Source organism: Terribacillus halophilus (assembly GCF_900101385.1).
Classification (GTDB): Bacteria; Bacillota; Bacilli; order Bacillales; family Amphibacillaceae; genus Terribacillus; species Terribacillus halophilus.
Window position 1 is genome coordinate 57,165 of record NZ_FMZB01000009.1, and the last position, 84,943, is coordinate 142,107.

The following is an 84,943-nucleotide window of genomic DNA, read 5'->3' on the forward strand; positions in this document are numbered from 1 at the left end:
AGCCGTACGAAGAGCAACAGCAAAATACTCGCTGAAGCCCTTATAGAAAATATGGAACATGAAACACTTGATATCAGCGAATTATCCTTGACGGATTTTGAAGACTTCCGTCATGAATCAGTACATGCACCCCTGGATGAAAGCACTCAGATCTTACTGGATTTCCTTCTAAAACATGATATTATCATTATTTTTGCACCAATTTACTGGTACGGCATACCCGGAAAACTGAAAGTTCTTCTTGATCGGCTCAGCTATGTTTTCAGACAACCGGCATTCGAGAACAAGAAACCAAAGGAAGCCATCGTACTTGCAGTCGGTGGGGATCGACCACGAGTAAAAGGTTTGCCGATGATATTGCAATTCCAGCAGATATTCGACTTTATCGATATTCCCTTTGATCATTATGTATTGGCTGAGGGCAATAAACCAGGAGATGTAAGATCCGATAGTAGAGCCATGGCTGAAATAGCTTGGCTGCGCCAATATTTGCAGAAAGGGAACACACATGAAGGACACAACTGAAAAAACGTGGCGGGACTACTTCATGGAAATCGTCATAGCGATCATCCAAACCAAATGAAAAAGCTGATCCTCGTTCGGATCAGCTTAAAACTGCGTAATCGCCTTCGGTAGGATATCCTGTTTGACCAAGTCATCCAGTGTACGGAAAGAATATCCTTGTTTCTTCAATTCTATGATCAGTTTCTCCAGTGCCACGGCATTATCTTCAGATACGGAATGCAAAAGCACCACTGCTCCTGGATGCATCTGAGCCATCACTTGATCATACGCATACTGCCACCCTTTTTGTTCGCCCGTTCTCCAATCAGCATAGGCGAGAGACCAGAATACGTTCGTATAACCAAGATCTTCGGACCATTTCAGTGAACGGGCACTAAAGGTGCCACGCGGGGCTCGCAAATAATGCATCTCATCCTGATCCGTCAGATCTGCCACCGCATCTTCCAGCATCTCCAGTTCCCGCTGCATCTTTTCTTTGGAGACTTTCGTCAGGTCAGGGTGATGATATGAATGATTGCCCACGATATGTCCTTCTTCCACCATCCTTTTCACCAAATCAGGCGCTGATGATACATAATGACCTGTGATAAAGAATGCAGCTGGAACGTCGTGCTTCTTCAATACATCCAGGATGTCTCCTGTATATCCTTGTTCATATCCGTTATCGAAAGTGATATAGACTGTTTTTTCCCCGGAATCATCCAGATAATAGCTGTGGTATTTATCCAATAGCTGCTGGTATTTGCCAGTTTCCGGTATGCTGCCATCCTTGCTCTTTACAAAGCCCCATCCATAGCTCACAGAACTTTCAGCAGCTACGAATGATGGCATGACAAACAGCAAAACAAGCAGGGCTAACATTGATTTCCATCGCATATGACACACTCTCCTTACCGATAGATTGTGCCAAATCCCCACCCTCTATGCGACGAAAAAACAGAAAAGACCGTGCCCAGGCACGATCTCACTTCAGTTTATTTTCCATTTCATCAAGCATCCGGAGCATTTCATCGATTTCATCCAAGGAAGCCTCTTCCGGTTCGATATTATCCAAATAATCCATGAATGCAGCCAGACGCTGCTTCAAATCATCCACTTTACTTGCTGCCAAATATAAAACCCCTTTACCGCTTCATCTGGCTCTTAGTATATCACAGCGGCATTCGTTATTGAACGTTGAAAGTGAAGGACAAGTGGTCTTGAATCGGAATCCATGCACCTATGCCTTGCTTGGTCACATTCTTGACTACAATCTGTTTTTTAGATCCCTTCAATTCCAAATAGACTTCCCCGAAAGTGATCGTACCCTTTTCATTGACTGCTGGCGCATAAGCCGTCAATATCCCGGACTTATTCAACGGAACTCCATAAGCATTTTCCTTATTCGTCCCTTTACCGATGACAGTCTGGAAGGAAAGCGGAAGCTTCGTATTCTTCTGTGCCTGCTGTAGCATCATCAGCTTGATGTCTTTCGGATTTTCGATTTCAGCTGTCAATCCGCCTTTTACATAGCGTTCTTCCTGCTGTTCGTAATTCATTTGCGTTGCTGATTCGCCTCCTGCATTGCTCAGCTGGTTCGTATTCACTTTTTGATATTGCCAATTGATATTCGTTTCGGCAGACTGGTACTCCAGCGGCCAATGCCCCATGTAAATCATTCCGCGGTATCCAATTGCAAGCGGTGATGGTTTCAGTGTAGATTCATTGAGAATGCGGATCAGCTCTGGGTTTTGGATGACAATGTCACTATCTTCCGTCAGTTCCCTGACAAGTTCACTTGGTTCCAGAACTATCTGATCCTTATTTGAGTTCGGGTAAGTATTTTCTTTGGATATATTCAAGACATGATTCGGGATTTCGGTATCCTTCTTCTGTACTTTCTCTGCTTTCCCTGCCAGGGAGAAAGGAAGAGTCAGCAAAGCCAGTGCCATGATTGTTATGAGGATTCTAGCGAATTTCATAAGAAAAGCCCCTGCCTTTCAGATTTTTTTCTAGTATCTGAAGTCAGGAGCCATCCTATACATCTCAATAATGATTCAAATGATTCAGATGGACAAGGTCCAATCGCTCTTCGATTTCCATGCAATCCTTCACCGTTTGCACCATGGAACAGTTTTTTTGTGCAAGCTCCAGGTCCTTCTCCAGCTGCCCTCTATCCAAATGATAGCCACGTACAATGAATGTCAATGTGATTTTGGAAATGCGATTAGCAGCCAATTCATCCCGTTCCACTTCTGCCGCCACTTCCAAATCATCTATCTCAAGCCGCTGCTTTTCGATGATTTTTCGGAAGACAGCGGCACTGCATCCTGCTATCGAAGAAACCATCAGCTCATAAGGCCGGATACCAAAGAGCTCATTTCCGTCGATATCCAATGTTTGATGGGGCAGTTCGATACGGAATCCATGCTGTTTCATTGTCAGCCTCAATTCCTTCACCTCTCCTTGCTATATCTTTATAGCTTATATTCCCAAGGAGATCAGCTTTTAACCCTCGACCTTGATTGACCAATTCCAGGAAAAACTATACAGTAGGATGGGGAAATCATCTTACATACAGGGGTAATGACATATGAGAAATGCATACAGTTTTTGGATTCTTGTCAGTATTGTGGCAGTTTCCGGTTTCAGCCAGGGGCTGCTGCTTCCGCTCATCGCCATTATATTTGAGCAGGACGGTCTTTCTTCATCGATGAATGGATTGAATGCCGTTGCCATTTATATCGGCATTTTGCTTGTATCTCCATTCATGGAAGCCCCTTTGCGTAAATTCGGATACCGTCCAGTCATCATGGCCGGCGGACTGCTCGTTGTTGTGGCGTTGCTAGCCTTCCCGCTATGGAAGTCCTTTTGGTTCTGGTTTATCCTGCGGTTATTGATCGGAATTGGAGATAATGCGCTTCATTTCGGTACGCAGACTTGGATTACATCCTCTTCTCCTGAAGCAGTGCGCGGACGGAACATTTCCATTTATGGGCTTTTCTTCGGAATTGGGTTTGCTGTCGGTCCGCTCATGACATCGCTTGTCAAGGTTTCAGAATCTCTGCCATTCATCTTATCAGGCGGACTTTGCTTGATCGCTTGGTTCACTCTTTTTCAGCTGCGCAATGAATTCCCAGCAGAAGAGAATAACCAAGCTGTACAGCAGCAAGGGTTGCTGCAGCGTTTCGGCTCGACACTGAAATATGCTTGGGTTGCCTTTTTGCCGCCACTTGGATACGGCTTTTTGGAATCCTCCTTGAATGGAAGTTTTCCTATATATGGATTGCGTCAGGATATTGGTGTATCAGAAGTGTCCATATTGCTGACTGGCTTCGCCATCGGAGGTATTGTGTTCCAAATTCCACTAGGTATGCTCAGCGACAAATTCGGCCGTAAATATACGCTCCTGACCGTAACGCTTCTCGGTACGATGTGTTTTGGGGCTGCCGTATTGACAGAGCAGCATTATATCACCTTATTCGTTAGTTTATTCGCCGCCGGGATGCTGCTTGGTTCAACCTTCTCGCTCGGCATAAGTTATATGACTGATTTGACACCGCGGCATTTACTGCCGACAGGAAATCTGCTTTGCAGTATCACCTTCAGCATCGGCAGTCTTGGCGGCCCTTATCTTAGCGGTGTGTTTATCGAAAAGATGCCGGATGTCAGTTTCTTTCTCATCATGACAGTCATCTTCGCTGGTATTTTCATAACCTTGCTCGTCCATGCAGTTTTCACTAAGCGTACAGTAGTTGCAGGACAGCATTAAAGGGATGCGCCCAAGCGGGCACATCCCTTCTTTTAATTGATATAACGGGAGAATCGCTTCTCCAGACGCTCCTGGAAATAAGAAATGATGATACATAACGGCCAATATACTAGCGCCACTGTAATATACATCGTCATCGAATCAAAAGTCCGGCCAGCCACAATCTGTGCCTTTTGGAACATTTCCGGAACAGTGATAACCGCCGCCAGACTAGTCGCCTTCACCAAATCAAGGAACACATTTGTCAGTGGCGGCATCGCTACCCGTGCTGCTTGCGGGACGATTACTCTAGTCAGTGTTTGCCAATAATTGAGACCAAGCGCATAGGCGGATTCCCATTGACCATATGAAATACTGTTCAGCGCCCCTCTATTTACTTCGGAGATATAAGCTGCACTATTCAATCCGAAAGCGAGGACAGCGCATGTAAATGCATCCAGCCTGATTTGAACAACCGGCAACCCTTGATAAAGGATGAACAAAAACACGAGTATCGGTGTCCCGCGCATAAAAGAGATATAAAAGCGCGACGGCCACCGAAGGAAAAAGAATCGGGAACTGCGGCCGATGGCCAGAAAAAAACCTAAGAGCAGCCCCATCCCCATACCGGCAAAAGCAACTGCTATCGTCATTGGCAATCCTTCCAATATGAACGGCAAGTTCTCCCATGCCAATTCTGCATCAAAGAATTTACCGATATTCGCCATCTCGAATGGAATCATTTTTCTTCTTCCTGCTGCTGTTTCAATACTTCATCGATTGTCGGGATATCCTCATCCGGCTGCTGGGAAACGTCCGCACCACCGAAGAACTCCTCGGAAAGTTTCGTCAGTGTACCATCTTCCTGCATCTCTCCGAGAACCTTGTCGACTTGTTTCTTCAATTCCGTTGCATCTTTCGGCATGATGGCAGCATTGGCTGTTGCATCGAATTTGAAATCTGGGTGGATTGTGATATTAAAATCCGGAAAAGCTTGCAGTGCCAGCGACTGCAGGTAATAATCATTGATGATCAGATCGGTACGGCCATTGTCCACATCACGCAAATAAACATCATTGGTTGTATTGCCATATGCCACTACCTCAGCACCTAGCTGTTCTGCAATCTTGCTGTAGCCGGTCGTTGCCTCACCGCCTGCCTTTTTCCCTTTAAAATCTTTTAAAGAATGAATGCCAGAAAGGTCATCTTTACGCACGATCATCGTTGTATACGAATATTTATAAGGATTGGTATAAGCAAACTTATCCTTACGCTCATCTGTCACACCAATATCATTGGCAGCCATATCGACACGCCCATTTTGAACAGACGCAAGCATATTATTAAAATCAGAAGTTTTAAACTCTACTTCCAAATCGAGTCGTTTGGCGATTTCTTTTACTACTTCTACATCATATCCAGTAATTTCATCCGATCCTTCTGGATAGTAACTTGCCGGATACAATGTGCCGGAAGTTCCGATAGTGATCTTCCCGGAATCCTGAATTGCTTCCCATACTTTATCCTCTGACACTTGCTCGGCACTGTCATTATCAGAAGAACCGCAAGCACTTAAAATAAGGACGGCCAGTAAACCACTTAATAACAGTAATCGTTTCTTCATGATGATGTTTCTCCTTTATCGATTCACTTATTACCTTCTTGTTCCAATAATTCATCCACTGTCGGCAATTTTTCATCTGGCTTTTGGGAAACATCCGCTCCGCCATAGAACTCCTCTGACAGTTTGGACAATGTACCATCTTCCCGCATTTCGTTAAGAGCCTTGTCCATTTGTTTCTTAAGCTCGGGTGCATCCTTTGAAAGGATGGCGCCTTGTTCTATTTGGTCAAATTTAAAGTCAGGATGGATCATGATATTGAAATCAGGAAAAGCCTGCAACGCTAATGACTGCAAATAATAGTCATTGATGATTAGGTCCGTCCGGCCATTATCGACGTCGCGCAAGTACACATCATTAGTTGCATTGCTGTATGTGACAACCTCAGCTCCAAGCTGCTCGGCAACCTTGCTGTGGTTTGTCGAAGCTTCTCCGCCGGCACGTTTTCCTTTTAGATCGGCCAGGCTGTGAATACCAGACAAATCATCTTTCCGGACGATCATGGATGTATAGGAATATTTATATGGCTCCGCAAAAGCGAATTGCTCCTTTCTTTCATCAGTTATTTCGATATCATTTGCCGCCACGTCAATTCTGCCGTTTTGAATAGAAGCAAGCATATTGTTAAAATCAGATGTCTTGAATTCCACTTCCAGATTCAATCGCTTCGCAATCTCCTTGATTACTTCCACATCATAACCTGTAAGTTCATCAGATCCATCTGGATAGTAAGACGCCGCAAAAAGCGTACCAGAAGTACCGACTACCAGCTTGCCGGAGTCTTGAATCTTCTCCCATGTCTTATCATTGCCAGCGCTTTCAGAATCTTCCTCTCCACTGGTCCCACAAGCTCCTAGAAGTAGCACAATCATAAATAAACTACATATAATACCTAATCTCTTCCCCATGAACCTACACACTCTCCCCTTGTTATATTTTCATATATCCTAAAAGATAACAGGTAATCACTTCTATTTCAACATTTTTCTGAACTGTTTCATTTTTTCCCTTTAACTGTTATACAAATAAATAAAAATTATTTCTTTTTTATATTGATTTTAAACTAGCTATGTAATATAGTATAATCACTATTACATTATAATAATTATAAACAAGCTGCATATCAATTGGAGGTTTTAACCGAATGAAGAGACATTTCGAACTGCTTGCCGCATTATTAAGCGGTGCAATCATCATCATCACATATTTATTATTTCATGACACAGAAGCAGCCCCTTTCCTTTATATAGCCGCATATCTAATCGGTGGTTATTACAAAGCAAAGGAAGGAATTACCGAAACAATTTTGGAACGGAAGCTGAATGTGGAGATGCTGATGATTTTCGCTGCAATTGGAGCTGCCATCATCGGTCATTGGCTGGAAGGCGCTTTGCTCATTTTCATCTTTGCCCTTTCCGGTGCATTGGAAACTTACACGGAAAATAGAAGCAGTCAGGAATTGCGTGCATTGCTTTCACTTCAACCTGATGAAGCAACCAGATTGACTGGGACCAGCAAAGAAATTGTCCCTGTCGATCAACTAAAAGTGAATGATCAGGTACTGGTACTGCCTGGAGATCGCATACCAGCCGATGGCGTCATCACGAAAGGTACAACAAGCATCGATGAAAGTGCCATCACCGGAGAAGGTATACCTGTAACAAAATCAGAAGGTCACGAAGTATTCGCCGGCACCGTCAACAGCAGCGCTGTCTTGGAAATCCGTGTCATGAAGCCTTCAGAAGATACATTGTTCCAGCGGATCATCACAATGGTGCAAACTGCCCAGGCACAAAAATCACCCGCTCAGCAATTCATCGAGCGATTTGAAGGACCTTATGTCAAAATCGTCCTGTTACTAGTATTGCTATTATTCCTAGTTCCTCCTATCTTTACGGCCTGGTCTTTCACCGAATCATTTTATCGAGCAATGATTCTGCTGGTTGTCGCCTCCCCATGCGCTCTTGTGGCATCAGTCATGCCGGCGACCTTATCGGCAATTTCCAAAGGCGCGCGAAATGGGATTCTGGTCAAAGGCGGGGTACATCTGGAATCACTTGGTCAAGTAAAAGCAGTCGCCTTCGATAAAACCGGCAGTTTGACAGTTGGTAAACCGGCCGTGACAGATTTTCTTGTCGGTAAAACAGCTGAATCTTCCCAAGTGCTGTCTGCTGCTCATGCCATTCAATCCCAATCCTCCCACCCGCTCGCAAAAGCAGTGGCAGCATACACAAACACTGACTCCATCGAGCCTGCCGAACACGTAACAGATGCTACCGGTCAAGGCATGGAAGGAGTATGGCAGGGACAGAAGTGGCGGATCGGAAAAGCATCTTATATGAACAGTACAGTTGACCAACTATTCGCAGAGCAAGCGAATGCGCTGGCTACTGCCGGAAAATCGCTTGTTTTTATAGAAAACGAAGATGGGATTGCCGGGGTATTTGCTCTTCAGGATACATTGAGACCCGAAGCCAAAGCAGCCATCCGTTCCTTAACGAAGCTCGGGATAGCAACCATCATGCTGACAGGAGATAACGAGCAGACTGCAAAGGCAATAGCCGCTCAAGCAGGCATCACAACTTATCGCGCCAATTGCTTGCCAGAGGAGAAAGTCACGGAAATCAAAAAGCTGGAAAGAAATCACGGAATGATTGCCATGGTAGGAGATGGGATCAATGATGCTCCTGCTATCGCTACTGCACAGGTTGGGATCGCTATGGGGAATGGGACCGATGCAGCACTGGAAACCGCTGATATGGTCCTGATCAAGAATGACTTAGGAAAGCTGGCTGATGCCATCAGGCTCTCAAAGCGGATGCGCCGGATCATCAAGCAAAACGTCATCTTCTCCGTCAGCGTCATTCTGCTGCTGATTTTGGCAAATGTGACTCAATACCTAGGTTTACCTCTCGGTGTGGTCGGACACGAAGGCAGTACGATTCTTGTGATTTTGAATGGTCTGCGGCTATTGAAATAAAAAAGGCTTCCTTCATCAGGAAGCCTTTTTCGCTTTCTTTCGCTCATCCAGCATCGCATTGATTTCCCCACCGGTAATGATGATGATGCCGGAAAGATAAAACCAGATCATCAGGACGATGACCGCTCCAAGAGATCCATAAGTCGCGGAATAATTGCCGAAGTTATCTACGTAAAAGGAGAATAACAGAGATGCAATCATCCAGCCGATCGCCGCAAAGGCTGCACCGATCATTGATTCCTTGATCGAGATTTTCTTACTTGGCGCCAGCACATACAATGCAAGCAATACAATGAAGAATATAACAAAGGAGATCACCCAACGTAATGCACCCCATACAGTCAGGAAACCTTCGTCCAACCCGAAAATGGAAAAGATATAAAGTCCAATCGATTTACCAAAGATCGGCAGCAGGAAAGCAACCGAGATAACGAGTACCATTGCGATTGTCAGTACGACAGCTACGCCTCTGGCTACGATGAAAGATCGATCTTCATTGACATCGTATGCCCTATTCAAAGCACGAATGATGGCGTTGACACCATTTGATGCAGACCAAAGCGTTGCCAAAATACCGATCGATAAAAGCCCGCCGTTGCGGTCATTGACCAGCCCCGTTATATTTTCTTCCAAAAGTTCCATGGTCGATTCAGGAGCAAATGTCGATAATGTATTCATGATATCTTGTTGACTGACTGGCAAAAATGCGATCAAGGATACCAGAAAGATGATAAATGGAAATAGTGATAGCAATAAAAAATAAGCCAGCTGGGCAGACAGACCAGTCACTTCATCATTGCCGATCCGCTGCCCAAGCTGTTTCAAAAAGCTCCCCATGGCTTCTCCTCCTTCTCTCTCTAAACAGCTCTAATCTTTATCTAGCTGCTGTCGTTGTGCCTGCCAATTGTTTCGGACGTTCTGCAGCAGGCAATTCAATCTGATCATCCAGCTTGCTTACTTTTTGTAATGCATGCTGGACTTCCTCCAACCCTCTCAGGCCCTTATCGGCCGAAGTGGATAAACTGGTCGCCACTCGTGCATAAGACGTTTTTACATCATCCACGAAAACACCAGGATTACGGAGGTAAAAAACTGCCTCAGAACCAGCACGCATTAAGTTGCCGCGGACATGGTCCCTTGTCTGTGCATCACATAACGAAATCAAGCCGCCGACAGTAGCACCAATCGTTAAACCTAACGTGAACTTACTCTTCATCAAACCGGCTCCTTCCATCTTATCTGTTGTTTTATTGTCTCGCACAATTCCGCACACCCCGCATCCGGCATCAGCAATTCATACACAGCTTCAAACCACCGGTGAAGAACGGATCGTCACCTGTGCTGTCTTTCATGAATTCGGACAAAAGCTGATAACGGAACGAAAGGGCAGAAGGATGTAACTTTTCCCACGTGCCAGTGACCGATTCAGGCAGAGTCGATGATAACAAGCCCGGATAAACCCGCTTTCTCTATCCGTTTGCGTAAAATCTCCTTTGCCATCGGCGCAGCATGCGTTGCCTAAACAAATAAACAACACGTTTATCATTCACTCAACTCCCTTGTTTTATAAATGCGAATATGTGCGGATGTCTGCTATTCCATTCCCCGCGTAACATCTATTCAAACAGCAGAACACCCATGCTATAATATGGAAAAGAAAGGATGATACGGATGTCGACCATCTTTCCAACTGCTCTCACACCCAACTCCACCTTTGCCATCACAGCACCATCCAGTGGAGTCCCTACTTCCCTTCATTCCCGAATACATAAAGCTAAAAATCAGCTGGAGAAGCTGGGAAAACATGTGATCATAGGGGATACCGTCTGGACTCAGAAAGCCGCCAGGAGCAGCTCTGCCGAAAGCCGGGCAGCCGAACTGATGAGCTACCTTACCGCTCCCGAAATCGATGCCATCATGCCGCCATGGGGCGGAGAACTGCTCGTTCAAGTATTGGCGAAACTCGACTGGGACAAACTAGCTTCAAGTAAACCAAAATGGCTGATCGGTTATTCCGATACAAGTACACTTCTCTGCAGTTATACTTTGCAAACAAATATCGCCACTGCCCATGCGACCAATTTCTTCGATTTGCATATGGAAGCACTCGATGAAACGACAAAGGAGTGGCATAAGGTTTTATCAGCACCGTCTCGTAAAAACTTTGTTCAGAACTCCTCGCCTATGTATCAGTCCTCTTGGGATAAGCTTTTCAAACAAGGAGATGCAGCAGGGTTTGATCTGGACAGTAAAACGCAATGGAAATCCACAGCTGGCGAATCACTGTCTTTTACCGGCCGATTGATTGGCGGGTGTCTGAATACACTGACCACTATCGCGGGTACAAAGTACGCACCGATCAAGAAATGGCGTGACTCATTCGAAGAGGATACGATCATCTATCTAGAATGGGCTGATTGGAAAACTGCCGAAGCCTACCGGAACCTTTGGCATCTGAAGGAACACGGCTGGTTCGATCAGGCAAGCGGTGTTTTACTCGGCAGACCCGCCCGGAGCACACCTTCAGAAGATTACACCGCGGAGCAAATGATCCATGAATTCGCCGATGAAATCGGATTGCCGATCGTCTACGATGCTGATATCGGCCATATGCCGCCGCAGTTGACAATGATAAATGGTGCTTTGGCAGCTGTTTCCTATCATGATGGCAGCGGCACTTTGACTTATCTGGAATAGAAAAGAAGAGCTGATGCTTCAGCCCTTCTTTTGTTTCGCCGGGTGTGCCCCGGAAAGATGCGGATGTCCATATAATTTCTCCCGGAATGTTCCTTCTGTATACTCCTTTTTGTATAATCCCCGCTCCTGCAGAATTGGCACGACTAATTCAACAAAGTCTTCCAAGTCCTTCGGCGTAATGTAATGCGTGAGATTAAAGCCATCTACTCCGCTTCGCACAAAGAATTCTTCTATCTTGTCAGCTACCTGTTCAGGACTGCCGACGATGATATCCATTTCAGCTGGCTTGCTGAATTTCTCCTGTATTTCTTTGACAGTAAAGGGCTTAGCAGCATCCTTTGTCAAATACGCAGCCCGCGATTGCCCTTGTTCTGTATGCTTGTATGTGAACAATTCATCTTCATTTTCATAGGAAGCTAAGTCATAACCAGTCGATCCGCCATACTGGGCTTTGGCTCCATCTGCACTCCAATATTTCTTGATTTCCTCATATTTCGCCTGCGCTTTCTCTTCCGTTTCGGCAACGACTACATTCAGGAAAGTGAATGCTTTGATTTCAGCACGGCTTCTATCATACGCTTCTGCCCGCGCTTTGATATCCTCGATATAGTAATTGATCTTTTCTGGTGTAGGTCCGCCAACGAATACACATTCAGCATGCCTGGCTGCGAATTCCCGTCCTTTTTCAGAAGTACCGGCTTGGTAAAGCACTGGCGTGCGCTGCGGTGACGGTTCACTGACATGCGGTCCTTCGACTGAGAAGTATTTGCCCTTGTGCTTGATACGATGCACCTTTTCCGGGTCCACGAGCACACCTCTTGCCGGATCCGACACAACCGCATCCTCTTCCCAGCTATCTTCAAGCAATTTATAAGAAACCTCCAGGAATTCCTCGGCCATTCTGTATCGTTCATCATGCTTGACCATTTTCTCCAATCCGAAATTCTGTGCCGCATTCGGCAGATAGGAAGTAACAATATTCCAAGCGACACGCCCTTTGGTCAAGTGGTCGAGCGTCGAGAATTTTCGTGCATTATGAAATGGCTGCTCATACGATGTGCTGACTGTGACAGCGAAGGAAAGATTCTCCGTAACGGCTGCCATGGCAGGAATTGCAAAAGCTGGATCATTCAGCGGCACTTGGACCCCGTCACGCAAAGCCGCCTTTTCATCCCCTCCATAAACATCATATACACCAAGCACATCAGCAAAAAACACTGCATCGAACTTTCCTTTTTCTAAAAGACGTGCAAGCTCGATCCAGTAGTCCAGCGACTTATATTCCCGATGTCGTCTGTTCTCCGGATGCTTCCATAAGCCATGGGCGTTATGATTGGCTGCTGTCATATCAAATGCTTGCAGGATAATTTGTTTTGTCATTATTCTCCACTCCTCTGCATATGTAAAAAAGCCTCTTCTGTTTTACAGAAGAGGCTCCTTATCCAAGGTAAAAGCTCCTCTTATCTGTCAGACTTTATCGTCTGCTGGAATTGGCACAGTGCATCACTGCCTGTTGCCGAGGCTTCCAAGGGCCAGTCCCTCCACCTCTCGTGATAAGAAAATACTATTTGATTATCTTAGTTTGTTTTCAATCCGTTTCCGGTATTGATTCAGTGCACTTGGCGAATTTCTCTTGAGTTTCTGAAGCAATGCTTCGTATTGAATCTCCTTTTCGCTGATCCGTTTCCGATAATCCGCTCGCTCCGAATCATCCGTACAGGCACGCAGTAAATCCCGCAGTGCTACAATCTCTTTTTGCAGCTCCATTTCGGGTGGGATATAGCCGGCATTCTTCAGAACCTTATAGCTCATCCGCATATCCTCCGGTACACCGGATAAATCCTCCAGTTCCAAAGGTTTTCCTGTACCAGGAAGGTTGCGGAATTCTCCACGTTCTTCCGCCTTTTTTATCCGTTCTTCCGCAAGCAGCGAAATCAGATCCATACAATCCCTCCAAAAATGCAAAAAAGCAACCGATTCAGAATCGGTTGCTTTTCATTATACAATAATCTGAATTATTTACCAATGAATTGCTGTGTCCAATAGTTACCGTTTTCCACATACCCTACACCGATGTTAGTGTAATCCGGGTTAAGGATGTTTTCACGGTGACCTTGGCTGTTCATCCAAGCTTCCACAACTTCTTCTGGAGTCTTTTGACCTTGGGCGATGTTTTCACCTGCAGTTTTATAAGAGATTCCGAAAGATTTCATCATGTCGAACGGAGAACCGTAAGTCGGGCTATTATGATCGAAGTAGCCTTTGTCCGCCATATCCTGGGATTTTGCACGTGCTACTTTGCTTAGTTCAGCATCTGCTTTCAACGGCTTGAGACCAGCTTTTTCACGCTCTTTGTTAGTCAAGTCCACTACTTGTTGTTCGAATGCACTTAGGCCTTCAGTAGCTTGCTTGTCTTCTGTTTGTTTGCTGTCAGAAGCAGTTTCTTGTTTTTGTGCTGGAGCTTGTGCTTTTTGTTCAGTTGCTTGCTCATCAGCTTTTTCTTCTTTTTGCTCTTTTTTATTAGAAGCAGGTGCTTTTGCTTCTTCTTGCTTAGGTGCTTGAGTTTGTGCTTTCTCTTGTTGTTCAGGCTGTTGCTTATTATACTTCGCTAGCAAGCTATCAACATTAATGTTAATGTTATAAGCTGATAGATAGTCATTCACCCATTTATTTAAATCTTCGATAGAAGAGAAAGATCCGCTTTTCACTACTTGTGCTACATGGACTTGAGCTTCTTCTTTAGTTGGTTGTGCTGGTGCAGCATTAGCTGTTCCTGCCAAAGCGCCACCTGCTAGGATAGCTGTAGATAGTGTTGTTACTAGTACTTTCTTGAACATGATGTTGCTCCTTTCAGATGTGTGTTTTCTGTTGCAGCAACATCATAGCATGGGTTTTTGTGTAATATTGCAGCCTGGATTTTCCAATTGGCGCTCATCACTGGACAATCCAGCAAAAAGTCGGATATTACGCGAAATCATATCCGCTTATCCTGCTCTGAAACTAGTAATAAACAGTCATCTTTCTATTTATTGGTTATAAATTAGGATTGACACCTTTTTTCCTTCCTAGTTTTTGTAACAATCCCTCATTATTTGTAATCTATCTGTAAATTGTCTTAGTACTCCCCTCTTCATATAATTCCATCTCCCTAAACTTATTAGTTTAATCTGCCAAATTAGGATAAAGGTATCTCTTTAACACCTCTATACCAGGTGATAAAATGAACTATGTCGAATTTAGAAGTTTTTTGGCACTTTGACGTATCTACCCCCATAAAAAAATAAACGGGTGAGAATGAATATAGTAGAAATATGTCATCATTGGAGGAAATATAATGTTTGCTAATCCTGAAATCGGAATAGACCTTGGCACTGCAAATATACTTGTGTATACAAAACAAAAAGGAATCGTATTGAATGAACCTTCTGTCGTAGCGATCGATTTGGAAACAAAAAATGTTGTGGCGGTTGGAGCTGAAGCAAAAGAAATGGTCGGTAAGACTCCCCAGAATATCGTACCGATCCGTCCATTGAAAGATGGCGTAATCGCAGATTATGATGTAACAGCTCAACTATTGAAAGAAATATTGAAAAAAGTAAGCAAAGTGATGGGCGCTTCCCTTCGCAAACCTACTATTGTTGTATGTACGCCTTCTGGCAGTACTTCCGTTGAAAGACGCGCTATACATAATGCCGTCAAATCGTATGGTGCAAAAAATGTTCATTTGATCGAAGAACCGATTGCTGCAGCGATCGGAGCAGACTTGCCAGTAGACGAGCCGGTGGCAAATGTGATCGTCGACATCGGCGGCGGCACTAGCGAAGTTGGTATCATCTCCTTCGGCGGCGTTGTTTCCTGCCGATCCGTGCGAATCGGCGGGGATTCCATGGATGAAGAAATTGTTCAATACATCCGCAAGCACTACAACATTTTAATTGGGGAAAGAACGGCAGAACAAATCAAGATGGAAATCGGTCATGCTTTGATCGAGCACGATGAACTGATGATGGATGTCCGTGGCCGCGATATGGTAACAGGACTTCCTAAAACGATCGGCATTTCCTCAAAAGAAGTACAGGTTGCCCTTAAGGAATCATTGGAACAAATCCTTGAAACCATCCGCATGACATTAGAAGACTGCCCACCGGAACTAAGCGGGGATATCGTTGACCATGGTGTCATTTTGACAGGCGGAGGCGCCTTGCTAAAAGGCATGCAGCAATGGCTTGCTTCTGAAATTTCCGTTCCTGTTCACTTGGCTCCAAACCCATTGGAATCTGTTGCAATCGGTACAGGCCGTGCCTTGCAAATGATCACAAAACTGCAAAAAGCAGCAAAATAATAAAGAAAGGCGTATCAGTCAGCTGATACGCCTGTTTTTTTATGGAAAAGCGGAGAAGACCGCTTTAGAAGAGGTGCCTTTTCCTCACGCAAGGCTTTATCGCTTCGGCCGCAGTTTCTGGTCATTGCTATACTGCACCAATCCAATGCCAACTCCGACCGGGTCAACCAAATAAGCAAGATGGAATGATTCAAAGTCCATTTTTTCGCGAACGACCACTGCTCCTTCCTCTTTGGCAGCTTGGATCGCTTTATCCAAATCCTCCACCTCAATCTGAATCCTGGCTCCATGCGGAAAATCATGCGGTCCCTTACTTATTCCGCCATCAATTCCTCCGTCCGTCTTCACTTCTTGATAGCCCCAATTCGGCTCCCCTATCTTCCAGCCGAAAACATTGGCGTAGAAACTGGCCGCCTTGGATGGGTCTTGACTGTTCAGCTCAAATCCAACCACTTTGCCTTTGATTTTCTCCATGGTTCCTCTCCTTATCTGCGCAAAAGTTCGCGAATCTTATATGCATGTTCCTCGATCACCGGCCGCAATCCCGGATTGTAAAACACAGACGCAGGATGGTATGTCGGGAAAATACGATATATTTTCTCGGAAAGAATGAAAGAATCCTCCTCTAAGCTTTTTAATTGCTGAATCGGTTGTTCTATCAGTTTGCCTGCAACTTCTGTGATCTTCTCCTTCGAACCAGTCACCCTTTCCCAGCCGATTCTGCCTAATGTGACAAGGATATCCGGCTTTGCATGCGAGATTTCATAATCGAGTACGGGCGCATGCGCAAGCACCTCGGCCTTAGTAGGCGTCCGATTGTATTTCTTTGTAACCGTCTCACCGCGGATCTGCTTTGTCTTATATTGATAAGGTCTGCTTCTCACGGAGCTAGAGATGAATACTTCTGATCGATCGACTCCAGCTCGCTCCAAAAACAAATCCAGCTCCTTGCCAGCTCGTCCGCTGAATGGGACTAGATTATGTATTTCCGTTTCTCCCGGTGCTTCACCAACAAAGAAAAGAACCGGATGCTTCGGTCCTCTGCCAGGCAGGAATCCTTCACAAGGATATGGAGCCATCCTTTCTTTGGCTAGCTGAACCAACTCCTCCGGCAGCATGTCAATCAAGCCCCTGCAGCAGACCGCGCAATGTACTGACTTCCTCAGCTGATAAAGTAATTCCTTTACCCATCTTCTCATGATCCGGCGCCCAGTCCCTGATATCATACTTCGGTTCGCGTCCATTCCAGCTAATCAGATTCAGCTCCTTCTGCCACCCCTTCGGTGATACAGAAATCACTCCCAGTTCCTTCACAATCTCATAAGATAATTCAGCCATCATTGCTCCCACCTTTTCCCTTTTCTAAAGTCTAGCAGAATTATTTGTTATAATGAAACGAAATATTCCAACGGAGGGATAAGCCTATGCAACAGCCGATTAAATTGAATGAAAGACAGCGCAGTGAAATGATCGATTCCTTACAAACTTATTTCGACCAAGAAAAAGACGAGCAGCTAGGCGACCTGGCCGCAGGTCTGCTGCTTGACTTCATCGTCGAGGAACTGGGTCCCATCTTTTATAATGCTGGGATTGAAGCATCTTATCAGTTTATGAATGAGAAGATTGAGGATCTATTCGGGATACAGGTGAGGGAGCGTTGATGCTTCCTTTTTTAGCCGATATCCGAAAATGTCGCCAGTTCTACTTGCTGACTTTGCTTTATCCAATCAACAGTTCTTCTGGATGTCAGCAGCTCCACCTCATCAAGACGCGGATAATTATAGGAAGAACCTGTGTAGATAACTTTATCCAAATATCCAGGATGACTCATTACTTCCAGCGAATTGGCATCACCGAAGATAGAAAGCAGGGAGGCTTCGTCCGCCAAAGCATTCTCCAGAGAAAGTTCAAACTTCTCCGTTGAAATATGTCCCATCGGCAGTTCCATATTATGTCGCACAGGCAGGTTGTATTTTTGTGCCAGCTGGAGGAACACTTGAGCAATATCTTTATAAGCATTGATATGGTGATGACTATCTAGATGTGTAGGTTTTAAACCGAATGACAGGAACCGCTTAATTTGCGCCTCCCACTCTGCTTCTACTTCCTCTGGATCAATTGTATAGGATCCCTGATAAAATGCCAGGTTCCGGAATAAACCGTCGCTATCGACAATGGTCTTATGCGTTGATAATAGCGGCTCTCCGCATGTCAGCACTAAATGAATACCGACTCCAAGCCCTTTTTGTTCACGAGCTAGTTCAGCCGCATGTTCAGCACCTGGCATATTTACCATCATCGTAGCAGATGTCAATACACCCCTTTGATAGCAATCGTAGATACCATAGTTCACGGCTCTTGAATAACCGAAATCATCCGCATTAATAATCAACTTCTTCATTAAATCCTCTCTCCTTTACGTCAGCTGTTGCAGGTTACGTATTACTTCTCTGAAACACAAAGAATTCCCTCCTATGTATCCACATCTATAACCGCTTCAACCAGTAAATAAATAAAAGATGCTGGGACATAACTAAAATACCATTGCTTAAAAGCGAACATTGCTCATAAGTACCACTTCGGCAGAATACTCCGCTTTCCACGGGCACGGCCTCAGCCTCCTCGTGGAAAGATCACCACTGCGGGGTCTTCAGCTCGCGCTGTTCCCGTTGGAGTCTCCGTATTCTGCCTACGCTGGTATAGATTAACGTCAAAAAACCCGAACTTACGCGTATCTTTGTTTCAAGATTCACGTCAATAGTTCGGGTTTTCATTTAGCTAAAACACTTTTGTCCCAGCCTCTTGTCATTGTGGGATATATGCCGTACTGGACTCCGATTCCAATTCGTCCAGTTCCTTTAAATCTTCTGTCAGCTGTAAGAACCAGTCCTTATCCCCCGAAATGAGGGATAAATCGATAAGGTTCAAAAGATGTGCCTTGCTCGGCTCTACGCTTGGCGGAAAATATTTTATCTTGCTCTGGAAGGTCTCGATCGTTTTGCCGACCGTATTTTTATGATCACTTTCTGTAACATATACTTTCACCGTATTCAGTTTCGCATTCACCGCTTCGACGAAGCCAGTGAATAATTCATCGTTTATCGAATGTCCTGTTACCCAGTCACCAACAGTTACAAAGCTTTGATTATCAGACATAACATTGTCCTCCTTCAGCTTAACCGGCCGGCTAAGCAATGGTGATTGTTGTAGGTTGTTGAATACTATAAAAGATTCGCCGCAAAAGCGCAATACTTTTGCATACAATGTTTTAAAATATTCAGACAAATGTCCCTTCAGCACTTTCACAACTGTTACAACTAATGGCTGTCTATTCATTTTATACCCCGTAGCCCTTTTCTTTAATCCAACGGCTTGCCGTTTTCTCTCACCCTCCGAATACGTTATAATGTGGCTATATATTGCAGGAGGTTGTACCATGATACGCAGCATAGCGGTAACACGTGACAAAAAAATACGTAAAGATCTGCCGTATCAGGAATTGAATAGTCCCGATATAATATGGTATTGGGTTGATTTCAGCGTACCGACAGATGCAGAATCGAATAAACTCGGCGAGATTTTTCATTTTCACCCATTGGCAATCGAAGACTGCTTTCACTTCCTTCAGCGACCGAAACTCGATGAATATGATGGCTATCATTTCCTCGTCCTCCATGAACTGAATCATGAGACGTTCGTCTCGGATGAGTTGGATATTTTCCTTTCCGATCGCTATGTCATCACCTTCCACTTGGAGGAATCAATGGCAGCAGACCATGTATGGCAGCGAGTGATATGCGAAGGACCTGCAGAAAATACGCCTTCGAAAATCGTTTATCATTTAATTGATAAGTTGGTCGATGATTACTTCCCCCCTCTATATAAGATGGAGGATCGACTGAATGAAATTGAAGATGAGGAGAGTCACAAATCACCGCAAACAATGATAAATGAGGTATTTGATATACGAAGTGACCTGCTTAGGACCCGTCGAACGATTGCACCAATGCGGGATCTGATCTACCGGTTGCTCAGTATACAGAAACTCGATTTCGTCCAGGAACAAAGGGCTTATTTCAATGACATTTATGACCATCTGCTGAAACTTACGGAACTTGTTGATTCCAACCGGGAGCTTACATCGGATATGCGGGACAGTTACGAGTCGATCAATTCGAATCGAATGAATGCCATCATGATGACATTGACGATTGTTTCGACTATTTTCATTCCGCTCACTTTCATCGCCGGTGTATATGGAATGAATTTTGCTCATATGCCAGAGCTTCATTGGAAATACGGTTATCTTGCAGTGATGCTATTGATGGCAATCATTGCATTGGTGATGCTATGGCGCTTCAAACGCAAGGGATGGTTCAATATATTCAAATAAAAAATGCGTGCAGACTATCTGCACGCATTTTTTATTGGTCGTCGACTACCTCTTTTAGTAACGACATAGCTTTTAGCGAAGGCGGAAACCCATTCAATAATGCACAATGTTGGATTGTCTCCATTATCTCTTGGACAGAGATGCCGGATAGGAGAGCCACTTCGAATTGCTGCCGAAGGGCACGCTCATCTCCGTTCGTTACAAAAACAGCGATATTGAGCAATGCCTGGAATCTACCGTTCAGTCCGGTATACTCTTTCTCTCCACTGTCAGCAGCAAGGTTCTCTTCTTCCTTCATCAGCTTGGCCACCAACGCCCAACCTTGATTTTTCGCTTCCTTCATGGGGGACCCTCCGCTTATACTTGAGCAAATCTAGATCTATTTTCCTAGTTGCACAATTCTATTATCGGTAGAATCCATCACTTATGAACTCTTTATAAGAAAAAAATCAATTTTGTATAAAGAGAAATCGAATTTTATGGTCTGGCGCTCCATGGCCAGACTGTCCCAACAATGCAGCGAGGTTGCGGATGTTTGACAGCTTGACTTATTCCATCTGCAATTTCCTGATTCGTCAGCCATCTCGAAAACCCTTCCGTGATCCGGAAACCAAGAATGACTTCATGATAATCAATATTTTCTGCAAATTTAGGAATATAGTTGTGTCGAGGATCCTGGGCGCTACTTCCTTTTATATGAAAAAATGATATCGGCTTTTGTAATGTACCATAAAGGTCACACATGGCCTGTACTGCATCGTTACCGCTGCTATGAATCCAGCTGATAATGATATCTGGAGCTGAAAGATGTTTAAGTTGGTTTTGGAAACTTGGCAGCTGAAGATAATCTGCTTGTATCGTATGCAGACGATCTGGCTGTTCTGCTCGTTTGGATAAACGCAGCAAGCTCTCTTTTGTTCGAGCAACCACGGTCACTTCATGGCCTTCCTCGATCCAGTTGAGAACAGCTGCCTGCAGCATACCCGTTCCTCCGATAACTAAATAATGTGTCATACGTTCTCCTTTAAAAGGTAAGAGCCTGCCATTGGCAGACTCCGATTAATTTATTTCCATGACTCAGGATACACATTCAAATCGAGTCCCCACAGTGGTCCGACCAGTGCAAAGACACCCAGTATGAGAAGTATAAGAGTGAAGATATTCAAAATAAAGCCTATCTTCGCCATTTCCGCTATTGTTATTTTACCAGATGCAAATATGATAGCATTCGGTGGCGTTCCAACCGGCAGCATGAAAGCGCAGTTGGCGGCCATCGCTGCCGGAACCATGATCGCATATGGATGAACATCCAAAGCCAATGCCAATGATGCCATCACTGGCAGAATCATCGTGGCAGTTGCTGTATTGGACGTAATCTCCGTCAAGAACAATACTAGTGTCGTTGAAATAATGATGATCAAGAGGATATTCATACCTTCCAAGACCGTCAGTTGGTCTCCGATCCATTGTGAAAGCCCAGAACTAGTGAATCCAGCTGCGATTGCAAGCCCCCCGCCGAATAGAAGCAACACTCCCCACGGCAGTTCTTTGGAAACGTCCCAATCAAGAATTCTCTGTCCCTTTTTATTTACACTTGGAATCAAGAATAATAATACCCCTGCCAATACCGCAATGAATGTATCACTGATGCCAGGTATAGCGATAATCTCAAGCACTGCATCCGCTTCCCAAAGGAAAGTGCGGCTTACCCACATAAAAGCCGCGAAAGTGAATACAGTGAGAACGGCTTTTTCCTCGAAGGACATTTTACCGAGATCTTGTTTTTGTTTAAGTATGAGGTCTTTTCCTCCTGGCAGCTCCTTCATCTTGATTCGGAAGACAACCTTGGTAAGATAAATCCATGACGAAAACAAGAGAATTACTACAATCGGTACCGCAATCAGCATCCAGCCGCCAAAGGAGATTTCCACTCCGAACAAGCTGCTTGCCATCGCTGCCAGGATAATATTCGGAGGTGTTCCGATCAGCGTTCCAAGACCACCGATTGTACCAGCATAACCGATGGCGAAGACCAGCGATTTCTCAAATTTACGATTATCTTCCCCAATTTCCTGTCTGCTGGCTTTTGCAGCTTGACTAGCTTGATAAATGATAGCCGTCCCTATCGGCAGCATCATCATGACTGCCGCCGTGTTGGAAACCCACATCGAAAGGAAGCCGGTCGCAATCATGAAACCAAGCACAATCCGTGATGTACTCGTTCCGACAACACTGATGATATTCAGTGCAATTCGTTTATGCAGATTCCATTTCTCCATTGCCATGGCAATCAGGAATCCACCGAGAAAAAGGAAAACGATTGGATCGCCATAGCTTGAGGCTGCTGTATCTCCATCCAGCCCTTGTGTCACTGGAAGAAGAAGGAGCGGCAATAAACTAGTTGCCGGAATGGGAATCGCTTCTGTGATCCACCATGTCGCTACCCATAAAGTAGTGGCCAATACCATACGTCCTTCGTAACTCAGACCTTCGGGGTAATAAAACAAAATGACAGACAAAAACAAGAGAGGACCTAAAAATAATCCAATCAACTGAGGGCGTTTATACGTTCGAGGTGCTTTGTTGGAAGTGCCAGACTGCTCCAGGGTTTTAGTTTGTGCTGTGTTTTTCGAAGTAGGTACAGCAAACAGCAATAATTTCTTTGTCTTGTCATGGGTATTCCATAGACCATTCCAAACGGATAACATACTAGATTTCATCCAATCGCCTCCTTTTATTTAAGCGCTTACATAGCGATGTAAGCAAATACAGATGATTACATGATAAGCCTATTCGACACTGGGTTGTTCTGTCAAATATTTGTACAAAAAACAGCGGACATATGCCCGCTGTCAGCTTGTAATTCCAGCCTCGACGGAAAGCTGCTTCTTCAGCTCCCCCACCTGGATGATCGTCATTATATTATCCGTATTAGTAAGCGAAGTTCTGTTTCTCTGAACGAACAATTACCGAATCTGCTAATTCCTTCTCTGCTTTTGTTCCGATTTTCTTTTTCCTGTTTAACACCAGTAATCTTTGCCCGGGAAATAATCGACTAAAATTCTCCCAGTTCGATAATTATCAGGATGATCAGCTTCACTGTTGCAGCAGTGATGCCTGTTCCACCTATTCCATTACCAACTCTTCAGCAATCGCAAGGAACATATTTGCCCCATTGCTCAAAGCCGCTTCGTCGATAAGGAATTTTGGATGATGATGTGGCGCCGGCGAATGGTTATCAGGGGAGCAAGCACCGACGAACACAAAGCAGCCAGGTACAACGTTTGAAAAAGCTGAGAAATCTTCGCCTCCCATGATTGCCTCTCCTTCAACAGCTGCCCCATCGCCCAATTTTCGTCGGATAGCTTTACATGCAATAGCAGTTGCTTCCTTTTCATTGACGACAGAGTCATAGCCATACGTATAATTCAATTCATACTGGCAGCCATTCGCAGCAGAAACGCCTTTGATGATCTGTTCGATTGCTTCGACTGCCCGTTTTCGTACATCCTGACTGTAGGAACGGACAGATGCTCCAATCTTCACTTCTTCGGGGATGACATTGACCGCATCACCTGCTTGTAATGTCGTGACGGATACAACTAATTCATCCTTCGGGCTTGTGATACGTGAAACGACAGTCTGCAGGCTAGTGATAATCTGCGCACTCGTGACAACCGGATCGATCGTATTCTCCGGCTGTGAAGAGTGACCGCCTTTTCCTTTTATCGTGACGTGGAACATGTCCGAATTGGAAGTAGCAGCTCCCGGTGTGATCGACAGCTGGCCTAATGGTGTAAGAGAAGAAAGATGCAAACCGAACACATAATCCAAACCTTCTGTCACGCCAGCCGCAACCATTTCCCTGGCACCCCCCGGCAACAGCTCTTCAGCGTGCTGGAAGAAAAAGCGTATTTCACCATGAATCTTCTCCTGCTGCGCACTTAAAGCTTTGGCGACACCAAGCAAAATAGCTGTATGTCCGTCATGTCCGCATGCATGCATGACACCCTCGTTTTCGGATGCAAAAGGTAGACCGGTTTCTTCCTGGATCGGCAATGCATCCATATCAGCCCGGAAACCGATCGTCTTTCCAGGATGCGCTCCCTTGAGCACGGCCATTACACTTGTTTCCGTAGGCCTGGTCACTTCCAAATTAGGAAAAGTGCTTAATGTTTCATAAAGGAAAGCAGATGTTTTATACTCCTGAAAAGATAACTCCGGATGCTGATGCAGATATCTCCTCCAGCTGACAATTTCCTCTATCTGCTCGTTGGTCAATTCAATTACGGTTTTTTTCGCTAGCATAAAATCTCTCCTTCCGGTTTGGAATAATTGAATATTTCAGAAAAATTATGCTAACTATGATAGCACTCTTGCTATTCGCTTTAAACCCCCAATAAAAATCTCCATTCTACAATTCTAATAAGAACATTGTTTGAGACTAGCTATAAAATGTTTTTATGTCAGAACATGATAGCGTAAAATTAATCCGCTGCGATCGCATCTGACAACATATCTCCCTCGAAGTCCGGCCAATACGCCTTAATGAAAACTAATTTTGCATTGGCTGCTTGCAACAGCAGGAAATTGCTTAAACGCTGTTCCCCGCTTGTCCGGATCAGTACGTCCACATCTGGCATCTCTTTTGTCCAAAAGAACTGTCGCAGTTCTTCATATTCCTGTATCCTTTGACTATTTGATTGAGCCATTTCTTTTAATCCTTCCACAATCTCATCCTTGCTTCCGTAGTTGAGCGCAATCCGAAGAATCAACGTTTGGTTCTGTATCGTTTCCTCCATCGTTTTCTTTACCACTGCCAAAGTCTTCGGTGGCAATGCTTGCAGATTTCCGAAAAATTCTACCCTGACTCCTGCTTTTTTGAGTGCTTTCATCTCTGTGTTATAAAAAATGCCAGGCAAACGCATGATATAATCCACTTCCTGTTTCGGGCGCTTCCAGTTCTCTGATGAGAAAGCATATAACGTCAGATTTTGTATACCTAGCCGGATTGCCGCTTCGATGGTCCTTCTTACTGCAAGCATTCCGGCATAATGTCCAGCACTGCGAGGTTTTCCCTGCTCTGTCGCCCATCTTCCATTTCCATCCATCATGATTGCCACATGCTCCGGTATCCTGTTCATACCATCCCCTCCTGCTTTGTAGCTTAAGATATGTTACAAAAATTGTAAACAAAAAGAGGAGTGCGATGACTCCCCTTTAAAATACAAGTTCCTCTGCAACACCAAGAAAGAAGTCGACACCATCCTCCATCGCATCCTCTTCGATTCGGAATTGCGGATGATGATGGGGTGCGGGAGCCGGATTATCTTTTTCCTTTGCACCAACAAAGACAAAGCAGCCAGGGACGGCATTGGCAAAGGCAGCAAAGTCTTCTCCTCCCATGATTGCACTGCCGCGAAGAACTGCATCCTCGCCCAGTTTTCGCTTCAGGGCACGCTCTGCTATTGCAGTAGCACCCTCATCGTTGATAACAGAATCATAACCGTATGTAATCTCTAATTCATATGCAGCTCCATTAGCTTCGGTTATGCCTTTCACCATACGTTCCAATGCAGTGATCGCATTTTTTCGTACATCTTGCGTGAGCGAACGTACAGATGCTCCAATACGTACTTCATTCGGTATGACATTGACTGCTTCACCTGCATGCAGCGTCGTGATGGAGACGACCAGCTCTTCTTTCGGACTAGTCATCCGGGAGACTATTGATTGCACGTTGGTAATGATCTGCGCACTGATGATAACTGGATCTACTGTTTTGTCAGGTTGTGAGGAATGTCCGCCTTTTCCCCTTACTGTTAATTGGAACTGATCCGAATTGGACGTTGCTGGTCCATAGATGACACCAACCTTACCTTGTGGCAGCTGTGAGGCCACGTGCAGTCCAAATACCATCTCCACACCGTCAGTGACACCAGCTTCCACCATTTCCTTGGCACCGCCAGGGAATAATTCTTCTGCGTGCTGGAAAAAGAAGCGTATTTCTCCGCATAGTTCTTGCTGCTTGGCACTCAGAATCTCTGCCACAGTAAGCAGGATTGCAGTATGGGCATCATGGCCGCAGGCGTGCATCACACCCTCGACTTTTGAAGCAAAAGGCAAGTCAGTTTCTTCTTGGATTGGCAAAGCATCCATGTCTGCTCGGAAGCCGATCACTTTACCCGGCCTCGCTCCCTTCAGCTTCGCCATCACACTCGTTTTTGTCGGCCTGCTCAATTCCAGGTTCCCAAAAGATGCCAGCGTATCGTAAACAAATTGAGATGTACGCTCTTCCTGGAAAGAAAGCTCTGGATTTGCATGCAGATGTCTCCTCCACTCTCTTAGATGCTGTTTGTGCAATTCAGTAACGTCCTTCATATTAATCCTCCCTCAATTACTATCGCTCTTTATTTAACTTAAGTGAATTATTTAATTGTATAAACCATATGCGTAAGCTACAAGAGACAAAGGATCGAGTACTGACGCCTAGATTTTTTCCAAAAATATCCTGGTTTGATTCTCCTCCACGCCTAAAGAATGCCCCCACCTTTTTATTTACGGATGAGGTAAAATAACATCAACTCTGCCCTAACTAAAAAGAAAAGCTCCCACACCGGGAGCCTTCATTTAAGCAATCGTTTTAACGGATGTTCGGATACGGGTTGCAAGCATCCTCGTCCATTCACGCTCCAAAACCCCGAATCCATTCAATTTCGCATAAGGGGAAAAAGCTTCTTTGCTGTAAGCCAATGCTTTGTTTAAATCCTGTCTGGACCAAGCCAGCATTGCTTGCATTCGGCTGTATGTACCATCGCTGAACATCGTCACGCCTTCAGCGTACTTGTGCAGTGTCTTATCATCCAACGTACCGCTTATGGCATCGGCAAGCATGCGCCATTCCAGGAAGGGGCCGTGATAGACAGCCATCCTCTTATCGGATTCTATCCGGAAGTGATGGAAAAGACGCTCTATCGCTGGCTTTATTCCATCTCTATCTGCCTCCACGTAAAAGACAAACATAGACTCTATAAATACATCTTTAAGCTCCGCTGCTGTCTCCACTTTCTTTTTACACTGCTCGTATAGGGAAGACGACCAATACACGGGACGCTTCGCTCCATACATTTCGGCCATCAGCTTGGCAGATTGAATCTGGCGCTCCCCTGCTTCCGTTTGCCTGATTAATCGATAGAAGGCTGAGCCGTCTGTCTGAAAATCACCATTTGGCAACGGCAGAATGGTAGCTACCAGAATTCCCCCATGTAACATGCTGCAAAAAGCAAAGAATTCAATAGTACTAAAATGCCACATCGCCAGAAATAGAACACATAGACTACTGCTCATGATAGGGCCGCTGATCGTCATGACTGACAAGTCCTTCCGAAGTCTATCTTCCGTATGTCCTGGAGTCGGAAGCATTAAGGCGACTCCTCCGATAAGTCCCCAATTACGATTTTCACGCAATCTTATGCCTTTCTTTCCTTTTTCAATATGAAAAGGCCCTGCAACAACGTACCCAAAATTCATTCCCATCAGCTTTCCGCCGATAACATGACCAAGCTCATGCAGCGCTATTGCCAAGAAGCCTGCCGCAGCAAGCTGTGCATATGTGATGACTTCCGACTGCAAATTCGGCAGGAAGAAATATACACCCGTAAACACAAACACTGCGAAAGCAAATCCGAACAACGGTCTTCTATGCATCAGTCTTTCCCCTTTCTCATCAGCTTGATGGAGCGATAGTAAAAGGCTGCTGTCATCATCAAACTCAACACAGCTAAGATGAACAGCAGTAAGCAAACTATCGAGGCTATCCAGCTATCTGTTACGCGGACGATAAAGAAACCAATAAGAGTCAATATGGTTGTTACCAATGCCATTTTCGGAATGAAAGTCGCTGCTCGCTTTAATTTATCCTGCTTAGTATCTGCGTCAGTATAAATCGGTGCTGCTTCGACAGAAGCCTCAAAGATGTACATTCCATATGAGCTACATACCAATGTCCAGCCAGAAAACTTGAACATTTCCAAGTACTCTTGTTCTTCTGCTTCATCCAATGTGCGGTAATCAATCATGTATTGCACTTGCTTCGGTTCACCGCGTATCAGTCGATAACCCATAAAGGCAAAATCCTGCAGATGCCAGCCTTTCGCTGCTTGCTTGGCAAGCTTCTTCATATCCTTTTTCTCCGAAAAGGCAAGTCCGCCTGAACTTACATACTTTGTTTGTCTCATCGTCCCTTCCTCCCCTTCGTCTGTAAAACTTCTTTCGCCAAGTCGACCATTCTGCTCCGCCTTTTGATTTCCTCTTCGAGCTTCGAAATACCAGCTGCTGTTGTTACATATGTTTTCCGCCGCGGTTCGCTGTCTGGTTCAGCTTCAATCAAATCAGCATCCACCAATTTCTTGATGATGGTGTACAACGTGGCTGGACCAATCTTAAACATTCCATTCGTTTCTTCTTCTACATATTGCATGATGGCGTATCCATGCCTTGGCTCCACCAATGCAACCAAGATGTAGAAAACGGGATCCGTCAATTCATCCAACGATTTTCCTTTCGCCATAATCAGTTCTCCTTTATATCCGTTTTTGATATATCACTTATGGATATAATACTGTGTATGGAAGTTGCTGACAATAGGTATAAATTTTTTCTATAGAAAAAAGCAGAGCAACGTTTGCTCTGCTTTTTAAATCACCTTGATTTAGATGTGAATAGTTTCGGAATATCGGATACGAACCTGAGCGGCATACCATTGACTGGATGTTCAAAATTCAGCTTGCGGGCATGCAGGCAAAGACGTTTCATGCTACGATCCTGCGCCCCGTACTTTTTGTCTCCCGCAATCGGATGCCCGATATCTGACATATGAACACGAATCTGGTTTTTCCGTCCTGTTTCCAGGCTTATTTCCATCAAGGTAAAGTCCTTGTTCCCTTGAAGTACTTGGTAGTGTGTCACAGCTTTCAATCCGTCGTTCTCGTACTTACTGGAATACATCTTATGTGTACTCGTTTCTTTCAGCCAAGAAGTAATGGTTCCTTCTGACTTGGAGACGTCACCTTCCACAAGGGCCACATAAGCTCGTTCCTTCGTTGTTTTCCACGATTCCTGCATTCTTTGTTTAATTTTCTCTGATCGGGCGAATACCATCACACCGGATGTATCGCGGTCCAGCCGATGAACGACAAAAATCTTATTATCACTATGCTGCGCTTTCACATAATCAGATAATTGGCGGTAAGCTGTATTCGCTTTTTCATTATCGGAAGCGATTGACAACAGGCCGGAAGCCTTCTCAATGACGATGATCGTATCATCTTCATACATAATCGTAATGCCTTGAAGCGGTGCTGCTTCCGTTACCATATCTGTCCGGATGGTCACTTCCTGACCTGGCTTCAGCTTGTCGTTGAATTGTGTGGAAACCCGGCCATCAATGGACACCTGACCGCGAGCCAAGATGGATTTGACTGAATTTCGGCTCTTGCCGACAACCTTCAATAAGAAAGGTAATAGTTCTTCTGTTTCTGTTACTTTATATACTTTCGGCTTCGCAGGTCGGAAACCTCGAGAGCGCGGACGTTTATTTTTCATTTTTGGATCCTTTCTGTACCATTCGTGATGGCGTCATTCGTGCATCCTTTCATCTTAAGTGTTCTCGATTGGAAATACAAGTTCTGCTTTTCTAGATAAAGGAATTTTGCAAAGATTCCTATACATTTTGTGTAAAAAAATATAAGATGGACAAGTATAGAACGGCAGGAGTGAAGGAACATGAATATTGACGGACTGGAGTCATTTCTAGCAGTAGTCTCCAATAAAAGTATTTCCAAAGCATCAAAAGCCTTGCATATTACACAGCCTACATTAAGTACACGAATACGGAAACTGGAAGAAGAACTTGACTTCGTCTTGTTGACTCGCAGTTGGGATGGTATCGAGTTGACAGAAGAAGGCTACTTTTTCCTTCCTTATGCAATTGAACTGCTCGGGGAACTGCAAGATGCGTCATTTGCACTCACAGGGGATAACAAAATAAGTTATCAGCTACTCAGCAAAATCAATGCCGGAAAAGATGAATTCAGGATCGGCATCAATATTTGGTTGGCTCCGGTATTCAACCACATCATCATCCCCTACATGCGGGAAAACTTTCCCCACATTCGTTTCAAATTCATAACGAGGCCGACGAACGTTTTGAAAAAATTATTGGAATATGGCAGCATTCAGTTCTCCATCCATTATGAGAATTTGGCAAAGACTCCATTTCTTTGTGAACCGCTGCTTCAAGATAAATTTGTCATCCTTTGTCATAAGGAGGATGTTCCGATTCTCGACGGTAAGCTCGCAAATGCAAATAAGCTGGATAAGAAATTGATTGTCTTCGAGCATGCAGCATTGACGAATAATCTGGAAAAGATCAGCTCCCTTTTAGGCTTATTGCAGGCCAAAGAATATCAGATGGTTGATGATGTACAGAATATGCTTTCATTTATCGAGAGCGGCTATGGATATACAGCCCTGCCGCGCTCCATCCTTTACCATATGAGTGAGCAAAGAATGACCAACATCGCCATCATGCCTATAGACGATTTGGACCTAACAGCTTCAGTGGCTCTAGAATATCAGGCAAACAACCGTTTCCAGGATGCCATCAGCGGGCTGACGAATGAACTCAAACGCTTCGTCCAAGTCATGTACAAGGAAAAAGAGCTAAGCGAATGACTCGCTTGGCTCTTTCTTTTGGACAGCTGTATTCAGGCCCCGCGGTTTGCCTCTTAAAGTGTTCCATCTGCTTGGCCCCGTCAGTATGCTATATACCCTTACCCCCCATTATCTACTGCCTGCAAACAGGCATGATCGATTCAAGTATGAACTTCTCTCGTACTCTAGAGCTTCCAATGACTTCATTCATAAGCGCTTCTGGTAGAACTTCACAATTAATCCCTCATATAACAGCTTTGCGGCCGGAGCATACCCACAGATGACTGATAGATTGGCTGCGTCAATTAATTAGTATGTTGACAATTTTCTGAATATAGTTTAGTTTTTAATAATATTCTTACATAGAAACTGGAGGAGGATGTAGATGTGGAGTGAGATAAGTAGCAACCCCGTCATGATTACCTTATTATTGATTGCTGTTTTAGGTTTGGGAGAACTCATCTCCATTTGGACGAAAGCACGCATCCCTATGCTGCTGGCTGCTTTGCTGCTTTATGTTGCACTCCTTTGGACCGGAATCATACCGACTGGGCTTATGTCTGATTCTGCCATTACCGCGTTAGGTTCGCTTATTGTGGCCCCATTTGTCGTGCACCTAGGTACAGTGGTGCCTTTCTCCCTGATTAAAGGACAGCTAAAACCAATCCTGATTGCTTTGATTGGTTCGATTACTGCGGTAGCACTAGTATTGGGAGTCGTTCCGATATTTTTTGATTATGAAACTGCAGTCGCCGGAGCTGGTCCAGTAGTCGGCGGGATTGTAGCTTATCTTGTGACAAGCGAAAAACTGACTGAACTGGGATTAGCCAGCCTTGTGATCATCCCCGCATTGGTATTAAGCATCCATAAATTATTCGGTATCCCGCTTGCTTCCTTTTTCCTGAAAAAACATGCCGTCACGGTAAAACAGCAAGTACAGGCACGCCTCCAAAGCGGTGCTGCTTTGGAAAAAGAGGCAGCTGTAGAAGAACGGTCCAATACAGTGGTCAAAGCACAAAATGGGCGAAAACTGCTTCTGCCTGAAAAATATCAGACATCGCTTATCTTCATCCTCCAGCTTTATTTAGGCAGTGGTATTGCCATCATCCTTGATGCCCTCACCGGTATCAACTACACTATTTTCTGTCTGATCATAGGGGTCATCGGCGCTTATATCGGCTTCTATCCAGCAAAAACGATGGAAAAAGCCAATGCAACCGGCCTTGCTATGATTGCCGTGATCTTCATCGTCATCTCCTCCATGGATGATGTGACACCAGCTGATTTGGCCGGCTATATCCCGGAGATTCTCTTAATCTGTGTGCTTGGTACAGCAGGTGTGACATTGGGTGGTCTTTTGGCATCCAAGCTTTTGGGCGTCGGCAAGTATCTTGGTATGCCGGTTGCATTGACTGCGCTTTTCGGATTCCCTGCGGATTATATCCTTTGTGAGGAAATCAGCCGTGAAGTCGGGGATACAGAAGAAGAACGGGAAGCCATCATGAATGAGATAGTGACGCCGATGCTTATGGGTGGATTTACAACCGTGACGACTTGCTCGATCCTGATTGCCACCATATTAATCGGTACACTCAACTAAGAGACAAAGGAGAATTTGATGGACACGAATGCATTGAAAAACTTTATCCAAACAAATAAACAACATTTCCTCGACCAGCTTTTCACTTTGCTCAGACAGCGCAGCATCAGTACGCAGGATGACGGCATCGAGGAATGCGCAGAACTTTTGAAGGGTATGATGGAGGAGCTCGGAATCGAGACAAAGATCATCCCAACCGCCGGTCATCCCGTTGTCTATGGTGAACTGATCAAAGATCCTGAAGCTTTTACTTTGCTCATTTATGGCCATTATGATGTCCAGCCTCCAGAGCCTTATGATGCGTGGGATTCTCCGCCATTCGAACCAAAGATCCGCAACGGCAAAATTTATGCCCGAGGTGTCGGCGATAATAAGGGGCAGCTGATGGCACAGCTCTTTGGCGTAAAAAGCTATCAAGAGACAGCTGGTGAGCTGCCCATCAATATCAAATTCGTCTTCGAGGGAGAGGAAGAAAAAGGCAGTACCAATCTAGCCGCATTTGTGGAGGCACATAAGGATTTGCTTACGGCCGACCTTGTGTACACGTCCGATGGTCCATCCCACAACAGCTCTTCTCCGCTCGTACTGCTTGGAGTGCGCGGCATGCTATCGATTCAATTCGATGCCAAAGGAGCTGATCGGGATAACCATTCCGGCAACACAGGCAATATCGTACCTAATCCGGCCTGGAAACTGATCGAACTGATGCAAACGATGCGTGATGTTGACGGACACGTAAAAATTGAAGGCTTTTATGACAGCATCCGTCCATTTACAGCCTACGAAGAACAGCTGCTCACAAAGCTGCCTTACGATCAAAAGACACTAGGCGAAAAGATTGGCTATCCAGCACTAGCCCTGGATGGTCCCTCCTATTATCAGAAGATGACCGGTGAACCTACCTTCAATATCTTTGGCATGGAAAGCGGCTACACAGGGGAAGGAACAAAAACGATCATCCCTTCTACAGCCAGACTCAAAATGGATATTCGTCTTGTCGTCGATCAAAATCCTCTAGACATTTTTGAAAAAATCAAAAACCACGTCCAGACCTACGCACCAGATGTTGAAGTTACATATCTAGGCAGTATGCAGCCATCCCGCACCAAGGCTGAACTTCCCATCATTCAGAAAGTCATCAGCGCTGTCGAGGCTGCTTATGAAACAAATCCTCTCATCCAGCCGAGCATGGGCGGTTCCCTTCCGGATTATGTGTGGACAGGAATCTTAGGCCTGCCGTCTGTCATTGTGCCTTATGCAAACTTCGATCAGCATAATCACTCACCGAACGAGAACTTGGATGTGGACTATTTCCTGAATGGCATCCATTGCACAGCCCACGTGATCCACACATTGGGGAATTATAACTAACCAATTGATTTAACTTAAAAACCGGACTGTGACGTGAATCCTTGAAGCAGGATTCGCGTACGTTCGGTTTTTGTTTTTATAGTTTACGTAGCCTCTTTTAAGATATTTACAACCATATTTGAGAACCCACTGCCTCGTCTAATAAGATTTGACCTTCCCTTCTGCAATATCATGAAAACGCTTCAATAAAAAGGAGAGGAATGATCATATGAAAAAATGTCTGCTTTTCCTGCTCGTCCTGCTTCTGACATTCGCAATCCCCTTCTCTGCTGACGCCAAGAAACTACCTAAACGGCAAATGGAATATTTGGAACGAGGCGCTGTTGCCGTCCAGACAGAAGATGGTATTTTCTTAAGCTGGAGATTCCTCGGGAATGATACGAAAAAAACCTCCTTCCATATTTATCGGGATGGTAAGAAAATTACCCGGAAACCCGTAAAGCACAGCACGAACTTCCTCGACAAAGATGGTACAGCGGAAAGCGTCTATCGTGTAGAAGCAATCGGGAAAGGCGTAGACCAGGATAACATTAAAGTGTGGCAGGACAATCAGCTGCATATCCCTCTCCAAAAGCCAGCGGATGGCAAAACACCAGATGGGAAGTCCTATACCTATGCTGCCAATGATGCCAGCGTCGGCGATCTGGATGGTGACGGAGAATGGGAAATCATTTTGAAATGGGATCCCTCCAATGCACAGGATAATTCCCGCTCCGGCTACACAGGCAATGTTTTAATCGATGCTTATGAAATGGATGGGACGCATAAATGGCGAATTGATCTTGGGCCTAATATCCGCGCAGGCGCTCATTACACCCAAATGCTCGTTTATGATTTTGATGGTAACGGAAAATCTGAGCTCGTCGTCAAAACAGCTGACGGAACAAAAGATGCAAAAGGAAAAGTCATCGGCGATGCAGATGCAGATTACCGCAATGCATCAGGCTATATACTCGAAGGACCAGAATATTTGACCGTATTCGAAGGCAACACAGGTAAAATCAAACAAACAATCGATTACGAACCAGCCCGCGGCGATATTTGTGATTGGGGTGACTGCTATGGAAACCGAGGCGACCGCTTCCTTGCCGGAGTCGCATATCTGGATGGCAAAACACCGAGTATCATTGAGGCAAGAGGCTATTATGAAAAAACGGTAATTGCAGCATATACCTATAAAGACGGCAAATTGAAAAAGCAATGGATGTTCAATAGTGAAACACCAGGAAATGAAGCCTATGCACAGCAGGGAAATCATAATTTGAGTATCGGTGACGTGGATGAAGACGGCAAAGACGAAATCATCTATGGTGCCATGGCATTGGACGATGATGGCACTGGTCTTTATTCGACTGGTCTTGGTCACGGAGATGCGATGCACCTTAGCGATTTAGATCCTAATCGTCCAGGGCTTGAAGTTTTCCAAGTCCATGAACCGTATCCGAATGAAGCTGGTATCGAATTCCGCGATGCCCGGACAGGAGAACTGATCTGGGGCATCCCAACCAATATAGATGTAGGGCGCGGACTTGCATCTGACATCGACCCACGCTATCCAGGAGCCGAGATGTGGGCAATTGATGGCGCATGGAACAGCCCGACAGGCGGTCTATACGCTGCTTCAGGGGAGAAAATATCCACGAATATCCCTCCTGCCAACTTTGCCATCTGGTGGGACGGCGATTTGTCTCGTGAAATCCTTGATCATACTTTCGATGAAAGCATCCAGACTGGCACTGGCGTGATCGGAAAATGGAACCCAGAAACAGAAAAATTGGACACATTACTCGATGCAGAAGGAACTTACTCCAACAATGGAACCAAAGGAAATCCTGCACTCCAGGCTGATTTGATCGGCGACTGGCGTGAAGAAGCCATCTGGCGTACAGAAGACAGCAGTGCTCTTGTCCTTTATACAACAACAGATCTAACCGAAGAAAAACTTCCTACTTTAATGCACGATCCTGTCTACCGCTTAGGAGTTGCTTGGCAGAATGTAGCCTATAACCAGCCTCCTCATACAAGTTATTTCTTGGGAAACGATATGGAGCAGCCAGATATGCCACGAATCGACGTGATAAAAGCTAAATGATCTTTTTCAGAGTACAGGTAAAACTCCTGTACTCTTTCATTTTGCTTTTCTAATTTGAACCCGCAGTAGACAACTGCATAGGATAAGATATAACAGCATCAAAGGAGAATAAAAAATGTATGATAGAAATCCTCACAACCACTGGCATCACATTCCAAACGATTGGCGTAATTATCAGTGGCAGCAGCCAACACATGATCACGGAAATTCACCATATGTTGTTGATATCGAACAAGTTACCGAAAATAATCATTTCTTCCGGACCACTATATGGACAGGAACACATCTTCAAGTGACATTGATGAGTATACGCCCAGGAGAAGATATCGGATTGGAAAGGCATCCGAATGTCGATCAATTCCTTCGCATAGAATCCGGACGGGGGCTAGTACAAATGGGCCCTAGGAAAGACAACTTACATTATCAGCAATATGTCCAAGATGATTTTGCCATCATTGTGCCTGCAGGAACATGGCACAACATTATAAATACTGGTCATACCCCTTTGAAACTATACAGCATTTATGCACCGCCTGAGCATCCATTTGGAACAGTCCATCGAACGAAACAAGATGCCATGGCTGCAGAATAGCAAAAGACCCCCTGCCTTCCAAGCTGGGGGTCTTCTGCTATTAGCTATATGGATATTGTCTGCGATCGTGCTGGATGCTGATCCATTTTGTCGTTGTGAATGCATCAAGGCTCCACTCGCCGTTCAGACGGCCAAGGCCGGAATTCTTCACGCCGCCAAATGCGACAGTAGGTTCATCATTGATCGTACCATCGTTGATGTGGATCATACCTGTATCCATTTGCTTCGCAAGCTCAGCTCCGCGCTCCACGTCTCTCGTATGGATTGCGCCGCTCAAGCCATAATCACTGTTATTTGCATAAGCTAACACTTCTTCATCGCTTTTCACTTTCAAAATACTAACGACTGGCGCAAACAGCTCTTCGTTTGCAAGTGTCATATCTGGTGTCACATCGCCGAAGACTACTGGTTCGACAATGTTGCCTTCCACTTTACCTTTGATTAGCGGCGTTGCACCTTCTTCGATACCTTTTTCAATCAACGCTACAGTCGTTTTTACTTGCTGTTCATTGATAAGCGGTCCGATGATTGTGCTTGGATCTTTTGGATCACCGCAAGTAAGCGTGGAAACCTTCGCCAAATACTTTTCAACGAATTCATCATACACATCTTCGTGCACAATCAGACGATTGGCAGACATACAGATTTGACCTTGGTGTGTGAAACGGCTGAATACAGCTGCACTAACTGCAAGTTCCATATCTGCATCCTCCAAAACGACCAATGCACTGTTACCGCCAAGCTCCAGATGCGCTTCTTTCAAATTCTTACCGGCTACCATTCCGATATGTTTACCGACTTTTGTAGATCCTGTGAAGGAAACAGCACGCGGGATCGGATGCTCTACGAAATTATCGCCGATTTCACTGATTTCTGTCACGATGACATTCAGCAAGCCCTTCGGAAGACCGGCTTCCTCGAAAAGCTTCGCAATCATCGTACCGCCAGTGATAGCTGTATGCTCATGCGGTTTCAATACAACACCATTGCCAGCTGCCAATGCAGTCGCAACAGATTTCATGGAAAGGAAGAATGGGAAGTTGAATGGGCTTATAACACCCACCACACCTACAGGCACACGATAGACACGGTTTTCCTTGCCATCGATCGGGGACGGCAAAATCTGACCATTCATGCGGAATGGAAATGTGGATGCTTCCTTGATGATATTCGTTACAAGACCGATTTCGAATTCAGCTTTTAGTCTAGTACCGCCGATTTCTTCGATGATAGTTGCAACAAAAGCTTCGTGATTGGCTTCGAGATACGCAACCGCTTTTTCAAAGACAGCGCGTTGTGCCACCGGATTGGTTTTTGCCCATTCCTTTTGAACACGCGCCGATGCCTCATACGCTTCGTTCAAGTCATCCAAATTCGCAGCTTGGTAAAGAGCGATTAGTTCACCGTCAAATGGATTGCGATTCTCCATTTTCACACTGCTCTGACCTTCTCGCCATTCTCCGTTGATATATTGACTGTTCAAGTGCTTGAAATTCTCCATGCCGGTCACCTCTATTAATCTTTGATTGAGATATTATCTTTTGCTAGTTTTGCCAGCGTTTTAACGTTTGTGTTAATTTCCTCCATCGTCGCTGTCAGCTCTTCGATGGCAGCTGATTGTGTATCCGATTCTGCATTTGCTTCTTGAATCGAATTGCCCAGCTTGCTAATCACCGTCTTGATTTTTTCTGTGATCTGATGGATCTCCGTTACCTGCTCCTTGGACCCGGCGGCCATCTTGCGAATCTCATCCGCTACTACGCTGAATCCCCGGCCATGTTCCCCTGCGCGAGCCGATTCAATTGCTGCATTGAGACCAAGCAAGTTACTTTGATCTGCTATACCTTTGACGACATTGGAAACTTCCTCGATGGTATCCACGCTCTCCGTAACCTCTGTTGCTTTTTTCGATATGTAAGACATGCCTTCTGCCAAACCGGAAATGGACTGTGCCATATCTTGAATCGTCGCTGTAACGTCACCGATAACTCCAGAAAGGTTGGAAGCTATGGTAGATAACTGATTTGCACTTTCAATGCTCAATCCAACACCTACACCGCCAATTACGTTTCCTGCTTCATCATGCAACGGTATCGCCCTGGCGATAATATTTACACCGAAAAGCTCCTCTGGCACAACTGCATACTGATTTTTATTCTGACGGATTGCTGCTGCTACGATATCCCCATCCATCAATGGATCGCCAGGCGTCACATTCAATGAGAAGGTTTTAGCAGGATAATTGATAATAAGCTTTTCTGTACTGTAAATCCCAATCGTGACATCTTCATTGATCAGATTCTGAAGAAAAGGCCCTACCTTCACAAAGGCATCCAACATCGGATGCAATGCCTGTTCCGCATGTTCTTGTACTTGCGCGCTCATCAGATCAAGCCCCTATTCATAAATTTTCACTCTATTACTATATATCGGCATTATTCCATATTTGTAAAGTAATATGGTAGAAATGGAGTGCTGATTTCACCGGGACTTATCACCTATAGCGGAAAGTTAAATAGATACAAAAACAGAAGCCGACTGATTCAGCTGCCAGCTTCCTTCGATCCGTCTTTTTTAATTCCTAATTACCACATGTAGCCAATGTCAATTTTGTTCGCTAGTTTATCTAGAGTGTGTCAATCATCAATGCCATCGGTAGATACATTATTTGTACACAGCTAATTAATATCCTGTTCACTCAGCCTGAATTCATCACCGTACATTTCCCAATGAATAGGCAAATCAAGTTCAAAATTATCTTGATTTATTAATTGCTCTTGAAAATTAATCCTGGATAAATCCTGATGTGCCTCCTCTTTAACCATTATCTTTGTTCTGGTTTTTAAGAAAGCTTTTAAATATTCCGCTTCCTTCCCCTTTTGAGACGGTGACTTACTTACTTTTAGTGCTTCTTTTCTAATCCCATTAAAGCTATCTGGATCTTCACCTGGTCCGTGAACAACAAGCGCATCATAATAAATATATTGACCTAATAAACCCAAACCATCTTCTTCAGCAAATTTTATCGCAGGATAAAGATATATTTTGTCGACAATATTATCTTGTGCTTGCATCATTTCTTTTGTCTGACCGACTTTTTCCCAGTCCTCTTCGAAAGCCGCCCCCAAACCTTCGTGGGAATCAGACCCCTCGACTGCTTCCAAAGGAGACAAGTATTTTACCAAGATATTATCAGCAGGTTTTATCTTTTGGTATTCCTTTACTACCTCAAGTAGGTCCCCAGTTCCAGAAGTAAAACCAATAATACCAGCTGTATACCCCCGGCCATCCTGGATATCCTCCATATATGAATATTGTTCTTCATAATCAGTGGAGGAATTCTCAGCGCTCGAAACAAATGAATAGACAATCTGACGATAATACCTATTTTCTATCGTTTTATCAGGGTTCTTCTTCTGCGTATTTATATCGGTATTTCCTTCCTTGCACTGGAAGAAATATATACCTCCAAAAATCACTAACAATGAAAATAATACATAACTGAATCTCTTTTTCATTCCGACACTTCTTTCTCTCAGCTGCATAACGGGTATTTTTAGAATCCTGAACCCTTTCTTTATAGGTGTCTTTATGGAAAAGCCAGTATTTCCTTACAACTGCCTAAGCAAGTACTAGGCTTCAATCATTCATAATGCTCCGTCTTGAACCAAAAAAATCCCCAATTTAATTGGGAATTTCTTTTGTCTTGGTCTAAAAGGTCCTACTCCTGATCAGTGCTGACCCTATCATATTCTCTTATTATTGCGAGCTTTTACAATCCGCCAATAACCGATTTGGAAAAGTACTATCCCTATTATGATAATTGCTATACCACAAATAATCGCAAACATATCATCAATACGCCAGAACAAAATCAATAGGATTCCGACTAACTCCAATAGTACGCCTGCTATTAGCAGCCATTTATTCATCATTTCCCTCTCCTTTACATGAGGTCCCGAGGGTTAATGATAGCAAGAGTTTGATGATCTTGCCACTTTCCATTGATTTTGACATTTTGTATAGCAATACCTTCTTTATGGAATCCTGCCTTTTGCAGCACTTTGATCGATCCGATATTATGCGGCATGACACCCGCTTCCAGCCGATGAAATTCCAATTCATCGAAAGCGATATCGACTACCTGACGAACCGCTTCCGTCATATATCCTTTACCGTTCTGCACTTTATCCAAGAAATAACCAATCCAGCAGCTTTGCAGATTCTCACGTACCACTTCCGATAACAATACAATACCGATGATTTTACTGTCCAAAAGAATCACATAATGATATCCGGTATCCTCGCCGGCTGATGCAATTGCCCGATTGATACGCTCACTTTGCCCAGCCAGTGTATAGAAATCCTTTTCGCGCTTACCTGTATAAAGCTGAAAGAATTCCTTATTACGCAGTTCCAGTGATAAGAGCTCTGCTGCATCCTGTTCTTTGACTAACCGCACTTCAATCATTGCTGCTTCCGCCTCCTTATCCATCCACAAGCCCACCCTCCACCCCAACCAGCGAATGTGACTTAAATGAAAGTGTCCAGGGTAATGCCATCGGTACCTTTGAATCGTTTCGTCTTGCAACCCTCGTCAATACTCTTTTTTCCGTACAAAGCGGAGCACATAAGCAGCTAGCGAGAGCACAATTGCTGCACATATCAAAAGATCCGGTATCCACAGGACATATCCATCGAGATTTGGCCGGATTCCAATCAGATAGATAACTGCAAATACCCAAAAACCTATTTCCTTCAACACTTGGATTGTCCGCAACTTGCAACTCCTCCTGTGATCTTATACATCTGATACGGAAAATTTATGGAAATGGTTTCAATTATTACACTATTTCAATTTGCTGTTCCGGAAATTCGCTATGTGAGATACTAGGAAGGCAGGAAAGGAGATGTTCCATGTACGCTTATTTCAATTTTGCTGATGCAGATGGACAGACCCGGCATCGGCGATTCACGGGGCAGCATACATTGCTGACTGCCCGCACAATAGAAGAAGTCATACCCTGTCTCGAGCAGGTGCAAGCATATACAAAAAGAGGATTCTACGCAGCTGGCTACCTTTCTTATGAGGCTGCAGGAGCATTTGATTCTAGCTATGCCACAGTCGAAGGATCAGCGCTGCCGCTTTTGCAATTTGGTATCTATAAAAGTTTTGGTGAACAACAGCCTTGCGTAACGGATGCTGCAGTTGAAAAACTGAATTGGGTGCCAGCCATCCAAAAAACAGTGTATGAGCAGGCTATTCAGACTATCAAAGAGGAGATTGCTGCCGGGAATACCTATCAAACGAATTACACAATGCGTCTGCGTACCCGTTTTACAGGTGATCCTGCTGCTCTTTTCCGCCAGATGCAGCGTGCGCAGCGTGCTGATTATACTGCCTATCTTGCTTGGGAAGATATGGCGGTGCTATCTGCTTCTCCTGAGTTATTTTTCCGCTGGGATGGCAAACGTATCACCACGAAGCCAATGAAAGGTACGATCAAACGCGGGGTTGCATACGAGCAGGATCTAAAACAGCGGGAAACCCTCGCAGCATCCGTTAAGGATCGTGCTGAAAATGTCATGATTGTCGATCTTTTGCGCAATGATATCAGCCGGGTTGCCAAGCTTGGTACTGTCCGCGTCCCGGCTTTATATACAATTGAGAAATACCCGACTGTCTACCAGATGACCTCAACTGTCGAAGCGGAAACCTTACCAAACACAACGATTATCGATATCATGCGTGCACTTTTTCCATGCGGGTCGATCACAGGTGCTCCCAAAGCAAGCACGATGAAAGTCATCTCTGAAATCGAACCGGAACCACGTGAAGTCTATTGCGGCGCCATCGGCTATATCGAGCCAAACGGTGAGGCTGTCTTTAATGTGCCCATCCGCACAGCGATAGTCAATAAAACTAACCAGCAGGCTACCTATAGCGTCGGCGGAGGCATCACCTGGGACTCCACTGCCGATGGAGAGTACGAGGAAGCTATCGCCAAATCGTCGGTGCTGCAGGAACAACTTCCTGACTTCGAACTGCTGGAAACAATCGCGTATGAAGATGGTGCTTTCGTGTTAGAGGATAGACATATTCATCGTCTGGTACAGTCAGCAGATTATTTCAGTATTCCAATCGAGGAAGCAGAGGTCCAGAATCTCTTGCGTAAACATCAAGCAGCGTATCCGGGACAATCCCATCGGATACGAATTTTAGCTGATCAACGCGGAAAGCTAGAACTTTTTTATAGTGCGATGCCAGCTCCAATAAAAGGTAAGCAAAAATTCGCATCGGCTGCCACACCTATCGACAAGACAAATCGATACTATTATCACAAGACGACTCATCGTAAAATATACGAAGATTACAAGATGGAGGAGCCAGATGTTTTTGACACGCTGCTCTGGAATGAAGCAGGCGAGCTGACGGAATTCACGATCGGCAATCTCGTCATGGAGCTGGATGGCAAACTGCTTACACCTCCATTGGCCTGTGGCTTGCTGCCAGGCACATTGCGGGAAGAATTAACGGTAAAAGGTACGATCAAAGAAGCTGTCTTGACGAAAAACGATCTCCAAGCTGCCTCACGCATCTGGCTGATCAATAGTGTCCGCGGCTGGGTGGAAATGGAGCCCGTCGATTAAGGACGGGCTGCTTTTCTTGCCTTCAAAATCAAAAAAGATGGACGGCGCAGCTCATGTTCGATGCGCGGAAGCTTAGCAATTGCTGCTTTATCCGGAATCGGTTCGATTACTTCTTCCAGACTGAAACCATTCCGGATAAGTCCATTGCATAACGCCGCAATCGATCGATGGTAGTAAATCACTCCGTCCACATACCATTTTGTCTCGCGCCTGCCTTGCTCGTGATAGTTGTCAACGGCGAAATGGAGCCGGTTCCCTTCTGCATCCGTGATCCATTTATCGCCTTCTTTTCTGGCAGTGCCGATTGGATGCTCGGTGGAAAACAAGAGGATAGCCCCTTCTTTCAAGGCAGCATGGATGGATTGGATGACTGCTTCATAGCCTGCAACGTAATGCATCACAAGTGAACTGACGGCAATATCGTAGCTTTCGCTTGCCATCACCGCATCCTCCAAAGCTGTCTGAACGTATTCAATTGCGGGGTGGGAATTTCTATTTTTCGCTTCCTGCAGCATGTTACTGGATGGATCAATCGCTGTCACACTTGCTGCTCCTTGCTCTGCACAATACCTTGCCAAGTCTCCCATGCCACAACCGATGTCCAGGACACGTTTGCCCTTCAAGTCGGGCAGCATCCGTTTGATTTCCGGCTGTTCCAGAAGTTCATTGTAATTCACCGGATCTTCCCGAAGAGCCTTGTAATTAGTAAAAAACACCTCATTGTCATAAATATTCTGCTTCATGATATCGCCTCCTAATCTATAATCGAATACAATTCCATTTTGGTATCAAATAAAAAAAATACTAGACTTATAATTCTGACTTTTGTATCATTTAGATTGAGGCGTATCTGCTTCAAGTAATAAAAAAGATCACCATCGTGACCTTTTCAAGATTTATCCTTCAGCTTCTCCATCTCTTTTTTCATCTGTTTCTTCACCTGCTTGAACAGCTTTTCACGCTCTTTCTTCACTGCTTTTTTCACTGCTTGCGAGATGAGCTTCTCCAATTCCTCCGAGGTTATATCCAGCTTTTTAGTTTCTGCCTTTTGCTCTTTTGTCTGGCTATGCCCAGTCAGCTGCTGGATCGCATCAGCGAATGACAGTTTTTCTCCAAGCAATCTCTTTAGTTCTTCCAAAGTAGCAATGTCTTGTTCCGTATAAATCCGCTGCCCTTTCTCATTTCGTTCGAATAAATAATGGGCACCTTCCAATGCAATCGCCCATCTTCTGAGCGTCGAGGTTGTTACATCCAATGAAGCAGCCAGATCCTTTGCTGTATACTGCATTTCTTGCGTGGACAAATACATTCCCCCTTAGCGTATGTATACTGGAAACACTTTCCTAAAGTATACTATAGAAAAGGTAGTTTCCAAAGCCCTGATAACCTATGGAAGTCCGTTCCATTTTCGGACCGCCCAGGCCTGGTGCTCATGTAACAATCCGCTTGCAGCTTCATCAGGCGGCAGCCAAATCAGCTCATGATCTTCCTCCACTGGCTCCATTTCTTTTAATCCGGGCGTACAGCTAAAAAAAGACGCTATATTCTGTATGTACTGACTACCATCCCTTGACTGGAAAAATTGTGTCGCTTCACATAGGAATGATGGCTTGCTAATCGAATATCCTGTTTCTTCCATGACCTCTCTCCTCAGGGTTTCCAACTCATTCTCTTCCTTTTCCATCCCTCCCCCTGGCAGAAAAAGCAACTTGTCGTATGTTCTTTGGATCACGCCTATTCTGCTGGAATGGTCGTACATTATCCCATATACCGCCAGCCTTTTTATATACTTTTGGTCAGGCTCTTTTGTACCGAACAGATGCATAGTCTCTCTCCTTATCATTGGTAAACGTAGTATACAGCAAAAAAGAAAAGCCCATAAAGGACTTTTCTCAGGATTTGGATAGACGAATCGTCTTTATCTCATAGGGAGTGAAGGATAACGCTATCTTACCTTTGTTAGGTTTTTTGTCTATTACTCTTTCCCGCAGATCGCATTCCTGCCAGCTCGTATACGCGAAGGCAAGCTGTATTATTACCTCCTGTGATCCCCCTGTGTATTCATGGAAGCGGATGATGATGTCGTCATTATCCTCCGCTTTTTTGATTGCATCGAGCTGTACATATGGATTATCAATAACAAATAGTTTTTCCAGGCTTTCCTTTTTACCTCCGCTGTATACTTGGAACGGCTGATTGAGCTTCCAAGCTTCCTGTACCGTATTTGCTTCCACCCATCCTTTTTCATGCGGATAAAGGGAATACGTAAAGAAGTGGCGGCCTTGATCTTGCTCGATATCCGGTGCGATTGCGGATTTTAGCAAGGACAGGCGAATCGTATGATCTTTGATATCGTGTCCATACTTGCCATCATTCAGCAAGCTGACCCCATAATTCTGCTCGGAGAAATCCACCCATTGATGGGCAACCGATTCAAACCTAGCTACATCCCAGGAAGTGTTCCAATGTGTCGGCCGCTTGACGTTGCCATATTGGATATCATACGTTGCTTCCGTAGCCCTGATCCGGACAGGGAAGGCCACTTTCAATAATTGCTGCCGTTCATGCCAATCCACTTCTGTCTTAAAATCGATCACCTTCCGATTGCGATAGAAAATGATATCTTGATGGATCGTCGAACTGCCATAATGCCAGTTTGCTTCCATGACAAGCTGGAGCGGCCCTGCTTCTTTCAAAGTAAAATCAAGCAGATTCGTAATCTCCTTCTTTTTCTCCTGATAGAACAAATCAATATCCCAGGCATCATAATCTAGCGGCTTATCCTCAAACACCTGAAATACATTTCCGGATTCTGATTTTGCTATGACATGCCTTTTTGCTTTTATATCAAACAATGACTCAATCTGACCATAATCATTGAATTTCACTTCATAGAACGGGGTTACCAGCTCGCGATTCTTCCATTCGAACCACTCTTCCTCTGATTCTGAATTTGCCTTTTCAGTATTCAGATAGATTTGTTTACAACCCGTCCCCGGAACCGCCGGGACATCGACCAGCCAGCCGGCCTTGTGCTTTTGGGCCAGCAAAACATCCCCGTCTTCATCCTCCCATACACCTGAATCCTCTGTATTTATTTTCACGATACCGTCTAATTCCCATGACGAGGAATTGACGATACTCCATGTGTGGTTCTTATCTGCAGTCAGTTCATCTGCTGCCCCTTTTTGTAACGTTTGAAGCTTTGCATATGCATCCTCATATTCCATCTTGCTGTCCTCATACACTTCCCGAATGGACGAGCCGGGAATGATATCGTGGAATTGGTTGCGCAATACGGTCCGCCATACTTCTTCCAGTGTAAGGGATGGGTATTTTAGAAAGTCATCTGCCTGTATCGCTTTGAAGACATGGAGGAATTCCATTTCACGCAATTCCAATTCCATTTTTCGATTCATTTTTTTATTGTAAGCCTGGCTTGTATAGGTGCCTCGGTGATACTCCAAGTATAGCTCCCCATCCCAAACCGGCATGAATTCCGATGTATGCTGGGTTTGGTGATGCAGCGATTCAAAGTAACTTTTCACATCGCCTGTTTTGACGTTCGGCAATCCTGGTATCCGATCCAGTCTCCGCCTCATCTCGAGCATCGTCCTATTGACGCCGCCACCGCCATCCCCATATCCATAGGAAAGGAGCAGCTCCTTTGCAAGTGCTTTATTTTTATAGTTATCCCAAGTACCTGTTACGGTATCTGGCAGAATTTGACCATTATAAGTGGCGAACCAGGTGTTTTCCCTTGGGGATGGATCCGGCGTCGTGATGAATTGCGTCAGGACTTCACTTCCATCCATACCACGCCATGTGAATGTATCATTCGGCATCCGATTGAATTGGTTCCAGCTGATTTTTGATGTCAGGAAGGTCTTGATTCCTGCTTTCGAAAGGATTTGCGGCAAGGCCCAGGAATAGCCGAACACATCCGGCAGCCACAGATAATGTACGTCTTTTCCGAATTCTTCCTGAATGAACTTGGCTCCCTGCAGGATCTGACGCACCAGGGATTCTCCTGAAGGCAAGTTGCAATCAGCCTCCAGCCACATCGCGCCATCCACTTCCCACTGCCCTTCGGCGATTTTCTCTTTAATCTGGGCGTACAATTCCGGGAAGTCTTGTTTCACATAACTATAAAGCTGTGGCTGTGTTTGCAGGAATGTATAGTCTGGATATTTCTCCATCAGACGCAAAACGGTGGAAAACGAACGGCCTGCTTTTTCCCTTGTATGTTTCAGACGCCAGAGCCACGCCACATCGATATGGGTATGGCCGATACAGCGAATGGTAATTGGTGATGTGCTGTCCATAGCATCCAGCTGCTCCTGAAGGTGATCATTTGCTTCATAGACAGACTGATAGAATGCGTCGCTGCCTGGTAAGCTCCAGTCAATCAATCGGATGGTATGGTCCAACAGTGATAAAAGCTGGACACGTTCTGCGGCATTTTCGTCCAGTATTCGTATCGTTTCTAAAATGGCGAAAGCCGTATAATATAAATCATCTGCTTGTTCATCGAAAACAGCTAGTTCAGCCTGTTTCAATTGATGCTCCTGATCTATCCTTTTACCGCCCCCTTCCAAGCCGGACCAAAGACGAAATGCCAGGAAGATAGAATCACCATGCCAATCATCCTCAAAGAATAATTCCTGATGATTGGAATCCACCGCTTGATGCATCACATTGTTCACATAACACTGTGATTCAAATCCTGAATTCCCTCCGCCGCCGGTTTTGCCGAAATCGAATAAACCAACGACCTGCTTTCCTGCCCACTTATCCGGAAGTTCGATTTCCTTTGCCAGCCAAAGATAACGATCACGACCTTTCCAATGATCACCTACATGCAGCTTTTCTTTGAAAGCCTCCAGTCCTGGAACTTCCGGGGACACCTTCTTCTCCAAATCCTCCATAGCTAAAAAGTGCTGTAAATCAATTCGGTCCTGATACCGGTATTTCTCCAATTCTTCTATTCTTCTTTCCAGCTGACGTTCTTTCAAACTAAACATACTGACACTCCTTTAGCCCTTGGAGGCTCCACCGAGGCTGAAGCCTTTGGACATATATTTTTGAGCAAAGATATAAAGAATGATCGATGGCATCGTATACAGCATCGAGAACGCTGCCAATTTGCCGTACTCGATGATGCCGTAATTCCCGAAAAACTGATACAGCGTCACGGATGCCGGCAGTTTTTCCTGTGTCTGCAGCAAAATATAAGGAACAAAGAAGTTCCCCCAGCTGCCTGTGAAGGTGAAGATGGCAATCGTGAAGATTCCCGGCAGCATCAGCGGTCCGACCACTTTTCTCATACTAGTCAATACAGATGCCCCATCCACCCAAGCGGATTCCTCCAACTCAATTGGCACTGCGTCCATGAAGTTCTTCATCATCCAGATTGCATACGGCAATCCTGAAGCAGCAAGGAAAATCGTCGTGAAGATAATGGAATCCTGGATGTTCAGGAAAAGGAACAGCTGATAAACAGGTACCATGACTGCTGTTATCGGCAAAGATGTCATAAATAAAATGGTGAGCAGGAATGATCGCTTATAACGCAGCCGATAGCGGGAAAGCGGATAAGCAGCCAATCCGGCAACAATCACGACGATCGTTGCCTGCCCAAGCGAGATGAACAAGCCGATGGCAAACGAGCGGATGTTACTTGGGTCTGAAAGAATGGCCGTAAAGTTATCCAATGTCCATTTCTCCGGTAGCTTGATGGCTTGTGTTGCTTGCTGATCAAAAGAAGCGAAAACAAGCCATAAGAAAGGCAGCAAGAAGCAGATGGCTAAAAAGACCAGCGCCAGATAGTGGACCACTAATTCTTTTTTTGATACCTTCATTCTGCATCCCTCCTCCTTATAGTTTCACTTTCATAAAACGCATGTATAGCAGGCTCGCAATTGTCCCGATGACGAGTAATACAAGAGAAATGGCTGTGCCGTATCCGAATTGGTAGTTTACGAACGCTTGATTGTACATGAAAATCGGGAGTATCTGCGTAGCGTTGCCCGGTCCTCCGCCTGTCATCGTATAAATCAATGTGAATACACCAAGTGTCTGAAGGGTTACAAGCATCATATTGGTCACGATCGACCCTTTGACAATCGGCAGTGTCACACGGAAAAAAACCTGCCAGCGTGATGCACCATCAATGACGGCTGCTTCTTGCACCGATTTTGGCACATCATCCAATGCTGCTTGGAATACCATCATCGAAAAAGCCGTCCCATGCCAGATATTCGCGATGATGACACTAACCATCGGGAAGGTGAACAACCAGGTGATTGGTTCAAAACCGATGCCTTGCAAAATGCTATTGAATGTACCTGCATCACTCAGGAAAGCCACCCAGCAAAAAGCAACGACAATCTCCGGCGTGACCCAGCCGGCAATCACAATGACACCGATGAATCGTCTAAAACCACGACGTTTTTCTTTCATCAGCAAAGCGATGATCAATCCTAATACAACCTGTCCGATTACAGCAGAGAAAAGTAAGAAGACAATTGTCCGAAACACACTGACCCGAAATTCCGGATCCTGAAACATGTTGGCGAAATTTTGAAATCCGATAAACTGAATATTGGCTGCGTCTGTTCCAGTCAGTGACAAATTCGTAAAAGCAAAACCAAAAGTCAGTAACATCGGAGTAATGAAAAACAACAATAAAAGGATCCAAGATGGGGACAAAAAAAGCATCGCTTTCCTATGCATACATATTCGTCACCTTTCTTCTGCCCGATCAGAGGGTACTGGAAAGTCCAGTACCCTCTGATGGGATGGTTTCCTATTCAGCTACCTTCGTATTTTCTTTGCCTACCACTCGTTCCACACCAGCTTTATATTGTTCGACTGCATCATCAGGAGATAGTTTGCCAGTGGCGACTGCTTCTACTACTGTCTGCAGCTGTGTGGAAACTGCCGGATATTTGTCATTAGCTGGTCTGAACTGCGCATTTTCCAGGAATGCTTGTGCTTCCTTGGCATAAGGACGATTCACATACGCTTCTACCTCAACGGCATCTGTACGGGTATTCAAGTTACCGTCCGTCAACGAACGACTGATGCTGTTCTCTTTCTCCATCAAGAATTGAATGAATTCCCAAGCTTCCTCCTTCATATCCGCTTTGGACGGAATTGCCCAAGCCCAGCCTCCGCTCATCGTAATCGTTCCAGGATCCTGCCCTTCTTGAGTCGGCATCGGTGCAAATCCGATTTTCTCTTCCACATTTTCAATCGGTGCGGCTCCGTTCTCTGCCCAGTTCCGGGCATTCCAGCTGCCGTCCAGTGCTATTGCCAGTTTCTTTTGCGGGAATAATTGCTGAAATGCTACGTTTCCAGACTGACCACTCATGACGACCGAGAAATCAGGTCCCAAATTTTCTTTGTTGTATACCTGTTCGATAAAACGGAACGAATCCAGCAACCCCGGACTATCCACGACCCATTTCTTATCGGTTTCATCATATAGTGTATCGCCGGTGCCATATAGCAGCATCTCCAGCGTCTGCATGGAAACCGCTTCTCCATTGGCCTTGCCTACTTGCATGAATAGCGGCGTCACTCCGTCTGTCTTCTCTTTGATTGTTATCGCTGCATCTAATACATCATTCCAGTTTTTCGGTTCCCAAGGTACAGGAAGACCTGCCTCCTGGAATAATTCCTTGCTGTACCAAAGCCCACGAGAATCGGAAGTCGAAGGAACCCCATACACCTTGCCATCTTCCGCTGTTACACCGGACTTTAGATTTTCAATGATATTACCCCATTCGTCCCAATCAGAGATACGATCATCCAAAGGCTCAAGGTAGCCGGCATTAGCATCGGAATTAAGCATGAATGTATCCTCCGATACAACATCCGGGGCCGTTTCCGCTGACTTCATCTGTAATGCAACCTTTGAGAAATAGTCTCCCTCACTCGCTGTAATCGGAGCTATTTTTACATCGATATCAGGATGTTCCTTTTCAAATTCATCCACCACGCCTGAATCGAAGAATTTTTTCAATGAATCTACTGATCCAGGTGATCGATAAACGACAGTTAATTCTTTCTTGCCATCCGGTGATTCTGTATTGCTGGAGCATGCTGCCATCGTTACTAGAATGAAAATAAGCATGAACAAGCATATACCTTTAGCACTCTTCCACATCTACAACTCCTCCTCCCGATTCCTCTCTTATCGGTAAATGAAAGCGTATACATATTGTTCCAAATGAAAAGTCAGGGGGTAACCTGACACCTATAACGGATTATATGCCTTGTTCCCTCCCTTATTCACATGATTAAACGAATTAACTTCAGACTATTCCAAATTTTAATGTTACGTTGACACTTATCACCCTGACACTTATTATTGGAAGAATATATAACAAGAGGACATCCAAAAAATTTAATATGTTCTCAGAAAGGAAACTATCATGACGCAGAAACAACCTCTTTTCATTCAAGCGCTGCTTCCGCTAGTCGCACTCGCAGTCGCTGCGTTTTTCTCCCTGTTCTACTGGAATGCGGGAATGCTCATGCCGTTGATAATCAGCTTGATTGTCACTTCGGTTTTAGGCGTATTACTTGGACACAAATGGAGTGATCTCGAGTCCTATATGGGCAAAGGAATCCAAAGGGCGTTGCCTGCTGTCTATATTCTGATCATCGTCGGTATCATTATCGGGTCGTGGATAAGCAGCGGGGTAATTCCGACGCTTATCTATTATGGTCTTGATCTTATTCATCCTTCTATTTTCATTCCGAGTGTGGCACTTGCTACCGGTGTTCTTTCTATGGCACTTGGCAGTTCATTCGCTTCGATCGGAACAGTGGGACTAGCCTTCATTGCTGTCGGAGACAGTATGGGCTTCCCATTAGCTTTAGTAGCTGGGGCAATTATTTCCGGAGCTTACCTTGGAGATAAATTCTCGCCATTATCCGAAACAACAAACGTTGCTGCATCCATGGCAAACGTCGACTTGTTCAGCCATATCCGGCATATGCTGTGGGACACTATACCGGCATTCTTACTGTCGGTACTGATTTATTGGATTGTTGGCTTGAACTATGCAAGTGAAGTAAAGAGTATTGAGGAAATTCGCACGATCAATACGCATTTGGCGGATACATTTGTCATTCATCCATTACTATTGCTTGTACCGGTTTTGACTGTAATCGCATTGATTAAAAAATATCCTACTCTACCTTCTTTGATATTGATAAGTTTTGTGGGAGCTATTCTCGCATACATTGTTCAAGGTGCGTCCGTAACAGAAATCATTGGAGCAATGACAAACGGCTACAGCGGCGATACTGGCTTGGAAAGTTTGAATAACCTGCTTCACCGCGGCGGCATCACGTCCATGATGGGCACAATCGGGCTCGTATTGGTTGCAACTGCACTTGGCGGTATGCTTGAGGATATTGGAGTATTGAAGACAATTACAGAGACGTTCATCAATCGCGTGAAAAGTACTGGCTCCTTGATAGGAAGCACCGTGCTTTCTGCGCTAGTCGTTGGTTTTGCAACTGGCGCACAAATCTTGGCAGTCATTCTGCCAATCCGTACCTTTAAACAAGCCTTTGAAGATCGTAATTTAGCAGCGAAAAATCTATCACGCTGTGTCGAGGCAGCTGGTGCCGTTGGTATCAACATGGTGCCTTGGAGCGTGCCGGCCTTCTTCGCTGCAGGTGTATTGGGTGTAAGCCCTTATGATTACATCCCATTCGCTTTCTTTATTTTTTTAGTTCCGCTTATCAACGTGATATATGGATACACAGGATTATCGATTGCAAAGAAAGAAAATGGGAAAGAAGAAGGTGCCAAACATGCCAGCTAATAACATTAAACTGCGGTTTTTAGGCAGTGCACAAGATGCGGGGGTCCCGCAAGCTAACTGTTATTGCACAAATTGCCAACGCGCTCATGCAGACCGTAATTATCGCCATTTTGCGGCAAGTCTGGCAATCATCACAGATGATTATACCTGGCACATGATTGATGCGACACCAGATTTCAGGGAGCAGCTGTACAGCATGCAGCAAGCCTATCCAGAAGCAGGCATCATGGACAGCATTATCCTGACGCATGCACATGCAGGGCATTATCCTGGTTTGCTTTTCTTAGGAAAAGAAGGTATGTCTACCTCTGCATTACCTGTTTATGCGTGTGAAAGCATGTCACATCTGTTAGCTAATGATGCTCCATGGAGCCAGCTGGTAGGTTTGAAGAATATCATTACAAAAACCATTTATGCCGATAAGGCGCAAGAGCTCGGGGATCATGTCCGTTTCACACCAGTTGAAGTGCCTCATCGGAATGAATACTCCGAAACGTTTGGCTTCCTCATTGAGGGGCCAAATAAAAAAGCGTTGTACATTCCGGATATTGATTCCTGGAAAGAATGGGAACACGATATCGGAGAAATAGCAAAAGACATGGATTATGTCATTGTAGACGCGACTTTTTACAGCAAGCAGGAAGTCGCGGGAGTCGGGCGGGACATCAGCCAAATCCCCCACCCTCCCATCACGGAGACGATGGACCGGCTTCAAGAGGCAGTCGATACTGCTGAAACGAGGGTTTATCTGACGCATCTTAATCATTCCAACCCGATACTGGATCCTGAGAGTGAAGAGCTCCAAACGATAAGGAATCGCGGTTACTTCCTGGCAGAAGAGGGATTGGAATTGGAACTATAACAAAAAGCTGCCAGCCGATCACGGCTGACAGCTTTTTTACTTATATAAAGAACACAGCCGTGAAGGCTTGAAAATAACAGTGAAATCGGGAAGTTCCTGCTGTAGTGAGGCATACAATAATCTGCCTTCCCTGTTGAAAACATCTTCCTTCTTAACCGCATCAAGCTCCAGTTTGTCCTGTTCCCAATCTATCCACTTTCCGTATCCTTCTGCCCATTTCTCTATATGCTGTTTCAATGTGTCGGTAACTGGTAATTCATCAAGATCCAAATTTTCTTTACAGCGCGCACACCAAATTGGATCGGCAAAATCTGCTTCCAAAAGAATCTCCGTTATTTTTTTACAGCTGCATTCCAATCATAATTCCTCTCTTTCGGCGGACATCAAGTGATCAAGCATACATCTGCATTTTCAGTTGGAAGTACTGCTGCCTTCCTTACTTCCTCACTCTGAACAAACATTCCGTCATACAGATATTCACTGTCATGCAAAAATTCCTCTACAACCTCAGTTCATAATGGTAGAACTGCTTGTCACGCTCGTAACCTTTCCGTTCATACAATCGCTGTGCCTTCTCATTGTCAGGAGCCGTACTTAGCGCAATGCTCCCCGCTCCGGTTTCTTTTGCAAAAGCCTCGGCTGCTGTAAGCAATCTTTCTCCTACACCTTGTTTCCTGGCACTTTCCACCACATACAGATCATTCAAAATCCAAGCACGTTTCATGCCGATCGAAGAGAAGGTAGGATAAAGCTGCATGAAACCAATACAATCATCACCGTCTTTTGCAAGGAAGATGACAGAATCCCCTTTCTCCAGCCTTTCTGCTATGTACGCCTCTGCCCCGCTTAAGTCATTAGCTTGTTTGTAAAACTGACGATACTGGTTGAATAAATCTGTTGCTTGTTTTACGTCTTGTAATGTTGCTTTCCTAATGTTCATTTGTTCCCCTCCGATTCCTTCCTGTCTTTTTTCTATTTATCATTCAATCCCTTGCCATCCAGAATATGCTTTACATATTTTTCAACCCTTGACTCCCGGGTTTTGGCTTGTTTAGCCTGGGAAAAATATAGAATGTATGCTCTTTGTCGTCCCGGTGTCAATGCTTCAAAAGCAGTCTTCAAGGCAGGGATTGCATTGAATTTATTGTGAAGCTCTTCAGGAATTATGTAATCTGTTTCCTTCTTGAACTCGATTTCCAAGCCCGCTTTTTCAACTTCGACAGCTTGACAAATATAGTCTTTCAGGATAGCTTCCAATTCAGCTATTTCCTGAGCGTTAGTGAAACGAATTTGGCGCGCTGCCTGCACATTTTCCGTTTGCTGGATCAAGATGCCATGCGGATCTTTCAACAATGCACCCTTGTGAAACAAAAGCGCACAATAATCTTTGAAGCCATGGATTAATACGACATTTTTCCCTTCAAAAGTGTAACAAGGATGCTTCCATTTGAACTCTTCTGTCAGGTCGCAATCCTGTACGATATTTCTCAATTTCTTATATTCTTCTTTCCACTGTTTCGCCTCATTTAAGAATGCATCAACCTTAGGATTCTTATTACTATTTGTCATTCGGGGTAGCCTCCTCTTCTTAATTTTAAAATTTCCAGTCAGCAACTGTTACAAATGATAATGCCCCATTTCCGCTAAGCTGTCCATAAGAAAACGTTTTGCCCATTTTTCACTTCTGGAATAAATGATGTAAAAGTCTGCCCCTATCCTCGAAAAACTGCTTCATGACACTGTAATGCTGTGTTTCTTCGAGCTGGACTTCTTCCATCCCTTCTGCATCCAGCTGCAGAATTTTCGCATCCGGATAAGCCATCAGCAACGGCGCATGTGTGGAGATGATGAATTGCGACCCTTTTTCCACCAGCTCATCAATCCGTGCAAGCATCGACAGCTGACGGATCGGGGATAAAGCCGCTTCCGGCTCATCGAGAATATATAATCCATTGCCAGCGAAACGCTCCATGAAAGCCGCGAAAAATGCCTCTCCATGGGATTGTTCATGCAAAGATGTCCCGCCATAGGAATCAATGATTTTACGTCCGAATCCCCCTTGATCCAGTTCTTCAATATGCGTCGCTACATTATAGAAAGTCTCTGCCCGGAAGAAGTATCCATCTTGCGGACGACTCCCACCGCGAACAACCCTTAATAATTCATGTAAATCTGAATGTGACGCGTAGCTGGAAAAGGAGAAGTTCTTCGATCCGCCTTCAGGGTTGAAGCCGAGCGCAACTGCAAGCGCTTCGAGCAAAGTCGACTTACCCATTCCATTTTCCCCGATGATATATGTAACGTTTGGATGGAAGGAAATATGTCCTAAGTTTTGAATAACTGGCAGGGAAAATGGGAATTGATTAGGGAGCAAGGAAGCATCTTCAATTAGACTCATTTGTCTCACATATTGATTGGTTTCTGTTAATTTCACACTATCATTCCTATCTTTATACATTCAGCTTGAGGAGGATTTATCATGCAAGAGTATATTCTGTTCGTGATACTGCTTGTCCTGTTTATAGCGGTCATCATTTTCACCCGCTATTTGAACAAACCTGTTAAAAGTCTATTCACCATTTACTATTTAGTAATCGGAGTCTTATTCATCATCGTCAAAGAACGGATTGACAGCGCCTATGAGGGAGTAGCGACGACACCCAATGTCAATTGGATCGTGAATAATGAATGGGTTGCAGATATCCGTCATTTGCTGTTTGTCCCAATGATCGGCTTACTGATATATCTGCTTTACAAGGGCTATCAAGATCCAAAAGGACCTTGGAAACGCTCCAATATCCTAGGAGTCACTATTCCATTAGCTACTCTGCTGGCAGTCTTGTATTTTTTGTTTACGTATATGTACGGTTATCACTTTTAAGCATATTCGTGCTCGAGTATGCTATAAAGCAGTGAATCCCTCCATCCCGTTTTCATACGCATATGTTCACGGATATACCCTTCCTTCTGCATACCGATTTTCTCCAATACAGCTGCAGAAGCGAAATTTTGGGGATCACAAGTAGCATAGATCCGATGCAGACTGAAAGTATGGAAGCCGATGGATAAGACTGCTTTGGCAGCTTCAGTGGCATAGCCTTTATTCCAGTAATCCGGATGGAGGATATAGCCAATCTCCCCTTCCCTATTATATTGGCTGGTAAGATAAAGCTCCACAGAACCGATCATATCCCCTTCACAAAGGATCGCGTATACGTATCGCTCTCGTGGATCTGCCTGTGTATCCTGCATTATTTGCTCGACATATTGCTTCGTTTCAGCCTCGGTGTTCGGACCCCAAGGCTGGTAGCGGCAAACTTGTTCTTGCGAAGCATATGCATGGACCGCTTTCCAGTCCTCTATTGTAAGCTCACGTAGCTGTATCCTCATATGCATCCCCTTTCCATTCCATTAACCAACAGTCTCGATAGCTGCCTTCATGCCACTCACGCTTAGGTAAGAGCTTCACTTTGCGGAAACCGCATTTCTCATAACAGCGGAGTGCACGTTCATTCCACGCTTGCGGGTCCATCACTACAATATCGGCTTGTTTTTCCTCTATAAGGAAACGGGTCATTGTTTGGACGAGCAATGTTCCGATGCCCCTATTCCAGTAAGCTGTTTCGCCGATGAACTGATCCATCCCGTATATTTGCTGCGTGCTCTCATAACCGAATTCTTCCTTCTCGTCATTGTCCAAATCGTAATATTGCACATAGCCAATCGGCTTATCTTCATAAAAGAAAATACATTTTTGTGCTGAATCTGCTGGATCAAAGAATACTTCTCTGACTTTTTGACTATCAAATGGGTTATCCCGGCCTTCATAGAAATTAAGCACATCTGGATCTGACAACCATTTGACCAGGTGGGAAACATCCGAACTTACAAGCGGCTGAATCATTGGTTTTTGCTTTGTCACGATTCCACAGCCTCCCGTATCGTTTTTAATAGCTTGATGAATTTCTTCGGCTCTTCGAGAAACGGACTATGCGCACTTTCTGCAAAAGTGTGGAATTGTTTAACAGGTGCTTCAAGTGCTGTATAGAAGTTGCATGCCTGCTGATAAGTAGTGTGATAATCATATTGCCCATGAAGGAAGTATGCCGGCACCTTCAGCTCGGGAACAGTTCGAATGAGATTGGCTGTACTGATCTCTTTTGCAAGCTTTTGATACGAAAGGTCGCTGCCTGCGAAGACATGGAATTTATCTTTCCATCTATACTCCGAACAGCCCATCACTTCCCGGATCAAGCGAAGGTTACTGTATCCATCTCGCGTAAAACCAATGTCATACTTTCTCGCATACTTGAATCGGACTGCCCCATAAGCACGGTTCAAGTAATATTCTTCATCAAATTTTATCCGAGCTAATTTACGTTTAGCTTTTTCATCGGCGCGGCGGCTCGCTTCCGAGACGAGGAATTCATATGCTTCTTTTTCCGATTCAAACTGAATACCAATTTGCCCGACTCCTATATAGGCATGGATATGTTCTGGCACTTTTTGCGCAGCCAAGGTTCCTAGAATACTGCCCCATGAATGGCCCAGTACATATATCTTTTCCTGTCCATATGTCTCCCTTAGAAAAGCAATCATTTCTACTGTATCGTCAAGCAATTGTTCCAACGTAAGCAATTTTCCGCCCTCAGCTGCTTTGTAGGAGGAACCAGTACCTCGCTGATCCCAGTAGCAAACGGTAAATACATCCTCCAGTCTGACATCATTCGCCTTTATTAATGGGTAAGCAGGAAATCCAGGACCACCATGGAGAAACAACAAGATAGGAGCAGATTCTTCCTTGTTATGCTTGATGATGGCACCTTGCTCTGCCCCATTCAAATCTACTAATAGTAAAGTCATCTATAACCACTCCCAATCAGAAAGGATAGAAGAAACGATGGATTTTCATAACACAAAAAATAAATGGAGTTATACTCAAAGAGATGCAAACTCCACATGGATTAGAACTTATTCCTCCCTCCTTGGAGATCATCCCATCCATCAAGCACTCGATATCGGCTGCGGCGGCGGGATTTATACGAAAGCTCTTGCTGCAATGGGTATACCGTCCGTGACAGGAGTAGATTCATCAGCAATCATGCTCGAGGCAGCAGCTGATAATTGTCAAGATCAGCATGGTATTCGTTTTCACAAGGGAAACGCTCAAGAAACCGGGCTGGAATCATTGAGCAGTGACCTTATCTTGGAACGCGCCTTGATTCATCACCTGCAAGAACTGCAGCCTTGTTTCTCTGAAGCGCATCGTTTGCTGCGTCCCGGCGGCACCTTGCTCATCCAGGATCGTACACCGGAAGATTGCCTGCTGCCTGGCAGTCCCGAGCATATCAGAGGTTATTTCTTCTCGTGTTTTCCAAGACTTGCAGAATTGGAGATCAGCAGAAGACATACCTCCGCTCAAGTTAGGAAGGATCTGAAAACTTGCGGCTTTCATGACATAGAGAAACATACATTATGGGAAGTTCGTCAGATACATGAATCGAAAGAAAAACTGCTGGCAGACATTCGTGCCAGACTGGGGAGAAGCATCCTGCATGCTTTAGAAGATGACGAACTGGAGAAGTTGGCTCTGTATATAGACGATTGTATCACACAGGAAAGGGATATTGTGGAAATGGATAGATGGACGATTTGGAAGGCGGTGAAGTAAAAAGAAGGAATCAATCCTTTACCCGGGAAGAATAATCGCGCCAATGTATAAGGATGTCCAGCATATCACTTTCTAAATGGTCAGCAATTTTTTGGAAGGCTGCGACTGATCTATCTTGATCAAGTCCGACGTTTCCATCAGCAAACGATGCACTATTTAAATAACCACTCAAAAGAAAAGCATCCGTCAGTGCCGGCTCTTCCCCACGCCCGTAGCAAGCTGGTCCAGTATCAGATTCTGCTGACAGAGGTCCGACCTTCAACATGCCGCCTTTATCAATCCCCAATTCATAGTTTTTACCACCCAACATACATCTCTCCCAAATAATAGCAATTTCTTATTACCCATAAATCTGATTATATTCATAGGGATTATACCGTTCGCAAATTATTTTGACAAATTTACAGCTTGAACTGGAATAATATTAACTCAGCCCCCCTATACAAAATGCATATGTGCCCCCGTAATCCCTATTAAAAAGAGGAACACTCCATATGGAATATTCCTCTGTACCTCCGTTTTTTTGCTTTCATAATACTGCCTTGAACATATAAAGTTAATGATCAATGTCAATTTACTATTTCCTAGTTTCCGGTAACTATCTAGCTCCATATAATACACAAATGTATATAACGGTCTACCTAATTAGAATGAAAATATCACGACGTATGCTGAAAAAGTACTTTCGCCATCGCAATGGAATATTCCGCTGCTTTATCTGCACCAATCAAGGTGGTCATAGAAGTAGTTCCTTCTAGAAGCAGGGTCAGCTGATTGGCCAAATCCATTGGGTTATTAACCCGGTTTTCTTGTGCCAGCTGTTGAAAATAATGAAGCAATCTTGTTTTATGTTCTCTAGCAATGTTTTCAATTTCTTCGTCTATGCCCGCATAATCTTCTATTGCTCTCAAAAACATATCCCCTTTATAAGAATGTTCCTTTAACCAACGACAATGCGCTTCTACAGCTAGAACGAAAGGAGAACTCAAACCTCTCTCTATATAAGAATCCAGATAAGACCAATAGCGTTCTTCTCGTCGCTTAAGTACTTCTTCAACTAATTTATTTTTGGAAGGGAAATGGTTATAAAGCGTCATCGTAGCGACATTTGCCTCCCTGATGATTTGCTTAAGACCTACACCGCGAAATCCATGTTCATAAAACAATCGTTCCGCTACTTGTAGTAATGCATCTTTTTTTGTAGATCGACTCATATGCTCAACTGCTCCTTTAATTAGACAGACCTAAAATACAAATTACAACCACAGTAATTACAAGTCAAACAATTTTCTTCAACCTTTTATAAATTTCATTCCTTCTTATTATTTCACCATTTAATTTATGAGATAACAGCGGTGACTGTGGGCTTTACAGCTTGTTTAGTATATAACAATAAATATTTTATTATAGGTCTTATTTGAAATTGAAATAGCTTTAACTGTTGATTGGAAAAGAATCTTATGTTAAAAATAGAAAGGTCGTTCTATATAGTTAGGTTAAGTTGCTATTATTTTTATGATTACGGAAGCTGTTTTAAATAGAGTAGAGATTAGCATCGCTAATAACTATAAAACAGCATGTAATTTTGAAAGGGGAATAAATTTATGAATAAAGTAGGCAATGTCTTTTGGATATCTTTAATCATTTGCGCTATTTTTGTTCTTTGGGGTGTGATAGCACCTGAGAATATGGATTATATTACTACCGAGGTCCAATCCTTTCTGACTTCGAAATTTGGTTGGTTCTATATTCTTTCCGTTGCTGTCTTTCTGATCTTTTCCATATACCTTATTTTTAGTCGTTTTGGATCTTTGCGTTTGGGAAAAGAAGGAGATAAGCCAGAATTCAAACGTGTTACATGGTTTGCCATGTTGTTCAGTGCTGGAATGGGTATAGGTATTGTGTTCTGGGGAACTGCAGAGCCACTTGCCCACTTTGCTTCACCACCTGAAGCAGATCCGGAAAGTATCGAAGCGGCTACCAATGCTCTCCGCTATTCTGTATTTCACTGGGGATTACAGACTTGGGGCGTGTACACCGTCATTGGTTTAGCTATCGCTTATTTCAAATTCCGCAAAGGTGCTCCTGGACTTATCAGTTCCACTTTCCAGCCCTTGATTGGAGATAGAACAAATGGATGGATAGGTAAACTGATTGATATTATTGCAGTTTTTGCCACTATCTTTGGTGTAGCTACATCTCTTGGATTGGGTGCTTCGCAAATCGCAGGCGGGTTGTCTTTCATCACTGATATTAAGAATAATTTTAGTACGCAGCTTGTCATTATTATCATTGTTACCATTTTGTTCATAGCATCTGCTTGGTCCGGAATTGGTAAAGGAATTAAATGGTTGAGTAACGCTAATATTGTGTTGGCAGTTCTATTGCTTTTACTAACTTTATGCTTAGGTCCAACTCAATTTATTCTTAATACGTTCATCTCTACCATGGGATCGTATGTGGAGTCCTTGCCGTCACTTAGTTTCCAGACAGGCTCATTTGATAATGATTTCAATAGTTGGGTTCAAAACTGGACTATATTCTATTGGGCATGGTTTATTGCGTGGTCACCTTTCGTAGGAACATTCATTGCGCGTGTTTCTAAAGGAAGAACAATTCGTGAATTCGTAATAGGTGTTTTGTTTATCCCATCTGTCTTCTGTGCATTCTGGTTTATTGTATTTGGCGGTACTGGTTTATTCCAAGAAATTCATGGGATTAATACGGGACTTACTGATCTAGCACAAGAAGAATCACTATTCGGGGTGTTCCAAGGATTGCCGATGTCTACCTTATTATCAGTCGTTGCGCTATTCTTAATCGGCACGTTCTTTATTACATCTGCCGACTCCGCAACGTTCGTACTAGGTATGCAAACTTCAGGAGGAAGTCTGAATCCAGCAAATAAAATTAAATTGACTTGGGGGATTATCCAAGCGGCAATTGCTTCCGTACTACTGGCAACTGGCGGACTTAACGCGTTACAGACAGCCTCCATTGTTTCTGCATTTCCTTTTGCCTTTATCCTCCTGTTTATGGTTTGGTCGCTCTTGAAGGTCATGAATGAGGACTGGAAGAAGGAAAAAAATAAAATGAAGCGATAAGTAGCACGACAAAAAAGCAATACTTGCAAGCTCTCTTCCGCTTATCGATAAGTCCTTCATGCACTAATAAAAAATAGACCTCTGGGAAGGTGTAATCACCTGCAGAGGTCTATTTTTCATTACAATTTTTCTCCATTCGAAGCAATCACTTGCTTATACCACTCAAATGAATCCTTCTTCGACCGTTTCATGCTGCCATTTCCTTCATTATCACGATCGACGTGAATCATGCCGTAGCGTTTTTTCATTTCACCAGTTGTGAAGGAAACAATGTCGATAATGCCCCACGGTGTGTAGCCAAGCAGATCGACGCCATCGTAGTTAACGGCTTTCATAAGCTCCTCAATATGGGAACGCAAGTAATCGATGCGCTGCGGATCGTGGATGGATCCGTCTTCTTCCACGGTATCCACTGCGCCGAAGCCATTCTCGACGATAAACAATGGAATTTGATAACGATCGTAAAAGCGATTCAATGTGTAGCGCAAGCCTGTTGGGTCAATGGACCAACCCCAGTCACTTGCTTTGATATATGGGTTCTCTACACTTTGTGCCAACCCGCCATTTGTCATATTTCTGTCTTGTTCCGTCTCTTTATCACTTTTGACAGTCGTACTCATGTAATAACTGAATCCAAGGTAATCAACCGTACCATTGCGAAGAATCTCTTCATCGCCATCTTCAAATACGATGTTATAGCCTTCACGTTCAAATTCCTTCAGCACATAGTTCGGGTAGTATCCACGAACATGTACATCTGGGAAGAAGTAACGTTCCCGCATCAGTTCTTCTGCCAGCATCACATCGCTCGGATTGGAGGTATATGGATAAATCGGTACGTGAGATACCATGGCGCCAATTTGGAATTCAGGGTTGATTTCCTTTCCTTTGCTGACAGCGAGTGCACTGGCAATTAGCTCATGGTGACCAGCCTGGTACATCACTTCACGGGCATTCTCGCCTTCCTTCACTGTGACACCGGAATTCGTCCAAAGGAACAATGGATTGTCAGTATCCATTTTGTTATTGATTTCGTTAAATGTCATCCAGTATTTAACTTTGTCTTTATAACGGTTGAAGCAGACTTCTGCGAACCGGACAAAGTGGCGGACAACCTCTCTGCTGCGGAATCCGCCGAACTCACGCGCCAAATGCAATGGCATTTCGAAGTGGGAAAGTGTGATAACTGGTTCAATGCCATGCTTTAATAGTTCATCGAAAAGATCGTCGTAGAACTTCAAACCAGCTTCGTTCGGCTCCGCTTCATCGCCTTTTGGGAAGATACGTGTCCAGCCGATGGATGTACGCAAGCATTTAAGTCCCATCTCTGCAAATAATGCCACATCCTCTTTGTAGCGATTGTAGAAATCGATAGCTTCATGGTTTGGATAAAACTTGTCCGGTTCGACCTTTTCCGTAAGTTCCCGGGGCACACCATGTGCACCAGCAGTCAAAACATCAATAACGCTTGGGCCTTTTCCGTCCTGGTTCCAGCCACCCTCGAATTGGTGAGCGGCAAGCGCGCCGCCCCATAAGAAGTCCTTCGGTAATGTATTCATCTCTATCTCCTCCTATTTCACGACTGTCAGCAATTCATTTCCTTGCGTCGTTGTCTCTGTTTCATCAATGATGATTTCGGTATAATTTGCCGGATTGGTCACGATGATCGGTGTGATTGTTTGTACACCTGAAGCTTCGATTGCACCAGTGTCAAACTCACTCAGCACATCCCCTTGTTTCACACTGTCGCCCTCTTTCACATGCAACGTGAATGGCTCACCATCCAGTTTTACTGTATCAAGACCTACGTGGATCAAGACTTCTGCACCAGACTTGGAGCGTAATCCGATTGCATGCTTTGTCGGTGCTAACATGACAATGGTTCCGTCAAATGGCGCATATACCTTATTATCGCTCGGCTCGATTGCCAATCCCTTCCCCATTGCTCCCGAACTGAATACTTCATCCGGTACTTCTTCCAAAGCAAGTAACTTACCACTTAGCGGTGCGTAAACCACTTCTTCATTATTTTCTGCTGCAGACGCTTCTGCTTTGGCATCTCCTTGCCCAACTGCCACACTGCTGTCAGCTTGTGCTGCAGCATCTTCGCCGAAGCCGAAGATTTGAATCAGGATAATCGGCAACACAATAGCTATTGCAGAGCCGATAAGTATGCCCCAGATACTAGTTGGATAGTCTGCATTGATGCCATTCACAATAGTCAACGGCCCTGGCAATCCAGCATAAGCGAAATAATATGGATTGAAGAAGCTTGCAACAATAGCGCCAACTGCACCAGAAATACATCCAAAAATAAATGGTTTCTTGAATCGTAATGTTACGCCGTAGATGGCTGGTTCTGTTATACCGAATATACCAGTAGTACCTGCGGAAACACCGATTTTCTTCACTTCTTTACTTTTCGCTTTCAAAATAACACCAATAACTGCCCCAACCTGTGCGATAACTGCAATCGTCTGATAAGCCTGGAACGAATCACGACCATATTGCTCGAAGTTTGCCAAGACCATCGGTGTGATTCCCCAGTGAACACCGAAGATGACGATAACCTGCCAAAGGGAACCGATGATTGCCCCAGCAAGCCATGGAGCATATTCAGCCAAGAAATTGTATCCGTTTGCGATTCCATTTGCTCCAAGAGAAGTCAATGGACCAATTGCAACAAGAGTCAGCGGAACCATGACTAGAATAGATATCAAAGGAACGAACAACGGACGGATGACTTCATTCATATGCTTGTTCAAGAAGCGCTCCAAGTAGGAAAGGATCCAAACAAGGAATAACGGCGGCAAGACAGATGAAGTATAAGTCGTTTCTGTCAAAGGCAGCCCAAGGAAATTCATGCTATTTCCGTCTGCAATGCTGGCAGCCATCGTTGCCCAATCAGGACTAACAAGCGCAGCGCAAGCAGCAACAGCAATATACGTATTTGTTTTAAAGTGCTTGGATGCCGTAATAGCAATGAAAATCGGCAGGAATGTGAACGGTGCCCATGAAATGAAGCTTAATACTTGGTATGTACTTGTTGTTTCAAAGTTTTTGAACGCAAGATTAATTAAAATAAGTGCACCTTGCAGAATACCAGCCGCTGCAAGCACATAGATGAATGGCGCAAATACAGCTGACATTGTCGCAATGATTCGGTTAAGGATTGAACCTTTGTTCTCGTTATCTGCTTCAGCAGTATCAACATTTACGAGTTTGGCAAACTCCTCATATACCTCACCTACATGCTGCCCGATAACAACCTGGAACTGACCACCGTTTTCTACTACTGTAATAACACCTGGCAGACTATTAACCTCTTGTTTAGCAGAAGGTTTGGAGCGTTTCAGAACTAAACGCAATCGAGTCGCACATCGGGCAGCGTTTACAATATTTTCTTCACCGCCGACAGCCTCCAATATATCACCAGCAAGTTTTGGATAATCCCTTACTTTTTCAGCCACTTAGAACACCTCTTTTTCTTTTAGTATACGCTTACATTATAATTATACCGGTATAATTTATCAAGTCTAAACTAATAAAATTAATAGAGTACTTCAAAATCGTAGGGTTTTCCTTGAAGACTTAATGTGCTAAAATCGCTCTATCTAAACAAATAAGGAATGTAGCTATGCTTAAATATCAGCAGATCGCCAATGAAATTCAACAGGATATTGAAAAGAATGATCTCCCGCAGGGCACCAAGCTTCCTGTGCTGGAAACCTTGATGTCCCAATATAAAACAAGCAAAAGCACCGTCATCAAAGCACTTAGCTTGCTTGAACGAAAGGGTCTTGTCTATCAAGTGCGCGGCAGCGGCATCTTTGTACGGCGCCACAACCGGAAAGGCTATATCAGCTTCTCCAACCAAGGCTTCAGTGATGAGTTGAGCGGATTCGATATAACTGCCAAAGTACTGGAACTCGATATCCAAAAACCTTCAGCAGAAGTAGCCTTTAATCTGAAAATTGACCCGGAAGACGACGTCTATTACGTCAAACGGATACGATATATCAACGGACAAACCCTTTGCCTCGAAGAATCCTATTACAATAAAGCAATTGTTACCTATCTGAATAACGAAATTGCAACCGGGTCTATCTTTGACTACATCAGCAATGGCTTAGGCGCCAAGATAGGCTTCTCCGATATGTACGTGCATATCCAGAAGCTGGATGAAAATGAAGCACAGCATCTTGGACTTCAAACAGGTGATCCAAAACTGTTCGTGGAAACAATCTTCTACTTGAACAATGGTCTGCCGTTCGACTTTTCACGGATTTCCTATAACTACGAGCAGTCGCAATTCTTTTTCCAGTCGACGGGGTATTCCTTATAAGATGAAAAATGAATTAATGAGGGTTTTTGAGGATTGGGAGACAGAGTTGACGAGAAATGAATGGTATTTTAGTGATTGCTATGAAGCGTTGACGAAGGACCTTTCTTCCTCCGATGCATTTGAAGCTATCCCCGATGTCATTATTGTACTCCTGACTGTTAAAGATACTTACCTGCTGAGCGAAACACTCGACTTCCTGGATACTGTGTACAACATAGCAAATACCACTGAAATACACCCTTTGCTTCGAGAGGAATGGAGAAATATAAAACAGCACATTCACAGACTTGGCGATGATTACAGCCATAATGTATGGAGAAAACTTAATAAGACACTTGGTGTATCCGAGCTGTTCTGACCATTGAAAAAGCAACCAAGCTGCTAGACGAAAGACTTGGTTGCCTTTTATTTTAAATATTCGGTTTCACCATATCTTCCGGCTTCACCATCTCATCAAACTGTGCTTCTGTCAGCAAGTTGAGCTTGACGGCCGCTTCTTTCAACGTCAGGCCTTCCTTATGCGCAAGCTTGGCGATTTTTGCTGCAAACTCATAGCCGATATGTGGATTCAATGCTGTCACGAGCATCAAGGAATTCGTTAAATTATCCTGGATGGTTTGTTCGTTCGGCTCAATTCCTACGGCACAATTATCATGGAAGGATACCATACTGTCACTCAATAGTTGAACGGATTGCAAGAAATTATAAATAATCACAGGTTTGAATACATTTAGTTCAAAATTACCCTGACTTGCCGCAAATCCGATTGTTGCGTCATTACCCATGACTTGAGCTGCCACCATCGTCACCGCTTCACATTGCGTCGGATTTACCTTGCCCGGCATGATGGAGCTGCCTGGCTCATTTTCAGGAATGATGATTTCGCCAATACCACAGCGTGGTCCGCTTGCCAGCCATCGTACATCATTGGCAATCTTCATCAAGTCCGCCGCAAGTGCCTTCAATGCACCATGGACATATGTCATTTCGTCATGGCTAGTCAATGCATGGAACTTATTCGGTGAGCTGATGAATGCTTGGCCGGTGAACTTGGTAATCTCCTCCGCGACAGTTTCACCAAATTGCGGATGTGCATTGATTCCGGTGCCCACTGCTGTACCGCCAATCGCCAAAGCACGCAGTTTTTCAGTAGCTTCAGAAATCATTTCTTTGGAACGGTCCAGCATATGCACCCAGCCACTTATCTCCTGTCCAAGTGTCAATGGCGTGGCATCCTGAAGATGTGTGCGTCCAATTTTCACGATGTCATTGTACTTTTCAGCTTTTTCATGCAGCGTGTGACGAAGCTGATCCAGCGCTGGAAGCAGTTGTTCATAAACTGCCAGCACACCTGCAACATGCATTGCTGTCGGGAATGTATCATTCGAGCTTTGACTGCGATTGACATCATCATTCGGATGTACCACCACTGCAGCACCTTTTTCTTTTAGCATAGCAGTAGCAAGATTTGCTACGACTTCGTTCATGTTCATATTACTTTGCGTACCGCTCCCTGTCTGCCATACGACAAGCGGGAAGTTGTCATCATACTTACCGGTGAGGATATCGTCACAAACAGCTGCGATTGCCTCTGCTTTTTCACTGTCCAGATTACCAAGACGTTGATTAGCGATAGCTGTGCTGCGCTTCAATATAGCGAAAGCCTTCACGACACGCTCCGGCATTTTTTCTAAACCTATCTTGAAGTTTTCTTTACTGCGCTGTGTTTGCGCACCCCAGAATTTATCTGCCGGTACTTTCACTTCCCCTAAAGTATCTCTTTCGATTCTGTAATCCATAATCCTCCTCAGCCTTCTTTTTATCAACATAAAAATCGTATCACGTCAATTACATAATGTATAATGCATAATAAATATGTTTTTAATTACTATATGTAATATAGAAGATGGAGGCTCACTTCATGGAATGGGAACAACTCGAATATTTTCAAACACTTGCACGCGAACAGCATGTCACAAGAGCAGCTCAACTACTTTCTATTACCCAGCCAGCTCTCTCCCGCTCGATCAATCGGCTGGAAAGCCAAATCGGCACGCCGCTTTTCGACCGCCAAGGCAGAACGATTAAATTGAATAAATACGGAGAATTATTATTGAAACGAGTAGATCTCATTTTAAAAGAATTCGAGGAAGGAAAAAACGAAATCCAATCATTACTCGACCCGGATAAGGGAGAAATTTCGCTCGGTTTTCTGCACACACTCGGCACAACCATTGTGCCAAATATAATTGGTGCATTTAAAGAAAAATATCCACAAGTTCGCTTTCATTTGAAGCAAAATCACTCTAACTGGCTGTTGGACAATCTGCAATCTGGTGATTTGGATCTATGCCTGCTCTCTTCTTTTCCAATGGAATCCAATATCGCCTGGACTCCGTTATGGCAGGAGGAACTGTTTTTGTTTTTCCCAAAGAATCATCCATTGGCCAAAAAAGAATCAATCACCTTGAAAGAAGTTGCAGACGAACCTTTTATCCTTATGGAAGAAGGTTATGCTCTGCGGGTAACAATCGATTCTATCTTTGAACAAGTCGGCATCCGACCCAAGATTATGTTTGAAGGAGAAGAAGTGACAACGATAGCCGGATTCGTCGGAGCCGGGATGGGCATCTCCATCCTTCCAGATGTCAAAAGCCTGGATCAAATGAAGATTGCAAAGGTACGAATCAGCTCACCGAAATGCGAACGAACTATTGGGATTGCCAGTATGGAAGGCAAGTTTTTATCACCTATTGCGGAGAAATTCATGCAATATATTGTGGATCATTTTCAGTGAGGAAGTTTTTAACAAGAAAGAAGAAGCATGTGCAAAATCGCATGCTTCTCTCAACTCATTTTATGACAGGTTCCTTTTGTAGACACCAACAGTCATATTATCATTCTTTCCATACATATCTATAGGGCGTAATTTCCTCCTCTTTTCCTGGTACATATAAAGAGATTGTCGGTCCACTGACTGACCCCAAATCAGGTGGGTAAATCTCCCCGTCTCTTGTCACATACTGCAAATTCTCAGGAAACGCCCAATCACGCACCCCTTTATACATAATTGCATTATGTTTCTCGCCTTTCTGCTCAACGACTTCCTGCACAGGAATAGACTGCATCATATCCAGCACATACTTCAGGTCATTCTCCGGTACATATGGATATCGATCATCATTCCATTCCTGTTTGTCGACTATCACGTTATCGCCGCCATCATTGTTATAGATTAAATAATTATGCCGGTGGACTTTGTTCTCGTCATATCCGTTTATAAACGCATAGATACTAGTCATCGTTCCATCTTCATCAAATTCTATTTCCAGACTATCCGTCATCAAATAAGGCTCCAGCCCCACTTTGTCATCCACCGCGCCGATGATACCTTCAATCCCTACCTCATAGAAATTATCGCTGCCAAGCTTTGCTCTTTCCTCCGACGCCATGCGTTCCAGTCTCCAACTGAGCGCGCCGTGAAAATCTGTTGCATTGTAATAGACTTTATAAGCTCCCATTACCGTGATGAGTAAAAACACAGCTAAGGCTAACAGCCAAAGCCCGGGTATCTTTGCCTTTCCCTTGAGGAATGAGATGTCTTGATTTCCCTCAACCGGGATCAAGATATTATTTTTGAAACGAAAAATAAAGCCCTTCCTATATGTACGGATATATTGTAGGTTTGCTAATGGAAATTTCTTTTCCCCAATACACAGATTCTCGTTCGTTAACACGATGGACCGATCCGATTCAAGTAAGAATCGTTGTTTGCGATATATCCAAAATACTCGGCATAACAGGGAAAGAATAACGATAGCACACAAAGCGAGCAAAGGGAGATTTGTCCGAAGCTGTCCAATATATGTAATGGTATCTATCAACCGCCAAGCCAACCAGTAAAACAACAGCAGCAAAATGGTATAGATACTGTCGAAAAGCAGATTCTTCCATATGAGTAACGAGTAGATTCTCTTAGAGCGATTCTTTTGTTTTGGCAAGTTATGACTCCTCTTACTGGAATTATTACACTACTAGAAAATCATACCATTTCACTGAAAGGTGAAGAAAGGCTAATCTTTGAATTCATTCTCTTTCCTTTGAAATCAGAGCAGCAATATCTAAGTATAAGAATCCAATACCTTGCTATGAATGGAGCTGGCATTATATAAAGGTTTTATGATAGCGAATGCTCCATGTTTTAATACGAGATTATATAGAAAGTGAACTTGTATGAAATGATTGAATACACTTCCCTTCCCTATACTCTTCCTCCATCTCTCCATTCGTAACATCGAAAATCAAGCTCCGCCAAAAGGCTTTCGCTGGATAATTCTTTTCTATTTGCGAGACCTTCCAGTATCCACTGAAAGATTCAAATAACTTTCTGGCCGCCGCTTTCCCGACTCCCTTACTTTGATAGCTTGCTAGGACAAAGAACTCAAGTACCCTATTTATTTCTTCAATATCAACCAAAGTAAAACCAATAATCTTTGCATCCAGGCAGATGAAAAAGGCATGATGAGTTTTCTCCTCCCAGTACTGACTTAGCTCAAACGGTTTATACGTACAGTCGTCCTCGAGTTTGATCTCGGAGATGTATTTACTAAAGTCATAAATGTAAAATTGCATAAGGTTATGAAGCATTGCTTCCTCAGACTTCTTTACTTTTCTTATATGAATCATGTCTATTCTCCAATAATCTAGTATACTTACATAATTTAATTAAATATAACAAAGAAGTATGTATGTATTTATCTCCACACGAAAAAACTGCATCTAATTAAAGATGCAGTTTTTTCATTAGGCCGTTTGATCGGCATTAACTTTTTTCCCAGCTTTACGTCTCTCCCTGTATTCAGCTGCAGCTGTGAACAGCACATCAGTAGAAGAATTGAGCGCTGTTTCGGCGGAGTCTTGCACGACGCCGATAATGAAGCCTACTCCCACTACTTGCATGGCAACGTCTGCCGGAATACCGAACAAGCTGCTTGCGAGCGGGATCAAAAGCAAGGAGCCACCTGCTACACCAGAAGCACCACACGCGCTGATAGCTGCCAGTAAACTCAGCAAGATTGCCGATACAATATCAATCTCGATATTCATTGTATGAACAGCAGCGAGCGTCAGTACCGAGATTGTAACTGCTGCACCGGCCATGTTGATCGTTGCACCGAGTGGAATCGACACCGAGTAGCTGTCCTTGTTCAAGCCAAGCTTTTCGCTCAGCTTCATATTCACCGGTATATTCGCCGCTGAACTGCGAGTGAAGAATGCTGTCACACCACTCTCTTTCAAGCAAGTGAACACAAGCGGATAAGGGTTCTGCCTGATTAGCAAGTAGACGATAAGCGGGTTGACAACAAGTGCTACGAAGAACATGCAGCCAAGCAGCAATGCCAGCAGCTGACCGTAGCTTGCTAGCGACGATAGGCCGTTCTCCGCAATGGATGTGAATACCAGACCCATGATTCCAACCGGAGCCAGTTTAATAACCCAAGTAACCACCTTGGACACAGCATCCGAGAAGTTAGTAATGACAGACTTTGTTGTATCGGATGTGTTACGCAGTGCCAATCCGAACAGGACTGCCCAAGCTAGGATCCCGATATAGTTAGCATTCACGAGCGCATTGACCGGGTTATCCACGATGTTCAATAACACCGCCTGCAGTACTTCGGCTATGCCGCCAGGAGCTGCCGCGACATCTTCAGGTCGTTCAGCAAGTGACAAGCTGATTGGAAAAATGAAGCTGGCAACTACCGCCACAACTGCTGCTGCGAAGGTACCTACAAGATAAAGGACGACTATAGACTTCATATTCGTCTGCTGCCCTTTTTTATGCTGTGCGATAGCCGCCATGACCAAGAACAGCACTAGAACTGGCGCAATTGCTTTTAAAGCACCGACGAACAAAGTGCCTAAAATGGTTACGGGCTGTGCAACATCCGGAGTAGCAACCCCCAGAATGATACCGACAATAAGACCAATAATAATCTGCTGCACCAGACTTAACCGGTTCCACAGTTTAAAAACGTTTCTCATGAAAATCCCCTCACTATCTTATGCTGTACTAAGGGAGAAGTAAGTTTAGTCCACCCTGAAAGGACAACTGTCTTTAAGATAAGAACAATTATAGTGTTATTTAAATGGGATTACAAGATAATTTGCTCATTTTCATATATTGTCAGACTGCTTGCGTATCGATGGATACATGACGATTGAATGTCAGGTCTGACAAGCCATCTATTAACTCATGCGCTTCTTTGCTTATTTCCGTTAAACGCTGTCCATTACATTGAGGTGCTTTTGCATAGATTTTACGGATATGGATAGGATAGCCCCGTGGCTCGGATATATTTATCTTGTCAGATTCATAGAGTAATGTACGAATGATGCGTTTAGCATGGAAGGAAGAGGAAGATTGCAGCATCGCTACCACATCCATATCAGTAAGCTTGGCAAAGACTTGCCTGTCAGCATCGCCTGATTGCTCATTCCAATGGGACTTGATTGCTTCTGCCAGTAATCGGTCCGCACCGACTAAAAAGGGGGATAGAAAGAGTTCGTGATCTTGTTTGATCAGCTTTAATAAATATAACCCCGTTTCCAAATCTGTATCGATGCCCTGCTCGGTGCATGTCAATTTAGGCAGTATATGATGCGGTGGCACTTCTGTATTGCAGAACATGTATGTATCCCGAAAAAAACTATCCAGATGGTCAATTCCAAGCACATGATTCCTTCCAGTCAGGACAGAGGGGTTGCGTAGATATTCAACTACATCTGCTGATTCAATGGATGCATTCCCCAAAATCTTGGTAATATCTTCCCCAAGAATATATTGTTCTGTAATCTGGTGATGATCATATTCGAGTGCTTCTTCCACAGCATGTGAAAATGGCAAATGACCTATATCATGAAGAATCGCCGCCGCTCTCAGCAAATCGTCATCAGGAAAGAAATGCGCCGCTAACTTCCAGACGCCCACGGTATGCTCAAACCTGCTGTGAACAACAGATGTAACAAGAGAACCAGCACCAAAGTGTGCCAGATGCTTCAAACGCCTGACCGATGTGCTTTGAAACAGTTCTCCTTCCCATTGATGGGGCTTTATCGGTGGATATAACGGCTCTTGTATGAGTGTATCTCGTTTCATACTTACCTCCTTATTCCAGTATTTACAATCTAATCATGATCCCTCCCCATCACCTTCGTCAAGACCCAAGCGCTTACCCCGGCTATTGCTATCCGAGTAAGTACAGGATGCTTAGCCACTTTAACGAACATACTACATTTCCGCTTCCATCCTATATTCGTTCCCCGCTCATGCATCCCGTAACCAGCGTGATACAGATTACTCTCTTCCGGAGTGTTCGATTTCCTCCTCTCGTCGTACTGCGTCTGAGGAAAAACAGCTTCCCATAGTTTATCTGTAAGGGTTGGGAAATTTGAACCCAAGAACTGCAGTATTTTCGCCTGTGCGCCTACGTAAATATCCCTTTTTGGATTCGCTGCCGCATATAAAATAGCTTCCGCAACTGCTTCCGGAGGATACATCATGCCTTTATGGACAGGCTGAAACTCCTGATAACTTCTGGCATGTTCATTATATGGTGTATCTACCCTGCCAGGATGGATGAGCGTGATCGATATCGGCGTATCCTCTCTTTCCATTTCCATCCGCAAGCTTTCCGTCCAACCATGCACAGCAAATTTTGAAGGTGCATATGCAGACTGTACAAGTGTCCCCCTATCACCGAATATACTGCCGACATTAATCAATGCCCCAGGAACACGCCGCTTTAGATAGTGACGAACGGCTATTCTCGATCCGTAGACCACACCCCAATAATTCGTTGCAAACAGTCGCTTCATATCCTGATCGCTAACATCCATTGCATTGCCATATATGGTCACACCCGCATTATTGACCCAAGTATCGAAATATCCGAACTCCTGTAACGCCTTTTTTGCAATGTTGACTACATCTTCTTCAATTCCGACATCGGCCCGCACATATACAGCCTCATGTCCAGCCTCTCGCAATTCATCTGTCAATTCCCTCAGCGCTGCTTCGTTCCTTGCTGCCAATACCACTTTCGCGCCTTTTGCAGCTGCCATTCTGGCTGTTACCAGTCCTATTCCGCTGGATGCACCTGTTATGACAATAACTTGATCTTTTAAATTCTTTAACTTTGTTTGCCGTTCTTCTTTGCTGACACTTAATTCACTCATACTTCACGCTCCTAATAGTTCCTCTGGGGTTTAGTATGGTACTTCATCATGGAGCCATACATATTACTTATGCAGATATTAAAACTTCCATAACCCATCCCGCCTTAATTACTTTACATTTTTAGGATATATAAAAGTATAAAAGTACCATAAAATATATGGATATCATCTTAGTTTTACTTAGTTTATTTAAAAAAAGTAAACATTCTCTACTTATCACCGAAATTAGGAATATAGGGTTTCAACCATCGGATTGAAGAAAGAAAGCAAACAGAGAGAAGGAATTCAGGTAATGAAAAAATTTACACTTAGCATCAAAAACAAACTTATTATTGCTTTTATTGCAATACTCATCATCCCGAGTATACTCGTTGGGGCATTGTCTTATACGAGCGCAAAAAATGAACTTTCGGAACAATTGATAGGAAGTGCCGGTGAAAATGTCAACATATTAAATGGAATCATTGATGATACAATCCAGCCAAAAATGCACGATACACAATTCTTTTCCAATAATATAAACCAATCGATGTATGATGGCATGAAAAGCCCTGAAGTAAGAACCAAACTAGATCAATATATCGAATTGCATCCGGAACTCGAGAGCGTATTTGTCGGTACGACTGACGGACTTATGATTCAGTCTCCAAATAACGAGAGAAATGAAAATTACGACCCACGAGAGCGGCCATGGTATAAAGAAGCGATGGAAAGTAAGGGAAATGTCATTATTACCGAACCATATGAATCCAGCTCGACAAAGAACACAGTAGTGACAATCGCAGCGACTACAGAGGATAATTCCGGTGTCGTGGCCATGAACGTCGATTTGAAACAACTGCAAGAGACAGTCAGCGGAATCAATATCGGTAAAAATGGATTTGCAGTGGTGCTGGATGAAAACCAGAATGTCATCGTCCATCCAAATGAAAAGTCCGGCATTAGAGCGGAAGGCTCTTATTTTGACAAGCAATATAAGAGCGAATCAGGTGAATTCGAATACGAAAAAGATGGCGAGGCAAGAGAATTAGTCTTTACGACGAATGAAACGACCGGCTGGAAAGTATCCGGGATCATGTCACGCACTGAAATTTCCGATGCTACAGCACCTATCCTAATTACAGGAATTATTGTTGTCGTTGTATCCTTGCTGATCGGGGCTTTGATCATTTTCTCTGTTATCCGTTCCATCATTAAACCATTAAATGTATTGAAAAATACCGCTGAAAAAGTCAGTGAAGGGGATCTTACAGAAAAAGTCGATGTAAAATCAAAAGACGAGCTAGGACTTGTCTCCAATGCATTTAATAAAATGATTGATAACCTAGGCAATTTGATCAGAAAAGTAGAAGATGAATCCGGTCATGTAGCTGCATCTTCAGAGGAATTATTGGCCAGTGCCGAACAGACTACTTCTGTGACCGAGCAAGTAGCAGCAGGTGTACAGGAAATTACAAACGGTGCCGAAGTGCAAAAGAAAAACGTGGAAGATACCGCCCAAGCCTTGAACGAAATCGCAGCCGGCATCAATAAAGTAGCCGAAAGCGTGCAATCCGTAACAGACCTTACAGTTCAGGCATCTGATCAAGCCAAAGATGGCGGAGAATCCGTCAGCAAGACTGTCCAGCAAATGAACACCATTTATGAATCCGTGACGGAATCGAATAAAACCATCCACTCTTTGCAAGAACGTTCAAAAGAAATCGGCGGTATCGTGAATGTCATCGTTGGAATCGCTGATCAAACGAATCTTCTGGCACTGAATGCTGCCATTGAAGCCGCAAGTGCTGGCGAACACGGTAAAGGGTTTGCTGTGGTCGCCAACGAAGTAAGGAAATTAGCTGAACAATCCCAAGCGTCAGCTACGCAAATCGAAAAACTTATCCATTCCATCCAGGAAGATACACAGATATCCGTCAAAGTGATGGAATCTGCGACGCAGAGTGTGGAGAGCGGCATTGCTGCTTCCAATGAAACAACAGAGAAATTCGAAAAGATCATCCAAAGCGTCTATGATATCTCACCTAAAATGGAAGACGTGGCAGCCATCTCCGAACAAATAGCCGCAAGCATTCAGGAAGTGGCAGCACGCGCAAATGAACTATCATCCATTGCCAAAGAAAGCGCATCTGCTTCCGAAACAATGGCAAATTCCACAGAAGAGCAATTAGCTTCCATGGAAGAAATCGGCGCAGCTGCGAACGCCTTATCCTCCTTGGCAGAAGAACTGCAATCTTCATTGAGGATGTTTAAATTATAGGAATCGAGCCCTTTTTTAAGGGCTCTTTTTTGTTGGAACATATACCTTTTATTCCATATTTAAATACTGGTTGCGCTCCTTTTTCCATGTACCATAAAATAGAATAATAGAAAGGAAGTAGAAAATGCGATATATATTGGGTTTTTGTCTCTGTTTACTTCTATTAGCCGGCTGCCAGGAAGAAGATGCTGCTCCAGCAATCATAGAACCACCAGCCCAAACACATACTGGTCCAGCTATTACGTATACAATCGACCAAGCAGGTCTGCAAGTGACTACGAATAGCGGTGAGGATTGGACAAAGGTCCCTGTTGAAGTCGACGAGCTTTTTGAAGGAGAATACCAAGGCTCTAAAACGGAATTGATTGATCAAAGTTATGTATTAGCTGAAGACAGATTCGCTTTTATTATCGGAGGTTTTGAGCAAACGGCTGTCTTGTCATCTACTGACCAAGGCAAGACATGGGAGACAGCGGAACTCCCTGATGCAATAGAAGGTGTCCGGTTACGGATCATCGGCTTTACAAGTGAACAAGATGGCTTCGTCATTCTGTCAGGCGGCAGGACAATGTCAACCGAAGGCAACCAAGTTTACCATACGACTGACGGGGGGAAAACGTGGACTCTCGCAGGTGGTGCGCCAAGCGGACGGATTGTCCAGACTGGAACATTTGTCTCCAAAGACATGGGCTTTATGACTTTCGGATCTACAGGTCCAACTGAATATTATCGTACAACCGACGGCGGATCGAACTGGGATCAATTTGAGGTTGTCTTGCCCGGCATATATCGCGATGTCTTTACGGTAATGGAATCAGCAGAGTTTAATGACGACCAGATCGTCATGACGATGGGACAAGGTACAAATGGTGATTATTACGGCGGAAACGTGAAAGCTACACTTGTCTCTGATGATAAAGGACACACATTTGAGATGACCGGATTGATTGACCCTGACGATGTGATGACTGAGGAAGAAGAAGCAAATTGGCGGGAGAATGATTCTTACTATTAAAAGCACAAAAAAGGCTTTGTTCCTTTATAAGAAACAAAGCCTTTCCTTCTTGTGTTTTGGGTGGTTAATATTCAATTCTAAGAGATGAAGTCCTTTTCATGTTATGCTCTTCATTAGCGCTAATCTTACTAGATCCAAACCCGTAAAATAATCGCCTTAGTCCAAAGCATTAAGCATTTCATTAATATCCCTTCTTTGCTCACTCACAATATAATCTTGATACTCCTGCTCTGTTATGACCTCAAGATCATCCACATTCTTTACGTCCCCTGCATAGTCCAAATCATAATATGCTAATCCAATGGTTATCTGCCACTTTCTTTCATTCTCCGTAAAAGGAATCGTATATTTTTCTTGTTGAAGAATGCCATCTTTCTCTTTCGCTTCCACCTTTACAGTCCCAAGCTCCACTTGCTCCTCCATACCCTCTTCCAGCAGCTGCACCGAACCTGGGAAACTTTGCGTCATACTACGTTTGATCAGTTCTTTGAAATACTTTTCTGCTTGATTACCTTCTACACTGAAGCTATAAGTATCGCCATCCTTTTGTACATCAGCATCTTTGACAGCCTTTTCATAATCTTTATCTGTAAATAGAACATCTCCAGGATTATAAGGAGCGTTCGCTAAAGGAAGTCCGACATAAGTTCCTTCCACATCGGCGTTCTCCTCCAAGGTAAAACCATACGTTCCCAGCTTGTTCTCAAAATTGATTATATCTTCCGTCTTTACATAGAAAGAATCATCTTTTACCAACGCATCCTCAACTTGCATCAACTGCGGCTCTATTGCAGCAAACCCACTGCGCGGTACCTCCTGATTAATGACGAACTGCTCTCCGTCATTGTCGCCCTTTACTTCATATCCCAATTCCAAGTCCTTTGCAATCCAAGCTAGATTACCAATGACAGGTGATGAAGCCGAATCCACATCCTCTGGAGGATCGACATTCATAGTCACTTGGTAATGAAACTTTTGCGATTCTTCTTTCTGACTTAACATTTCAGAGTATGAATTCGATGCACTCGCTTGGCAGCCTGAAATCAATACAACGAATAGCAAAAGTCCACAAAATTTTAGCTTATCATTCAAAAAACAACACTCCTCTCGCTTTAATAGCTCGAGAAAAGTATACAAAACCATTCCAATTATCGCCAATAATAGTACAATAAATCCTAAAATGGCATCTTTCGACTTAGGATAATATCTCAAATATACATGCCAAATCTATTATCTAATAAGTGAAAGGACCTACTAATGTTGATAACAATCATAGCAAGTCCTTATTATAGGTCATCGCTTCTATCTTCATAAGTAACCGAAAGCCTTCGTGTAAATTCGTCCTGAAATGCAGGTACTTCTGCATGCACTAAAAGTGCATTCTGTTCGTTTTCATTATTCATTGCACCCCCCTAACAAAAGCCATCCGCTCATCCAGGTATTTGACGTATTTTTCCAATAACTTTCTTTTAGTAGCAGGAAAATATACCAGCTCGTTTATTGCAGGATCCTGATGACAAATAAAAAAGAAGCTTCAACCCTCCTAATAAATGAAGGTCATCAGCTTCTTATAAATATTCATTAATTTAAAGTTAACACAGCAACGCACTCTACATGCATCGTATGCGGGAACAGATCAACCGGCTGCACTTGGTCCAATGTATACCCGAATTGTTCGAGTTCCTTGACATCGACTGCAAATGATTCTGGGTTGCAGGATACATAAACGATTCGTTTTGGTTGGGATCGGCCGATCTTTCGCATTACTTTACCGCCTGCACCAGAACGCGGCGGGTCCAATAATAGCAAATCAGGAGTGCCCAGCTGGTCCAGCACGCGGTCAATACCATATCTTGCGTTTTCGGCAAGGAAGTAAGTGTTGGAAATACCGTTATCCGCTGCATTTCGTTTTGCTGATTCAATGGAACTTTCCACGATTTCAATGCCTGCAAGTTTGTCCACTCTGCTGGCAAACGGCAGCGAAAACGTTCCGACTCCGCAGAACAGCTCCAGCATTTTTTCATCTTTCTTCGGCTGGGCCATTTCAAGGGCGAGGTCGATCAGTTTCTGAGCTTGTACCGGGTTCGTCTGGAAGAAGGTATCAAACCAAAGACGATAACGATAGCCTCCGATTTCATCATAGATGAAATCACGTCCTGACAAGACATGTGTATCTTCTGACTGCGTACGGTCTGCCCAGTCTGTATTGACAAGCCATAATAGACTTTTCACCTTTGGATATTTTTCTTCGATTCGCTGCTTTAAATCCTCGACCGCTTGTGTCAATTCTCCATCTGGTGTTTGCGTAGCAAACAGACCAAGCATGATTTCGCCGGTGATGAACGACTGTCTGACCATCAAATGACGAAGCAGACCTTCATGTGTATCTTTATCATATCCGCTCAATTCCTGGTCTTTCACCCACGCTGCAACTTCCATGACAGCATCCTTCATCTCGCTTCCCGCAATCAGACATGTCTCAAGCGGGATGATGTTACGGAAATTCCCTTGTTCATGCAAGCCCATCGAGCCATCAGCTGCAAATGTGAATTCCATCTTATTGCGGTAATGCCAAGGGTTCCCTTCCATACCAATGGTGTCCTCCACCAGTTCCGGGTCAAAGCCTTGGCTGATGAGGGATTCTTTCACATGAGCTGTCTTTTGTCTCAGCTGTCCTTCATACTGCCAGTGCTGCCATGCACAGCCGCCACAAAGATCAAAATGGGGGCAAGGTGCGGCAACACGTTCCGGACTGGCCTCCACAACTTCTTCCAAAGTAGCTTTGGATCTTTTCGCGTGCGGCCAAGCTACGGTTGCCCGCACTTTTTCGCCTGGCAGTGTTTTCGGGACCGTTAGTTTCACTTTACGCGGCTTATCCTGTCCTCTATCAATCCATACCGCTGCTTGGCCGGATCCTTTATTATCCAGATGGCTGATTTCTGTTTCCATGATTCTTGGTTCCAAGACTTCACGTGCAATCTTCATTTTACTTTTCCTCCTTTCTTACGGAATCGATTAATCTATCATATAAATGAAAGGTAATTTCTTAAATTGATTCCTATACTTTTTTATCATGTTTTGCGGCCGGATGCCAGATAAATATTTCATTAGCTTCAATAAGCAGTATCGTCAAAATATCTACAAAAAAAATCGAGTAAGAGCAAAATATAGTTAAAATAAAAAAAGACTCGATTCCAAGCCAGGAATCAAGTCCCATTCAAATGAAGAATCAAGGATATTCAATTGGAGTGCCAGGTCCAATCGGCAGCCCAGTCCACATCCAAATCAGCATCATCAATACCCAGCCGATAGAAAAAACAATCGAGTACGGAAGCATCGTCGAGACCAGCGTTCCAATTCCGACTTTTTTATCATACTTTTGGGCGAAGGCGATGACGATGGCAAAGTAAGGCATCAATGGAGAAATAACATTTGTGGTTGAATCTGCAATTCTGTACACCAGCTGCGTGAATTCAGGTGAATAGCCTGACAGCATCATCATCGGGACGAAAACAGGTGCCATGATGGCCCATTTAGCCGAGGCGCTGCCAATGAACAGATTGATGAAACCAGATACGACAATGAAGGTCAGAATTAGAGGAATTCCTGTGAAACCAGTTGCATCAATGAAAGCTGCACCTTTTACCGCCAAAACAGTGCCAAGGTTTGATTCATTGAAGTAAGAAACGAATTGAGCTGCCGCAAAAGCTAAGACGATGTACGATCCCATTGTAGCCATTGTTTCCGATAATTGATTGGCGACATCTTTATCATTTTTGATTTCTTTTGTGATCAGCCCATAGACAAGCCCTGGGATAAAGAATACGATTAAAATAACTGGAACAAGCGTATTTAAAAATGGTGCATCGATAATATTAGCTTCTCCTGCCCGTAACGGTCCCCAAGAAGGAATAACGAGTAATGCAATACCTATAAGTGTGACAAGGAATGAAATAAGTGCTGCCCACAAACCTTTTTTCTCTTGCGGCTTTAAGTAATTGACATCTTCATCGACACTGCCTTTATATGTGCCTAAGCGAGGTTCTACAATTTTGTCAGTAACCCACGTACCTAAAATTGTAAGCAGAATAACAGACGCGAACATGAAGTAATAGTTCATCGCATAGTTGATGCCCTCCGCATATTCAGGGCTGATGATCGCAGCAGCATCCATCGTCATACCGCCAAGGAGCGGATCAAGCGAAGTCAGCAGAAGGTTCGCACTGTAGCCACCGGATACCCCAGCAAACGCCGCAGCCAGACCAGCCAATGGATGACGTCCAAGCCCTGCAAACAGCACTGCTCCCAATGGAGTCAATACAACGTATCCTGCATCTGCGGCCATACTGGACATAACACCGCCGAATACTAAAGCCGCTGTCATCAACGTGCGTGGAACAGAGGTGACAAGGCCACGAAGTGCAGCACTGATCAATCCGGATCGTTCGGCAATCCCGATACCAAGCATCGTAACCAAAACAGTTCCAAGCGGGGCGAAATTCGTGAAGTTTGTCACAGCACTCTCAAATAAATAGAGGATCCCTTCTGCGTTCAGCAAGTTTTTAACCGCTATTGTTTCTCCCTCATTGACTGGGTCCTCTATACTGATACCAATAGCGGAGAAGATAGCGGATAACACAACAACGATTGCAGCAAAGATGAAAAACAAAGTGACCGGATGGGGAAGCTTGTTGCCGATTCGTTCGATACCATTCAAAGCACGCATGATAAAACCGTTCTTTTGTGACTGTTCCACGTTTAATCCTCCCATTCAGATTAGATTAAAAATTCAAACAATCGTACAAAAATAACACCCTAAGTATAGACAAGAGTTTATCTGAATGAAATAGGTAATATCTCCAGTTGTTACAGCTTCCGTCATACATGAAAAAGACCTAGCATTCGGAAAGATTATTTCACGATTACCAGGTCTAAATAAGGATTCTTAAATTAATTTGCATGCATGATACGCAGATGTATTAATTCCTTCCGCCGCGTGTGTTAGATCTTGCTTTCCCTCTTCTTTGTTCATCTGGTTTCTTACCTTCGCCATTTTTCTTCTCGCGAGGTGCATAGGAGTCTTTGACCATGGAATATCCCTCCTTGTTGATTCGTACAGAGTTAGGATTGCCGTAATCCGATGCGTTATACAAACTCCTGGCTTAGCCATCCATTATATCCCTCCAACAATCCAAGCCAACGATCCCCAGCTGACACTTACATCTTCATTGGAAAGGAACGGAAATATATAATTCATGTTAATGAACATTGCTGCTCCCCAAAATGCCCCCATAAAAGTTGTGGATTTTTTTAGATGGCGCTTTTTCTGCTCGTATTCCTCTTGGGACATGCAGTCCGTTTCATCTAAGTTTTTTCTTCTGATTCTTGTCGTGATCAATGCCGCATAAACCATATTGATAATAAAAAGACATACAGTAATTAAGGATACGTCATGATGGATCGTATCCATCATAAGACTTACACACATCACCAGCATGGTTACATACCACAGCAAAATACCCGAGAAGGCTAATTCTTTATGTATTTCTTGCCGCTGATATTCATCTCGATCATCCATTACACCAATAAAGTGATTAAGTATTTTGTTCTTCATCCTCTTCCTCCCAAAATAAAGCATTAAGGTCTGTAAGGAGCTCTTTTGCCAGGGAAATACACAACGATAAAGACGGGTTATATTTACCATTTTCGATTAAATTAATCGTTTGTCTGGCAACCCCGACCCTTCTGGCAAGTTCAATCTGGGTTAAATCCCTATGTTTTCTATATTCTTTCACTTTGTTCAAGGCATACAACCTTTCCATTCCCGAAGTACATTATATGTGACATCCAGCAATTGTGTCAATTATATATGACACCAAGTGGAATATATAACCAAAACCCAATCGCATTAATAGTGGAAACAAATGGTATAATTAACTTATTCGTACAGCATGTTAGGAGGACAGCTATGGAAGCAAAAAACACAAAACCTTCCAGAAAACGTCTTTTAGTTTCTTTGGCAATTAATCTTACTTTCGCAGCCATCTTTTCAGCATTGCTGCTGTATATAGCCTTCATTCGAGAAACAGGTGCTGCTGATTCGCTTCAATATGTTCCACCCAGCATCTTTCTCCTGAATTTCAGTGTAAGGTCTGTATTGAATATCATATCGCTAAAAAGGCAGAAGAAACTTTCAACACGTGAATTGTAAAATTAAGCTGGACAATTAAAAAGGCCATTCGTGGTACACTCAAAATGTATTTCCGACCAAAGAAAACATTGGAGTGATCACG

At 44.0% G+C, this 84,943-nt stretch carries 86 protein-coding genes and 1 riboswitch (1 of these 87 running past the window's edge); of the genes, 24 read left to right on the forward strand and 62 right to left on the reverse strand.

Annotation, left to right across the window (positions count from 1 at the left end; translation table 11 throughout):
* Positions 1 to 525, forward strand: the 3' portion of a protein-coding gene (locus tag BLQ53_RS14725) for a flavodoxin family protein (RefSeq protein ID WP_158221479.1). The gene continues 27 nt to the left of window position 1, outside the view; only the last 525 of its 552 coding nucleotides appear in the window; the start codon falls outside the window, past its left edge; it ends in the stop codon at positions 523 to 525.
* An 84-nt stretch (positions 526 to 609) separates the two neighbouring features.
* On the opposite strand, the gene pdaA is transcribed toward BLQ53_RS14725, so the two are convergent.
* From pdaA to BLQ53_RS14740, 4 genes are all read right to left on the reverse strand, one after another.
* Positions 610 to 1,401 (reverse strand): delta-lactam-biosynthetic de-N-acetylase, encoded by a 792-nt coding sequence (gene pdaA, locus BLQ53_RS14730; RefSeq protein ID WP_093728068.1) that lies wholly within the window; start codon positions 1,399 to 1,401, stop codon positions 610 to 612.
* 88 nt (positions 1,402 to 1,489) lie between these two features.
* Entirely contained in the window at positions 1,490 to 1,636 is a 147-nt protein-coding gene (locus BLQ53_RS18990) for an SE1561 family protein (protein ID WP_170829719.1), read from the reverse strand.
* A 55-nt stretch (positions 1,637 to 1,691) separates the two neighbouring features.
* Complete coding sequence (locus BLQ53_RS14735) at positions 1,692 to 2,486, reverse strand: YfkD famly protein (RefSeq protein WP_093728069.1); 795 nt, start codon at positions 2,484 to 2,486, stop codon at positions 1,692 to 1,694.
* A gap of 64 nt (positions 2,487 to 2,550) precedes the next feature.
* The gene (locus BLQ53_RS14740; protein WP_342005238.1) at positions 2,551 to 2,964 is read right to left on the reverse strand and encodes an OsmC family protein; all 414 of its coding nucleotides are present in this window, start codon (positions 2,962 to 2,964) and stop codon (positions 2,551 to 2,553) included.
* Positions 2,965 to 3,097: 133 nt separating this feature from the next.
* Here BLQ53_RS14740 and BLQ53_RS14745 point away from each other — a divergent pair, with 133 nt between their 5' ends.
* Entirely contained in the window at positions 3,098 to 4,276 is a 1,179-nt protein-coding gene (locus tag BLQ53_RS14745; RefSeq protein ID WP_093728071.1) for an MFS transporter, read from the forward strand.
* 32 nt (positions 4,277 to 4,308) lie between these two features.
* Here the strand turns inward: BLQ53_RS14745 and BLQ53_RS14750 are convergent, their stop codons facing one another.
* The 3 genes from BLQ53_RS14750 to BLQ53_RS14760 are packed head-to-tail and all read right to left on the reverse strand — an operon-like array spanning position 4,309 to position 6,748.
* Positions 4,309 to 4,998: an amino acid ABC transporter permease gene (locus BLQ53_RS14750; protein WP_093728072.1), complete on the reverse strand. Its 690-nt coding sequence runs from the start codon at positions 4,996 to 4,998 to the stop codon at positions 4,309 to 4,311.
* Positions 4,995 to 5,879, reverse strand: coding sequence for a transporter substrate-binding domain-containing protein (locus BLQ53_RS14755; RefSeq protein WP_093728073.1), 885 nt, complete (start codon positions 5,877 to 5,879; stop codon positions 4,995 to 4,997). Before BLQ53_RS14755 ends, BLQ53_RS14750 begins: the two co-directional genes overlap by 4 nt.
* 23 nt (positions 5,880 to 5,902) lie before the next feature.
* On the reverse strand, positions 5,903 to 6,748 hold the full coding sequence (locus BLQ53_RS14760; protein WP_244499360.1) for a transporter substrate-binding domain-containing protein: 846 nt from the start codon (positions 6,746 to 6,748) through the stop codon (positions 5,903 to 5,905).
* A 248-nt stretch (positions 6,749 to 6,996) separates the two neighbouring features.
* On the opposite strand from BLQ53_RS14760, the gene BLQ53_RS14765 reads away from it, so the two are divergent.
* Positions 6,997 to 8,856 (forward strand): heavy metal translocating P-type ATPase, encoded by a 1,860-nt coding sequence (locus BLQ53_RS14765; RefSeq protein ID WP_244499362.1) that lies wholly within the window; start codon positions 6,997 to 6,999, stop codon positions 8,854 to 8,856.
* Positions 8,857 to 8,871: 15 nt separating this feature from the next.
* Here BLQ53_RS14765 and BLQ53_RS14770 read toward each other — a convergent pair whose 3' ends face one another.
* On the reverse strand, positions 8,872 to 9,693 hold the full coding sequence (locus BLQ53_RS14770) for a YihY/virulence factor BrkB family protein (RefSeq protein WP_093728076.1): 822 nt from the start codon (positions 9,691 to 9,693) through the stop codon (positions 8,872 to 8,874).
* A 37-nt stretch (positions 9,694 to 9,730) separates the two neighbouring features.
* On the reverse strand, positions 9,731 to 10,117 hold the full coding sequence (locus tag BLQ53_RS14775) for a hypothetical protein (RefSeq protein WP_139180891.1): 387 nt from the start codon (positions 10,115 to 10,117) through the stop codon (positions 9,731 to 9,733).
* A gap of 410 nt (positions 10,118 to 10,527) precedes the next feature.
* Here BLQ53_RS14775 and BLQ53_RS14780 point away from each other — a divergent pair, with 410 nt between their 5' ends.
* A complete protein-coding gene (locus BLQ53_RS14780; RefSeq protein ID WP_170829720.1) occupies positions 10,528 to 11,553 on the forward strand; it encodes a S66 family peptidase in 1,026 nt (341 codons plus the stop codon).
* 18 nt (positions 11,554 to 11,571) lie between these two features.
* Here BLQ53_RS14780 and BLQ53_RS14785 read toward each other — a convergent pair whose 3' ends face one another.
* The 3 genes from BLQ53_RS14785 to BLQ53_RS14795 all read right to left on the reverse strand — a co-directional run bounded on the left by BLQ53_RS14785 (position 11,572) and on the right by BLQ53_RS14795 (position 14,390).
* Positions 11,572 to 12,933: an LLM class flavin-dependent oxidoreductase gene (locus tag BLQ53_RS14785; RefSeq protein ID WP_093728079.1), complete on the reverse strand. Its 1,362-nt coding sequence runs from the start codon at positions 12,931 to 12,933 to the stop codon at positions 11,572 to 11,574.
* 77 nt (positions 12,934 to 13,010) lie between these two features.
* Positions 13,011 to 13,113, reverse strand: a riboswitch (SAM riboswitch).
* Between the two features lie 12 nt (positions 13,114 to 13,125).
* Positions 13,126 to 13,497, reverse strand: coding sequence for a DnaJ family domain-containing protein (locus tag BLQ53_RS14790; protein ID WP_093728080.1), 372 nt, complete (start codon positions 13,495 to 13,497; stop codon positions 13,126 to 13,128).
* A gap of 71 nt (positions 13,498 to 13,568) precedes the next feature.
* The gene (locus BLQ53_RS14795) at positions 13,569 to 14,390 is read right to left on the reverse strand and encodes a CAP domain-containing protein (RefSeq protein WP_244499361.1); all 822 of its coding nucleotides are present in this window, start codon (positions 14,388 to 14,390) and stop codon (positions 13,569 to 13,571) included.
* A gap of 497 nt (positions 14,391 to 14,887) precedes the next feature.
* Here BLQ53_RS14795 and mreBH point away from each other — a divergent pair, with 497 nt between their 5' ends.
* Positions 14,888 to 15,895, forward strand: coding sequence for a rod-share determining protein MreBH (gene mreBH / locus BLQ53_RS14800; protein WP_093728081.1), 1,008 nt, complete (start codon positions 14,888 to 14,890; stop codon positions 15,893 to 15,895).
* A gap of 96 nt (positions 15,896 to 15,991) precedes the next feature.
* Here mreBH and BLQ53_RS14805 read toward each other — a convergent pair whose 3' ends face one another.
* The 3 genes from BLQ53_RS14805 to BLQ53_RS14815 are packed head-to-tail and all read right to left on the reverse strand — an operon-like array spanning position 15,992 to position 17,233.
* The gene (locus BLQ53_RS14805; protein ID WP_093728082.1) at positions 15,992 to 16,369 is read right to left on the reverse strand and encodes a VOC family protein; all 378 of its coding nucleotides are present in this window, start codon (positions 16,367 to 16,369) and stop codon (positions 15,992 to 15,994) included.
* Positions 16,370 to 16,380: 11 nt separating this feature from the next.
* On the reverse strand, positions 16,381 to 17,013 hold the full coding sequence (locus BLQ53_RS14810) for a uracil-DNA glycosylase (RefSeq protein WP_093728083.1): 633 nt from the start codon (positions 17,011 to 17,013) through the stop codon (positions 16,381 to 16,383).
* A gap of 1 nt (position 17,014) precedes the next feature.
* Positions 17,015 to 17,233 carry a YdbC family protein gene (locus BLQ53_RS14815; protein ID WP_093728084.1) on the reverse strand — a complete coding sequence of 73 codons (219 nt, stop codon included), beginning with the start codon at positions 17,231 to 17,233 and terminating at the stop codon, positions 17,015 to 17,017.
* 86 nt (positions 17,234 to 17,319) lie between these two features.
* Here BLQ53_RS14815 and BLQ53_RS14820 point away from each other — a divergent pair, with 86 nt between their 5' ends.
* The gene (locus BLQ53_RS14820; RefSeq protein WP_093728085.1) at positions 17,320 to 17,556 is read left to right on the forward strand and encodes a DUF2164 family protein; all 237 of its coding nucleotides are present in this window, start codon (positions 17,320 to 17,322) and stop codon (positions 17,554 to 17,556) included.
* Positions 17,557 to 17,567: 11 nt separating this feature from the next.
* Here the strand turns inward: BLQ53_RS14820 and chbG are convergent, their stop codons facing one another.
* Positions 17,568 to 18,296, reverse strand: a complete 729-nt coding sequence (chbG, locus tag BLQ53_RS14825; RefSeq protein WP_093728086.1) for a chitin disaccharide deacetylase — start codon at positions 18,294 to 18,296, stop codon at positions 17,568 to 17,570.
* A gap of 404 nt (positions 18,297 to 18,700) precedes the next feature.
* Positions 18,701 to 19,051: an IDEAL domain-containing protein gene (locus tag BLQ53_RS18995; RefSeq protein WP_170829721.1), complete on the reverse strand. Its 351-nt coding sequence runs from the start codon at positions 19,049 to 19,051 to the stop codon at positions 18,701 to 18,703.
* 280 nt (positions 19,052 to 19,331) lie between these two features.
* Here BLQ53_RS18995 and corA point away from each other — a divergent pair, with 280 nt between their 5' ends.
* A complete protein-coding gene (gene corA, locus BLQ53_RS14835) occupies positions 19,332 to 20,288 on the forward strand; it encodes a magnesium/cobalt transporter CorA (protein ID WP_093728088.1) in 957 nt (318 codons plus the stop codon).
* A gap of 31 nt (positions 20,289 to 20,319) precedes the next feature.
* On the opposite strand, the gene BLQ53_RS14840 is transcribed toward corA, so the two are convergent.
* The 10 genes from BLQ53_RS14840 to BLQ53_RS14885 all read right to left on the reverse strand — a co-directional run bounded on the left by BLQ53_RS14840 (position 20,320) and on the right by BLQ53_RS14885 (position 29,891).
* On the reverse strand, positions 20,320 to 20,631 hold the full coding sequence (locus BLQ53_RS14840; RefSeq protein WP_093728089.1) for a carboxymuconolactone decarboxylase family protein: 312 nt from the start codon (positions 20,629 to 20,631) through the stop codon (positions 20,320 to 20,322).
* Between the two features lie 134 nt (positions 20,632 to 20,765).
* The gene (locus BLQ53_RS14845; RefSeq protein ID WP_093728090.1) at positions 20,766 to 21,302 is read right to left on the reverse strand and encodes a Rossmann-fold NAD(P)-binding domain-containing protein; all 537 of its coding nucleotides are present in this window, start codon (positions 21,300 to 21,302) and stop codon (positions 20,766 to 20,768) included.
* 50 nt (positions 21,303 to 21,352) lie between these two features.
* Positions 21,353 to 23,008: an SLC13 family permease gene (locus BLQ53_RS14850; RefSeq protein ID WP_093728091.1), complete on the reverse strand. Its 1,656-nt coding sequence runs from the start codon at positions 23,006 to 23,008 to the stop codon at positions 21,353 to 21,355.
* 406 nt (positions 23,009 to 23,414) lie between these two features.
* Positions 23,415 to 24,596, reverse strand: a complete 1,182-nt coding sequence (locus tag BLQ53_RS14855) for a M20 metallopeptidase family protein (RefSeq protein WP_093728092.1) — start codon at positions 24,594 to 24,596, stop codon at positions 23,415 to 23,417.
* A 179-nt stretch (positions 24,597 to 24,775) separates the two neighbouring features.
* On the reverse strand, positions 24,776 to 25,432 hold the full coding sequence (gene uppS / locus BLQ53_RS14860; protein WP_093728093.1) for a polyprenyl diphosphate synthase: 657 nt from the start codon (positions 25,430 to 25,432) through the stop codon (positions 24,776 to 24,778).
* A gap of 76 nt (positions 25,433 to 25,508) precedes the next feature.
* Positions 25,509 to 26,669 (reverse strand): M20 metallopeptidase family protein, encoded by a 1,161-nt coding sequence (locus BLQ53_RS14865; protein WP_093728094.1) that lies wholly within the window; start codon positions 26,667 to 26,669, stop codon positions 25,509 to 25,511.
* Positions 26,670 to 26,918: 249 nt separating this feature from the next.
* The gene (locus BLQ53_RS14870; protein WP_093728095.1) at positions 26,919 to 27,995 is read right to left on the reverse strand and encodes a zinc metalloprotease; all 1,077 of its coding nucleotides are present in this window, start codon (positions 27,993 to 27,995) and stop codon (positions 26,919 to 26,921) included.
* A complete protein-coding gene (locus BLQ53_RS14875; RefSeq protein ID WP_093728096.1) occupies positions 27,995 to 28,525 on the reverse strand; it encodes a DUF2812 domain-containing protein in 531 nt (176 codons plus the stop codon). The genes BLQ53_RS14870 and BLQ53_RS14875 overlap by 1 nt, the downstream gene beginning before the upstream one ends.
* Positions 28,522 to 28,857, reverse strand: a complete 336-nt coding sequence (locus BLQ53_RS14880) for a PadR family transcriptional regulator (protein WP_093728097.1) — start codon at positions 28,855 to 28,857, stop codon at positions 28,522 to 28,524. Before BLQ53_RS14880 ends, BLQ53_RS14875 begins: the two co-directional genes overlap by 4 nt.
* Before the next feature lie 131 nt (positions 28,858 to 28,988).
* Entirely contained in the window at positions 28,989 to 29,891 is a 903-nt protein-coding gene (locus tag BLQ53_RS14885; protein WP_093728098.1) for an RluA family pseudouridine synthase, read from the reverse strand.
* Between the two features lie 180 nt (positions 29,892 to 30,071).
* On the opposite strand from BLQ53_RS14885, the gene BLQ53_RS14890 reads away from it, so the two are divergent.
* The 5 genes from BLQ53_RS14890 to BLQ53_RS14910 all read left to right on the forward strand — a co-directional run bounded on the left by BLQ53_RS14890 (position 30,072) and on the right by BLQ53_RS14910 (position 36,656).
* Complete coding sequence (locus BLQ53_RS14890) at positions 30,072 to 31,022, forward strand: LysR family transcriptional regulator (RefSeq protein WP_093728099.1); 951 nt, start codon at positions 30,072 to 30,074, stop codon at positions 31,020 to 31,022.
* 364 nt (positions 31,023 to 31,386) lie between these two features.
* Positions 31,387 to 32,601: a hypothetical protein gene (locus BLQ53_RS14895; protein WP_093728100.1), complete on the forward strand. Its 1,215-nt coding sequence runs from the start codon at positions 31,387 to 31,389 to the stop codon at positions 32,599 to 32,601.
* A gap of 18 nt (positions 32,602 to 32,619) precedes the next feature.
* Positions 32,620 to 33,972, forward strand: a complete 1,353-nt coding sequence (locus BLQ53_RS14900) for a M20/M25/M40 family metallo-hydrolase (protein ID WP_093728101.1) — start codon at positions 32,620 to 32,622, stop codon at positions 33,970 to 33,972.
* A gap of 208 nt (positions 33,973 to 34,180) precedes the next feature.
* Positions 34,181 to 36,064: a rhamnogalacturonan lyase gene (locus BLQ53_RS14905; RefSeq protein ID WP_483162414.1), complete on the forward strand. Its 1,884-nt coding sequence runs from the start codon at positions 34,181 to 34,183 to the stop codon at positions 36,062 to 36,064.
* A gap of 115 nt (positions 36,065 to 36,179) precedes the next feature.
* Positions 36,180 to 36,656: a cupin domain-containing protein gene (locus BLQ53_RS14910; protein WP_093728102.1), complete on the forward strand. Its 477-nt coding sequence runs from the start codon at positions 36,180 to 36,182 to the stop codon at positions 36,654 to 36,656.
* Positions 36,657 to 36,696: 40 nt separating this feature from the next.
* Here the strand turns inward: BLQ53_RS14910 and BLQ53_RS14915 are convergent, their stop codons facing one another.
* The 6 genes from BLQ53_RS14915 to BLQ53_RS14940 all read right to left on the reverse strand — a co-directional run bounded on the left by BLQ53_RS14915 (position 36,697) and on the right by BLQ53_RS14940 (position 41,436).
* Positions 36,697 to 38,157, reverse strand: coding sequence for an aldehyde dehydrogenase family protein (locus BLQ53_RS14915; RefSeq protein WP_093728103.1), 1,461 nt, complete (start codon positions 38,155 to 38,157; stop codon positions 36,697 to 36,699).
* Positions 38,158 to 38,171: 14 nt separating this feature from the next.
* Positions 38,172 to 39,041 carry a methyl-accepting chemotaxis protein gene (locus BLQ53_RS14920; protein WP_093728104.1) on the reverse strand — a complete coding sequence of 290 codons (870 nt, stop codon included), beginning with the start codon at positions 39,039 to 39,041 and terminating at the stop codon, positions 38,172 to 38,174.
* 293 nt (positions 39,042 to 39,334) lie between these two features.
* A complete protein-coding gene (locus tag BLQ53_RS14925) occupies positions 39,335 to 40,174 on the reverse strand; it encodes a chitosanase (RefSeq protein ID WP_170829722.1) in 840 nt (279 codons plus the stop codon).
* 228 nt (positions 40,175 to 40,402) lie between these two features.
* Positions 40,403 to 40,588, reverse strand: a complete 186-nt coding sequence (locus tag BLQ53_RS14930; protein WP_093728106.1) for a hypothetical protein — start codon at positions 40,586 to 40,588, stop codon at positions 40,403 to 40,405.
* 14 nt (positions 40,589 to 40,602) lie between these two features.
* A complete protein-coding gene (locus tag BLQ53_RS14935) occupies positions 40,603 to 41,151 on the reverse strand; it encodes a GNAT family N-acetyltransferase (RefSeq protein WP_093728107.1) in 549 nt (182 codons plus the stop codon).
* 102 nt (positions 41,152 to 41,253) lie between these two features.
* Positions 41,254 to 41,436: a hypothetical protein gene (locus BLQ53_RS14940; protein ID WP_093728108.1), complete on the reverse strand. Its 183-nt coding sequence runs from the start codon at positions 41,434 to 41,436 to the stop codon at positions 41,254 to 41,256.
* Between the two features lie 137 nt (positions 41,437 to 41,573).
* Between BLQ53_RS14940 and pabB the strand changes: the two genes are divergently transcribed.
* The gene (gene pabB, locus BLQ53_RS14945) at positions 41,574 to 43,307 is read left to right on the forward strand and encodes an aminodeoxychorismate synthase component I (RefSeq protein WP_093728109.1); all 1,734 of its coding nucleotides are present in this window, start codon (positions 41,574 to 41,576) and stop codon (positions 43,305 to 43,307) included.
* On the opposite strand, the gene BLQ53_RS14950 is transcribed toward pabB, so the two are convergent.
* From BLQ53_RS14950 to BLQ53_RS14980, 7 genes are all read right to left on the reverse strand, one after another.
* Entirely contained in the window at positions 43,304 to 44,050 is a 747-nt protein-coding gene (locus BLQ53_RS14950; protein ID WP_093728110.1) for a class I SAM-dependent methyltransferase, read from the reverse strand. The two genes, pabB and BLQ53_RS14950, sit on opposite strands and share 4 nt — an antisense overlap.
* 146 nt (positions 44,051 to 44,196) lie before the next feature.
* A complete protein-coding gene (locus BLQ53_RS14955) occupies positions 44,197 to 44,610 on the reverse strand; it encodes a helix-turn-helix domain-containing protein (RefSeq protein WP_170829723.1) in 414 nt (137 codons plus the stop codon).
* An 84-nt stretch (positions 44,611 to 44,694) separates the two neighbouring features.
* On the reverse strand, positions 44,695 to 45,132 hold the full coding sequence (locus BLQ53_RS14960; protein WP_170829724.1) for an NUDIX hydrolase: 438 nt from the start codon (positions 45,130 to 45,132) through the stop codon (positions 44,695 to 44,697).
* Between the two features lie 67 nt (positions 45,133 to 45,199).
* A complete protein-coding gene (locus BLQ53_RS14965; RefSeq protein WP_093728113.1) occupies positions 45,200 to 48,331 on the reverse strand; it encodes an alpha-mannosidase in 3,132 nt (1,043 codons plus the stop codon).
* Between the two features lie 12 nt (positions 48,332 to 48,343).
* Positions 48,344 to 49,168, reverse strand: a complete 825-nt coding sequence (locus tag BLQ53_RS14970) for a carbohydrate ABC transporter permease (protein ID WP_093728114.1) — start codon at positions 49,166 to 49,168, stop codon at positions 48,344 to 48,346.
* Positions 49,169 to 49,184: 16 nt separating this feature from the next.
* Positions 49,185 to 50,042 (reverse strand): carbohydrate ABC transporter permease, encoded by an 858-nt coding sequence (locus BLQ53_RS14975; protein WP_093728115.1) that lies wholly within the window; start codon positions 50,040 to 50,042, stop codon positions 49,185 to 49,187.
* 73 nt (positions 50,043 to 50,115) lie between these two features.
* Positions 50,116 to 51,480: an extracellular solute-binding protein gene (locus tag BLQ53_RS14980; protein WP_093728116.1), complete on the reverse strand. Its 1,365-nt coding sequence runs from the start codon at positions 51,478 to 51,480 to the stop codon at positions 50,116 to 50,118.
* A 268-nt stretch (positions 51,481 to 51,748) separates the two neighbouring features.
* On the opposite strand from BLQ53_RS14980, the gene nhaC reads away from it, so the two are divergent.
* Positions 51,749 to 53,155: a Na+/H+ antiporter NhaC gene (gene nhaC, locus BLQ53_RS14985; RefSeq protein ID WP_093728117.1), complete on the forward strand. Its 1,407-nt coding sequence runs from the start codon at positions 51,749 to 51,751 to the stop codon at positions 53,153 to 53,155.
* Entirely contained in the window at positions 53,145 to 54,017 is an 873-nt protein-coding gene (locus tag BLQ53_RS14990) for an MBL fold metallo-hydrolase (RefSeq protein ID WP_093728118.1), read from the forward strand. The genes nhaC and BLQ53_RS14990 overlap by 11 nt, the downstream gene beginning before the upstream one ends.
* Before the next feature lie 36 nt (positions 54,018 to 54,053).
* Here BLQ53_RS14990 and BLQ53_RS14995 read toward each other — a convergent pair whose 3' ends face one another.
* The 4 genes from BLQ53_RS14995 to BLQ53_RS15010 form a co-directional block, all read right to left on the reverse strand.
* A complete protein-coding gene (locus BLQ53_RS14995; protein ID WP_093728119.1) occupies positions 54,054 to 54,374 on the reverse strand; it encodes a hypothetical protein in 321 nt (106 codons plus the stop codon).
* A gap of 142 nt (positions 54,375 to 54,516) precedes the next feature.
* Positions 54,517 to 54,957: a GNAT family N-acetyltransferase gene (locus BLQ53_RS15000; protein WP_093728120.1), complete on the reverse strand. Its 441-nt coding sequence runs from the start codon at positions 54,955 to 54,957 to the stop codon at positions 54,517 to 54,519.
* Positions 54,958 to 54,989: 32 nt separating this feature from the next.
* Positions 54,990 to 55,586 carry a YdeI/OmpD-associated family protein gene (locus BLQ53_RS15005; protein ID WP_093728121.1) on the reverse strand — a complete coding sequence of 199 codons (597 nt, stop codon included), beginning with the start codon at positions 55,584 to 55,586 and terminating at the stop codon, positions 54,990 to 54,992.
* A gap of 109 nt (positions 55,587 to 55,695) precedes the next feature.
* Positions 55,696 to 56,451 carry an AAA family ATPase gene (locus BLQ53_RS15010; protein WP_425288310.1) on the reverse strand — a complete coding sequence of 252 codons (756 nt, stop codon included), beginning with the start codon at positions 56,449 to 56,451 and terminating at the stop codon, positions 55,696 to 55,698.
* Between the two features lie 45 nt (positions 56,452 to 56,496).
* Here BLQ53_RS15010 and BLQ53_RS15015 point away from each other — a divergent pair, with 45 nt between their 5' ends.
* The gene (locus tag BLQ53_RS15015; RefSeq protein WP_093728122.1) at positions 56,497 to 56,898 is read left to right on the forward strand and encodes a hypothetical protein; all 402 of its coding nucleotides are present in this window, start codon (positions 56,497 to 56,499) and stop codon (positions 56,896 to 56,898) included.
* Here the strand turns inward: BLQ53_RS15015 and BLQ53_RS15020 are convergent.
* The 3 genes from BLQ53_RS15020 to BLQ53_RS15030 are packed head-to-tail and all read right to left on the reverse strand — an operon-like array spanning position 56,895 to position 58,880.
* Positions 56,895 to 57,407: a GNAT family N-acetyltransferase gene (locus BLQ53_RS15020; RefSeq protein ID WP_342005241.1), complete on the reverse strand. Its 513-nt coding sequence runs from the start codon at positions 57,405 to 57,407 to the stop codon at positions 56,895 to 56,897. The two genes, BLQ53_RS15015 and BLQ53_RS15020, sit on opposite strands and share 4 nt — an antisense overlap.
* The gene (locus tag BLQ53_RS15025; protein WP_425288311.1) at positions 57,388 to 57,939 is read right to left on the reverse strand and encodes a GNAT family N-acetyltransferase; all 552 of its coding nucleotides are present in this window, start codon (positions 57,937 to 57,939) and stop codon (positions 57,388 to 57,390) included. The genes BLQ53_RS15020 and BLQ53_RS15025 overlap by 20 nt, the downstream gene beginning before the upstream one ends.
* Entirely contained in the window at positions 57,936 to 58,880 is a 945-nt protein-coding gene (locus BLQ53_RS15030) for an alpha/beta fold hydrolase (protein WP_093728124.1), read from the reverse strand. The genes BLQ53_RS15025 and BLQ53_RS15030 overlap by 4 nt, the downstream gene beginning before the upstream one ends.
* A 37-nt stretch (positions 58,881 to 58,917) precedes the next feature.
* Here BLQ53_RS15030 and BLQ53_RS15035 point away from each other — a divergent pair, with 37 nt between their 5' ends.
* Entirely contained in the window at positions 58,918 to 59,688 is a 771-nt protein-coding gene (locus tag BLQ53_RS15035) for a class I SAM-dependent methyltransferase (RefSeq protein WP_093728125.1), read from the forward strand.
* 10 nt (positions 59,689 to 59,698) lie between these two features.
* Here the strand turns inward: BLQ53_RS15035 and BLQ53_RS15040 are convergent, their stop codons facing one another.
* On the reverse strand, positions 59,699 to 59,998 hold the full coding sequence (locus BLQ53_RS15040) for a hydantoinase/oxoprolinase family protein (RefSeq protein ID WP_093728126.1): 300 nt from the start codon (positions 59,996 to 59,998) through the stop codon (positions 59,699 to 59,701).
* A gap of 349 nt (positions 59,999 to 60,347) precedes the next feature.
* Positions 60,348 to 60,902, reverse strand: a complete 555-nt coding sequence (locus BLQ53_RS15045; protein ID WP_093728127.1) for a TetR/AcrR family transcriptional regulator — start codon at positions 60,900 to 60,902, stop codon at positions 60,348 to 60,350.
* Positions 60,903 to 61,292: 390 nt separating this feature from the next.
* On the opposite strand from BLQ53_RS15045, the gene BLQ53_RS15050 reads away from it, so the two are divergent.
* Positions 61,293 to 62,792 (forward strand): glycine betaine uptake BCCT transporter, encoded by a 1,500-nt coding sequence (locus BLQ53_RS15050; RefSeq protein WP_093728128.1) that lies wholly within the window; start codon positions 61,293 to 61,295, stop codon positions 62,790 to 62,792.
* Positions 62,793 to 62,911: 119 nt separating this feature from the next.
* Here the strand turns inward: BLQ53_RS15050 and bglA are convergent, their stop codons facing one another.
* Positions 62,912 to 64,351 carry a 6-phospho-beta-glucosidase BglA gene (gene bglA / locus BLQ53_RS15055; RefSeq protein ID WP_093728129.1) on the reverse strand — a complete coding sequence of 480 codons (1,440 nt, stop codon included), beginning with the start codon at positions 64,349 to 64,351 and terminating at the stop codon, positions 62,912 to 62,914.
* 12 nt (positions 64,352 to 64,363) lie between these two features.
* Positions 64,364 to 66,262 carry a beta-glucoside-specific PTS transporter subunit IIABC gene (locus BLQ53_RS15060; protein WP_093728130.1) on the reverse strand — a complete coding sequence of 633 codons (1,899 nt, stop codon included), beginning with the start codon at positions 66,260 to 66,262 and terminating at the stop codon, positions 64,364 to 64,366.
* A 167-nt stretch (positions 66,263 to 66,429) separates the two neighbouring features.
* On the opposite strand from BLQ53_RS15060, the gene BLQ53_RS15065 reads away from it, so the two are divergent.
* Both BLQ53_RS15065 and BLQ53_RS15070 read left to right on the forward strand, forming a co-directional pair.
* Positions 66,430 to 67,137, forward strand: coding sequence for a GntR family transcriptional regulator (locus BLQ53_RS15065; RefSeq protein WP_093728131.1), 708 nt, complete (start codon positions 66,430 to 66,432; stop codon positions 67,135 to 67,137).
* Position 67,138: 1 nt separating this feature from the next.
* The gene (locus BLQ53_RS15070) at positions 67,139 to 67,495 is read left to right on the forward strand and encodes a hypothetical protein (RefSeq protein ID WP_093728132.1); all 357 of its coding nucleotides are present in this window, start codon (positions 67,139 to 67,141) and stop codon (positions 67,493 to 67,495) included.
* A gap of 52 nt (positions 67,496 to 67,547) precedes the next feature.
* Here the strand turns inward: BLQ53_RS15070 and fumC are convergent, their stop codons facing one another.
* A complete protein-coding gene (gene fumC, locus BLQ53_RS15075) occupies positions 67,548 to 68,936 on the reverse strand; it encodes a class II fumarate hydratase (RefSeq protein ID WP_093728133.1) in 1,389 nt (462 codons plus the stop codon).
* A gap of 122 nt (positions 68,937 to 69,058) precedes the next feature.
* Between fumC and BLQ53_RS15080 the strand changes: the two genes are divergently transcribed.
* On the forward strand, positions 69,059 to 69,934 hold the full coding sequence (locus BLQ53_RS15080; protein ID WP_093728134.1) for a LysR family transcriptional regulator: 876 nt from the start codon (positions 69,059 to 69,061) through the stop codon (positions 69,932 to 69,934).
* Between the two features lie 100 nt (positions 69,935 to 70,034).
* Here BLQ53_RS15080 and BLQ53_RS15085 read toward each other — a convergent pair whose 3' ends face one another.
* The 5 genes from BLQ53_RS15085 to BLQ53_RS15110 all read right to left on the reverse strand — a co-directional run bounded on the left by BLQ53_RS15085 (position 70,035) and on the right by BLQ53_RS15110 (position 75,375).
* The gene (locus tag BLQ53_RS15085; RefSeq protein WP_093728135.1) at positions 70,035 to 71,138 is read right to left on the reverse strand and encodes a hypothetical protein; all 1,104 of its coding nucleotides are present in this window, start codon (positions 71,136 to 71,138) and stop codon (positions 70,035 to 70,037) included.
* Between the two features lie 211 nt (positions 71,139 to 71,349).
* Positions 71,350 to 71,823, reverse strand: coding sequence for a GNAT family N-acetyltransferase (locus tag BLQ53_RS15095; RefSeq protein ID WP_093728137.1), 474 nt, complete (start codon positions 71,821 to 71,823; stop codon positions 71,350 to 71,352).
* Between the two features lie 117 nt (positions 71,824 to 71,940).
* Positions 71,941 to 73,182, reverse strand: a complete 1,242-nt coding sequence (gene sstT / locus BLQ53_RS15100) for a serine/threonine transporter SstT (RefSeq protein WP_093728138.1) — start codon at positions 73,180 to 73,182, stop codon at positions 71,941 to 71,943.
* Positions 73,183 to 73,324: 142 nt separating this feature from the next.
* Positions 73,325 to 74,296: an HD domain-containing protein gene (locus BLQ53_RS15105; RefSeq protein ID WP_093728139.1), complete on the reverse strand. Its 972-nt coding sequence runs from the start codon at positions 74,294 to 74,296 to the stop codon at positions 73,325 to 73,327.
* Positions 74,297 to 74,325: 29 nt separating this feature from the next.
* A complete protein-coding gene (locus BLQ53_RS15110; RefSeq protein ID WP_093728140.1) occupies positions 74,326 to 75,375 on the reverse strand; it encodes an SDR family oxidoreductase in 1,050 nt (349 codons plus the stop codon).
* 292 nt (positions 75,376 to 75,667) lie between these two features.
* On the opposite strand from BLQ53_RS15110, the gene BLQ53_RS15115 reads away from it, so the two are divergent.
* Together BLQ53_RS15115 and BLQ53_RS15120 are read left to right on the forward strand one after the other, a co-directional pair.
* Positions 75,668 to 77,635, forward strand: coding sequence for a methyl-accepting chemotaxis protein (locus BLQ53_RS15115; RefSeq protein WP_093728141.1), 1,968 nt, complete (start codon positions 75,668 to 75,670; stop codon positions 77,633 to 77,635).
* Between the two features lie 124 nt (positions 77,636 to 77,759).
* Positions 77,760 to 78,650, forward strand: coding sequence for a WD40/YVTN/BNR-like repeat-containing protein (locus tag BLQ53_RS15120; RefSeq protein ID WP_093728142.1), 891 nt, complete (start codon positions 77,760 to 77,762; stop codon positions 78,648 to 78,650).
* Positions 78,651 to 78,806: 156 nt separating this feature from the next.
* Here the strand turns inward: BLQ53_RS15120 and BLQ53_RS15125 are convergent, their stop codons facing one another.
* The 5 genes from BLQ53_RS15125 to BLQ53_RS15150 form a co-directional block, all read right to left on the reverse strand.
* Positions 78,807 to 79,742, reverse strand: coding sequence for a hypothetical protein (locus BLQ53_RS15125; RefSeq protein WP_093728143.1), 936 nt, complete (start codon positions 79,740 to 79,742; stop codon positions 78,807 to 78,809).
* 489 nt (positions 79,743 to 80,231) lie between these two features.
* Positions 80,232 to 81,635, reverse strand: coding sequence for a 23S rRNA (uracil(1939)-C(5))-methyltransferase RlmD (rlmD, locus tag BLQ53_RS15130; RefSeq protein ID WP_093728144.1), 1,404 nt, complete (start codon positions 81,633 to 81,635; stop codon positions 80,232 to 80,234).
* 244 nt (positions 81,636 to 81,879) lie between these two features.
* On the reverse strand, positions 81,880 to 83,406 hold the full coding sequence (locus BLQ53_RS15135) for an AbgT family transporter (RefSeq protein ID WP_093728145.1): 1,527 nt from the start codon (positions 83,404 to 83,406) through the stop codon (positions 81,880 to 81,882).
* Positions 83,407 to 83,823: 417 nt separating this feature from the next.
* Entirely contained in the window at positions 83,824 to 84,264 is a 441-nt protein-coding gene (locus BLQ53_RS15145) for a DUF3278 domain-containing protein (RefSeq protein WP_170829725.1), read from the reverse strand.
* Positions 84,245 to 84,454 (reverse strand): helix-turn-helix transcriptional regulator, encoded by a 210-nt coding sequence (locus BLQ53_RS15150; RefSeq protein ID WP_093728155.1) that lies wholly within the window; start codon positions 84,452 to 84,454, stop codon positions 84,245 to 84,247. Before BLQ53_RS15150 ends, BLQ53_RS15145 begins: the two co-directional genes overlap by 20 nt.
* A 164-nt stretch (positions 84,455 to 84,618) precedes the next feature.
* Between BLQ53_RS15150 and BLQ53_RS15155 the strand changes: the two genes are divergently transcribed.
* A complete protein-coding gene (locus BLQ53_RS15155; RefSeq protein ID WP_093728148.1) occupies positions 84,619 to 84,861 on the forward strand; it encodes a hypothetical protein in 243 nt (80 codons plus the stop codon).
* Positions 84,862 to 84,943: the final 82 nt, after the last annotated feature.

Coding starts and splice junctions, on each gene's coding strand:
- BLQ53_RS14905 (WP_483162414.1), top strand. CDS start 34,181: ATGAAAAAATGTCTGCTTTTCCTGCTCGTCCTGCTTCTGACATTCGCA.
- BLQ53_RS14815 (WP_093728084.1), bottom strand. CDS start 17,233: ATGGCTGAATTATCTTATGAGATTGTGAAGGAACTGGGAGTGATTTCT.
- BLQ53_RS14790 (WP_093728080.1), bottom strand. CDS start 13,497: ATGGATCTGATTTCGCTGCTTGCGGAAGAACGGATAAAAAAGGCGGAA.
- BLQ53_RS15110 (WP_093728140.1), bottom strand. CDS start 75,375: ATGAGTGAATTAAGTGTCAGCAAAGAAGAACGGCAAACAAAGTTAAAG.
- BLQ53_RS14920 (WP_093728104.1), bottom strand. CDS start 39,041: ATGAGCGCGCAAGTACAAGAACATGCGGAACAGGCATTGCATCCGATG.
- BLQ53_RS14990 (WP_093728118.1), top strand. CDS start 53,145: ATGCCAGCTAATAACATTAAACTGCGGTTTTTAGGCAGTGCACAAGAT.
- uppS (WP_093728093.1), bottom strand. CDS start 25,432: ATGAACAGGATACCGGAGCATGTGGCAATCATGATGGATGGAAATGGA.
- BLQ53_RS14950 (WP_093728110.1), bottom strand. CDS start 44,050: ATGAAGCAGAATATTTATGACAATGAGGTGTTTTTTACTAATTACAAG.
- BLQ53_RS14845 (WP_093728090.1), bottom strand. CDS start 21,302: ATGACACATTATTTAGTTATCGGAGGAACGGGTATGCTGCAGGCAGCT.
- rlmD (WP_093728144.1), bottom strand. CDS start 81,635: ATGAAGATTGCACGTGAAGTCTTGGAACCAAGAATCATGGAAACAGAA.
- BLQ53_RS15145 (WP_170829725.1), bottom strand. CDS start 84,264: ATGAAGAACAAAATACTTAATCACTTTATTGGTGTAATGGATGATCGA.
- BLQ53_RS14885 (WP_093728098.1), bottom strand. CDS start 29,891: ATGAAAAATAAACGTCCGCGCTCTCGAGGTTTCCGACCTGCGAAGCCG.
- BLQ53_RS14810 (WP_093728083.1), bottom strand. CDS start 17,013: ATGCTGCCGGAGGAGTTGGTTCAGCTAGCCAAAGAAAGGATGGCTCCA.
- BLQ53_RS15070 (WP_093728132.1), top strand. CDS start 67,139: ATGAAAAATGAATTAATGAGGGTTTTTGAGGATTGGGAGACAGAGTTG.
- BLQ53_RS14935 (WP_093728107.1), bottom strand. CDS start 41,151: ATGGATAAGGAGGCGGAAGCAGCAATGATTGAAGTGCGGTTAGTCAAA.
- BLQ53_RS14785 (WP_093728079.1), bottom strand. CDS start 12,933: ATGACAAAACAAATTATCCTGCAAGCATTTGATATGACAGCAGCCAAT.
- sstT (WP_093728138.1), bottom strand. CDS start 73,182: ATGAGAAACGTTTTTAAACTGTGGAACCGGTTAAGTCTGGTGCAGCAG.
- BLQ53_RS14915 (WP_093728103.1), bottom strand. CDS start 38,157: ATGGAGAATTTCAAGCACTTGAACAGTCAATATATCAACGGAGAATGG.
- BLQ53_RS14980 (WP_093728116.1), bottom strand. CDS start 51,480: ATGTGGAAGAGTGCTAAAGGTATATGCTTGTTCATGCTTATTTTCATT.
- BLQ53_RS14750 (WP_093728072.1), bottom strand. CDS start 4,998: ATGATTCCATTCGAGATGGCGAATATCGGTAAATTCTTTGATGCAGAA.
- BLQ53_RS18995 (WP_170829721.1), bottom strand. CDS start 19,051: ATGTCTGATAATCAAAGCTTTGTAACTGTTGGTGACTGGGTAACAGGA.
- BLQ53_RS14975 (WP_093728115.1), bottom strand. CDS start 50,042: ATGCATAGGAAAGCGATGCTTTTTTTGTCCCCATCTTGGATCCTTTTA.
- BLQ53_RS14960 (WP_170829724.1), bottom strand. CDS start 45,132: ATGCATCTGTTCGGTACAAAAGAGCCTGACCAAAAGTATATAAAAAGG.
- BLQ53_RS15040 (WP_093728126.1), bottom strand. CDS start 59,998: ATGTTGGGTGGTAAAAACTATGAATTGGGGATTGATAAAGGCGGCATG.
- chbG (WP_093728086.1), bottom strand. CDS start 18,296: ATGAAGAAGTTGATTATTAATGCGGATGATTTCGGTTATTCAAGAGCC.
- BLQ53_RS14875 (WP_093728096.1), bottom strand. CDS start 28,525: ATGAGACAAACAAAGTATGTAAGTTCAGGCGGACTTGCCTTTTCGGAG.
- BLQ53_RS15030 (WP_093728124.1), bottom strand. CDS start 58,880: ATGACTTTACTATTAGTAGATTTGAATGGGGCAGAGCAAGGTGCCATC.
- BLQ53_RS15035 (WP_093728125.1), top strand. CDS start 58,918: ATGGATTTTCATAACACAAAAAATAAATGGAGTTATACTCAAAGAGAT.
- BLQ53_RS14805 (WP_093728082.1), bottom strand. CDS start 16,369: ATGGAGAAAATCAAAGGCAAAGTGGTTGGATTTGAGCTGAACAGTCAA.
- BLQ53_RS15105 (WP_093728139.1), bottom strand. CDS start 74,296: ATGAAACGAGATACACTCATACAAGAGCCGTTATATCCACCGATAAAG.
- BLQ53_RS14865 (WP_093728094.1), bottom strand. CDS start 26,669: ATGAAGGACGTTACTGAATTGCACAAACAGCATCTAAGAGAGTGGAGG.
- BLQ53_RS15050 (WP_093728128.1), top strand. CDS start 61,293: ATGAATAAAGTAGGCAATGTCTTTTGGATATCTTTAATCATTTGCGCT.
- BLQ53_RS14780 (WP_170829720.1), top strand. CDS start 10,528: ATGTCGACCATCTTTCCAACTGCTCTCACACCCAACTCCACCTTTGCC.
- BLQ53_RS14755 (WP_093728073.1), bottom strand. CDS start 5,879: ATGAAGAAACGATTACTGTTATTAAGTGGTTTACTGGCCGTCCTTATT.
- BLQ53_RS14930 (WP_093728106.1), bottom strand. CDS start 40,588: ATGAATAAATGGCTGCTAATAGCAGGCGTACTATTGGAGTTAGTCGGA.
- BLQ53_RS15065 (WP_093728131.1), top strand. CDS start 66,430: ATGCTTAAATATCAGCAGATCGCCAATGAAATTCAACAGGATATTGAA.
- BLQ53_RS14795 (WP_244499361.1), bottom strand. CDS start 14,390: ATGTTCAAGAAAGTACTAGTAACAACACTATCTACAGCTATCCTAGCA.
- BLQ53_RS14745 (WP_093728071.1), top strand. CDS start 3,098: ATGAGAAATGCATACAGTTTTTGGATTCTTGTCAGTATTGTGGCAGTT.
- BLQ53_RS14760 (WP_244499360.1), bottom strand. CDS start 6,748: ATGATTGTGCTACTTCTAGGAGCTTGTGGGACCAGTGGAGAGGAAGAT.
- BLQ53_RS14970 (WP_093728114.1), bottom strand. CDS start 49,168: ATGAAGGTATCAAAAAAAGAATTAGTGGTCCACTATCTGGCGCTGGTC.
- BLQ53_RS14870 (WP_093728095.1), bottom strand. CDS start 27,995: ATGCATAGAAGACCGTTGTTCGGATTTGCTTTCGCAGTGTTTGTGTTT.
- fumC (WP_093728133.1), bottom strand. CDS start 68,936: ATGGATTACAGAATCGAAAGAGATACTTTAGGGGAAGTGAAAGTACCG.
- BLQ53_RS14850 (WP_093728091.1), bottom strand. CDS start 23,008: ATGAAATCTAGTATGTTATCCGTTTGGAATGGTCTATGGAATACCCAT.
- BLQ53_RS14910 (WP_093728102.1), top strand. CDS start 36,180: ATGTATGATAGAAATCCTCACAACCACTGGCATCACATTCCAAACGAT.
- BLQ53_RS14895 (WP_093728100.1), top strand. CDS start 31,387: ATGTGGAGTGAGATAAGTAGCAACCCCGTCATGATTACCTTATTATTG.
- BLQ53_RS14840 (WP_093728089.1), bottom strand. CDS start 20,631: ATGAAGGAAGCGAAAAATCAAGGTTGGGCGTTGGTGGCCAAGCTGATG.
- BLQ53_RS15155 (WP_093728148.1), top strand. CDS start 84,619: ATGGAAGCAAAAAACACAAAACCTTCCAGAAAACGTCTTTTAGTTTCT.
- nhaC (WP_093728117.1), top strand. CDS start 51,749: ATGACGCAGAAACAACCTCTTTTCATTCAAGCGCTGCTTCCGCTAGTC.
- BLQ53_RS14735 (WP_093728069.1), bottom strand. CDS start 2,486: ATGAAATTCGCTAGAATCCTCATAACAATCATGGCACTGGCTTTGCTG.
- BLQ53_RS14820 (WP_093728085.1), top strand. CDS start 17,320: ATGCAACAGCCGATTAAATTGAATGAAAGACAGCGCAGTGAAATGATC.
- pdaA (WP_093728068.1), bottom strand. CDS start 1,401: ATGCGATGGAAATCAATGTTAGCCCTGCTTGTTTTGCTGTTTGTCATG.
- BLQ53_RS15115 (WP_093728141.1), top strand. CDS start 75,668: ATGAAAAAATTTACACTTAGCATCAAAAACAAACTTATTATTGCTTTT.
- BLQ53_RS14900 (WP_093728101.1), top strand. CDS start 32,620: ATGGACACGAATGCATTGAAAAACTTTATCCAAACAAATAAACAACAT.
- BLQ53_RS15015 (WP_093728122.1), top strand. CDS start 56,497: ATGCAAGAGTATATTCTGTTCGTGATACTGCTTGTCCTGTTTATAGCG.
- bglA (WP_093728129.1), bottom strand. CDS start 64,351: ATGAATACATTACCGAAGGACTTCTTATGGGGCGGCGCGCTTGCCGCT.
- BLQ53_RS14880 (WP_093728097.1), bottom strand. CDS start 28,857: ATGGCGAAAGGAAAATCGTTGGATGAATTGACGGATCCCGTTTTCTAC.
- pabB (WP_093728109.1), top strand. CDS start 41,574: ATGTACGCTTATTTCAATTTTGCTGATGCAGATGGACAGACCCGGCAT.
- BLQ53_RS15000 (WP_093728120.1), bottom strand. CDS start 54,957: ATGAACATTAGGAAAGCAACATTACAAGACGTAAAACAAGCAACAGAT.
- BLQ53_RS14965 (WP_093728113.1), bottom strand. CDS start 48,331: ATGTTTAGTTTGAAAGAACGTCAGCTGGAAAGAAGAATAGAAGAATTG.
- mreBH (WP_093728081.1), top strand. CDS start 14,888: ATGTTTGCTAATCCTGAAATCGGAATAGACCTTGGCACTGCAAATATA.
- corA (WP_093728088.1), top strand. CDS start 19,332: ATGATACGCAGCATAGCGGTAACACGTGACAAAAAAATACGTAAAGAT.
- BLQ53_RS15080 (WP_093728134.1), top strand. CDS start 69,059: ATGGAATGGGAACAACTCGAATATTTTCAAACACTTGCACGCGAACAG.
- BLQ53_RS15095 (WP_093728137.1), bottom strand. CDS start 71,823: ATGATTCATATAAGAAAAGTAAAGAAGTCTGAGGAAGCAATGCTTCAT.
- BLQ53_RS14925 (WP_170829722.1), bottom strand. CDS start 40,174: ATGAAAAAGAGATTCAGTTATGTATTATTTTCATTGTTAGTGATTTTT.
- BLQ53_RS14890 (WP_093728099.1), top strand. CDS start 30,072: ATGAATATTGACGGACTGGAGTCATTTCTAGCAGTAGTCTCCAATAAA.
- BLQ53_RS15020 (WP_342005241.1), bottom strand. CDS start 57,407: ATGAGGATACAGCTACGTGAGCTTACAATAGAGGACTGGAAAGCGGTC.
- BLQ53_RS15045 (WP_093728127.1), bottom strand. CDS start 60,902: ATGAGTCGATCTACAAAAAAAGATGCATTACTACAAGTAGCGGAACGA.
- BLQ53_RS14770 (WP_093728076.1), bottom strand. CDS start 9,693: ATGGGGAGCTTTTTGAAACAGCTTGGGCAGCGGATCGGCAATGATGAA.
- BLQ53_RS15005 (WP_093728121.1), bottom strand. CDS start 55,586: ATGACAAATAGTAATAAGAATCCTAAGGTTGATGCATTCTTAAATGAG.
- BLQ53_RS14855 (WP_093728092.1), bottom strand. CDS start 24,596: ATGCTAGCGAAAAAAACCGTAATTGAATTGACCAACGAGCAGATAGAG.
- BLQ53_RS15120 (WP_093728142.1), top strand. CDS start 77,760: ATGCGATATATATTGGGTTTTTGTCTCTGTTTACTTCTATTAGCCGGC.